Annotated in this window: 98 protein-coding genes (1 of these 98 cut by a window edge); 36 read left to right on the forward strand and 62 right to left on the reverse strand. The window is 74.0% G+C overall.

Annotated elements, in window-relative coordinates:
• A partial coding sequence (locus tag Asi03nite_RS14620; RefSeq protein WP_203680144.1) for a Clp protease N-terminal domain-containing protein occupies positions 1-218 on the reverse strand: 218 nt, incomplete at its 3' end.
• A gap of 245 nt (positions 219-463) precedes the next feature.
• On the opposite strand from Asi03nite_RS14620, the gene Asi03nite_RS14625 reads away from it, so the two are divergent.
• Positions 464-1,402, forward strand: coding sequence for a hypothetical protein (locus tag Asi03nite_RS14625; RefSeq protein ID WP_203680146.1), 939 nt, complete (start codon positions 464-466; stop codon positions 1,400-1,402).
• Between the two features lie 41 nt (positions 1,403-1,443).
• Positions 1,444-1,917: a hypothetical protein gene (locus Asi03nite_RS14630; RefSeq protein WP_203680148.1), complete on the forward strand. Its 474-nt coding sequence runs from the start codon at positions 1,444-1,446 to the stop codon at positions 1,915-1,917.
• Positions 1,918-2,032: 115 nt separating this feature from the next.
• Here the strand turns inward: Asi03nite_RS14630 and Asi03nite_RS14635 are convergent, their stop codons facing one another.
• Genes Asi03nite_RS14635 through pdhA form a run of 4 tightly spaced genes read right to left on the reverse strand, consistent with a single transcriptional unit; the run spans position 2,033 to position 6,166 of the window.
• Positions 2,033-2,809, reverse strand: a complete 777-nt coding sequence (locus Asi03nite_RS14635; RefSeq protein WP_203680150.1) for a lipoyl protein ligase domain-containing protein — start codon at positions 2,807-2,809, stop codon at positions 2,033-2,035.
• On the reverse strand, positions 2,806-4,095 hold the full coding sequence (locus Asi03nite_RS14640) for a dihydrolipoamide acetyltransferase family protein (protein WP_203680151.1): 1,290 nt from the start codon (positions 4,093-4,095) through the stop codon (positions 2,806-2,808). Before Asi03nite_RS14640 ends, Asi03nite_RS14635 begins: the two co-directional genes overlap by 4 nt.
• Positions 4,092-5,087, reverse strand: a complete 996-nt coding sequence (locus Asi03nite_RS14645) for an alpha-ketoacid dehydrogenase subunit beta (protein ID WP_203680152.1) — start codon at positions 5,085-5,087, stop codon at positions 4,092-4,094. Before Asi03nite_RS14645 ends, Asi03nite_RS14640 begins: the two co-directional genes overlap by 4 nt.
• Positions 5,084-6,166: a pyruvate dehydrogenase (acetyl-transferring) E1 component subunit alpha gene (gene pdhA / locus Asi03nite_RS14650; RefSeq protein ID WP_203680153.1), complete on the reverse strand. Its 1,083-nt coding sequence runs from the start codon at positions 6,164-6,166 to the stop codon at positions 5,084-5,086. Before pdhA ends, Asi03nite_RS14645 begins: the two co-directional genes overlap by 4 nt.
• 131 nt (positions 6,167-6,297) lie before the next feature.
• On the opposite strand from pdhA, the gene Asi03nite_RS14655 reads away from it, so the two are divergent.
• Entirely contained in the window at positions 6,298-6,738 is a 441-nt protein-coding gene (locus tag Asi03nite_RS14655; RefSeq protein WP_203680154.1) for an Lrp/AsnC family transcriptional regulator, read from the forward strand.
• Here Asi03nite_RS14655 and Asi03nite_RS14660 read toward each other — a convergent pair.
• From Asi03nite_RS14660 to Asi03nite_RS14680, 5 genes are all read right to left on the reverse strand, one after another.
• On the reverse strand, positions 6,730-7,311 hold the full coding sequence (locus Asi03nite_RS14660) for a DUF305 domain-containing protein (protein ID WP_203680156.1): 582 nt from the start codon (positions 7,309-7,311) through the stop codon (positions 6,730-6,732). The two genes, Asi03nite_RS14655 and Asi03nite_RS14660, sit on opposite strands and share 9 nt — an antisense overlap.
• The gene (locus Asi03nite_RS14665; RefSeq protein WP_203680158.1) at positions 7,308-8,945 is read right to left on the reverse strand and encodes a copper amine oxidase; all 1,638 of its coding nucleotides are present in this window, start codon (positions 8,943-8,945) and stop codon (positions 7,308-7,310) included. The genes Asi03nite_RS14660 and Asi03nite_RS14665 overlap by 4 nt, the downstream gene beginning before the upstream one ends.
• Before the next feature lie 20 nt (positions 8,946-8,965).
• Complete coding sequence (locus Asi03nite_RS14670; RefSeq protein WP_203680159.1) at positions 8,966-9,736, reverse strand: hypothetical protein; 771 nt, start codon at positions 9,734-9,736, stop codon at positions 8,966-8,968.
• Between the two features lie 212 nt (positions 9,737-9,948).
• On the reverse strand, positions 9,949-11,616 hold the full coding sequence (locus Asi03nite_RS14675; RefSeq protein WP_203680160.1) for a glycoside hydrolase family 99 protein: 1,668 nt from the start codon (positions 11,614-11,616) through the stop codon (positions 9,949-9,951).
• A 229-nt stretch (positions 11,617-11,845) separates the two neighbouring features.
• The gene (locus Asi03nite_RS14680; RefSeq protein WP_203680161.1) at positions 11,846-12,589 is read right to left on the reverse strand and encodes an SAM-dependent methyltransferase; all 744 of its coding nucleotides are present in this window, start codon (positions 12,587-12,589) and stop codon (positions 11,846-11,848) included.
• A gap of 249 nt (positions 12,590-12,838) precedes the next feature.
• Between Asi03nite_RS14680 and Asi03nite_RS14685 the strand changes: the two genes are divergently transcribed.
• Positions 12,839-13,834, forward strand: coding sequence for a DUF427 domain-containing protein (locus Asi03nite_RS14685; RefSeq protein ID WP_239102689.1), 996 nt, complete (start codon positions 12,839-12,841; stop codon positions 13,832-13,834).
• A 156-nt stretch (positions 13,835-13,990) separates the two neighbouring features.
• Complete coding sequence (locus tag Asi03nite_RS14690; RefSeq protein WP_203680162.1) at positions 13,991-14,218, forward strand: Clp protease N-terminal domain-containing protein; 228 nt, start codon at positions 13,991-13,993, stop codon at positions 14,216-14,218.
• 92 nt (positions 14,219-14,310) lie between these two features.
• Here the strand turns inward: Asi03nite_RS14690 and Asi03nite_RS14695 are convergent, their stop codons facing one another.
• From Asi03nite_RS14695 to Asi03nite_RS14780, 18 genes are all read right to left on the reverse strand, one after another.
• Positions 14,311-15,531, reverse strand: coding sequence for an MFS transporter (locus Asi03nite_RS14695; protein ID WP_203680163.1), 1,221 nt, complete (start codon positions 15,529-15,531; stop codon positions 14,311-14,313).
• Positions 15,528-16,622, reverse strand: a complete 1,095-nt coding sequence (locus Asi03nite_RS14700) for an NAD(P)/FAD-dependent oxidoreductase (protein ID WP_203680164.1) — start codon at positions 16,620-16,622, stop codon at positions 15,528-15,530. The genes Asi03nite_RS14695 and Asi03nite_RS14700 overlap by 4 nt, the downstream gene beginning before the upstream one ends.
• Positions 16,619-17,920: a metallopeptidase TldD-related protein gene (locus tag Asi03nite_RS14705; protein ID WP_203680166.1), complete on the reverse strand. Its 1,302-nt coding sequence runs from the start codon at positions 17,918-17,920 to the stop codon at positions 16,619-16,621. Before Asi03nite_RS14705 ends, Asi03nite_RS14700 begins: the two co-directional genes overlap by 4 nt.
• Positions 17,917-19,203: a TldD/PmbA family protein gene (locus tag Asi03nite_RS14710; RefSeq protein ID WP_203680168.1), complete on the reverse strand. Its 1,287-nt coding sequence runs from the start codon at positions 19,201-19,203 to the stop codon at positions 17,917-17,919. The genes Asi03nite_RS14705 and Asi03nite_RS14710 overlap by 4 nt, the downstream gene beginning before the upstream one ends.
• Entirely contained in the window at positions 19,200-19,775 is a 576-nt protein-coding gene (locus Asi03nite_RS14715; protein ID WP_203680170.1) for an NADPH-dependent FMN reductase, read from the reverse strand. The genes Asi03nite_RS14710 and Asi03nite_RS14715 overlap by 4 nt, the downstream gene beginning before the upstream one ends.
• 10 nt (positions 19,776-19,785) lie before the next feature.
• On the reverse strand, positions 19,786-22,083 hold the full coding sequence (locus tag Asi03nite_RS14720) for a lantibiotic dehydratase (RefSeq protein WP_203680177.1): 2,298 nt from the start codon (positions 22,081-22,083) through the stop codon (positions 19,786-19,788).
• Positions 22,080-24,506: a hypothetical protein gene (locus Asi03nite_RS14725; RefSeq protein WP_203680179.1), complete on the reverse strand. Its 2,427-nt coding sequence runs from the start codon at positions 24,504-24,506 to the stop codon at positions 22,080-22,082. Before Asi03nite_RS14725 ends, Asi03nite_RS14720 begins: the two co-directional genes overlap by 4 nt.
• Positions 24,503-26,554: a lantibiotic dehydratase family protein gene (locus Asi03nite_RS14730; RefSeq protein WP_203680181.1), complete on the reverse strand. Its 2,052-nt coding sequence runs from the start codon at positions 26,552-26,554 to the stop codon at positions 24,503-24,505. Before Asi03nite_RS14730 ends, Asi03nite_RS14725 begins: the two co-directional genes overlap by 4 nt.
• Positions 26,554-28,887, reverse strand: a complete 2,334-nt coding sequence (locus tag Asi03nite_RS14735) for a hypothetical protein (protein WP_203680183.1) — start codon at positions 28,885-28,887, stop codon at positions 26,554-26,556. Before Asi03nite_RS14735 ends, Asi03nite_RS14730 begins: the two co-directional genes overlap by 1 nt.
• Positions 28,884-31,016, reverse strand: coding sequence for a lantibiotic dehydratase (locus tag Asi03nite_RS14740; RefSeq protein ID WP_203680185.1), 2,133 nt, complete (start codon positions 31,014-31,016; stop codon positions 28,884-28,886). The genes Asi03nite_RS14735 and Asi03nite_RS14740 overlap by 4 nt, the downstream gene beginning before the upstream one ends.
• Positions 31,013-32,425, reverse strand: a complete 1,413-nt coding sequence (locus tag Asi03nite_RS14745; protein ID WP_203680187.1) for a hypothetical protein — start codon at positions 32,423-32,425, stop codon at positions 31,013-31,015. The genes Asi03nite_RS14740 and Asi03nite_RS14745 overlap by 4 nt, the downstream gene beginning before the upstream one ends.
• Positions 32,418-34,691, reverse strand: a complete 2,274-nt coding sequence (locus tag Asi03nite_RS14750; protein WP_203680189.1) for a lantibiotic dehydratase — start codon at positions 34,689-34,691, stop codon at positions 32,418-32,420. Before Asi03nite_RS14750 ends, Asi03nite_RS14745 begins: the two co-directional genes overlap by 8 nt.
• Before the next feature lie 24 nt (positions 34,692-34,715).
• Positions 34,716-37,160: a lantibiotic dehydratase gene (locus Asi03nite_RS14755; protein WP_203680191.1), complete on the reverse strand. Its 2,445-nt coding sequence runs from the start codon at positions 37,158-37,160 to the stop codon at positions 34,716-34,718.
• The gene (locus Asi03nite_RS14760) at positions 37,157-38,965 is read right to left on the reverse strand and encodes a hypothetical protein (RefSeq protein WP_203680193.1); all 1,809 of its coding nucleotides are present in this window, start codon (positions 38,963-38,965) and stop codon (positions 37,157-37,159) included. The genes Asi03nite_RS14755 and Asi03nite_RS14760 overlap by 4 nt, the downstream gene beginning before the upstream one ends.
• Before the next feature lie 71 nt (positions 38,966-39,036).
• Positions 39,037-39,243 (reverse strand): ammosamide/lymphostin RiPP family protein, encoded by a 207-nt coding sequence (locus Asi03nite_RS38905; protein WP_373872115.1) that lies wholly within the window; start codon positions 39,241-39,243, stop codon positions 39,037-39,039.
• Positions 39,244-39,412: 169 nt separating this feature from the next.
• Positions 39,413-39,655 carry a hypothetical protein gene (locus Asi03nite_RS14770; RefSeq protein WP_203680195.1) on the reverse strand — a complete coding sequence of 81 codons (243 nt, stop codon included), beginning with the start codon at positions 39,653-39,655 and terminating at the stop codon, positions 39,413-39,415.
• 46 nt (positions 39,656-39,701) lie between these two features.
• On the reverse strand, positions 39,702-39,959 hold the full coding sequence (locus Asi03nite_RS14775) for an NUDIX domain-containing protein (RefSeq protein WP_307834011.1): 258 nt from the start codon (positions 39,957-39,959) through the stop codon (positions 39,702-39,704).
• Positions 39,960-40,092: 133 nt separating this feature from the next.
• On the reverse strand, positions 40,093-41,493 hold the full coding sequence (locus Asi03nite_RS14780) for an RICIN domain-containing protein (RefSeq protein ID WP_203680197.1): 1,401 nt from the start codon (positions 41,491-41,493) through the stop codon (positions 40,093-40,095).
• A 322-nt stretch (positions 41,494-41,815) separates the two neighbouring features.
• Here Asi03nite_RS14780 and Asi03nite_RS14785 point away from each other — a divergent pair, with 322 nt between their 5' ends.
• Entirely contained in the window at positions 41,816-43,027 is a 1,212-nt protein-coding gene (locus tag Asi03nite_RS14785; RefSeq protein WP_203680199.1) for an MFS transporter, read from the forward strand.
• 143 nt (positions 43,028-43,170) lie between these two features.
• Here the strand turns inward: Asi03nite_RS14785 and Asi03nite_RS14790 are convergent, their stop codons facing one another.
• The 5 genes from Asi03nite_RS14790 to Asi03nite_RS14810 all read right to left on the reverse strand — a co-directional run bounded on the left by Asi03nite_RS14790 (position 43,171) and on the right by Asi03nite_RS14810 (position 49,551).
• Positions 43,171-43,935: a cellulose binding domain-containing protein gene (locus tag Asi03nite_RS14790; RefSeq protein ID WP_203680201.1), complete on the reverse strand. Its 765-nt coding sequence runs from the start codon at positions 43,933-43,935 to the stop codon at positions 43,171-43,173.
• A 153-nt stretch (positions 43,936-44,088) separates the two neighbouring features.
• Complete coding sequence (locus Asi03nite_RS14795) at positions 44,089-44,445, reverse strand: DUF742 domain-containing protein (protein ID WP_203680203.1); 357 nt, start codon at positions 44,443-44,445, stop codon at positions 44,089-44,091.
• Complete coding sequence (locus tag Asi03nite_RS14800) at positions 44,445-46,070, reverse strand: sensor histidine kinase (RefSeq protein WP_203680204.1); 1,626 nt, start codon at positions 46,068-46,070, stop codon at positions 44,445-44,447. The genes Asi03nite_RS14795 and Asi03nite_RS14800 overlap by 1 nt, the downstream gene beginning before the upstream one ends.
• Entirely contained in the window at positions 46,067-48,499 is a 2,433-nt protein-coding gene (locus Asi03nite_RS14805; protein ID WP_203680205.1) for a helix-turn-helix transcriptional regulator, read from the reverse strand. The genes Asi03nite_RS14800 and Asi03nite_RS14805 overlap by 4 nt, the downstream gene beginning before the upstream one ends.
• On the reverse strand, positions 48,496-49,551 hold the full coding sequence (locus Asi03nite_RS14810; protein ID WP_203680206.1) for an acetate and sugar kinases/Hsc70/actin family protein: 1,056 nt from the start codon (positions 49,549-49,551) through the stop codon (positions 48,496-48,498). The genes Asi03nite_RS14805 and Asi03nite_RS14810 overlap by 4 nt, the downstream gene beginning before the upstream one ends.
• A gap of 215 nt (positions 49,552-49,766) precedes the next feature.
• On the opposite strand from Asi03nite_RS14810, the gene Asi03nite_RS14815 reads away from it, so the two are divergent.
• Genes Asi03nite_RS14815 through Asi03nite_RS14825 form a run of 3 tightly spaced genes read left to right on the forward strand, consistent with a single transcriptional unit; the run spans position 49,767 to position 54,038 of the window.
• A complete protein-coding gene (locus Asi03nite_RS14815; RefSeq protein ID WP_203680207.1) occupies positions 49,767-50,657 on the forward strand; it encodes an IniB N-terminal domain-containing protein in 891 nt (296 codons plus the stop codon).
• Between the two features lie 28 nt (positions 50,658-50,685).
• Positions 50,686-52,611 (forward strand): dynamin family protein, encoded by a 1,926-nt coding sequence (locus Asi03nite_RS14820; RefSeq protein ID WP_203680208.1) that lies wholly within the window; start codon positions 50,686-50,688, stop codon positions 52,609-52,611.
• Complete coding sequence (locus Asi03nite_RS14825) at positions 52,608-54,038, forward strand: P-loop NTPase family protein (RefSeq protein ID WP_203680209.1); 1,431 nt, start codon at positions 52,608-52,610, stop codon at positions 54,036-54,038. The genes Asi03nite_RS14820 and Asi03nite_RS14825 overlap by 4 nt, the downstream gene beginning before the upstream one ends.
• Before the next feature lie 99 nt (positions 54,039-54,137).
• Here the strand turns inward: Asi03nite_RS14825 and Asi03nite_RS14830 are convergent, their stop codons facing one another.
• Positions 54,138-55,568, reverse strand: coding sequence for a DUF7125 family protein (locus Asi03nite_RS14830; RefSeq protein WP_203680211.1), 1,431 nt, complete (start codon positions 55,566-55,568; stop codon positions 54,138-54,140).
• The gene (locus Asi03nite_RS14835) at positions 55,565-55,924 is read right to left on the reverse strand and encodes a response regulator (protein WP_203680212.1); all 360 of its coding nucleotides are present in this window, start codon (positions 55,922-55,924) and stop codon (positions 55,565-55,567) included. The genes Asi03nite_RS14830 and Asi03nite_RS14835 overlap by 4 nt, the downstream gene beginning before the upstream one ends.
• 171 nt (positions 55,925-56,095) lie before the next feature.
• Between Asi03nite_RS14835 and Asi03nite_RS14840 the strand changes: the two genes are divergently transcribed.
• On the forward strand, positions 56,096-56,590 hold the full coding sequence (locus Asi03nite_RS14840) for a DinB family protein (protein WP_203680213.1): 495 nt from the start codon (positions 56,096-56,098) through the stop codon (positions 56,588-56,590).
• Here Asi03nite_RS14840 and Asi03nite_RS14845 read toward each other — a convergent pair whose 3' ends face one another.
• Positions 56,591-57,766 (reverse strand): PP2C family protein-serine/threonine phosphatase, encoded by a 1,176-nt coding sequence (locus tag Asi03nite_RS14845; protein ID WP_203680214.1) that lies wholly within the window; start codon positions 57,764-57,766, stop codon positions 56,591-56,593.
• Positions 57,767-57,972: 206 nt separating this feature from the next.
• Between Asi03nite_RS14845 and Asi03nite_RS14850 the strand changes: the two genes are divergently transcribed.
• From Asi03nite_RS14850 to Asi03nite_RS14860, 3 genes are read left to right on the forward strand one after another with little or no spacing between them, the layout of a single operon-like run.
• Positions 57,973-58,803 (forward strand): hypothetical protein, encoded by an 831-nt coding sequence (locus Asi03nite_RS14850; protein WP_203680215.1) that lies wholly within the window; start codon positions 57,973-57,975, stop codon positions 58,801-58,803.
• An 11-nt stretch (positions 58,804-58,814) separates the two neighbouring features.
• Positions 58,815-59,906 carry a hypothetical protein gene (locus tag Asi03nite_RS14855; RefSeq protein ID WP_203680216.1) on the forward strand — a complete coding sequence of 364 codons (1,092 nt, stop codon included), beginning with the start codon at positions 58,815-58,817 and terminating at the stop codon, positions 59,904-59,906.
• Positions 59,896-62,172: an ATP-binding protein gene (locus Asi03nite_RS14860; protein WP_203680218.1), complete on the forward strand. Its 2,277-nt coding sequence runs from the start codon at positions 59,896-59,898 to the stop codon at positions 62,170-62,172. The genes Asi03nite_RS14855 and Asi03nite_RS14860 overlap by 11 nt, the downstream gene beginning before the upstream one ends.
• Here the strand turns inward: Asi03nite_RS14860 and Asi03nite_RS14865 are convergent.
• The 4 genes from Asi03nite_RS14865 to Asi03nite_RS14880 all read right to left on the reverse strand — a co-directional run bounded on the left by Asi03nite_RS14865 (position 62,162) and on the right by Asi03nite_RS14880 (position 68,253).
• Positions 62,162-63,304: a hypothetical protein gene (locus tag Asi03nite_RS14865; protein ID WP_203680219.1), complete on the reverse strand. Its 1,143-nt coding sequence runs from the start codon at positions 63,302-63,304 to the stop codon at positions 62,162-62,164. The genes Asi03nite_RS14860 and Asi03nite_RS14865 overlap by 11 nt on opposite strands.
• 62 nt (positions 63,305-63,366) lie before the next feature.
• Positions 63,367-64,290 carry a hypothetical protein gene (locus tag Asi03nite_RS14870; protein ID WP_203680220.1) on the reverse strand — a complete coding sequence of 308 codons (924 nt, stop codon included), beginning with the start codon at positions 64,288-64,290 and terminating at the stop codon, positions 63,367-63,369.
• 89 nt (positions 64,291-64,379) lie between these two features.
• Complete coding sequence (gene fxsT, locus Asi03nite_RS14875; RefSeq protein WP_203680221.1) at positions 64,380-68,060, reverse strand: FxSxx-COOH system tetratricopeptide repeat protein; 3,681 nt, start codon at positions 68,058-68,060, stop codon at positions 64,380-64,382.
• A 13-nt stretch (positions 68,061-68,073) separates the two neighbouring features.
• A complete protein-coding gene (locus Asi03nite_RS14880; protein WP_203680222.1) occupies positions 68,074-68,253 on the reverse strand; it encodes an FxSxx-COOH-like cyclophane-containing RiPP peptide in 180 nt (59 codons plus the stop codon).
• Positions 68,254-68,392: 139 nt separating this feature from the next.
• Between Asi03nite_RS14880 and Asi03nite_RS14885 the strand changes: the two genes are divergently transcribed.
• From Asi03nite_RS14885 to Asi03nite_RS14895, 3 genes are all read left to right on the forward strand, one after another.
• Complete coding sequence (locus tag Asi03nite_RS14885) at positions 68,393-69,547, forward strand: FxsB family cyclophane-forming radical SAM/SPASM peptide maturase (protein WP_203680223.1); 1,155 nt, start codon at positions 68,393-68,395, stop codon at positions 69,545-69,547.
• Positions 69,544-70,836, forward strand: a complete 1,293-nt coding sequence (locus Asi03nite_RS14890) for an aKG-HExxH-type peptide beta-hydroxylase (RefSeq protein ID WP_203680224.1) — start codon at positions 69,544-69,546, stop codon at positions 70,834-70,836. Before Asi03nite_RS14885 ends, Asi03nite_RS14890 begins: the two co-directional genes overlap by 4 nt.
• A 121-nt stretch (positions 70,837-70,957) precedes the next feature.
• The gene (locus tag Asi03nite_RS14895) at positions 70,958-71,407 is read left to right on the forward strand and encodes a phosphotransferase enzyme family protein (RefSeq protein ID WP_239102704.1); all 450 of its coding nucleotides are present in this window, start codon (positions 70,958-70,960) and stop codon (positions 71,405-71,407) included.
• A gap of 3 nt (positions 71,408-71,410) precedes the next feature.
• On the opposite strand, the gene Asi03nite_RS14900 is transcribed toward Asi03nite_RS14895, so the two are convergent.
• Both Asi03nite_RS14900 and Asi03nite_RS14905 read right to left on the reverse strand, forming a co-directional pair.
• Complete coding sequence (locus Asi03nite_RS14900) at positions 71,411-72,493, reverse strand: NAD(P)-binding domain-containing protein (RefSeq protein ID WP_203680228.1); 1,083 nt, start codon at positions 72,491-72,493, stop codon at positions 71,411-71,413.
• Positions 72,490-72,951, reverse strand: a complete 462-nt coding sequence (locus Asi03nite_RS14905) for a MarR family winged helix-turn-helix transcriptional regulator (RefSeq protein ID WP_203680230.1) — start codon at positions 72,949-72,951, stop codon at positions 72,490-72,492. Before Asi03nite_RS14905 ends, Asi03nite_RS14900 begins: the two co-directional genes overlap by 4 nt.
• Positions 72,952-73,227: 276 nt before the next feature.
• Between Asi03nite_RS14905 and Asi03nite_RS14910 the strand changes: the two genes are divergently transcribed.
• Genes Asi03nite_RS14910 through Asi03nite_RS14920 form a run of 3 tightly spaced genes read left to right on the forward strand, consistent with a single transcriptional unit; the run spans position 73,228 to position 76,842 of the window.
• Positions 73,228-75,207 (forward strand): hypothetical protein, encoded by a 1,980-nt coding sequence (locus tag Asi03nite_RS14910; RefSeq protein WP_203680232.1) that lies wholly within the window; start codon positions 73,228-73,230, stop codon positions 75,205-75,207.
• Positions 75,177-75,347: a hypothetical protein gene (locus Asi03nite_RS14915; protein ID WP_203680235.1), complete on the forward strand. Its 171-nt coding sequence runs from the start codon at positions 75,177-75,179 to the stop codon at positions 75,345-75,347. Before Asi03nite_RS14910 ends, Asi03nite_RS14915 begins: the two co-directional genes overlap by 31 nt.
• A gap of 37 nt (positions 75,348-75,384) precedes the next feature.
• A complete protein-coding gene (locus Asi03nite_RS14920; protein WP_203680237.1) occupies positions 75,385-76,842 on the forward strand; it encodes a cryptochrome/photolyase family protein in 1,458 nt (485 codons plus the stop codon).
• Positions 76,843-76,950: 108 nt separating this feature from the next.
• On the opposite strand, the gene Asi03nite_RS14925 is transcribed toward Asi03nite_RS14920, so the two are convergent.
• On the reverse strand, positions 76,951-79,056 hold the full coding sequence (locus tag Asi03nite_RS14925; protein ID WP_203680239.1) for a sensor histidine kinase: 2,106 nt from the start codon (positions 79,054-79,056) through the stop codon (positions 76,951-76,953).
• Between the two features lie 86 nt (positions 79,057-79,142).
• On the opposite strand from Asi03nite_RS14925, the gene Asi03nite_RS14930 reads away from it, so the two are divergent.
• Entirely contained in the window at positions 79,143-79,991 is an 849-nt protein-coding gene (locus tag Asi03nite_RS14930; RefSeq protein ID WP_203680241.1) for a Vgb family protein, read from the forward strand.
• 3 nt (positions 79,992-79,994) lie between these two features.
• On the opposite strand, the gene Asi03nite_RS14935 is transcribed toward Asi03nite_RS14930, so the two are convergent.
• Positions 79,995-80,228: a hypothetical protein gene (locus Asi03nite_RS14935; protein WP_203680242.1), complete on the reverse strand. Its 234-nt coding sequence runs from the start codon at positions 80,226-80,228 to the stop codon at positions 79,995-79,997.
• Positions 80,229-80,337: 109 nt separating this feature from the next.
• Here Asi03nite_RS14935 and Asi03nite_RS14940 point away from each other — a divergent pair, with 109 nt between their 5' ends.
• The gene (locus Asi03nite_RS14940) at positions 80,338-80,700 is read left to right on the forward strand and encodes an ankyrin repeat domain-containing protein (RefSeq protein WP_307834012.1); all 363 of its coding nucleotides are present in this window, start codon (positions 80,338-80,340) and stop codon (positions 80,698-80,700) included.
• Here Asi03nite_RS14940 and Asi03nite_RS14945 read toward each other — a convergent pair.
• Positions 80,678-81,718 carry a glycoside hydrolase family 43 protein gene (locus tag Asi03nite_RS14945; protein ID WP_239102690.1) on the reverse strand — a complete coding sequence of 347 codons (1,041 nt, stop codon included), beginning with the start codon at positions 81,716-81,718 and terminating at the stop codon, positions 80,678-80,680. The two genes, Asi03nite_RS14940 and Asi03nite_RS14945, sit on opposite strands and share 23 nt — an antisense overlap.
• A 130-nt stretch (positions 81,719-81,848) precedes the next feature.
• Between Asi03nite_RS14945 and Asi03nite_RS14950 the strand changes: the two genes are divergently transcribed.
• Complete coding sequence (locus tag Asi03nite_RS14950; protein WP_203680245.1) at positions 81,849-83,411, forward strand: ricin-type beta-trefoil lectin domain protein; 1,563 nt, start codon at positions 81,849-81,851, stop codon at positions 83,409-83,411.
• A gap of 51 nt (positions 83,412-83,462) precedes the next feature.
• Here the strand turns inward: Asi03nite_RS14950 and Asi03nite_RS14955 are convergent, their stop codons facing one another.
• Positions 83,463-83,642 carry a hypothetical protein gene (locus tag Asi03nite_RS14955; protein WP_203680246.1) on the reverse strand — a complete coding sequence of 60 codons (180 nt, stop codon included), beginning with the start codon at positions 83,640-83,642 and terminating at the stop codon, positions 83,463-83,465.
• 112 nt (positions 83,643-83,754) lie between these two features.
• Here Asi03nite_RS14955 and Asi03nite_RS14960 point away from each other — a divergent pair, with 112 nt between their 5' ends.
• Positions 83,755-85,203 carry a sensor domain-containing diguanylate cyclase gene (locus Asi03nite_RS14960; RefSeq protein WP_203680247.1) on the forward strand — a complete coding sequence of 483 codons (1,449 nt, stop codon included), beginning with the start codon at positions 83,755-83,757 and terminating at the stop codon, positions 85,201-85,203.
• Between the two features lie 75 nt (positions 85,204-85,278).
• On the opposite strand, the gene Asi03nite_RS14965 is transcribed toward Asi03nite_RS14960, so the two are convergent.
• Positions 85,279-86,244, reverse strand: a complete 966-nt coding sequence (locus tag Asi03nite_RS14965) for an SEC-C metal-binding domain-containing protein (RefSeq protein ID WP_203680249.1) — start codon at positions 86,242-86,244, stop codon at positions 85,279-85,281.
• 510 nt (positions 86,245-86,754) lie between these two features.
• Here Asi03nite_RS14965 and sigK point away from each other — a divergent pair.
• From sigK to Asi03nite_RS14985, 4 genes are all read left to right on the forward strand, one after another.
• Entirely contained in the window at positions 86,755-87,375 is a 621-nt protein-coding gene (gene sigK, locus Asi03nite_RS14970) for an ECF RNA polymerase sigma factor SigK (RefSeq protein WP_203680251.1), read from the forward strand.
• The gene (locus tag Asi03nite_RS14975) at positions 87,372-88,103 is read left to right on the forward strand and encodes an anti-sigma factor (RefSeq protein ID WP_203680253.1); all 732 of its coding nucleotides are present in this window, start codon (positions 87,372-87,374) and stop codon (positions 88,101-88,103) included. The genes sigK and Asi03nite_RS14975 overlap by 4 nt, the downstream gene beginning before the upstream one ends.
• Positions 88,104-88,301: 198 nt before the next feature.
• On the forward strand, positions 88,302-89,366 hold the full coding sequence (locus Asi03nite_RS14980; protein WP_203680255.1) for a hypothetical protein: 1,065 nt from the start codon (positions 88,302-88,304) through the stop codon (positions 89,364-89,366).
• A gap of 252 nt (positions 89,367-89,618) precedes the next feature.
• Complete coding sequence (locus Asi03nite_RS14985; RefSeq protein WP_203680257.1) at positions 89,619-91,139, forward strand: serine/threonine protein kinase; 1,521 nt, start codon at positions 89,619-89,621, stop codon at positions 91,137-91,139.
• A gap of 12 nt (positions 91,140-91,151) precedes the next feature.
• On the opposite strand, the gene Asi03nite_RS14990 is transcribed toward Asi03nite_RS14985, so the two are convergent.
• Both Asi03nite_RS14990 and Asi03nite_RS14995 read right to left on the reverse strand, forming a co-directional pair.
• Positions 91,152-91,865: a GTP pyrophosphokinase gene (locus Asi03nite_RS14990; RefSeq protein ID WP_239102691.1), complete on the reverse strand. Its 714-nt coding sequence runs from the start codon at positions 91,863-91,865 to the stop codon at positions 91,152-91,154.
• Between the two features lie 194 nt (positions 91,866-92,059).
• Positions 92,060-93,010, reverse strand: coding sequence for an EamA family transporter (locus Asi03nite_RS14995; protein ID WP_203680259.1), 951 nt, complete (start codon positions 93,008-93,010; stop codon positions 92,060-92,062).
• A gap of 70 nt (positions 93,011-93,080) precedes the next feature.
• Between Asi03nite_RS14995 and Asi03nite_RS15000 the strand changes: the two genes are divergently transcribed.
• Complete coding sequence (locus Asi03nite_RS15000; RefSeq protein WP_203680261.1) at positions 93,081-93,632, forward strand: CGNR zinc finger domain-containing protein; 552 nt, start codon at positions 93,081-93,083, stop codon at positions 93,630-93,632.
• Between the two features lie 115 nt (positions 93,633-93,747).
• Here the strand turns inward: Asi03nite_RS15000 and Asi03nite_RS15005 are convergent, their stop codons facing one another.
• Positions 93,748-94,398 carry an alpha/beta fold hydrolase gene (locus Asi03nite_RS15005; RefSeq protein ID WP_203680263.1) on the reverse strand — a complete coding sequence of 217 codons (651 nt, stop codon included), beginning with the start codon at positions 94,396-94,398 and terminating at the stop codon, positions 93,748-93,750.
• 164 nt (positions 94,399-94,562) lie between these two features.
• The gene (locus tag Asi03nite_RS15010; protein WP_203680265.1) at positions 94,563-95,036 is read right to left on the reverse strand and encodes a carboxymuconolactone decarboxylase family protein; all 474 of its coding nucleotides are present in this window, start codon (positions 95,034-95,036) and stop codon (positions 94,563-94,565) included.
• Positions 95,037-95,156: 120 nt separating this feature from the next.
• Between Asi03nite_RS15010 and Asi03nite_RS15015 the strand changes: the two genes are divergently transcribed.
• Positions 95,157-95,357: a hypothetical protein gene (locus Asi03nite_RS15015; RefSeq protein ID WP_239102692.1), complete on the forward strand. Its 201-nt coding sequence runs from the start codon at positions 95,157-95,159 to the stop codon at positions 95,355-95,357.
• 15 nt (positions 95,358-95,372) lie between these two features.
• Here the strand turns inward: Asi03nite_RS15015 and Asi03nite_RS15020 are convergent, their stop codons facing one another.
• On the reverse strand, positions 95,373-96,236 hold the full coding sequence (locus Asi03nite_RS15020) for an alpha/beta fold hydrolase (protein ID WP_203680267.1): 864 nt from the start codon (positions 96,234-96,236) through the stop codon (positions 95,373-95,375).
• Between the two features lie 60 nt (positions 96,237-96,296).
• On the opposite strand from Asi03nite_RS15020, the gene Asi03nite_RS15025 reads away from it, so the two are divergent.
• A complete protein-coding gene (locus tag Asi03nite_RS15025; protein WP_203680269.1) occupies positions 96,297-98,201 on the forward strand; it encodes an AfsR/SARP family transcriptional regulator in 1,905 nt (634 codons plus the stop codon).
• On the opposite strand, the gene Asi03nite_RS15030 is transcribed toward Asi03nite_RS15025, so the two are convergent.
• The 4 genes from Asi03nite_RS15030 to Asi03nite_RS15045 all read right to left on the reverse strand — a co-directional run bounded on the left by Asi03nite_RS15030 (position 98,198) and on the right by Asi03nite_RS15045 (position 102,624).
• The gene (locus Asi03nite_RS15030) at positions 98,198-99,241 is read right to left on the reverse strand and encodes a BMP family lipoprotein (protein WP_203680272.1); all 1,044 of its coding nucleotides are present in this window, start codon (positions 99,239-99,241) and stop codon (positions 98,198-98,200) included. The two genes, Asi03nite_RS15025 and Asi03nite_RS15030, sit on opposite strands and share 4 nt — an antisense overlap.
• 9 nt (positions 99,242-99,250) lie before the next feature.
• Positions 99,251-100,858: a methyl-accepting chemotaxis protein gene (locus tag Asi03nite_RS15035; protein WP_203680274.1), complete on the reverse strand. Its 1,608-nt coding sequence runs from the start codon at positions 100,856-100,858 to the stop codon at positions 99,251-99,253.
• A 204-nt stretch (positions 100,859-101,062) separates the two neighbouring features.
• A complete protein-coding gene (locus Asi03nite_RS15040; protein ID WP_239102693.1) occupies positions 101,063-101,398 on the reverse strand; it encodes an immunity 53 family protein in 336 nt (111 codons plus the stop codon).
• Positions 101,395-102,624 (reverse strand): MFS transporter, encoded by a 1,230-nt coding sequence (locus tag Asi03nite_RS15045; protein ID WP_203680276.1) that lies wholly within the window; start codon positions 102,622-102,624, stop codon positions 101,395-101,397. Before Asi03nite_RS15045 ends, Asi03nite_RS15040 begins: the two co-directional genes overlap by 4 nt.
• A gap of 72 nt (positions 102,625-102,696) precedes the next feature.
• Between Asi03nite_RS15045 and Asi03nite_RS15050 the strand changes: the two genes are divergently transcribed.
• Both Asi03nite_RS15050 and Asi03nite_RS15055 read left to right on the forward strand, forming a co-directional pair.
• Complete coding sequence (locus Asi03nite_RS15050) at positions 102,697-103,551, forward strand: LysR family transcriptional regulator (RefSeq protein WP_203680278.1); 855 nt, start codon at positions 102,697-102,699, stop codon at positions 103,549-103,551.
• A 204-nt stretch (positions 103,552-103,755) separates the two neighbouring features.
• Positions 103,756-103,971, forward strand: a complete 216-nt coding sequence (locus Asi03nite_RS15055; protein WP_203680280.1) for a hypothetical protein — start codon at positions 103,756-103,758, stop codon at positions 103,969-103,971.
• Between the two features lie 13 nt (positions 103,972-103,984).
• Here the strand turns inward: Asi03nite_RS15055 and Asi03nite_RS15060 are convergent, their stop codons facing one another.
• Positions 103,985-104,653 carry an MFS transporter gene (locus Asi03nite_RS15060; RefSeq protein WP_203680282.1) on the reverse strand — a complete coding sequence of 223 codons (669 nt, stop codon included), beginning with the start codon at positions 104,651-104,653 and terminating at the stop codon, positions 103,985-103,987.
• 59 nt (positions 104,654-104,712) lie between these two features.
• On the opposite strand from Asi03nite_RS15060, the gene Asi03nite_RS15065 reads away from it, so the two are divergent.
• Both Asi03nite_RS15065 and Asi03nite_RS15070 read left to right on the forward strand, forming a co-directional pair.
• Positions 104,713-105,318 (forward strand): flavodoxin family protein, encoded by a 606-nt coding sequence (locus Asi03nite_RS15065; protein ID WP_203680284.1) that lies wholly within the window; start codon positions 104,713-104,715, stop codon positions 105,316-105,318.
• A gap of 66 nt (positions 105,319-105,384) precedes the next feature.
• Entirely contained in the window at positions 105,385-105,963 is a 579-nt protein-coding gene (locus tag Asi03nite_RS15070) for a Dps family protein (RefSeq protein WP_203680286.1), read from the forward strand.
• A 54-nt stretch (positions 105,964-106,017) separates the two neighbouring features.
• Here the strand turns inward: Asi03nite_RS15070 and Asi03nite_RS15075 are convergent, their stop codons facing one another.
• Both Asi03nite_RS15075 and Asi03nite_RS15080 read right to left on the reverse strand, forming a co-directional pair.
• Positions 106,018-108,555, reverse strand: coding sequence for a type 1 periplasmic-binding domain-containing protein (locus Asi03nite_RS15075; RefSeq protein WP_203680289.1), 2,538 nt, complete (start codon positions 108,553-108,555; stop codon positions 106,018-106,020).
• 84 nt (positions 108,556-108,639) lie between these two features.
• Positions 108,640-109,503 (reverse strand): SDR family oxidoreductase, encoded by an 864-nt coding sequence (locus Asi03nite_RS15080; protein WP_203680291.1) that lies wholly within the window; start codon positions 109,501-109,503, stop codon positions 108,640-108,642.
• A gap of 63 nt (positions 109,504-109,566) precedes the next feature.
• Between Asi03nite_RS15080 and Asi03nite_RS15085 the strand changes: the two genes are divergently transcribed.
• Positions 109,567-110,136, forward strand: a complete 570-nt coding sequence (locus tag Asi03nite_RS15085) for a hypothetical protein (RefSeq protein WP_203680293.1) — start codon at positions 109,567-109,569, stop codon at positions 110,134-110,136.
• A gap of 59 nt (positions 110,137-110,195) precedes the next feature.
• On the opposite strand, the gene Asi03nite_RS15090 is transcribed toward Asi03nite_RS15085, so the two are convergent.
• Together Asi03nite_RS15090 and Asi03nite_RS15095 are read right to left on the reverse strand one after the other, a co-directional pair.
• Positions 110,196-110,576, reverse strand: a complete 381-nt coding sequence (locus tag Asi03nite_RS15090) for a cupin domain-containing protein (protein ID WP_203680295.1) — start codon at positions 110,574-110,576, stop codon at positions 110,196-110,198.
• A 45-nt stretch (positions 110,577-110,621) separates the two neighbouring features.
• Entirely contained in the window at positions 110,622-112,088 is a 1,467-nt protein-coding gene (locus Asi03nite_RS15095; protein ID WP_203680298.1) for an FAD-dependent monooxygenase, read from the reverse strand.
• A 305-nt stretch (positions 112,089-112,393) separates the two neighbouring features.
• On the opposite strand from Asi03nite_RS15095, the gene Asi03nite_RS15100 reads away from it, so the two are divergent.
• Positions 112,394-113,926 (forward strand): pectate lyase family protein, encoded by a 1,533-nt coding sequence (locus Asi03nite_RS15100; protein WP_203680300.1) that lies wholly within the window; start codon positions 112,394-112,396, stop codon positions 113,924-113,926.
• 187 nt (positions 113,927-114,113) lie between these two features.
• Here the strand turns inward: Asi03nite_RS15100 and Asi03nite_RS15105 are convergent, their stop codons facing one another.
• Positions 114,114-114,376: the 3' end of a site-2 protease family protein gene (locus Asi03nite_RS15105; RefSeq protein ID WP_203680302.1), read on the reverse strand. It continues 835 nt past the right edge of the window; 263 of the gene's 1,098 nt are visible here — the last part of the coding sequence; its start codon lies off the right edge, out of view; it ends in the stop codon at positions 114,114-114,116.

The following is a 114,376-nucleotide window of genomic DNA, read 5'->3' on the forward strand; positions in this document are numbered from 1 at the left end:
ACCTGCTGACCCTGGCCGATGATCTCCTCGACCTGCTGCCGGACCGCCGGCAGCGACACGCCCAGGCTCTCCAGGGCCTTGGCGGCGACGCCCTCACCCTCGTGGATCAGGCCGAGCAGGACATGTTCCGTCCCGATGTAGTTGTGGTTGAGCATCCGGGCCTCTTCCTGGGCCAGGACGACGACCCGGCGGGCCCGGTCGGTGAAACGCTCGAACACGACACTCACGTCCTCGCGGCGAAGTCCCACGCACCCCGCCCAAGGAGACGCACGCTGACGTGCGGAGATGGACAGGTGTCGCGTGCGCTGAGTCGGAGCCTCTTGGCGTTGGCGCGCGACCCGCGTGGGGAGCCGCGCAACGCTCGTGCAGGCGCGCTGCTCCCCCACCATACAACGGCGACGGCCGCCGCTCTGTCCCGCAGGTGTGGCGGCAAGGGGCCTAAACTGGGCCGGGGAGGACGCCGATGACCACAACTCGCGACCGACGTGCTGTGCCCGACCGTGCCCGCAAACGGGCGATCCGGGCCCTCGCCGCCGAGCTCGGGGTGGCGTATTCGGTGGCCGCGCGCCTGCTGGCCGCGCAGGCCCCGGCGCCGGCCCGGCACCGCAGCGCCGGTTCCCCGACCAGCGGCGACGACCACCGGGCCTGGATGCTCGAGGCCCGGGCGAACCGTTCCTTCCACGCCCGGGTGCACGACACCCGGCTGGCCGCCGACCTGCCGCTGGGCCGGGCCGAGCATCTGGTCCGGCGATTCCCGCCGCTGCGGGCCGTGCCTGCCGGCCCGCTCTACGCGGGCGAGGGCCGCGAGACCACGATCGCCATGTTGTACGCGGTGCTCGCGCACGAGTCACCCGCGCTGCCGCCGCCGCGCGACGAGCTGGCTTGGGCGGCCGAGCTGGGTGAGGAGGCCGCCGTCGACATCGCCTGCGCCGGCCTCGACCGGGCGGCGCGACGGCTGCTCGACCACGACCGGTGGCGGCTCTGGGCCCGGATCGAGGCCGCGCTCACCGCGGGCGAGACCGATGCCGATCGCCGGGTCCGCGACGCGGCGATCACCCTGGGCCGGGAGTTGCGCTCGACCAGCCTGAGCGGATCGCTGGACGGCGTCCGGCACATTCTGGACGCCCTGCTCGCCGAGCCGTTCGGCGCTCTCCCGCCGGGCGCCCAGGTCCGGCTGAGCGGAGCGGAACCGGGCGGCGCCGGCCCGTCGGGCACCCAGGTCCGGCTGAGCGGAGCGGAACCGGGCGGCGTGGACGGCACCGTGGTCGGCGCCGAGTGGGGACAGACCGGCCCGCCCACCGGCTACCGGGTGCACCTGGACACCGAGGCCGGCCCCCGCACCGTGCCGGCCACCGGCCTGCACGCCACGCCCGCCGCCGAGCCGGACCTGATCCCGGGCTGAGCCCGGCGGAACCAGAACTCCAGCGGGTACGTCCAAGCGGCATGAGACGAACCCTCGTGCCGGCCCTCGTCCTCTCCTCCGGCCTCGCCGGCTGCGCCGGCCAGGGCGCCGCCGGCACGACCGGCGCCACACCGCGGACCGGGAGCCCGGCACCGGCGGCGGTCCTCCCACTGGACTTCTCCCGCACCGGCGGCTTCGCCGGCTTCGACGACCACCTGCACATCGAGCCCGACGGCACGGCGACCGTGACCCACCGGGGCGTCACCGGACGCCCGCTGGCCCTGGACGCGGACCGGATCGCCGCGCTGCGACAGGTGCTCGCCGAGCCCGGCCTGGCCCGCGCGACGACGCCGGCGGCGACCACCGCGATCTGCGCCGACGGCTTCCGGTACGCGTTGAGCACGCCGTCCTGGACGCTCACCTCGGACGACTGCTCCGGCGCCCGGCCGCAGCTGGACCGGGTGCTGGAGCTGCTGGTGCCGCTGGTCCGCAGCGACCCCGCGTCACCGGCATGAGCGCGGGTCCGCGACACTGCGCCAGCTGTCGCCGGCGCCGGTGGAGCTGATCCGCACCGGCCGCGCCGGTGGACCGACGGGACGGGCGCGTCGCCGTCGGCCGCCGGCGCCGGAGTCAGGAGCGGAGCAGTTCCAGGACCGCCCGCGGCAGGCGGACCGCGGGCCCGGTGACGCCGTAGGCCGCCAGCACCGCGGCCCGGACGGCGGCCGTGGTCACCGCGGGAACGGAGTCCTCGATCGCGCCGGCGGTCGCCGGGTCGAAGGGGTAGCCGAGTTCGGCGTACGCCGAGGTCAGCACCGGACGCAGCCGGGCCGCACCGCTGACCTGGAGGACCGTGCTGAACAGCCAGCCGTCCCGGGTCACCCGCTGGGCGGATCCGGCCAGCTTGGCGCCGGCCGCGTTGATGCTGTACTCGCCGGGGCAGTACTCGCCGGGGACCGGGCCGATCCGCGCGTCGACGCCCAGGCGGGCGAGCATCGCGGCGTGCATGGTGGCGAACCCGGCGAACCGGGCAGCCGGATCGGGCGCCGCCGGGCCCGAGCGGTGCACGTGGTCGATCACCACGCTGCCCTGGTCGTACACCGCGAGGCTGCCGCCCTGCGGCCGGACCACCGGGACGAAACCGGCCTGCCGGACCACCTCGGCGGCCCGCGTGTAGCCGGGGCGCAACGTGTCCCGGCGGCTGAACGCGGCGGTCGGCCCGGGTGAGTGGACCCGCAGGATGTCCACGGCGTCGCCGAGACCGTGCCGCAGCAGCAGCGGCCCGAGCGCCACGTCCAACGCCGGGCCGCCGGCGGCGGATCCGCCCGCGCCGGCGAGCGGGTCGTGTCCGCCGTCCGGGGCGTCCCCGGAGGACGGGCCGGACTCCGGGGGCTCCGCGAGCAGGATCACAGGTGGGCGATCGCCGAGGCCGGGTCCTCGATCGCGTCGGCGACGTCGCGCATGAAGCCGGCCGCCGTGCCCCCGTCGCAGACGCGGTGATCGAACACGAAGCTCATCTGCGTGATCTTACGAACGCAGAGCTGCCCGTCGACCACCCAGGGCCGGTCGATGATCCGGCCGAAACCCAGGATCGCCACCTGCGGATGGTTGATGATCGCGGCGCTGCCGTCGACGCCGAAGGCGCCGTAGTTGTTCAGCGTGAACGTGCCCGCGGACAGCTCCTCCGGGCTGACCCGGCCCTCCCGGGCGGCCGCGGTGAGTCGGCGGATCTCGTCGCCCAGTTGCGTGGTGGTCATCGTCTCCGCGTTCCGCACGGCCGGGACGAGCAGACCCCGATTTCCCTGTACGGCGATGCCCAGGTTGATCCGCTCGTACTCGACGATCTCCTGCCGTTCGGCGTCGAAGCGCGCGTTGAGCACCGGGAACGCCCGCAGCGCCGCCACCGTGAACCGCGCGATGTAGGCGAGCAGCCCGGGGCCGCCGGGGTTGCTCTCCCGGACCTGCCACAGCCTCGTCGCGTCCACGTCGACCCAGACCGTCGCCTCGGGGATCTCGCTGCGGCTGCGGCTGAGCGCGGCGGTCGCGGCCTTGCGGAAACCGTTGAGGGGTACGCGCCGTTCTCCCGCGGGCGAGCCGGCCGGCGTTGCCGGAGCAGCCGGCGTGGCGGCGGTGGCGGCGGTGGCGGCCGTTGCCGGACCGGTGGCCGCGGTGGCGGGCGTGCTCGCGGCGACCGCGCGCTCCACGTCCCCCCGGGTGATCACGCCGCCCCGGCCGGTGGCCTCGACCGTACTCAAGTCGACGTTTTTGATCTTGGCAAGCTGGCGCACCAGGGGCGAGACCACCTGCGGCGGGCGGGTGCGCGAGGCCGGGATCGTGATCGGACGGCGCGGCCGCCGCTTGCGGCCCGAGGCGGACGCCGCGGCGGTGCCGTAGCCGATCAGCACGTTGCCCGAGCCGGCCTGCTCCTCCTCCCGGTACGTGTCCGCCTCCACCGCCACCGCCACCACGCTGATCAGCGGTTCCCCGACGGCGAGCGTGCTGCCGGCCGGCGCGTGCAGGGTGGCGACCCGGCCGGCGTACGGCGACGGCACCTCCACCACCGACTTGGCCGTCTCCACCTCGGCGACGGCCTGGTCCACCTCGACCACGTCGCCCTCGGCCACCAGCCACTGGACGATCTCCGCCTCGGTCAGGCCCTCGCCGAGGTCGGGCAGCGCGAAGGTCCGCGTCGTCATGATTCCTCCCACTGCAGGTCGTCGACGGCGTCGAGCACCCGGTCCACCCCGGGCAGCTGGAAGTGCTCCAGCTTCGGCGGCGGGTACGGGATGTCGAAACCGGTCACCCGGCGGATCGGCGCGGCCAGGGCGGCGAAGCAGCGCTCGGTGACCCGCGCGACGATCTCCGCGGACACCCCGGCGAACCCGGACGACTCGGCGACCACCACGGCGCGGCCGGTCGAGCGGACCGCGGCGCACACCGTCTCGTCGTCGAACGGCACGATCGAGCGCAGGTCGACGACCTGCAGGCTGCGCCCCTCCTGGGCGGCCACCTCGGCGGCCTCGAGCGCCACCGGCACGGTCGGCCCGTACGCGATCAGGGTCGCGTCGGTGCCGGCGCGGCGGACCACGGCCGTGCCGATGCCCGGCGCCCGCACCGGGAACTCGATCTCCTCCTTGCTCCAGTAGAGCTTCTTGGGCTCCAGGAAGATCACCGGGTCCGGGTCCGCGATCGCGGCGCGCAGCAGCGCGTAGCCGTCGGCCGGGGTGGCCGGCGCGACCACCTGCAGGCCTGGCGTGTGCGCGTAGTAGGCCTCCGAGGAGTCGCAGTGATGCTCGACCCCGCCGATGCCGCCGGCGTACGGCACCCGGATCACCATCGGCAGCGCGACGCGCCCGCGGGTGCGGTTGCGCATCTTCGCGACGTGGCTGACGATCTGCTCGAACGCCGGGTACGCGAACGCGTCGAACTGCATCTCCACGACCGGCCGCATGCCGTTCATCGCCATGCCGACAGCCATGCCGACGATGCCGGACTCGGCCAGCGGGGTGTCGAAACAGCGGTCCTCGCCGAACTCGGCGGTGAGCCCGTCGGTGATCCGGAAGACGCCGCCGAGCGCGCCGACGTCCTCACCGAACATCACCACCGTGGGGTCCTCGGCCATGGCGTCGCGCAGCGCCCGGTTGAGCGCCTGTGCCAGGGACAGCTTGTGATGCGCCACCGTGGTCATGCCTGTGCCACCTCCCGGCTCAGCTCGTCCGCCACCAGCGCCGCCTGCTCCCGCAGCTGGGTGGTGGGGGTCGAGTAGACGTACGCGAAAAGGTCCTCGGGGTTGGGCTCGACGTCCTGGTTGAGGCCGTCGCGCAGGTGCGCGGCGGCCCGCTCGGCGGCGGCCGCGAACTCCGCGTCGGCCTCGGCGGTCAGCGCCCCGCGGCCGGTCAGGTAGGCGCGCAGCCGGGTGATCGGGTCGCGGCCCACCCAGGCCGCCACCTCCGCGTCGTCGCGGTACCGGGTCGCGTCGTCGGCGTTGGTGTGCGCCTGCATCCGGTAGGTGTGCGCCTCTACCAGCTGCGGCCCCTGTCCCGCGCGGGCCCGTTCGACGGCCGCGCCCAGCACGGTGAGCAGCGCGGCCATGTCGTTGCCGTCGACCCGCTCGCCGGGGACGCCGTAGCCGACGCCCTTGTGCGCCAGCGACGGCGCGGCGGTCTGGCGGGACAGCGGGACGCTGATCGCGTACTCGTTGTTCTGCACGAAGAAGACCACCGGCGCGTGGAAGACCGCTGCGAAGTTGAGCGCCTCGTGGAAGTCGCCCTCGCTGGTGCCGCCGTCGCCGCACATCGCCATCACCACGGCCGGCTCGCCGCGCAGCCGGGCCGCGTGCGCCACGCCGACCGCGTGCGGCAGCTGGGTGGCCAGCGGCGTGGTGTGCGGGGCGACGTGGTGCTCGTAGGGGTCGTAGCCGCAGTGCCAGTCGCCCTTGAGCAGGCTGAGCGCCTCGACCGGATCGACGCCCTTGACGGTGGCGGCGACCGTGTCGCGGTAGGTCGGAAACAGCCAGTCCTGCGGCCGCAGCACCTGGGCGGCCGCGACCTGGCAGGCCTCCTGGCCGTGGGAGGACGGGTAGACGGCCAGCCGGCCCTGCCGGACCAGCGCGTATGCCTGATCGTTGAGCCGGCGGGCGGTGATCAGCGCGCCGAGCGACCGGAGCAGGGTCGCGTCGTCCGGGACGTCGCCGGTCGCATGTCCATCCGGATCGATGAGGGTGACGGGGCTATCGGACGGCAACAGCCGACGGAGGTCAGGCGTCATGCGGTAATGCTGTGCCCTGGCACACACTTGTTCCATAATCTGAGACAGATCGAGAAAAATGCGTCTGGCGTACGTCGCCACGGGGCCAGACGTCCAACCTAGCGAACGTCAAAAGCCGCGGAGGCAGACAGGTGGCCAGTGAGCTGGACGACATCGACCGCCGGATCCTCGGCGAGCTCACCCGCGACGGGCGCATGTCGATCCGAGCGCTCTCCGAGACGTTGCACATCTCCCGCGCCAACGCGTACGCCCGGGTGCAACGGCTGCGCGAGACCAACGTGATCAAGGGGTTCCGGGCGGACGTCGACCACGTCGCCGCCGGCATGGGCACGTCCGCCTACGTCACGGTGAACCTGCACCAGGAGGAGTGGCGGGTGGTCGGCGAGCGGCTGCGGGCGCTGCCGGGTGTCGTGCACATCGCCCTGGTCGGCGGGGAGTTCGACGTGATCCTGCTGGTCCGCGCCAAGGACAACACCGACCTGCGGCGGCTGGTGCTGGACGAGATCCAGGGCATGCCGGGTGTGGTGAACACCCGGACGCTGCTCGTCTTCGAGGAGTTCGACTCACCTTAGGGCTAGGATCCGCCGCATCGCGCCGGTCTCCACCCGCTGCTCGGCGACGACGTGCCGGGCGAGGCTGATCACCCAGGGGTTGCGGGCCGCCGGGAGCACCCCTTCGGACATCTCCACCGCGCCCTCGTGATGGGCGATCATGAGCTGCAGGAACAGCCGGCCGGCGGCCGCGCCGGAGACCCCGCCCAGGGCCCGGACCCGCTCCTCGGGCAGCACGCCGGACAGCTGCGCGTGGTGGTGCGCGTGCTCCCCGGCCATCGGCTCCGCCGCCCACGCGTCCAGGAATCCGCTCATGTCGGCGGCCTCGGCCGCCTGCACCGCGGCGAGGTGCTCGGCCAGGTTCCCGATCCGCTCCGGCACCCCCGGCCGGCCGCGCAGGATCGCCACCAGACGCAGTGCCTGCCGGTGGTGCTCGGCCATCCCGGCGACGTAGGCCGTCTCCTGCGCCGACGGCGCGACCGGCGCGGGGGCCGCGGCGCCGGGCGCCGGCGCCGGGCGGGCCGCCGGTACGTCGCAGGCCGTCAGGACGACCATCGCGACGACGCCGGCGACCGCCCGGAACGCCGCCCTCACGGGTTGCCGCCGGGCACGACGGTCAGCACCGCCGCCGCCGAGGTGCTGGTGCCCACGCGCGCCGAGCCGCCGTAGGCGACGGTCAGCACGTGTTTGCCGGGCGGCAGGGCGGGCAGCCGGATCACCTTGGTGCCGCGGTCGGACTTGCTGATGTCGGTGACCGCCAGGGTGCGGTCGCCGTCCCGTACGGTCAGCAGGCCCGCCGCGATCTGGTCGGGATCCGCCGGCCGCACCGTCACCGTGACCGACGCCCGGGTCTTCGCCGCGACCGAGGACTCGGCGAGCCGCAGGGTGGTGGCCGACCCCCGGCTGAACGTGACGCCGCGCCCCTGCCGGTCCTCGTTCGGCACGAAGCCGTTGCGGCCCGCGCGGCTGGGCGGGGTCAGCGGCGACTGGGCGGAGAAGTCGTGCGGGTAGAGGGTGAAGCCCTGCGAGTGCACCGGCATCGGGCTCTGGTCCTCGTCGCGGACGATGTGGTGGAAACCGACGTTGACCCAGGCGATCGGATGGGTGAGCTTCTCGCCGTCGGCGTAGTCCATCACCGTCTCGTTGGCGCAGGCGACGTCGTTGTTGTACATCGGCAGTTGCTCGCACGGCTTGGCGGTGGTGAACGCCAGCGCGTTGCGCAGGCTCGGATGCGCCGGGTAGGTCTCGTTGCGGCCGAAGACGATGTCGTAACCCCGCGGATGCCCGTCGGCGTTGCGGCTGGACGGGCTGTAGACCCGCCACTCCCGGCGGTCGGCGATGGTGCGCAGCGACTCCCTCGCGATCGGCAGGCGCACCGTCCGCAGCACCGCGGACTGCCCGCCCCGCGCGCCGGTCCAGGCGGTGTCGCTCTGCTCGACCCTCTGGTCCGGCCGCCCGCCGATGCCGAAGTCCACCCGCCAGACGGCGCTGTGGTAGTGGGATCCGGAGTAGTCGCGATTGCCCTTGCCGATCGGCCAGCCGTAGTTGCGCGCCTGCGGGCCCACCATCCGGTCGGTCCAGATGCTCGGCGTGACCTCGCCGGTGGCGCCGAGGGCGACGTCGATCCGGCCGTCGTCGGCGAACTTGTAGCTCGTCTCGTACTCGTAGTTGCCGACCGCCGAGAGGAAACTCAGCGACAGGACCGTGCCCTGCGCGGTGACCAGCGGCCGGTCGGCGCCGGTGCGCCAGGTGGAGCGGTACGCCAGCCCGCTGCTCACCTCCCGGAGGCAGAGCACCGGCTGGTTCTTCTCCACCCAGTCGCCCGCCGCGTCGGTGTACGCGCGGTGCGCCGTGACGATCCGGCCGCCGGGGCATTCGGCGGCGGTCATGTCGCTGGCGTTGCGGCCGAAGCCGTAACCGATCAGGTCCTCGAACTCGGCGGTGCCGACGTCGTAGGGCACCTGCATCTGGACCGGGGCGATCGAGTTGAGCACCTGGATCGGCGCGCCGTCCTTGCGCCCCTGGAAGGCGACCTTGTCCAGGACCAGGCCCCGGTAGTCGTCGACGTGCCAGCAGAACTGCCACCGGGTGCCGGCGGTGAGCTTCTGCCTGACGAACGAGTTGCCGGAGCAGTAGGCCGAGGCCGCCTCGGCGGATGCGGCGCGGCCAACCGGGCCCAGCACGGCGAGCGGCAGCACGACCGCGACCGCGGCGGCGAACAGTCTCATCGAGCGCACCCTGCCCCTGCTCACGCGAGAGTCCGGACCGTCTTGGCGGTCAGATCCACGGCGAGGTCGCCGAAGTACAGCCAGGCGCCGTCGCGCACGCGGCCCTGGAACGTGACGCACCGGTCCACCGCGCACGCGGCGCCGTCGCCGGTCGCCGGCGGGTTGAGCAGCGCTCCCGCGTTGACGTCGAGCTGGGCCGGGCTGGTCAGCTCCCGGCCGGTCGACCTGCGGTGGATCTCGCGCAGCGGCGCCCCGGCGTCCGAGTCGATCAGCAGCCGGAGGGCGTGGATCTTCTCGGTCTCGGACGGCGGGGCCTGCACGCCGTGGCCGCTGTGCTCGGTGACGGCGCCCGTGGTGATGTCGACGACCTGCCGTACCTGCACGTTGGCGGCGTAGTCGTAGGAGGTCACGGCGACCTTGCGGCCACCCGGCTCGTCGGCCGGCGCGGCGGAGAGGAACTCGTAGCCGGGCGACCCGTCCACACGCCTGCCCGGGTTCTTGCGGTGCCGGTCGGCGAGCCAGCGGGCATGGCCGATCTCGCCGGGCGTCAGGGCGTCGAAGGGCTTGCCGATCCGGGGCTTGCCGGTGGGCATGCCGGCGGGCAGCGGCGGGCGCGTCGACGACAGGGCCCGCTCGATCCGCTCCGCCTGGCCGGCGGCCGTCTCCGGGCCGGGCTCGGCCAGCACCCGCGAGGGGCCGGTCAGGACGTAGCCGCCGAGGGCGGCGCCCGCCGCGCACACCGCCAGGGTCACCGGGACGCGCCATCCGGAGTTCTTTCGTCGCTGTCGCACGCGCACTCCCCCTCACACTCGCTTTGATCAAGTGTCGGAGCCGGGAGGCAGCCGGTCGCGCAACGCGCTGGCTTTTCGACCGATTTCACCACTTCGGGTGCGGTCGACGGCGGTCCGGTGTCACGAAGGTGTGAGGTCACGGCCCAGGCCTGCCGCCCGGCCGGATGTTCACGTCCCGACCAGCCACGCGGCCGGCATGCACCCGTCGTGCGTCAGCCGGTGTAGACCTCCAGGGCGGCGAGCTGGCCCGCGGGCCAGCCGGTGTTCGCGGTGACGGTGACCCGGACGTACCGCACGGACCGCGCCGGGAACGTGATGGTCACCGTGTTGCCCGAGGCCGGGTCGAACAGCCGCCCGGCGGACGGCGCGAGCGTGGTGAACGTGGCGCCGTCCGTGCCGCCGGCCACCGTCAGCGTCTGGGTGCGGGCCTCCCAGGACGGCGGCAGCCTGAGCACCACCCGGGCGGCCGGCGCCGCGGCGCCCAGATCCACCTGCAGCCACTGCGGGAACACGTGATTGGCGCTCTCCCAGTAGGTGCCGGTGTTCCCGTCGACCGCGCCGGCCGCCACATACGGGCCGTTGGCGCTGCTCGCGGCGGTCGCCTTCCGGGCCGCGAGATCGCTTCCCGGTTGCGGTGGCGGCGTGGTCGCGGTGGCCGGCGGAGTCGGCCGTACGGCGGAGATCGGAATCTGCCCTTTGAGCATCCTCCCCGCGTCCGTGGTGATCCGCAGGTAGTAGTCGGCGGAGCAGAACGTGCCGTCCTCGTCGAGCGCACGGATCCCGGCGCCCGCCGGCACGGACGCGGCCGTCTCGGCGGTCTTGGCGATCTGGTTGCCCTCGTTGTACTCGTCGAACATCGACACGTAGAGGCCCTGCGCGCCGAGCCGGACCATGTTGTAGACGCTGCGCCAGTAGAAGTCGCCGTGCCGGCGGTGCCCGGCCGACAGGTCGCCGGGCAGCACGCACGGCTGGTAATCGATGCCGTGGGCGTCGCAGTCGGCCTGGTCGGCGGTGTTCACGTTGGTGTAGAACCAGTCGAGCCCGGCCAGGTCCCCGGCGCGGCCCACCATCCACGGCGAGATCATGTGGAAGGCGTGATAGACGTCGAGGAACCCGGCGCGGCTGTCGTTGCGGCCCTCGCGCCAGTAGGTGGGCACGCCGCCGATCACGTAGCAGCCCTGCGCCCGGAACCAGTTGATCACGTCGAGGCAGGCGGCCGGCGGGAAGTCGTGGTTGTCGTCGTTGAAGCCGAAACCCCAGATGCAGACGACCGGCTTGCCGTTCTGCCGGGCGTAGGCGCCGGACGACGCGTACGCCGACATCGTGGCCGTCCAGTCGGTCTTGAGCTCGGACTGCATGGCCGCCCAGCCGCTGACGTCGTACATGATGTAGAACTTGCGGCCGGTCCGCTCGGCAGCGGCGCGCACCTTCCGCGCCATCGCGTCGCGGGTCGGCCCCTCGTCGCCGAAGGGGTTGAAGCGCTGCAGCGCCGCGGTGTCGATGCCGTAGGTCCGCATCCAGTCGAAGTGGACGTCCACGGTCTGCTGGTCGTAGGAGGAGAAGAGCGCGGCCGGCCGCCCGTCGCCCAGGTTCGGGTACGCCGTCGGGTAGGTGCGCGCGTAGTCGCGGGTGTCCGGCCAGGAGACGATGGTGGTGTTGGCCGGCGACGGCGGCTGGAAGCGGTCCCGGCTCCAGTGCCACCAGCCGCCGATCGGCGCCCCGTCGCCGGGGCAGGCGAACCAGCCCTGATACCCGACGCTGATCTTGCCGACGACGTCGCCGGGCGGGGAGGCGGCCGTCGCCGGGTCGGCGCCGGCCAGAGCGGCGGCAACGGGCGCCAGGGCGGTGGAGGACAGCAGGGTACGCCGGGAGACGGCCATGGGGGACTCCTGTCTCGATTGATGGCCATCGTTACAGTGGCGGACACATCCCCGCAATAGTTGGACTAATCTTTGCAATTTCCGGAACCGAATCCCGTCAGGACGGGCACGTGGAGCGGTTTTTCACGCCGGACGGGAAGAACTCGGCAGCGCCGCGCGAGGTCGCACCCCTGGTGATGCTTCTCCTCGGTGTCAGCGGAACCCGAGCTGACGCCGGGCCGCCGGGCGCCTACCCGCGGCGCAGGACCAGGGTGACGAAGCCGAGCACCCCGCGGTAGCCGCGCAGCCATTGGTCCCGGTGCGCCCGCGCGGCGTCGAGCACCTGCGCGGCGTCCGGGTGCCCCGGGTTGTCCAGCGCCCACCCGGTGAGCGACCCGGTCCACGACCACTCGTAGTCGTCCCACTCGGCGGGCTCGCTGACGTGCGCGTACACCGGCGCCCAGCCAGCCTTCGCGGCGGCGTCGGCCAGCCCGGCCAGGTCGGTGAACTCGTCCGGGGTGGTGCTCAGCGCGGACAGCGCCGCCTCGGTCGGGGGCGTCTCCCAGAACCCCTCGCCGACCAGCAGCACCCCGTCCCGGTTGACGTGCCGGCCGGCCAGTTCCAGCGCGTCGGCGAAGCCGCCGAACGCGTGTGTCGACCCGACGCAGAGCACCAGGTCGTGGTCGCCGTCCGCGACGTACCTACGGGCGTCCCGCTGGTGCAGGGTGATCCGGTCGGCCAGGCCGCGCTCCTCGGCGGCGTGCGCGGCGCGCTCCAGCGCGTACGGATTGAGGTCGACGCCGTCGGCGTGCCCGTCCGGGCTGTGCGCGAGGGCCTGCAAGCTCCACGCCGCCTGGCCGCAACCCAGGTCGAGGATCCGGGCCGCCGGGCCGCGATCGGCCCGACGCAGGAGCCGGTTGACGGTCACCCCGGAGACCGGCGCCGCGATCGGGTGGTGCGTGTGCGCGATGCTGCTCAGCCGTTGACGATCCACGCGGCCATTGAACACTGTCCACGCCGACCGGCCCGGCGGGGCCGCTCCGGGACCGGTGGATCAGCGTCCGCTCGGACGTGGACGCGGTCGCGTCGCTCCCGGAGCCGGGCCGGCGGGCGCGGGCTCAGGAGCACTGCGGTCGCCGCAGGCGGCGTAGAGGTAGAGCACGACGCGCCGGACCGTTGATGGGATGGGAGTACCGGCGCTCACCGCCTGATAACCTGGGAAGAACCTTGCCACCGCCGCCGAGTGCGGCGCCGCACCGGCGATGACGGCGCCCGGCGATACGCCGATGTGCGGTTGCGGCAAGCCGCGAAATTCGACGAACGGCGTCCGAGCCCGGATGTAGCGGCAAGACTTACCGGCATGAGCCTGAACGTCGGTGACGAGATGATGAGGCTGTCCGGCGTGCTGCGGCACGCGTCGACCGGCAAATGGGTCCGCGCCAAGCTCGGAGGCCCGCTCGTCGTCGACAGCCGTGCCGCACTGCTGCTGTGGGAACCGCGCCGCATCGTGCCCACGTACGCCGTGCCGGACAAGGATGTCCGAGCCGAACTCGTACCGGTCGGGCCGGCCGCGGACAGCGACGTACCGGTGCTGCACCCCGGCATCCCGTTCGCCGTGCACTCCACGCCCGGGCAGCCGTACGACGTGCATGTGGGGCACGACGTCCGCGAGCGCGCCGCCTTTCGCCCGGGCGACGCGGACCTCGCCGGTCACGTCGCGTTCGACTTCGACGCGTTCGACTGGACGGAGGAGGACGAGCCCCTGTTCGCGCACCCGCGCGACCCGTTTTCCCGCGTCGACGCGCGGCGCAGCAGCCGGCACGTGCGCATCGAACGGGATGGCGTGCTGCTCGCCGAATCACACACCCCGACACTGGTGTTCGAGACGAAGCTGTGCCCACGCTTCTACCTGCCGCGCGAGGACCTCAAGGCGGAGGTTCTGCCCAGTGACATGGTGACGGCCTGCCCGTACAAGGGCCGCGCCACATACCTGTCGTTCGCGGTGGGGGTGAACCTGGCCTGGACCTACCCGGACCCGCTGCCTGAGGCGTCGCCGCTCGCCGGCCTGGTCGCGTTCTTCGACGAGGTCGTCGACGTCACCGTCGACGGCGTCGCCCGGGATCGGCCCGATTCGCCGGTCGCAAGGATCATGAAAGAGGAGTTCGGCGTCTCAGCACAGACGCGGCCGGACGGCTCTCACGCTCCACACCGTGATCGTGGACATCCGGTGCGGGGCTAACACCAGCGTCGGCGCCACCACCACGGCGAGCGTCAACCACTACGGTGACGACACCGACAACCCGATGTGGATCGGCGAGAACAACGGGTACACCCGCACGATCACCGGCCTGTCCGGCCTCGCGGCCCTGTACTCGAGCGCGTCCGGGACGCTGCAGTGGCAGATCTTCAGTCTGCACGGCGACGTCGTCGCCACCTCCCGCGGCGACCTGGCCGGCCGGCCCTCGCCCGCCGCCACGAACACCGCGACACCGGAACCACCCACCTGCTTGCCGCCGCCATCGAGGAGACCGGCTCGACCGCGTCGCTGCTGCTCGAGCCGATCGGCGTCGACACCGGCCGGCTGCGCGCCGACCTCGATCGTGAACTCGCCGCGCCGCGATGACCTGACCCGGTACATCCGCGCCGTCGAACACGAAACCGCGCTGGGCCGCCCGCCGCGCCGAACGCCCGAGGCCAGAGGTTGCACGGATGAGATCACATGTCCGGATGCTTCCGGGCCGACCGGGCCGACAGGTAGACGGCCAGCGTGACGGCGAGCAGCCCGCCGCCGGCGACCAGGAACACCGTACGGCTCGACGTCGCTTGCAGCAGCGCGCCGCAGAGCAGCGACGCGAAGGTCTCGGCGAGGAAGATCGGCCCGTACACCGCGCCGAACACTCGCCCGAGTTTGTCCTCCTCGACGTTCTCGCCGATCACGGTGTCGCAGCCGACGTTCTCGAAGCCGTTGCCGGCCCCGGCGATCGCGTAGCACGCGACGATCAGCACCAGCGGCGCGGCGAACGAGACGGCGGTCAGCCCGATGCCGCTCAGCGTGAGGCCGGTCACCAGCAGCGTGACGCCGTCGAACCGGCGCCGGCTGAGCGCGATGGCCATCGGCGCGACCACCATCGCGACGCCGTACACGCCGGTCGCCACACCCAGCGACACGGCGCTGCCGCCCTCGTCGCCGCGTACCAGGTACACCAACGCCACGTTGTCCATGGCCGCGAACAGGACCGAGAAGAACAGCGCCAGCGCGACCGCACGAACGACCCGGTGCCGCGCGACGTAGCGCAGCCCCGCGCCCAGATCCGCGAGCAACCCCGGCCCCGCCGCCGGGGCACCGCGCCGCAGCCGGCCGGGCAGTGCCAGCAGCAGCAGCGCCGACACCAGGTAGGTGCCGGCGTCGAACCCGAAAGCGGCGCGCGGCCCGACCCAGTTCATCAGGGCCGCGCCGATCACCGGGCCGGTCGCCAGCGCGATGTTGTGCGAGAACCCGAGCAGGGCGTTGGCCCGGCCCAGCCGGTCCCGGCCGACCAGCAGCGGTACGCAGCTCTTGCCGGCCGGCAGGAACATCGTGCTCAGCAGGCTGGTCACCGCGATCAGCGCGATGAGCGCCTCGACCGGCGGCAGCAGCACCGCGATCAGCCCGACGCTGACCACCCGCGCGAGATCGCAGGCGATCATGATGCGGCGCGGCTCCCACCGGTCGGCCACGGTGCCGGCGAGCGGTCCGAACGCCTGCGGCAGTGCGCGCGCGGCCAGCGCCACGCCCATCTCGGTGCCGGACGCGCCACGGTCGTACAGGTACAGCACCAGCGCGGTCAGCGTGACGAAGTCGCCGAAGTACGACGACGTCCGGGCCAGCCACAGCGCGGCGAACGCGCGGTTGCCGCGCAACAGGCGGGCCTTCGGCTGCTCCCCGACTCCGGTCATCGCGCCCCGTCCGGCCGGGCCGTACGGCCCGGGTCGAACTCCGCCGGCAGGTCGACCGCGCGCCGCTCGACCAGCTCGGCCAGCGCCCAACCGGTGTACGGGCCGGTCAGGATGCCCTGCCCGCCGTGCCCGGTGCCGACGAGCACCCGCGACGTGCCCGGGTACCGGCCGATCGACGGCCTGCCGTCGGGCGTGGCCGCGCGCAGCCCGGCCCGCGCACCGGCGAAGGTCGCGTCGCGCAGCCGGGGAAACCGGCTGACCACCTTCGCCAGCAGGAACGCCACGCCGGCGGCGGTGACCCGGTCGTCGAAGCCGGCGGCCTCCTCGGTGGAGCCGACGCCGATCCGGGCGTCGGCCGCCGGGCACACGTACGTCCGGCCGGACACCACCGAGCGCAGCGGCATCCCGGCGCAGGCCAGCTCGACTATCTGCCCGCGCACCGGGCGCACCGGCAGCGGCGGCAGCCCGCCGATCCGCCCCGACCACGGCCCGGCCGCGACGACGACCTGCTCGGCCGTCCAGGAGCGGCGCTCAGCCCGTACGGTCGCTGGCGCGCCGTCGCGGATCTCCAGCACCGGGCAGCCGAGCACGATCTCGGCGCCGGCCACGGCGCAGCGCCGGGCCAGCGAGTCCAGGTACGCGTCGGTGTCCACCACGTACCCCCGGTCGACGGCGAAGCCGCCGAGCACGTCGGCGCCGTCGAGGACCGGCTCGCACGCGCGCAGCTCGTCCGGCTCCAGCCACCGGCCCAACGCGGCCGGCGCACGTTGGGCGGCCCGCTCCAACTCGGCCCGCTCGCCCGCTGTCCACGCCGGGCGCAGGACCCGTTCGCCGAGCCGCAGCGGAGGCCCGGCGGTGGCCACGTCGGCGTGCAGCCGCGCCGCCGCCTCGTCCACGAACCGGGCCAGCACCGGATCGGTCAGCAGGCGCAGCGACGGTACGGCCACACCGGCCGCCGCGCGGGAGCCGTCCCCGCCGCGCGGCGACGCGTCCACCACGACGACGCCAGCGCCGCGAGCAGCGAGTTCGCATGCCGCGCTGAGCCCGACCACGCCGGCGCCCACGACCACCACGTCGGCCCGCTCGTTCACGGCAGCCTCCGCAGCACCAGCGACGGCAGCGTCACCTCGGCGGCGGTGACCAGCCGTACCGCGTCGTCGCCGGTGCCGATGAGCAGGCGTAACGCGGAGAGGAGGTCGACGTTGAGCTCGAACGGCGCGACCCGCCGTATCCGCCGGCCGCCGCGCACGATCCAGCCGGCGACGATCAGCTCCAGCCGTCCGGCCACCGGCATGGTGTTCAGGTTGTCGATCCGGCAGCACAGTTCCAGGTGATCGGCCGGCATGACGCCACGCCCACCGGCGATCCGCATCCGGATCGCTTGACCTATCGGCTGCTCGGGCAGACCGAACCGGATACCCCGGCCGTTGGGTTCGTGGCCCATGGCCCGCGCGCTGTCCACCGAGTGCAGCAGCGCAACCGGGCGCCCGTCGGCGACCAGCTCGACCGGGCGTACCCGGTATCCCTCGTCGTCGACCGTACGCAGCGGCTCACCCTGTTCGGTGCCCGGGTCGTCGACCCGCAGGCAGCGCGGGAACAGCTGCCGGCCGAGCGCCTTGGCGATCCCGCCGTACGCGATCGCGGTCGTTCCGGACAGTAGCCAGGCGAGCGCACCGGCGAGCGGTGCGGCGACCGCCGGGCGCAGCACGACCGGTAGGTCGCCCGGCGGCGCGACACCCGGCCCGGCCAGCGCGCCGAGCGCGTCGGCCACCCGGGCAACCAGCGGCTCGTCGTCGATCCGCCCGTGCAGCGCCATGCGCGACTGGGCGTCGGAGACCGCGCCGTACGGCGTTTCGCAGCGCGCCATCAGACGCTCGTCGCTGTAGTACTCGGCCGCGTCGGCGCCGCTGCGGGTCACCAACCCGGCGATCGTCTGGTACCGGTTGACGATGACGGCCTGTACGGCGGCGCCGATCGCGGTGAGCTTGTCGGCCAGGCCGGTGGCGCTGGACTGCACCACGTCCGCGAACAGTCGGCTGGTGATCGGCTGCCGGCGGGCGGTGTCCACCGTGATCACCGGGGGCGGCTGCTTCGGTACGCCGTAATCGCGGGCGGTCCAGTGCGCCTGGTCGATCAGTCGGCACAGGTCGTCCAGGTCGTCCACCGCGCGGGCCGCCCAGCCGCACCGCCCGTCCGCCCACACGCGGCTGGCGTAACCCCACCCGCCGCCGTGCACGGTGGTCAGCGCGCCGGTCGCCGGTAGCAGCGAACAGCTCAGCTCCGCGGTGTCGTGCACCCACAGCTCCACCTCGTCGGCGGCGGGCGCCGCGGCGGCGACCGCCTCCCGTGCCAGGCGTACCGCGTCCCACGACGGAAACGGCACCGTCATCCCGCAACCTCCCCGGCCGACACGGTACGCAGCCCACCGATGCGTACGGCCGGCTGCTCGAAGCCCACGATCAGCGGGCCCTGGTTGAGCTTCCCGCAGCCACCGCCGCCGATCCACGCCGCCGGATCGGCGGCGACCGCCTCCACCTCGCGCAGCGCGTCGAGTCCCCGACCGAACAGGTGGACCTCGCCCAGCCGGGCCACCGGCACGCCGTCGCGCAGCAGCAGCGCCTGCGGGGCGTGCAGGCCGAACTCGCCGGTGGTGAGGTGCACGTACCGGACCCGCAGTCGTCCGACGCGCACCGCCTCGCCAGGCGCCCCGGCCACCTCGCCGGACGTGTTCGGGCCGGGCAGCACGCGCGTGTGCGCCTGCCGGGGAATCGCCGGGTACAGGTAGCTCATCCGGCGCCCGTGCCCGTTGGCGACGGTACCGGCGACGGCGGCGGTGCTCCGGCTGTGCATGATCTCGCCGACGGCGCCATCGCGGATCAGCGGGACCGGGCTCGCCTCAACGCCCTCGTCGTCCACCCGGTACCCGAAGCTCGCGTTGGCCGACAACGGATCGTCCAGGACGGTCAGCCATCCGGGCGCGACCGGCTTGCCGAGCAGCGGGGCGAGGTACGACTGTCGGCTCGCGACCACGTCGGCCTCCAGCGGGTGTCCGCACAACTCGTGGAACACGATCGCGCACGCGCCGGGATCGAACACGACCGGGCGTACCCCGTCCGGCAGCGTCCGCTCGGGCAGCGCGGCGGCCTCGGCCAGGTCGCCGGGGAGCCGGTCGAACAGCCCGCCGGCGAGTGCGGGAAGCCCCGCCGGGTCGGCGATCGCCGAGTCCCGCCGCACGCGCAGCGGCCGGCCGTCGGCCGCCACGGTCGCCTCCAGGTTCGCGGTGCAGAACCGGCGGCGGTCGGGCCGCAGGCCACCGGGCACGCCGGCGACAATGCGCTGGTCGTACACGCGAAGGCTGACGGTCAGCAGCGACCAGCCCATCGGCCGGGCGCGGTCGGCGAGGTCCGCGGCCAGGGCCGACAGCACGTCGCGAGCGGCGACCTCCGCCGGCCACGGGCCCCGCAGCGCCGCCAGGTGCTCCCGGTCCGACGCGGACAGCTCGGCGGCGTCGGCGCGGACGCCCCGGTCGTATTCGTAGCGGGCGTCGCCGCCGTGGTGCGTGCTGCGGCCCATCCCCAGGTACCGGCCCACCTCGGCGGTGGTCCGATCGCCGCGACGCAGGACGTGCACCGCCTCGCGCCGTTCGGCGAAGTACACAGCCGGCTCGGTCATGTGGTTCTCGCCAACGTCCCGGCGCAGGCGTACCGGCGCAGTTCGCCGCACATCCGTTCCAGCCGCGCGGCGATCGTCGCCTGGCCGCCGTCGCCCCACGCCGCGCCCTCGCTGGAGTCCACCGCCACGACCGTCGGCATCGCCACGGCGCGCAGCGCCCGGGTGATGTGCTCCATCGCGGTGATCGCCTGCAGCGCCGCGCCGGCCATGCTGCCGACCGCGAGCAGGCCGACGGCCTTGCCGGACAGCCATGGCGGGTCGTCGTCGGCCAGCGCCTGCAGGTAGTCGATGGTGTTCTTGAAAGCGCCGCCGACGGTCCCGTGGTAAACCGGGCTGGCGAACACGATCGCCTGCGCCGCGCGCACCTCCTTCAGCAGCAGCCGCGCGGCCGGCGGCGGATCGGCCAGCATGCCCGGATCGAACAGCGGCAGCGGGTGGCCGCGTAGCGGGAACAGCTTCACCCGCATGCCCTGGTTCCGCGCCTCGCGCAGCGCCATCCGCAGCAGCAGTTCGGTTGACGAATCCGCGCGCATGCTCCCGCCGACACCGAGTACCGTCACTTCCTCGCCCATGCCTGCCCCCTCACCCTCGTCGGCCCGGTTCTGGTCCGGTCGACCGCCGCACCGCGAGCCTCACCTCACACACCCGCCGATCGGCGCCGGCGTCCTGCCACAGCCGTCCCGGACCGGGCAGCATCTCGGTCAGCCGCACCGGCCCGCCCTTCGCCTCCGCAAGGAGCAGATCCACCAGGTGTGGACTGGCCAGGTCGAGGTAGAACGGCTTGCGCTCCCCCGCAGTCCCCGCGAAGCAGCGGCGCGGTACCCCCCGGCCGAGCATCGCGCGCACCGCGGCGGAGTATCGCGGCAGGCCCGGCGAGGCGTCGGCGGCCAGCGCCCCGGCCGGCAACCGCCAGGTCGCACGCTGCACGATCACGTCGCCGACCACGACGCGCGGGGTGAACGGGCCCAGATCCACCGTAGGCCAGGCCGCGCTCGGTACGCCCAGCGGAGACTGCAGCCGGCCCTGAGGATCACCGAGCAGCAGGGCGATCCGTGCTCCGCTGTCACGCACCACGACCGACCCGTCGTCGAGAACGTCCAGCTGGTCGGTGCGCAGCGCCCGGTCGGCCGAGGTCGCCGGCCCGCTCAGCTCCAGCGTGTGCGGCAACAGCTCCAGGTAGCAGAGCTTGCCGAACCTCTGTGACGTGGCCACGTGCACCAGCTCCGGCACGGTGGCGCCGAGCCACCGGCGCGTGGCGCCGGACAGCGTGTCCCGGTTCGGCAGCAGGCTGCACAGGTTCGTCAGCCCCTGCAGGCCCCAGTGCAGTTCGCCCACGATGATCGGCGCGTCCGCGCGCCGTACCCGTTCCGGGTCGGTGGTGTCGAAGTGCAGGTCCGGTGACAGCAACACCGGGGGTGCCGGACCCACCGGAGACGCGAGGCGCGAGACGTCCGCCGGGGGCAGCAGGACTGTCCGGCTCACACCGTCCCACCGGTCCGCGACCAGCGCGGCGAGCTCCCCCGCGACCGGGGTGCCGGTGACCGGTTGCTCCCGCTGGATCTCCAGCGCCGACAACACGTCGGTCAGCGAACGCCGGGCGGCGGCGCCGAACGCCGCCCGCCACGCCTCGGTGAACCGGTCGCGGGCCGCGCACCACGCCTGTACCCCGGCCGCGGCGGCGACGTCGAGCACCGGCGCCAGCCGGGCGGCCAGCCGGTCGCGCGCCGGCGCGTCCAGGCACAACGCCAGCCGCGGGTCGTACGTCTCCTGGTACAGCGGGACGCGGTCGGCGTAGAGCGCCCCGGCGCCCCGGCGCGACGCGTCGACGCCCCGCTCGCCGAGCAACCGGCCGACCCGCGCGGACACGTCCAGCTTGGTCGTCGCGTCACCGGCCGCGAACGCCGCGGCGGCGTCGGCGAGCCGGCGCACCAGCGCACCGGCGGCCGCGTCGGGCAGCCCGGCCGCCACCGCGCCGAGCGCGGCCAGCGCGTCCGGCTCCCCCGCCGGCACGGCGAAGCCGCCGACCCAGAGCAGGTCGCGCCGGTGCAGCTCACGCAGCCGCTCCGGGCGGGGGTCGAGCCGCCCGGCCGCCACGGCACGCACGTACCGCGCGGCCGGGGACCGCGCGGGCAGCGTCGGGGCACGCGAGCCAGGCCGGCGGGACCGGCCGCCGAGGTCGGCGCCGTCCAGCCAGATGCCGGCCAGTTCGCGGGCCGCCCAGTACGCCAGGAACCCGCGATGGGCCGCCCGCTCCGGCAGCGGTACCGTGCCGGCGCCGAGGCGCGCATACCCGATCGGGCCGGCCACGCCGTTGGTCTCGCACTTGGCGGCCAGCCGCTGCAGGAACGCGGCCATCTTGCGCTCCCGCTGGTTGGGCGCCGCACCGGTCGGCGGCCGCCGCAGCAGGATCCGGACGGCGGTGTCGAGGATTTCCGGGGTGAGCAGAACGAGGGCCGCCCGCACGACGTCGTCGCGCAGGCTCCGGTCCAGGTGGTCGCGCGCCGACGCGAGCGCCTCGGCGTACGCGTCGCCGAGCGGGCCGGCCGAGTCCCGCAGGCGCGCGCACAGGACGTTCCACCGCTCGGCGAACGCGGCATCGGCGAGATCCGGCGGCATCGGCGCGTCGGGCCCGATCGGCTGGCGCTGGCGCAATCGGCGCAGGCACCGGCCGGTATGGTGAACGTCCTCCGGGCCGGCCGGCCGCGGCACCCGGGTGGCGGCGAGGTACGCGCGCTCGGCGGCGTCGAGTTCCGCGGTGATCCGGGCGTGCTCGACCGTCGCGTCGTACAGCGCCGGCGCGGCCAGACCCTCGACGAGGCCGAACCCGAACCCGGCAGCGCGTACCACGCCGAGTTCGAAGACGCTCCACCGCGGGCTCATGGCAGGTCCCGATCGGGTGAGATGAGGCAGGCCAGCCGCAACTCGGCCGCCTGCGCGGCGCCGTGCGGACGCCACCACAGCTGGTCGACGTCGGGCAGGCACTCGGAGACCCGGATCCGGCCGGCGCCGAACCGGGCCAGGTCCCGTACGGCCACCGGATCGTCCAGGTCGACGAAGACGGGCTTCGGCTCCCTCTCGTGGCGCACGAACACCCGGTCCGGCAGCCGGTGCTCGCGCCGTAGCCGCTGGACGCGGCGCCACCACGCGAGGGGGGTGCCGGGATCGGCGTCGACGCGTCCGGACCAGGCGGCGCGGTGCACCACGACGCCGTCCACGAGGACCCGCGGCGTCGCGACGAACCCATCGCCGGGCGGTGTCGGGAGGTCGAGCCCGGTGAGGCAGGGCAACGACACCGCGCGGTGCAGCGGGCTGCGCAGGTCGCCCGGGTACAGGTGGTACCGGGTGCCGTCGACGGTGACCGCGGCGCCGTCCGGCGCGACGGCCACCGCGGAGATCGGCACGACCTGCGCGGGCGGCTTCGCCGACACGCCGGTCAGCTCGATGCTCAGACCCGGTGGTTCAGGCGTGATGTGCATGCTCCGGCGCCGGGACACCACCGAGGCCAGTGACGCCACCGGCAGGTTCGCGCTGAGCGTCCGGCAGAACGCGTCGTAGAGCGTCGCGGCGTCGCTGTGCACGCGACTTGACGAGCCGCCGAGGATCGACGTCGAGTCGTCGTGAACCTCCCCGACCACCCAGGTGGCGCCCTCCCCCGGCGTACCGGTGGCGAGCAGGTCGACGCCGGGCAGCGCGTGCGCCGGGTACCTCTCGTCGGCGGTGAGCGTTGCCCAGTACGGCGCGCACAGCTGGTCCACCTCGGACGAGGAGAGACTCACCCGCCCGGCGCGGGCCCGCTCGGTCGCCAGCACCGCCAGCGCGGCGCGCAGCGCGTCGGCGCGGGGCGTGGCGGCCGGCACCGGGCGCCCGGCGGCCACCGCCAGGTTCACGGCCTGCCCACCGAGCGCCCGGCGTACTGCCAGCCGCGCGTCCGCGCGTTCCAGGACCGCGATCAGGTACAGCAACGGCACGGTCGCGGCCAGGACGCGGCCGATGCCGTCCACCGTCGGCCGGCCGGCCACGGTCCGCTCGCTGTACGGGCTGGCGCACTCCTCGTGCCAGAACGCGCGGTCGGCGTACTGGGCGCCCTCGCCGCGACTGGTCGCGAGGCCCTCACCGCGTAACTCGCGCCCGGCCCGGTCGAGCACTTCGGCGCGCTCCGGCCAGTCGGTGCGCGCCACCCGGTCCAGGTGCTCACGCAGCCGGGCCGGTGCGGTCACCGCCGCCCCGGCCGGTGCCAGCCTCGCCAGCGCGTCGACCAGCCAGGCGAGGCCGTGGCGCTCGGTGGCCGGGACGGTCACGCCCATCCGCAGGGCCGACCGGATGCCGGCCAGCTCGCGGCGGACCTCGGCGACAGGCGACCCGCTCGCCTGGGCGAGTTCGCCGGTCGTACGCCAGCCGTCCAGCAGCCGCCACAGCCCCACCTGCGCCGGGTTGAGCGGCACGGTACGGCCGTCGAGGTCGCGGACCAGCCGGTCGCCGTCCGTGCGCCACAGCGGATCCCGGCTGACCGGCAGCCGGTCGGCGGGCAACCCGCGGCGGGCGCGCTCGGCCAGGTCGCGGACCAGCCAGGCGGCGGCGTCCACGTCGACCCGCTCAGCGGCCGGTGCGCCGGCCCGCAGCGGCTCGGCCTCGGCGTCGTCGAACCGCACGAACAGCGACGGTCCGAAGAACGACACGGTCTCGCACCGCGTACCGATCCGGCGCAGGAAGCGGTGTGCCGTGGCGAGGTCGGCGAAGTCCTTGCCGCGCAGGCGGTCCGGCTGGTGAAGCACACCGCCGTCGCGGTGCAGGCGGGCCGCGAAGCCGGGTGTGGACTGGCTGAGCGCGCGCGCCACGCGCGGCTCGCGGACCCGCTCGCGAACCTGGTCGAGGACGTGAGCGGACTCCTCGGCCAAGGCGTGCGCCAGGCCGTCCGCCGCGGCGTCGCGATCGACGACGGCCGCCGACCAGACGGACACCCAGCCGGCGTGGCCGAGGTCGCCGAGCAGCGCGGCGTGGCCGTCGGCGATCAGCAGCGCCCTGCGGACCCGGCGGCCGCACCGGACCGCGGCGTTGCGCGCGGCCCGGTCCAGCTCGGGAAACCGGTCGCGTACCGCCGGGAAGACCCGCGCCACGAACGCCGCCTGCGCGTCGGCGACCGCCGCCTCGGCACGCACCAGACGCCGTTCGGCCTCGGCGCTGGCACCCGTCGGGCGGGGCACAGTCGCCGTCCAGCCGAAGCCGGGCGTCCGCAACTGCGCCACCGGGTACACCGACCAGCGCAGCGCCGCCGCGGTGTTGCCGCCGTGCGCGAGGCCGGTCACGAGTCCGCGCTCCACAGTGCGGAGATGCGCAGCTCGGCGGTGTACCGCTCGGGGCCGCGCCGCAGCCACAGCTGCCCGCGGTCGGGCAGCGCCTCGGTCAGTTCGACGTCGGCTCCCGCCGGTGCCCAGTGCAGGAACAGGTCGACCAGCAGGGGGTTGCGGAAGTCGACGAAGAACGGCTTGGGCGCACCGGCCGGCCGGGCGAAGACCCGTTCGGGCAGGCCGATGGCGCGCCGCCACCGCCGCACGCGCGCGAACTGCGCCGCGGGGTCCCGCCGCTCGATCGCCGGTACGCTCACCCGCCAGCGCTCGCGCTGCACCACGACGTCGCCTGCGGACAGCCTCGGCGTGTGATCGCCGGCACCGAGCCGGGGCAACAGCGCCAGTCCGGGTGAGAGGGCGCGGCACAGCGGGTTGTCCTGGTCGCCGGGGACGAGCAGGCGCCGCTCGCCGCCCGGCAGCAGCAGCCAGGGCACCGGGCCGTCCCAGCGGATCCGCACAGCGCCGAGGCCGACGGCGCCGGGACGCACCGCCCGTGCCCGGAACTCGATCGACCGTACGGGTAGCTCGGCGATGAACGCCTTGCCCTGCGAGCGTGGCGCGACCAGTTGCGCCCACCGGTCCGGCAGCCGTGTGTGGCCCGCCGCCCACGCCGCCGACCCGTTGTCCGGCCAGAAGCACTCGAACAGGCCGAACGTGTGCAGTCCGCTGTGGACCTCGCCGATCACGAGGCCGGGCTCGGGCCCGTCGGCGAGCATCACGTCGGGCGAGAAGATCGCCGGCTCGGTGACGCCGTCGAGCGCCGCGCCGCCCGGCAGGGCGTCCAGTTCCCCGCGGTCGAGCCGGCCGGTGCGGCACCAGCGCTCGCCGAGCTGGGCGGTGAGCACACCGGCACGGCGCGCCGGCACGCCGTGCTGCCACCCCGGCGCCGCGGCCAGCCGGGCCATCAGCTCGACCATCCCGATCTCGCGGTCGCCGACGACCGCGCGCAACGCGTCGCCGTGGTCGAGGTGCTGCGCCCTGCCGTAGTACGCGGCGAGCCGCGCGACCGGTTCCAGCCCGGCGACGAGCCGCTCGTACAGCCGGCCGCCGACACCGTACGCCGCCGCCGCACCGCGCCCCTCCTGGTACAGGACGTCGCGGTCGGTGTAGAACCGGCCGCGTGCCCGCTCCGGCAGCGACCCGGTCAGCGCGGTCACCCGCCTGGTCAGCTCGGCCACGAACGCCTGCTGGGCGCGCCACGGCGCGTCGGCGACCCGCTGGGCGAGCGCCCGCAGCGCGTCCAGCTCGCCGGCCCACCGTTGGCCGCCGGGCACCGCGCGCAGGTCGTCGGCCAGGCGCCCGAGCGGGTCCACCGTCGCCGGCCGGATGTCCAGCCGCCGCACGACCAGCCCGGCCCGGCGAAGCCGATCCAGCGCGGCCGGCTCGCACCCGACGTCCCCGCGTGCCAGCTGACCGACCGCGCCGCGCTCGGCGTCGGTGAGCCGGATCCGCCGGTCGCCGGCCGCCAGCCCGTACTCGGTGACCTCAACGGCCGCCACCAGCCGGTCCGGCAGCCGGCCGGCCAGCTCGGGGTCGGCGGCGACCGCGTCGGCGATCCGCTCGGCGACCCAGGCGCTGACGAAGCCGGCCTGCTCGGCGCCGCGGTCGGCCCGCGCCACCGGCTGCGCCAGGTCGGGCTCGCCGCCCAGCGCGACCCGGTCCATCGGGCCGTACCCGTTCGCGGTGTCGTTCTTCGTGGTCAGCCGCTGCGCCAGCGCGGTCGCCGTCCGCGCCCGCTTGCGGTGCCGCCGGCCGGCGCCCTCGGCGATCGAGAGGACGGCGTGGCGCAGTACGTCCGGGTGGGACAGGGCGACCGCGCGCTGGAACGCCTCGGTCGCGCACAGCGCCGAGAGCGCGGCATCGGCGTGCGCGACCGCGCGCTCGGCGGCCCGCGCGCCGTCGCGGTCGACCTCGGCCACCGTCGCGTCGTCGACCATGTCGTCGAGCAGGCGCATCGGCAGGCCGGCGCTGCGCAGCACCGCCTCGGGGAACAGCCGCAGACCCATCAGCCACCACCGACCAGCACCGTGGTACGCAGCTCGCTGGTGTACCGTCGCTCCGCGCAGGACAGTGCCAGCTCGACCGGCTCGGGCAGCGTCTCGGTCACGTCGGCCAGCGGCGCACCGACCCCCGGCGCGTGCTTGGCCACCAGCCGGGACAGCATGTCGCAGTACGCCGCCGAGGTCAGGTCGGCGAACACCGGCTTGGGCTCGCCGCTGACCCGCACGTAGGCGTAGCGGGGCAGGCCGAGGTCCGCGCGCAGGCGGGCGACCACGTACAGCGCCTCGGCGGGGGTACGGGCGGTAACGAGCGCGTCGAGATCCTCCGCGGACAGCCGCCAGCTCTCCCGCCACCACACCAGGTCGTCGACCAGGACGCGCGGCTGGTGCGCCGCGGCCCCGGGGCTGCGCGGGCCCCAGAGCACCAGCCCGCCGAACGCGCTGACGATCGGGTCGACCGGGCTGGACGGCGCCAGCACCAGCGGGCCCTGGGCGTCGCTCAGCCGCATGGTGGTGCGGTCGGCGGTCACCTCGTGGAGCGCTCGGACCAAGTGCGCGGGCAGCGCCGAGCGGCCCATCCGCTCGATCGCCAGGCCCGGCAGTTCGATGGTGAACGTCTTGCCGGTGAACCGCGGTTCGACGAGGGTCGCCAGCCGCGCGTCGCCGCGCAGCAGGTCGGCCCAGCCGGTCAGCCGCTGCCGGATCGCGTCGCGCTCGTGCTGGTCCAGCGTGGCGGCGAGCCAGCACCAGACCTGCGAGCCGTGGTGGACCTCGCCGAGCACCAGACCGTCGGCCATGCCCGGCCGCCGCCGCACCAAGAAGTCCGGCGAGCAGAGGAACGGCTCGTCCGGCAGCACGCCGGCGAAGGCCCGGTACACCGCGTCCGCGGTCAGGCGCACCTCGGTCGTGCCCGCGGGCGCCAGCGCGGCCAGCCGATCCCACAGAGCCCGCCCGGCCGGGCCCGGCTCCAGCACCGGGACCGGCTGCTCGCCCAGCGCCGCCAGCAGGTCCGCCAGGTTCACCCGGTCCGGCAGGCCGAGCCGGGTCCACTCAGCAGCCAGCCACAGCCGGGTCCGCGCGCGTACCGCCGCGGCGTGCGCGGCGTGGACCCGCAGCACCACCTCGACCGCCGGTATGTGCGCCGCGAACGCGTCCGCGTTCAGCGCGAGTCCCCGCAGCCCGCCGCGGCACTCGTCGTACACGACGCTGCGGTCGGCGTACAGGCCCGTGGGCCGGTCGTCGACGCGTACGCCCCACGACTTCACGGTCTCGCCCAGCTTCGCGATCGTGTCGCGCCGCGCCGGCCAGGGCTCGGTCTGCAGCGCGGCGATGCCGTCGCGCACCTGCCCGACCCGGTCGCGCCACCGCTCGCCCGCCGCCCCGGGCCGGCCCGTCAGCCGCCCGGCCAGCTCGGCCAGCGGCCGCAGCGACGTGGTGGGCGGGCGCAGGTCGGCGCGCAGGATGCCGGCGTTCACCAGGCGCCCGGCGGCCGGGCGGACCGCCTCCGGCAGCGCGGCCAGGCGGACCGGTCCGTCCGCGAGCGCGCCGGCCAGCGCGGCGGGTAACGCGATCCGCCGGTCACCGATGCGCAGCACGCCGTCGTGCAGCCGGGCCAGCGGATGCGGCCGCATCGGTACGGTCGGGTCGCCGCCCAGCTCGGCGGCGGCGAGATCGGCGAGCTCGTCCACGACGAACCGGGCCGGGGCCGTGACCCGCTCGCTCAGGCGCGGTGACTCCGGGTCGAACACCAGCAGCGCTCGGGCACCGGCGACGGCGGTCACGTCGCCGAACTGGAAGGGGCCGAAGAACGACGCGGTCTCGTTCTTGGTCGCGAACCGCTGCAGGTAGCGGAGCGCCAGCCGCCGGGGCTGGCCGCCGGAGACAGCGTGCTGCGCGTAGCGGCGCAGCAGGTCCGCCGGTCCGGGATGCGACGACCACAGCGCCTCGGCCACCCCCGGACGGGCGCACCAGGACCGCAGGTGCGCGTCGGCGGCGGCGATCTCCGCGTCGACCGCGTCGGCGTACCGGGCCCGGAGCGCCGACCGCTGCTCGGCCAGCGCGTTCCACGCCGTCGTCAGGTCGCTCCACAGCGGGCCGTACGGGGTGGACGTCGGCAGCGGTTCGCGCCGCCTCACCGCCCGCTTCACCGGACGCCGCGCGGCGCGGTCCGGCTCGAGTCCGGCCAGCTCGGCGACCAGGAGCGCGGCGAAGCAGTCCGCCTCGACGTCCAGCGCGGCCAGTCGCGCGGCGAGGCTCCCCGCGCCGGTGCCCGGCAGCCGCGCGTCGTCGAACTCGAACCCCGCGCCCCGCAGGACGAACCTGTCCAGCAACCGCATCACGGACCGGCACCCCCCTCGGTGAACGCCGGCATGCGCAGCTCGCAGGTGTACCGGCGACCGGCCGCGTCGGTCAGCCAGAGCTGGTCCGCTCCCGGCGACATCTGTTCCAGTTGGACGTGCTCGCCGGGGCGTGACCGGTGCGCGAACAGCTCGACGGCCAGCGGCGAGCAGGTGTCGAGCAAGTACGGCTTTCGGTCCCGATCGCTGCGGACGTACACGAAGCGCGGCAGACCGTACTGGCGCACCAGGCGCCGGACGGCGAGGAACCGGGCGGCGGGGGTCAGCCCGCGGGCGCCGGGGGCCTCGACATGCCAGCGGCGTCGCTGGTACACCGCGCCGTCCAGGCGTACCTCCGCGACGGCCCCGACCCCGGCCCCGGCGCCTGCGGCCGGGCCGAACCGGGCGTGCAGGACCGGCGGCGCGGACAGCGCGGCCAGCGGCGGGTAGCCGGTGAGGTCGGCGAGCGGCAGGTACAGCCGGCGTTCTCGGCCGGCTGCGTCGCGCAGCCGCGGCCCGTCCGGCTCCCGGGTCACCGTGAACGTCGACGCGGGGCGCAGCGGCCCGGCGCCGGCGGTCTCGACCGCGCGCTGGTGGCGCAGCGCGACCTGCTCGCCGGGGTAGACGTAGAACCCCTTGTTGCGCCGGCTCACCGCGGCGCCGAGCAGCCCGGCCGGCTCGGCGTGCCGGCGCACCCACGTCGCCGCGGGCCGGGCGAACTCGGCCGGGTCCGGGTGTGCCACGGCAAGCCAGCTGTCCAGCAGCAGGTGGTGGTGGACCCGCGCGACGACGACGTCGAAGCGGCCCGCGGCGAGGTCGTCGACGGTACGCGCGGCGAGGCAGATGTCCGGCAGCGCGTACCGGGGGCCGGGCAGCGGCGCCGGCGGCGGCCGGGGAACCTCGACGCCCGCGTCGAAGCGCGTACTCCAGTCCCCGTCGCCGCAGAGGCGTTCGGCGTACTCGGGCAGCGGCATCGTCGCGCGATCCGCCGGCCACCGCTCGAGCACCCAGGCCCGGTGCCGCCGCTGGACCAGGTCGCCGTACGCGGCCGAGAACGTCAGCGCGGCCTGGACGGCGTCGGTCAGCCGGGCAGCCGCCGCGCCGCCGATCGTGAGCCGGAACGGCGACCGGCACTCCTCGTAGACGACGTACCGGTCGGCGTAGATTCCGCCGCCGCGCCGGGCCGGCTGGCCGGTCACCTCGGTGAACCGGGCCTCCAGCCGGTCGAGCACCGACACCCGATCGGGAAAGCCGGTCGTCCGGTACTCCTCGCGCAACCGGTCCAGATCGGCCAGCCGGCGCACCCAGCGGTCGGCGGCCTCACCGGAATCCAGCTCGGCCAGCGCCGCGCGCAGCCGGTCGAACTCGTCGGCGCGCCCGCCGGCGTACAGCGGGCCGAGTTCGGCGACCCCGCTGTGCAGCAGCGGCGCCAGCGCGCGCAGCGTCGTTCCGAGACCGCCGTGGCGCGCGGCGAGCGCACCCACGGTCGGCGTCCCGCCGTCGCACAGGTCGGCGGCGAGCTTCCCGGTGGCCCCGCCGCCGGCGACGCCGGACAGGCGCTCGGGCTCGGCCACGGCGACCGGCAGCGCGGGGAGCAGCGCACGGTCCCGGCGCATCACGCGGGCCAGCTCGACCACAGCCCAGTGCGCGAAGTACACCAGCCGCCGGGTCGGCTCGTCGCGGCACAGCCGTGCGCCCGGCCCGTCGGCGGCGGCGTCCACCTCGCCGTACCCGAGCGGGCCGAAGAAGCTCGTGGTCTCGTTCTTCGCGCAGAACCGCTGCAGGTACGTGTACACCTTCCGGTGGGTACGGCGCGCGTCGGAGGTCGTCGCCGGCTCGGTGTCCGAGACGTACCGCCGCCAGACGTTGCGCCACATGTCCGGCGCGGAGACGAAGACCGCCTCCTCCACGAGCGGTTCAGCGGCGAGCCGGTGCAGTTCGCGTTCCAGCTCGCGGTACGCCTCGGCGTAGGCGCGCTCGTACCGGGCCGTCGCATCGGTCGCCGTGCCGGCGTCGAGCACCTCGTCCGCGGCGCGCAGCAGGTGCTCGTCGGCACCCAGCCGCTCGATCCAGTCGAACGGCAGGCCGGCGTGGCGCAGGACGAACCAGCCACCGAGCGTCCACCCGGTCATCGGTGCCCGCCCGGGTCAGCGTGCGGCACGCCGGCGAGGACGCCCGTGCCGGCGAGCATCGCCGTGACGCCTGCGGCGACCCGCGTGTTGCCGGTGAACGCGCTCGTGATCGGCGCGCCGGGCGGCAACGCCGCCAACCGCGCGCCGATCCGCGGGTCCAGCCGCAGCGTCCGTACGGCGGCCAGGTCCACCAGCCAGCATTCGCCGTCGATCGTCACCACCACGACACCCGGCGCGAGCGCCGGGCCGTCAGCGGCCGGTGTGTCGCGGGCCAGTCGCAGGTACGCGCCGGCCACCCGGGCCGGGGCCAGCCGTCCGCGCCGGCGCAGCCGCGCCGTGACGTCCGGCTGGACCGCCCGGAGGTCGGCCTGGGCGAAGCGCGGGCCGCGCGCCAGTGCGGCGTCGCCGGGCAGTACCGTCACCGGGCGCCCGGCCCACCCGGGCGCGGCGCCGTCCCGCTGCGCCGGCAGGTGGAACGGGCGGGATCCGGCGATCCGCCACGGTAGGTCGGCGTCGGCGAGCCGATCGGCGGTTCCCAGCGTGGACTGTGCCGTCTCGCCAGGCGCGCCGAGCATCTGCTCGACGAGCAGGCGTCCACCGCGCCGGTCGAGTGCGATGGCGAACGCGGTGAGCGCCGGCCAGTCCAGCCGCTCGCCCTCGGCGGTGATCACGCCCGTGGCGTCCGCGGCCGTGACGCCCAGGATGGCGGCGACACAGCCCGATGCCGGCCCGGCCGCGCGCACCTCGTCGGCCGACACGTAGTCCAGCCACGCCTGCCCGGCCGCCCGGGTCAGCCACCGCGCCTCACCGCCGCCGCAGGTCCGCAGCCGCCAGTACACGGGGACGTCGACCAGGTCGCTGCCGGCCGGCAGCCAGCCCCGCAGCACGGCCCAGTGGGCACCGGCGAAGCCACCGGCCAGCGACACCGGTGTGCGCAGCCGGTGCGCCAGCGCGGCGAGCGCCGGAAGCTGCTGATCACGATCGATCCAGAGGACTGGCCGCTCGCGGGTTGCCGCCGCGAGCACCGTCGCCACCTCGTCGGTGAACGGCACGCCGGCGGCCGCGCGCAGGATGTCCGAGGGCCGCTCAGTCGTGCCGTCGACCAGTTCCAGGTCGTCCAGCCACAGCCGGACCGGCCAGGTGCCGCCCGGGTCGCCGAGCGCGATGGCCGCGCCGAGCGCGGCCACCCGCGCCGACGGGTCGAACCCGGCGAGCACCTTTGCGGCCGCGGCGAGCACCGCCCGTGTGGCCGGTTCCCCCGCGTCGTGGTCTCGCCATCGGCGTAGTACGGCGTCGCCGAGCCGCTCGACGGCCGACACGTGCAGGTCGTGCACCCGGCGGCCGTCGGCGACCAGGCACACGGTCGGGTCCGCGTGCGGCAGGACGTACACATCGGCGCGGTCAGTCATCGCCGGCCTCGGCAGCCCGTACGAACACGCAGCGCAGTTCGGCGGTGTACCGGCGTCCCGGCGGATCGGCCAGCCAGAGCTGGTCCAGCGCCGGCAGCACCTCGGTGACCGTCGCGCCACCGGTGCGGCGCGCCGCGATCCGGGCCAGCGCACCGAGCAGGTACGGGGCGTCGACGGCGGCGAACATCGGCTTGCGCTCGGCCGGCAGCTTGACGAACACCGCGGGAGGCAGCCCGTACTCGTACCAAAGCCGGCAGCCCCGCAGCAGTGTGCGGTCCGCTCCGCCGTCCGCGGTCAGACTCGCCAACGCCGACGCCGGCACCGTCCACATGCGGCGCTGGAGGACCGCGCGCCCGTACCGCAGTCGCGGGGTGTGCTCGCCGAGCCGGATCCGCGGCGCACCGAGCCGGACAGCCCCGAACGCGGTCTGTGTCAGCGTGTCCAGCTCGCCGTTGTACAGCTGGACCTCGCCGCCCAGCGAGCCACACACCAGCCGCGCCCGCTCGCCGTCGGACTCGACCACCAGGTCGTCGACATCGACGCGCCACGGGTTCGGCTGCCCGGGCAGACCGCCCAGCTCGGCGATCGGGGCCGGCGGCTCCAGCGGCGGGATGCCGGTGCGACGTCCGGCCAGCACGCAGACCACCGGCACGCCGTTCCAGGCCGCGGCGACGTGGGTGTACAGGTCGGCACGCACCCGTTCGCGGTCGTCGTGAAACTGCAGCGCCCAGTCGGTGAGCAGCGCGGTGTCGTGGACGTCGGCGAGGACCGGAACGTAGTCACCGGCGCGCCACGCGTCGAGGCTGGCGGCGCAGATCATCACGTCGACCGAGCCGGCCACGCCGGTGGATCCGGCCACCGGCAGCAGGTCACGCAGCTCCACGGTGGACAAGTCCACCTCCCTGGCGGCCGGGTCGATCGCCGAGGCCAGTCGCCGGTCGAGTTCGGTGTCGGGCAACCGGGCCTCGCCCAGCGCGGCGGCCAGGCGCCACAGCGGCGTACGGCGCACGCCCAGCCGGCGCGCCAGCGCGGCCCGCGCCAGCGCCCGCCGCCGTATGCCCAGCCGTGCCAGGAACTCCAGCGCCGGCGCGAGGTCGGCGAGCAGCCGCGCCGCCGCCGCGCCGCCGATCGCCAGGCGCAGCGCACCCGCGCACTCCTCGCGCAGCGCGAGGCGGTCCCCGTAGAACTGTGCGCGCGCCGCCGGCGTGTCCGGGGCCTCGCCGGTCAGGCGTGCGACAACCTCGGTCACGGCCCGCTGCCGGCTGGCCTTGCCGTCGGCATCCGCGGCGCTGAAACCGTCGCGCAGCCCACGGAGTTCACCGAGCGCCGCGATGAGCGCCCGCGTTCCGGGCGCCGGCGCGAACGCCAGCCGACCGACGACGAAGGCGAGCGGATCGAGCACGGTTCCCGGCGGCTGGAACTGGTGGGTCACCAGTCCTCGGCCGACCAGTTCCCGCGCGGCGGCCGCGACCTCGTCGAGGCCGGTGCGGAGCGCTGCCGCGTGCACCCGCAGGGCCGTACGCCCGTCGGCGCGGGCGAGCAGCCGGTACGCGAGCGTGTCCGGGTGCGCCGGGGACGGCAGCCCCGAGCGGCGGCGCAGCACCAGCCAGGCCCGTACCGGCTCGCTGAACGCGGTCGCGCCGACCGTGGCGTCGACCACCGACGTGGACAGGTGTGCGCGGCGCGCACGCAGCGACGCCGGTCCCGGCCAGCACACCTCGATGCCGCACGGGCCGGTGCGGTTCGTGCCGGTGCGGTTCGTGCCGGTTTCCAGCTCGCCGTAGTTGATCGGACCGAAGAAGCTCGTGGTCTCGTTCTTCGCGCACAGCCGCTGCATGTACAAGGCGACTTGGTGGTGCAGGCGCGCACCTCGCAGCCCGCGGCGCAGGTCCCGCAGCAGACCGGGATTGGTCAGCGCGAACACTTCGCGGACGCGCGGGTCGGCCGCGAAGCCGGCGAGATGGTCCCGCGCGCGTGCCTGCGCCGCCTCGGCCACGGCGGCCAGCCGGGCCCGCGCCGAGCGGTACGCCTCGGCCAGTTCCAGCCCGGCGCGCTCGGTGTCGTCGCCGGCCCGGCCGCGCACCGGCAACCCGCGGTCCAGGCGTTCCCGCAGGCGGCCGATCCGCGCCGCGTCCCAGCCCCGCGTGGCCAGCACGTCGGTCAGCTCCCGCTCGGCGGACAGGACCCGCTCCGCAGCGGCGTGCGCTTCCGGGCAGCGCAGGTGGCACAGCTCCTCGACCGGGAACCCGGCGGTACGGACGATCACATGCGGTACGACTGTCCACATCGCTCAGCGCCCCCGTCGCACCATCGCCACGCGCAGCTCCGAGGTGTACCACCCGGGTCGGCCACCGTCGTCACGCCGCAGCCACAGCGCTTCCGGCGCCGGGCACATCTCCTCGACGAGCAGCTCCGCGGCGTCCGGCGCGCGACACACCGGCGCGGCGAGCCCGGCGAGCACGTCCACCGCGACCGATCCGTCGAGGTCGACGCAGACCGGCTTGGGCTCGCCGGGCGCCTTCACGAACACCCATCGGGGCAGCCCGGTCCGGGCCCGCAGCAGCGCCGCGGCGACGGTGCGCGCACCCGCGGACCGGGCGTCGACCAGCTCCCGCAGGGCTGCGGCGCCGAGCCACCAGCGGGCGCGCTGCACCACCACGTCACCGACCAGCACGCGTGGCGCGGCCGTCCCGCCGCGGTAGCGCGGAGCGACGACCGGCACCGCCGAGAACGCCTGCAGATGCGGGTGGTCGTCTTCGCTGACGTACAGGGTGAGGGGCCGTACCGGATCGAACAGGGACGGGCCGTCGGACTGCAGACGAACCTCCAGGTCGGCCGCGGCGACGCAGCGTGCCCGATCGCGGGTCGCGACGCCGGTCACCTCGACGAACCGGCCGGGGAACGCGTCGCTGACGATCCCCTTGTGCTGCCGCCGCCGGATCACCGTGGCGATCCGACGCGGACCGTCCCACGGGCCGAGGTCGGCGGCGAACTCCCGGTACATCCCGTCCGGCTCCGGCGCGAACAGCGCCTGCGAACCCCAGGCGTACGCGTACGGGTGCAGCTCGCCGACGACCGCGAACTCACCATCGGCGCGCATGCCGAGCAACAGGTCCGGCGAGACGAACCGGGCGCCCCGAGCGCTCCCGGCGAGCGTCGCCACGGCGTGCGGGTCCAGCCGCGCCATGCCGTCGCGGGTCGCCTCGGTGACCAGCCGCTGCCAGTCCGCCTCGAATCCGGCGACCGGCGCCCGGTGCGCCGCGAGCCCGCCCGCGCCGGCCGCCTCGGCGAGCCGGTCGGCGAACACCAGGAACGGCAGCCGGCCCGACGCGTCGGCGAGCACCCGCGCGGCCAGGTCGCGCACCGCGTTCCGGCGGCGGCGCCCGTACTCGGCACACGCGTCCAGATACGGCGCGAGCTGCCGGCACCACCGCTCGGCCACGTCGGCGGCGACGGTGAGCGCGCCGTCGCCCCGGCACTCCTCGTAGACGACCATCCGGTCGGCGTACATGCGGCCGGCGCCGCGCCGGGCCGGTGCCCCGGTCAGCGCGGTGAACCGCCGTTCCAGCGTGTCCAGCGCGGCCGTCTTGGCCGGCTCGTCGCCGGCTCGGGCGTACCCGGACACGTCCTCCGCCAGCTCGTCCAGCGCGGCGGGCCACGGCGACTCCGGCGCCGAGCGCCGCAGCCAGTCGCGCAACTCGTCGAGCGGCTGGAGCCGGGTCGACGCGGGTTCGACGTCGGCGAGAAGCACGCCGGCCGTGCGGAGCCGGTGCAGCCGCCCGCGCAGCACGTCGGGGTCCGCCGCGGCGGCACCGGTCGCCACGTGGGCCACCAGCGCGTCGGCGCCCCGGATGCCGTCGGCCGCCTCGATCAGCGAACGGTCCGCCGCGGGCAGCCGGACGGCACGCCCGCCGGGTAGCACGACGCCGCTGCCGGTCAGCCGTACCACCGGGTTGCGCCGCACCGGCACCAGCGGCGCGAGCGCGGCGTCCCGGGACACCGCGCGGGCCAGCTCGGCGGTCGCCCAGAAGGCCAGGAACCCGGTCCGTTCCAGCGCTTCCGGCGTCCGGCAGCAACCCAGGCTCAGCCCGCTCGCGCCGGCCAGCACCCGCCCGTGGGTCAGCGGGCCGAAGAAGCTCGTCGTCTCGTTCTTCGCCGCCAGCCGTTGGACGAACAGGTACGCCCGCCGCGCCAGCGCCGCGTCCAGCGCGCCGTCGCCCGACCGCGCCGCCCGATCGGTGCGTTCGGCGAACGACGGTGACAGTTGGACCAGCGCGAGCCGCACCAGGGGGTCGTCCAGCAGGCGCCGCAGTCGGCGTGCCTCGTCGGCGCGGTCGTCGGGCCGCCGCTCGGCGAGGCGTGCGGCCAGGGCCGTGACCCGCCTGTCGGCACGTGCGAGCCGGTCGGCCAGCTCTCGCAGGCGGGCCGACGAGCCTGTTGGCGCTGGCTGGATGCGGCGGCGGCCGAGCGCGCTACGCCAGCGCGACAGCTCCCTCAGCCGGTGCCGCGGGGCGTCGCCGGTACGCGCGGCGGCCACCTCCGCGGGCAGCGCGCGGGCCAACGCCTCGGCGCGCGCGGCCTCCAGCTCGCCGGCTGCGACGACCAGCTCCCGCACCGCGGCCGCCGGCTCGTCCCCGGCCAACGACGTCAGCAGGTCGATCGGGAAGCCCGCGCGGCGCAGCAGCAGGTGACGCAGCATCGTCCACCCCCCGCCCTGGGTCTGCGGCGCGGTCATAAGTGCAGGTTGATGTGGTCGAACGGACGGTTGAGCTTGGTACGCGGGCGCGGGATGAGCGCCGACAGCGCGGACCGGTCCCCCGCTTCGACCGCGTCGCGCAGCCGCGCCGCCTGGCGCGGATAGGTCAGCGCGTCGCACAGGCCGGTCAGCGCCTCGCGGCCCGGCGTGCGGTCTGCGGCCAGCGCCAACCCTACCTGGGCGAGCGCGTACTGGTACGGGTCACCGAGACGCTGGGCCGCCTCGGCGGCGCCCGCGAAGTGCTCGACCGCGACGGCGTCGACCGGTCCCCCGACCGGCCGATCCAGCGCGAGCCCACCGAGCTCCATGCCGATCGCCGCGCGGTGGAACACGTCGTCCAGCTCCTGGCAGGCCGACAGCGAATCGGCGAACCGGTCCGCTGCCCGGTCCCGGTCGCCGGTGGCCAGGGCCAGACCGGCCAGCCGGTACGAGTGGTGCTTGCGGAAGATGGTGTCCCACGCGTTACCGACGTTGGCGAAGCGCTCCCACGTGCGCAGCGCCGCCTCCGGCCGCCCGGCTCGCTCCTGCAGCACGCTGATGTTCGACACCAGGTTGATCTTCAAGTGCAGCGAGCTGGCGTCGCTCCTCCCGGCCACACGGTTCAGCGCGGCCTTCTCGTCGCGGGTCGCGCCGCCGTACCGGCCCTCGGAGAACGCGCACAGCGCGCGGACGTTGTGCAGCCAGCCGCGCTCGCGCTCGACCGTGTCGCCGTCGCCGGCGCCGTCCAGCAGGGCGAGCCCGCGCTCGGCCTCGTCACGCCCGGCCACCGGGTTGCGCATCATCTTCACCGTGGTGAGCGCGCGGTAAAGCATGGCCTGTGCGCGCAGCTCGGGGGAGACCGCCTCGTCGTCGGCGACCGCCGCGAACGCGTCCAGCGCCTGCTCGTTCTGGCGGCGGAAGCTGCGCACGATGCCGAGAACCTTGTGGAAGAACGCCCGCACGTCGACCGCCGTACGGAGCACCCCGACCTCGAACTCCACCGCGTCGAGCCAGGACGACGCGATGCCCAGGCCGCGCAGCGCGCCGGTGATCGCCGCCCCGTCCACCGCCTGCCCCGGCCGGCACAGCCGCAACCCGGTCAGCGCCGCGTAGGCCATCACCTCCAGGTCGGACTGGAAGAACCCGTGCCGGGCGACCTCGACGGCGAGCGCGACGCGGTCGAGACTCGCCGTCTGCTCGTCGGTCATCATCGCGAAATGCCGCTGCTCTACGGTGTCGACCGGTGACCCGGCCGCGTCGGGCGCCGCCGCGCGCGGCTCGTCGCGCGCCCCGCCGAGGCGGGCGAGCAGTTGATCCGGCTCGGGCGAGGGGTACCCGCGCTCGGCGAGGTACGCCGACAGCGCGCTGCGCCGGGCGAAGCCGGTCAGCTGCACCCGGTCGCCGAGACCGCGCCAGCGCACCAACTCCACCAGCCGCAGCAGCCCGCGCACCGACGGCACGTCCAGCGCGCCGGCGCCGACCAGGCGCAGGCCCACGCCGCCGTCGGCGAGCGCGCCGGCCACGCAGTCGGCCGCGGCGTGCAACGTCCGGAACGTCTGCTCGGACTCCGGATGCAGTCGCCGCTCCGACGGGGTCAACGCGAGCGCGGTGATCGTCGCGGCATGATCCGGCCCGCACCACGCCGGCATGAGCACGGCGGCCTCGGCCGGGTACTCGCCGAGGAGGCTTTTGAGGAGGCTTTTCCGGACCGGGAATCCGTACTCGTCAAGCGCTGCCAGCGCGGTGCGAAAACCGGCGAACGCGGTAGGAAAAGGCTGGCCGACTGGGACGTCGAAAATCCGCACAGCGTTCCTCCCCGTGGCGCGGCCGACGGGCGCGGGACACCAGTCAACCGCACATCTGAACGCAAGAGCCTTTACGCAAGGGCAAGCGGCGCGATCTTGTTTTCGATCTCTTCGAGTGCGAACTCGATGCCGTCCAGATCATCCAGCTCATCCAGCTCGTCCAGGTCTTCCAGCTCTTCCCCCGGCTGGGGCTGGATGAGCTCGGCCTGCTCCACCTGCTGTGTCATGAAATGCCTCCCCGTCGCGCAGTCGAACAGCCGATTCGGTGCAATCTTCATTTCCTGATCGATTCGGTGATAAATCACGCGAAGACCATCGCGCAAACGGTCACCCTTTCGCCATCCTTCCAGCACGTCAACACATTGTCAACCTGAATATAGAATTGACGTCTACTAATTTATGTCGAGTATTTTCAGATCATTTCCCGCGCTGTCGCCCTCGACGGTCTCACGGGTGGCGCCGCCGCAGAGCCAGCGCGCCGAGCCCGGCCTGGCGCACGACCAGGCCCACGGCGGTCCGGTATAGATCATCACTCGCCGGCGTGGCGACTACCGCCGCCGGGACGCTCGACCCGGCGTCCCGCTGATCCCGATCGGCACCGGGATCGAGGTCCGGAGAGCCGCGCCGACCGCCGGCGATCCAGGCCGCCGGGCCGCGATCGGCCCGGCGCAGGAGCCGGTTGACGGTCACCCGGAGACGGGCGCCGCGATCGGGTGGTGCGTGTGCGCGATGCTGCTCAGCCGTTGACGATCCAAGCCACCCAGTCGGTCACCAGCAGCCGGCCCGGCAGCACCGGCAGGCCCAACTCCTCCTGCACCTCGCGCACCACCGCCGCGCACGGCGACTCGTCCGCCTCGACCGCACCGCCCGGGATCTCCCAGTCGTCCTTGTAGGCCGGCTCGACCAGCAGCACCCGGCCACCATCGTCGGACAGCAGCACCCCGGCACCTACCCGCTTGCGCGGCAACGTGGCAGTGAAGTCGTCGTTGGTCACCGCGTCAGGCTATCCACCGGCCACATCGCCACGGCCCGGTGAAACCGTCTCTCCGGGGTGACGTGGCGGCGCCCGGGTCCACCCGCGGTGACCCCGGACGCCGACGTGATGGGCCGGGACCGGCCACCGCGGATCAGCCCTGGTAAGCGCCGATGATCTTGGTGAACTGGTACGCGGACTGGCTGACGCCACTGCACGTGTCGTCGTTCGGGTAGGCGCCCGGGCACTGCCGGTCCCGGTTGAGCGACCAGAACGTGAGCCGGGCGATGGTGTGCTGCTGCGCGTACGCCGTGATGGCCTGCATGTCGGCGAGCGTCACGGTCGCCTTCTCGTCGGTGATGCCGTTCATCGACGAGATGCCCACGTGCTTGTACGCCTCGGCGTCCGACCAGCCGTACGCGCTCTTCAGCTTGTTCTTCAGCCCGTCGGCCGCCTGGATGGTCAGCTGGCCCTGGTTGCCGCCGGTGTTGCCCCAGTCGAAGGTCATGATGCCCCAGCCGTCGACGACCAGGCCGGCGCCGGCGGCGCGCTTGATCAGCGAGTCGTCCGGGCCGCCGGTGCCGCTGCCGAGCGTGATGTAGGTGGTGATGCCCGGGTTGTTGGCCTTGATCGTCTTCAGTGCGTCGACGGTCTTCTGCTGGTCGGCCGGGGTGTTGTAGGGCGTGCCCTCGATGTCGATGTCGATGGCCTTGAGCGAGTACGCGTTGATCACCTTCTGGTACGCCGCGGCCAGCGCGGACGCGCTCGTGCAGGTGTGCTCCAGCCACGGGCCGGCGGCGCCGCCGAAGGACACCACCACGTCACCGCCGTTGGCCCGGACGGTGTTGATCGCCGCCTGGTCCGCGCCACCGGTCAGCGCACGCGAGCCGTCCCACTTGGGGTCGCAGGTGCCGCTGTTGAGGATGAACGCCATGGTGAACCACTTGACACCTGTCGTGTTGGTGACCGTGGTCAGGTTCGGCGGGTTGCCCCAGCCGGTGTAGTAGTAGGGCGCGACGGCCTTGATCCCGGGGCCGCCGGTGGACGGTGGAGGTGTGGTCGTGCCGCCACCGGTCGAGCCGAAGGTCCACTTCTGGTTGGACGTGCCGGTGCACGACCAGATCTGCAGCTTGGCGCCGTTGGCCGTGTTCTTGTCCTTGACGTCCAGGCACTTGCCGGACGCCTTGTTCACCAGGTCGCCGGCCGCGCTGAGGGTCCACTTCTGACTGGCCACCGAGTCGAAGCAGTCCCAGAGGTGCACGGCGGCGCCGTCGGTGGTGGCGTTGTTCACCACGTCCAGGCACTTGCCCTTGCCCTGCACCGAGCCGTTGTCGGCAAGCGTCCAGAGCTGGTTGCTGCTGCCGGCCGTGCAGTCCCACAGCTGCGGCAGGTTACCGTTGGCGGTGGAGCCGTCGGTGACGTCCAGGCACTTGTTGTTCAGCGCGCTCCTGAGCGTGCCGGAGCTGGCCGCGGAGGCGTTGGTGACACCGAGGACGCCGAGCGTCCCGACGGTGATCGCGCCGGTGAGGATGGCGAGGATCCGGGAGCGTTTCATGGGATGGGGGATCTCCCTTGCCGAGAGAGGGGGGTGCCCGCCCGAATTGGAAAGGCGGCTAACAATAAACGCCGTCCTGGATGTCCGCGTCAAGCCCGCGCGACGCTGTCGTTTCCGGCGTTTCCCCAGCTCAAGGCCACCTCTGCGGCTAACCGTGAATTAACCTCAAAGGCCTGGTTTCTATGAAACAACGCAGCCGTACGCCATCGGCTCACGCTTCCCGCGTGCGCGCACTGACCCAGGGTGAGACCGACGGCACCTATGTACGCGCGTACACATGTTATGTACGCTCGTACGCAGTCAACTCCTGGGGAATGGTGCCATGAACGTCCGTGCCGCGACCACCGCCACCTACGCCGCCTTCATCGGCTCCGGCTTCGCGTTCGCCAGCTGGGCCTCGCGGATCCCACAGATCCGCGACCGGCTCGCGCTCGACTCGTCGGAGCTCGGCCTGGTGCTGCTCGCCATCGCGGCCGGCTCACTGCTGGCGCTGCCGCTGTCCGGCCCGGTGGTGACGCGGATCGGCTCGTCGCGCACCGTCATCGCGATGTCCGCCCTGCTCGCCGTCGGCCTGACCACCGCCGCGCTCGGCTCGCTGGCCGGAGTGGCGCCGGTGGTGCTCGGGCTGTTCCTGCTCGGCTTCGCCAACGGCGCCTGGGACGTGGCGATGAACGTGCAGGGCACAGTGGTGGAACGCCACCTCGGCAAGTCGGTCATGTCCCGCTTCCACGCCGGCTTCAGCCTCGGCACGGTCGCCGGCGCGCTGATCGGCGCGGCCATGGTCGCCGCGCGCGTGCCGGTCGCGGCGCACCTGACAGTGGTCGCGGCGCTCGTCGTCGCGGCGGTGGCCTGGCAGGCCCGCCGGTTCGTGCCCGACCACGACCAGACCGGCCCGGCCACCGGGTCCGACACCCCGCGGGTCAGTGCGCTGGCCGCCTGGCGGGAGCCGCGCACGCTGCTGATCGGGCTGTTCGTGCTGGCGTTCGCGTTCACCGAGGGAGTCGGCAACGACTGGATCAGCGTCGCCGCGATCGACGGGCATCACGTGTCCCCCGCGCTCGGCACGCTCGCGTTCGCCGGGTTCCTGACCGCCATGACGGTCGGGAGGTGGTTCGGTCCCGGCCTGCTGGACCGCTACGGGCGTACGCCCGTGGTCCGGATCCTGGCTCTGATCGGGATCGCCGGGGTGGCGCTGTTCGTCTTCGGCCCGTCGCCGGCCTACGCCTACGCCGGGGCCCTGCTCTGGGGTCTGGGCGCGTCGCTGGGCTTCCCGGTCGGCATGAGCGCCGGCGGCGACGACCCCCGCCGGGCGGCCGCGCGGGTGAGCGTGATCGCGTCGGTCGGCTACTGCGCGTTCCTCGGCGGGCCGCCGGCGATTGGCTTCCTCGGCGACCACTACACCGTGCTGCGCGCCCTGGTCGTGGTGGCGGCGCTGCTGGCGATGGCCGTGCTGATCGCGTCCAGCGTCCGGCCGCTGCCCGGGACCGGCCTGGCCCCGGAGTCCGAGCCCCGGCTGGCGCCGGAAGCCCGCTGAGCCACCCGGTGGGCGCCCGGCCGGCGCCCACTTCGGCGCCTGCCCCCACGAGCAGCAGCTCCGCCCCCTCGGCTGGGAGCCGTCGTGGCTACCGGCGCCTCATCACCACCACCAGAGCCGGCCGCGCCTGCCCGGCTGCGGCTCTACGCGGTGCAGGTGTTGCCGTCGATCTGGCAGTCCTGCGGAGCGGCGTCGATCAGGGTCGCGCCGTTCACGCCGAACGAGATCGCCACCGATCCACCCGCCGGCACCCGCGACGTGCTGGTGTCCGGCACGAACGTCCAGGTCGACCCGCTCTGCGTGGCGGTCGCGCCGGACACGTTCGCGACCCGCAGCGTCGAGCGGGGCAGCGTCACGGTCACCGTCCATCCGTCCTTCGCCACCGGGCCGGGGTTGGCCACGGTCACTGTCATCTTGTAGCCGAGCAGGCCCGCGGTCAGCGACGAGATGCCGTACGACGCGGTCAGCGGCACCGGGCTGGTCTGGGCCGCCGGCGCCGAGGCGGACCCCGCGGGCGCGCCGGGCGCCGGCGAGCCCACCGCGCGTGCCGAGGCGGACGCCGGCCCGGGACGCGACGCCGGTGGCCCGGAGACGGCGGCCGACCTGAGCACGGACGGGGCGCCGGCCGCCGGACGTGACGGCGGGGCCGGCAGGGCGCCCGCCGGATCGGGCGGCGACGCCGGGCCACCGGGCCCGCGGACCAGGACGACCACCAGCAGGGCCGTCCCGGCGAGGGCCACGAGCACACCGGCCACCAGCACGTACCGCCCGAATCTCCGCTGTTGGCCGGGCTGCCGGACCTTGGGCGTCGGGGTGGGCCCGGACTGCAGGGCGGAGTAGAGCCGCAGCATCCCGTCGAGGACCACCACGGACAGCGATCGCCGCCGCCGGGTCGGCGTGTCGTTCATTCGGTTCCTCGCAGAAATCAGGACGGAAGCGGTCAGCCAGGACGGAAGCGGTCGACAGGACGGGGACAGTCGATCAGGACGAGAGCGGCCGATCACGAGAAGAGCAGCCGTTGCGAACGTGAACAGTAGGGCAGGACACGCCCGGCAGGAAAGTCACAACGAGTTCAGCCCACTGAGCAGCCGGTCCAGCATGTCCGGCGACGCGTCCCGCCGCCGCACCTCGATCAGGCCGGCATCGCGCAGCTCTCCGAGCAGCAGCCGGGCCGGCCCGAGCGGCAGCGCCAGATGCGCCGCGATCTCGGAGAGCGCGATCGGCTGCCCGGCCAGCCGCAGCGCCCGCATCTGGTCGGGGGAGAGCCCGTCCGGCTCCACGGCCTCGGGGACACGCTGGACGATGGCGCTCAGCTCCAGGCCGTCGCGCAGCACGGGCGCGCCGCCACCGGCCCGCGCGTAGAGACGGACCAGCGGCCCCGCGTCGTCGTCGTACCAGGCCTCGTCGGACAGGCTCATCAGCCGATCACCGGTTCCAGGTCGTGCAGCGTGGTGTCGTCGTCGGCGGAGAGCGTGCCGATCAGCGCGGCCGGTACGAGCACCTCGGCGACCAGGCCGACGTCCGGCCCGTTGCGCAGGGACACCGCGATGCCGCCGCGCGTCGCGAACCGGCCGGCCGCGTAGAGGCCCCACCAGGTGCCCCCGGCGGGCGGCGTGGAGTCGGTCATCACCCGGGCCGCGGTGGCCAGGTCGTCCTCGGTCATGCCGGGCCCGACGTCGGTGACCGTGATCCGGTAGCCGTCCGCGACGCGCTCGCCGGCCACCCGCACCCGGGTCTCGGCCGGCGCGAACGTGGCGGCGTTCTCGATCAGCTCGGCGAGCAGGTGCATCAGGTCGGTCACCGCGGCGCCGGCCAGCGCGGCCGGCTCGATCCGGGCGGTGGAGACCCGGCCGTACTCGCTGATCTCGGACGCCGCCGCCCGGACCACCTCGGCCAGCGGCACCGGCTTGTGCCAGCGGCGGCCCGGGGTGCCGCCGGTCAGCGTGATCGCCTTCTCCAGGTTGCGCCGCAGCCGGTTGGCCAGGTGGTCGGCGCGGAAGATCTCGCCGAGCGTGTCGTCGTCCGACTCGCGCCGCGCCAGCGTGTCCAACAGCCGCAGCTGCCGGTGCACCAGGCTCTGGTTGCGCCGCTCCAGATCGCGCAGCAGCGGGTCGAGGCCGGTGTCGCGGACCTCCACCGCGCGCACCGTGGCCGCCTTCCGGCTGGTCGCGCCGGCCGAGCCGGCCCGCCACGCCATCAGCAGCACGCCGAGGACCGCGATCAGGCCCACCCCGCCGACCACGCCGGCCCGCACGACGGTGAGCACGGCGTGCCCGGTCCCCGCCTCGGCCGCCGCCTCGGTCCGGCTGTGCTGCAGCGCCCAGAGATCGGTGTTGACCCGGTTGTAGGCCGCGGACCAGGCGGCCGCGCCGTTCCTGCCGGTGAGCACCGCGTTCTCGGCCGCGTCCAGCTCCTTGTCGGTGGTGGGGAACAGTTCGCGCCGCGCCCCGGCCAGGGTGGTCAGTCGCACCCGGTCGTTCTCGGACAGCTTCGGCTGCGCGGACATCGCCGCGAGCAGCGCGTCCTCCTCGGCCAGCAGTTCCCGGGAGCGGCTGAGCGCCGACAGCGCGGCCGCCTGGTCGCCCACCTGGTCGGCGTACACGGTCGGGGTCCGCAGCCCGTCCGGGTCGATCAGCGCGGTGTACGCGTCGGCGGCCCGCACCCCGGCGAGTTGCCCCGACTCGACCTGCGAGCGGATCGCGGGCAGCTGCTCGGTCCGGGCGAGCAGCGCGTCGGCCTGCCGGGTAGCGTCGGAGCCGGACAGCCGCCGGGTCCAGCCGTCCCGGGCCGCCCGCAGGTCCCGCCGGGCCTGGTCGGTGTGCACCCGCTGGGCGGCCATCTTGCTTGCCGACTCGGGCGCGACGGAGAGCCGGCGCTCGCTCTCCAGGGACAGCACGAGCGTGCCGGCCGGTCCCCCGATGTCGCTCGCCGTGCTCCGTGCCGAGGTCACCCGCAGCGCCTCGGCGAAGGCGGGCACGGCTGCGGCCGCCCAGAGGGCGGCCAGCAGCACCAGGCCGACGATGACTTTCGTACGGGTGCTCAACGCACGCCCTCCGCATCGGTCAAGGCACGCAGCCGGGTCAGCAGTTCCTGCCTGCCGGTGACGCCGAGGCGCTGCCGGATCCGGGCCATGTGGTGCTCCACTGTCTTGGCCGAGAGGTAGAGCCGCTCGGCGATCTGCTTGTAGGTGAGTCCTTCCACGACCAGCGCCGCGACCTCGAGCTCGCGGTCGCTGAGCGACTGCGGGTCCCGGGTGTCCGGAGCCGGCCCGCCCACCCGTTCGCGCAGCACCCGGGCGCAGTCCAGGAGGAGCGTCATCGCCTTGCGGTCGGTGGTGCGGATGGCCGCCTGCCCGGCCAGGCGCGCGCCGTCGCCGATCAGGCCGAGCCCGCTGAGCCCGTGCGCCGCGGCCACCACCGCGCCGGGTTCGGCCCGCCCGGCCAGCACGTCCAGCCACTGGACGGCGGCGGCCGCCAGCGCCGCGGTGTACGGGCTGAATCCTCGCACCTCCTCCAGCGCCTCCAGGTGCCGGGTGGCCAGTTCCCGGTCCTCGGCGAGCACCGCGGCGTCCAGCCGGCTCCAGTGCAGCGGCGCGCTCCACAGCGGCGGGTTCCCGAGCGCGTCCAGCAGCCGGTCGGCGTCGGCCAGGTGTCCGGCGACCCGGTGCTGCTCGCCGAGCCGGGCCGCGGCCACCGTCAGCTCGCCCAACGGCAGCAGCGTGAACAGGTCGACCGGCTGCCCGATCAGCGCGTGGCAGGCGTCCGGCCAGCAGCTGCGCAGCCCGACCAGGTCACCGGCGCGGCGGCTGAGCCCGGCCTGCAGCGCGCGGGCGAAGAGCCGGTCCCGGCCGGGGCGCCCGTCCGGGACCGGGGCGGCGTGTCCCCGCTGCATCAGCACCCAGGCCTGCAGCAGCCGGTGCCGCCCGGCCAGCAGCGCGCCGCCGGTGCCGGCCTGCACGGCCCGGGCCAGCAGCGCGTCGGCGGTGTCCAGCTCGGCGCAGTGCAGGGCGATCGTCGCGCCCAGCGCCGCGGGGGTGTCCGGCAGCAGCACGGTGGGCCCGGCCGGTTCGATCGTCGTGGCCGCCTGCACCAGCGCGGAGAGCGCGGCGGTGGGGGTGCCGCCGACCGATTCGGCCATGCCCCGGGCCATCAGCGCCGCGGCTGAGCTGAGCAGCGTCGGCGGCCCGGCCGGGGCGGGGTCCGGCAGGGCGGCCCCGGCCGGCTGTCCGGTGCCGATCAGCGCCACCGTGCCGAAGCCGGCCGCGATCACCGACGGCGCCCACTGGTAGAGCGCGGCCGCCTGGGCGGTCTGGCCGCGCTGGGTGAGCACGGCGGCCGCCACGTACGCGGCTTCGGCCCGCTGCTGCCCGGTGCCCGCGGCCAGCGCCTGGTCGGCCAGCCGGGACGCCTCGTCGAGGTCCCCGGCGAGCGCGGTGGCCAGCGCGCGCCGCGAGGCGGTGCCCCGGCCGGCCCCGGCGGCCGCGGCGAACAGCTCGGCGGCCAGCCGCGGGTCGTCGCCGAGCGCCTCCTCGCCGGCCGCCTCGTAGACCTCGCCGAGTCCGCCGCCGGCGGCGCCGGCCACCAGGCCGCCGCCGTCCCGCAGCAGCGGTCGGACCAGCGGCAGCACCGGGCCGCCCCGGGCCAGTTGCAGCGCGGCCAGCCGCTGCCGCACGTCGATGCGGTGCCCGATCGGGCCGAGCGCGGCGATGGCGCGCCGGGCCAGCGGGAGCAGCGTGCCGTCGGCGGCCAGCAGGCCTGTCGCGCGGCCGGCGTCGACCAGTTCGGCGACCGTCTCGGCGTCCCGGTCGAGCAGGGCCGCCACCAGGTCGAAGGAGAGCCCGGCGCCGGCCTCGGCGGCCAGCAGCAGGGTTCGTACGTCCGGTTCGAGCTCGTCCAGATCGGACGCGAAACCGGCGAGCGCGGCGAGCGGGATCCGGGCCGCGGCCGCGTCGGCCGGGGTGAGCGCGGCGGCCACCCGGGCGACGTGGCGGGGCACTCCCCCGGTCTCCTCGGTGACCACGGAGACCAGGTCCGGCGAGGCGCCGGCGAGCCGCTCGCGGACCTGCTCGGCGCTCATCGCGGGCAGCCGCACCGGGCGCCGGGCCCGGGTCAGCAGACCGATCAGCCCGGACAGGCCGTCCGGGCGGGGCCACGGACGGTAGGCGACGACGATCCGGGCGCCGGGGCGTTCCGCGTACCGCCGCAAGCCCTTGATCCGATCCGGATCCAGCCGATGCGCGTCGTCGGCCAGCAGCACCTGCCCGGCCGCGTCGCCGGTGGCCTGCCACGGCGTCACCACGGTGATCCCGGCCGCCTGCCACACCCGCGCCAGCTGGCGCAGCAGCTCGGTCTTGCCGTAGCCGCCGGGCGCGCCGACCGCGGCCTGCAGCGGGGCGGACGGGTCCGCGGCGACCTCGGCGAGCAGCTGCCCGGGTGATCCGGCGGAGAAGGCGGTCAGCACGGGCGCGCTCATCGATTGTCCGCCCGGACGGCGGCGACCGCGACCGGCGGGCGCGGCGGGCGGTTGGCCCCGGACCGGCCGGCGCCGAGCTGCGGCCACGCGTCGGTGGGCGGCGCGGCCACCGACGCCACCTCGGGCGGCTCGGCGACCACCAGGTCGTCCTCCGGCGCGGCGAGCCGGCGCGGCTGCGGCCGCACGGCGAGCGCGGCGCCGGCGGCCACCGTCATCGCCGGATCCTGGTCGCGCAGCACCGGCACCGGGAAGGCCGCCGAGAGCAGATCAGACACATGCGGATGTACGGCTGCGGAACCCCCGGCGATCAACACCGCGGAAAGATCACTTGGCGCGACCCCGCAGGCGCGCACGGTGTGCACCGCGAGGTCGACCGTGGGCAGCAGGATCTCCCGGGCCTCGGCCGGCGCCGCGCCCTCCACGTCGAAGCCCGCGACCTCCTCGAACTCGAAGCCGCCGAGCAGTTCCAGCCGGCCCGGCCCGTGCGGCGCGGCCACCGTCACCTCGCACGTCGAACCCCCGATCCGGTACGCCAGCAGGATCCCACCGACGGCCGGCACGCGCCCCGCGGCCTGGTGGCTCTCCACCACCGCGCGGGCCCGGGTGACCAGCGCGGTCTGCGGCAGGTCGGCCTCGCCGAGCGCCGAGTGCACCAGATGCAGCCGCCCGGTGCCCCAGCCGGACGGGTAGGCCAGCGCGATCCGCTCGGGCGGCTCGCCGAACTGCTGCCAGACCCGGTCCACCACCCAGCGGGCCATCGCGGCGACCAGCCCGTGCGCCGGGAACCGGTCGCCGCCGAACAACATCGGCGTGCTGTCGCCGACCCGGTGCAGGTAGCCGCCGACCGCGTGCCCGGCGGACGGCCGGCCGAGGTCGCCGGGCACCACGTCACCCTCCGGGGTCATCGCCAGCGCCGACGACACGGTCCGCGCGCGCATGCCCAGCGTGACCGGCTCCGGCGGGCCCCAGCCACGGCCGGGCCCGTCGGCGCGCCGGCAGACGGCCGCCTTGGTGCTGCCGGCTCCGATGTCGATCCCCAGGACGTAGGGCACGTCGTCACTCCATCCATCACCAGTGGTCCAGGTGAGTCGTGACGTTCGTACCAGATGCCGAGCCCGGATCGTCCCCCAAATATCGGGGCCGTCGATCCCCTAATCCCCTAATCAGGTATTGCCGGAAAGCACCGATGCCCGGCGCCGCGACCGGCCGTACGGTGTGCTGCATTGCCGGATCCGGCAACCGCGAACCGGAACCTTGAAGGGGCCTCATGGACTCGTTCCCGACGTTGCAGGAGTTCGTCCTCAACCTGATCTACGACCCGTCCGCCCGCTCGGCGTTCGAGCTCGACCCGGAGTCGGCGCTGCACGCGGCCGGCCTGGGCGACATCACCGCCGCCGACGTGCAGCAGGTGATCCCGCTGGTGGTCGACTCGGCGCCGGTGACCGGCCTGCCCGGCCTCACCGGGCTGACCGGCCTGACCGGGGTCGCCGACGACCTGACGACCGGGGTGGCGAACCTCGACGTGGCCGGCGCGGTGTCGCACCTGCAGGCGATCACCTCGCAGGTCGCGCTCACCCCGGCGGCGCACCTGAACGCCGAGGTCGGCGGCGGCCTCAGCGTGAACGTCGCGGCGCTGGGCCTGGCCGGCGACAGCACTGTGGACACCTCGTTCACGCTGACCGGGATCGGCCAGGATCCCGCGCAGCACCTGGACAGCCACGTGGTAACCGACACCCACGCGGTCACCGGCACGCACGTCGACACCTCGGTGGTCAGCCCGGTCGAGCACGTCGTCACCGGTGTGGCGCCCGCGGTCGGCCTGGACACGTCGGTCCCCGGCACGACCGGCCTGCTCGACAGCGGACTGGACACGATCGGCGACCTTCCGTCGCAGGCTCCCCTCGATCATGTCCCCGGCCTTGACGTGCCCGGCCTCGGCGGTGCAACCTCTTCGATCGGATCGGTGATCACGCCGGATCTGGGACACGACCTGACGCACGACCCGGTCGGTACCGTGCACGACACCGTCGGTGGCGTGACCGGCACCGTCAGTGGCGTGACCGGCGCCGCCGGCGACGTGCTGCGCGGGGTGACCCACCCGGCGGGCGAGACCGTCCAGGAGCCCTCGCACGGGCTGCTGGGGGATCTCCACCTGTAGGGACGGCCAAGAGACGGAGCTGGCGCGAATGACGAACTGGGAGGCCGGACCCACGGCCTATGCGGGTCCGGCCTCCCTCGCCCCGCCGCCTCGGGTTCCGTCCCCCCGGACGGAACCCGATCCGCTGCGGACGACCGGGGGCCTGCTCTGGCTCGACGTGCTCGACGCCACGATCCGGGCGTGCCACCAACACGGCCGGTCCGAGATGGCCGAGTGGCTGTCCCGGCGCCGGGCCCAGTTGCTGCACCCGGAGCTGCGGGTGCTGGTCGTCGGCGCCGCCCAGCAGGGCAAGAGCCAGCTTATCAACGCGCTGATCAACGCCGAGGTGTGCGGTGCCGGCGTGCCGACAGTGGTGCGCAACGCCGCGTCCCCCGGCGCGCACCTGATCCGGCGCGGCTCGCCGGACGCCGACTGGACCGCCGAGGTGGGCCTGCAGGACCGCATCCCGCTCGCCCTGGACGCGCTCGGCCCGGCGATCGGTGAGGCGGCGGCCCGGCTCCCGGCCGGCGCGCCGGTGCACGCCGAGGTGCACGTGCCCCGCTCGCTGCTGGCCGGGGGCCTGGTGCTGATCGACACCCCGCCGCTGCCCGGTCTTCCCGGCCCGGCCGACCGGGCGGTCCGCACGGTCAGCGACCTGGCCACCTCGGCCGGCGCCGACCTGGTCGTCTACGCCTGCGAGGCGGGCCGCGGACTCACCGACCAGGAGCTCGGGGTGCTGCGCGGCCTGGCCCGCTTCTTCCCCGGGCTGCTGGTGGTCTTCACCAAGACCGACTACGCCGTCGACTGGCGGCGCCATCTGGCCGACAACCGGACCCGGCTGACCCGGGCCGGCGTGCCGGCCGCCACCACCGCGGTCTCCGCCACGCTGCGCCTGCACGCCCTGCGGGCCGGGGACGCCACGCTCAACGCCGAGTCCGGGTTCCCGGAGCTGGTCACCCACCTGCAGCGGATGGTCGCCGCCAAACCGGACGAGCTGGCCCGCCAGACGGTCAGCCGGCTCGGCCGGGTCGCGCTGGAGGATCTGGCCGGCCCGCTGCGCGAGCAGCTGACCGCCCAGCGCGACGCCGGGGTGCCGGACGCCGTCGCCCGGCTGCACGCCACCCAGCGCCGCCTCGACGACCTGCGCAAATGCGCGGTCCGCTGGCAGAACACGCTGTCCGACGAGATCGGCGACCTGATGTCCGACGTGGAGCACGATCTGCGCGAGCGCACCAAGGCGGTGCTCGCGCAGGCCGAGGAGTTCTTCGCCGACGCCGACCCGGCGAAGATCTGGGACGAGTTCGAGCCGTGGCTGCGCCGGTCTCTGCAGGAGCTCGCCGAAACCAGCACCAGCTGGCTGGCCGAGCGCACCGAGTGGATGGCGCACCAGGTGGCCGGCCAGTTCCCGGCCGAGGCCGGCGAGGTGCTACCGCCGCCCGCGCTGGTCGCGGCCGGGGACGGTTTCGACGACGCGGTGCCCGGGCTGGACGCGCCGCCGGTCGCCAAGTTCGGGCCAGGGCAGAAGCTGTTCATCGGCCTGCGCGGGTCGTACGGCGGTGTGGTGATGTTCGGCCTGGTCACCAGCCTCGCCGGGATGTCGCTGATCAACCCGATCTCGATCAGCGGCGGCGCGATCTTCGGCGGCAAGACCATCCGGGACGAGAGCAAGCAGCTGCTCAAGAAGCGGCAGGCGGAGGCGAAGGCCCTGGTGGCACGGCACGTCGACGACGTCTTCGCGCGCCTCAACAAGGAGGCCCGGGACTCGGTGCGCCGGGTGCAGCGGGCCCTGCGCGACCACTTCACCGCGGTGACCGAGGACCTGCAGGAGACGATCATGGACTCGCTGCGCAACGCCAAGGCCGCCGCCGACCAGGACGCCGCCGCCCGCGAACAGCACGGCCGCCGGATCCAGCAGGAGATCACGGCCCTCGCCCAGCTGCACTCCCAGGCGCTGGCCCTGGGCGGGCGCGCGTGATCGACGACGAGGAGCTGGAGCAGCGCACGTACCAGCTGCTCAACGAGGCGGCGCACGTCTACCGGTCGGTGCCGCCGGCCGCGGCGCTGCTGCGCGCCACCCTCGACCGGCTGGCCGACCCGTTACGGCTGGCCGTCGCCGGTCCGCCCCGCTCGGGCAAGTCGACACTGGTGAACGCCCTGATCGGGGAGGAACTGGCGCCGGTCGAGGTGCCCGGCGAGCAGCCCGGCACGGTGGCCTACCGGGACGCCACCGAGCCGCGCGCGTGGTGGCACGACGCCGAGATCCCGGTGGTCCGTACCGCGAACGGCCTGCGCCTGACGCCGGACGCCCGGCATGCCGGGCGTCCGGGCGGCGCCCACCGCGCGGTGATCGAGTGGCCCAGCCGCGTGCTGCGCCGCACCGAGCTGATCGACACGCGCCTGCCGCTGCCGCAGGCCGTGCGGGAGGCGGACGCGATCCTCTACGTCACCCCCCAGCTCGGCGAGGCCGAGCTGCAGACCTTGCAGACCACGATCGACGTACGGGGTCAGCTCGCGTCCCCGGTGAACGTGATGGTCGTGCTCTCCCGCGCGGACGCCACCGGTGGGGGCCGGGCCGACGCGCTGCTGGCCGCCAAGCAGGCCGCCCGGCGCCGCCGCCGCGAGCCGCGGACCGGGGCGCTCTGTCAGGACCTGGTGGCGGTGTCACCGCTGATCGCGGCGACCGCCCGGACGCTGGGTGCTGACGAGTTCCAGGTGATCGCCGCCCTCGCCGCGCTGCCCAGGGCGGAGTCCGAGCCGCACCTGCTCTCCACCGACCGGTTCACCGCGGCCGGCGCCCTGCACCCGGTCGACGCCCAGCGTCGCGTCCGCCTCCTGCAGCGTCTGGGCCTCGGCGGGATCCGGCTCGCGCTCACCCTGACCCGCACCGGCTGCGACACCGCTGCCGTGCTGGCCGAGCGGTTGCAGGAGCACAGCGGCCTCAAGGACCTGCAGTCGTCGATCGCCGGGCTCTTCACCGCCCGCCGGGCCGTGCTGCGCGCCCGGTCGGCGCTGGCGACGCTCGACCACCTGCTGCGCACCCGCCGGGTGCCGCCGGCCGCGCGCCTGCTGGCCGACCTGGAGCTGCTGGTCGCCGAGGCGCACGACCTACGGGAGCTGCGCCTGCTCGCCGCGCTGCGCTCCGGCCGGGTCAATCTGCCGCGCGAGCACGCGGCCGACGCCCGGCAGCTGCTCGGCGGCTCCGGCACCAGCGTCGGCGAGCGGCTCGGCATGTCCCCGGACGCGACCGCCGACGAGACCTGGTCCGCGGCGCGTGCCGCGGCCGGCCGGTGGCAGGAGCTGGCTCACGGACGTACGTTGCCGCCGGCCCAGCGCCGCGCGGCGGAGGTCGTGCTGCGCAGCTGCGACCTGATCGCCGGTCGCCTGGACCGGCTGCCCGCCTGACCGGGGCGTGCGGGGACCTGCCGTGCCCCCGGCAGGTTCCCACACCGCTCCATCCTCCACCGACGCCCCGCCCGCATGTCCATTGTGTTCATTGTGGTCCTACGGGTCGCAGGCGCGCAGCGCGCTCCAGCCGAGCATCCCGGTGACGTTCTCGAACTTGTCGCCCACCGCCACCCCGGAATCGGTGACCCGATAGTCGTAGAGGGCGAAGTCGTGGTCGCTGTTGCGCATCTTGAGGACGTTGACCGCCCGGCCGATCTCCGACCGCAGCTCGATGTAGCGTATCTGGATCACGTTGTGGAACAGGAACATCAGGCCGGCCAGCGGTTCGTCCATGGGCCCGATGGTCCGGGTCTCGCTGGTGACCCAGAGCGAGGCCCCGGCGGTGCGGATCAGGCCGAGCAGGCTGCGCAGGTAGGCGGGGAACCGTTCCGCCTCGCGGGCGGTGAAGGCCATCTCGGCCAGGCTGTCGATCACGATCCGGGTGGTGGCGCCGCCGCTCACGCCGCGCCGGGCGGTCGCGGCCAGCCCGTCCAGGTCGAGGTTGCCCACCGGCACGTGCGAGAGCACCAGCCGGCCGGCGGCGCGGGCGGAGCCGAAGTCCCAGCCGAGCCGGTCGGCCATGCCGAGCAACTCGGCCTCGGTGTCCTGGAAGCTGATGTAGAGGCACCGCTCGCCGCGGGCCAGCCCCTCGGCGACGAACTGCAGGCAGCCGAGGGTCTTGCCGACGCCGGACGGGCCGAGGAGCAGGGTGGCGTCGCTGCGCGGCACCCCGCCGCCCATCAGCTCGTCGAGACCGCTGATCCCGGTCGGGATCCGGCCCCGCTCCGGGACGACCTCCTCGGGCAGCATCGACTCGATCCTCGCCAGCACCCGCACGCCGTCGCGGGTGATGTGCACGGTGTGCGTGCCCTGCAGGTGCGACGTGCCACGCATCTTCACCACCCGCAGTCCACGCCTGTCGACCGGCTCGCGGGCCTGGTAGCTCAGCTGGACTATCCCGTCGGCCAGGGTGAACTCGGCGAAGGTCCGGGCCTCCTCCTCGGTGTACTCGCCGAGCAGCAGCAGCACCGCCCCGCTGTGCGCGACCTTGCTGGTCAGGTCGTACAGCGCGATCCGCAGGTCGCGCTCGCCGACGAAGTCGCGCAGCGTCTTCGTGCTGTCGATGACCACCAGCGCCGGCTCGTCCTCGAACGCCTTGCGGACCACCTCGTCGATCATCGGCAGCAGGTCCGGCCCGCCGCCGCGCAGGATGTCCCCCAGATGCACGTACTCCACCCGGGGCCCCAGGTGCCCGGGGGTGAAGAAGGTGAACTCGCGCAGGTGCTCGACCAGCTTGGAGTGCGACTCCGACCAGGTCGTGTAATAGACGGCCCGCCGGTCGGCGCCGGCGACGGCGAAACAGAGCTGCTGCCCCAGGATGGTCTTGCCGGATCCCGGCGGCCCGGCGACGACGACCACGGAGCCCGGCTCCAGGCCGCCGCCGAGCACCAGGTCGAGGTCCGCTTGCCCGGTCGACAGTCGGCTCACCGCCCACCACGCCCCTCCGGTAGCAGGTTCTCGGCCGCCGCGAGCAGGTCCCGGCTGCGCGAGGGCTTGGCGATCACGGCGTCGGCCCCGGCGGCCTGCTCCCAGTCCCCGCTGACCACCAGGATCGGGATGGCCGCCGTGGCCGGGTCGGCGCGCAGCCGCTTGATCAGCTCGATCCCGTCCATCACCGGCATCATCAGGTCGGTGACCACGAGGTCCGGCGGTGACTCGCGGACGGCCTCCAGCGCGGCCGCCCCGTCCCCCGCCTCGGTCACGTGGTGCCCGGCGCGGCTCAGGACGCGCCGGTGCAGGAACCGCAGGTCCGGCTCGTCGTCGACCACCAAGACCCTCGCCATCGCCCCGTCCGCTCGGCGAGAGGACCGCGGGTGAAGCGGCCCGTTACCTCTTGAACCCTATCCGCCCGGTACGCCCGTGACGCGCCTTTGACCGAGCCCGGGCCGTCCCGCCGTCCGGATCCGCGCTCTCGGCGCCGGGCCGCGCATCGACCGGCCAGTAAGGTCTGGCGCATGCTGGAGACACAACGTGAACCCGTGCCCCGCGCCGACGGCGGAGAGCTGGACACCGCGCTGGCGTTCCTCGCCTTCGCGCGGTCCTGCGTCCTGAAGAAGGTCGACGGCCTGGACGAGGAGCAGCTGCGCCGGCGCCTCGTGGTGTCCGACACCACCCTGCTGGGGCTGGTGCGGCACCTGACCGACACCGAGCGGTACTGGTTCGGCTACACGCTCGCCGGCGACGACCGCTGGGCCGGCGTCGACTTCGGCATGGTGGTCCCGGCGGACCGGTCCCCCGCGGAGGTCGTCGCCGACTACCGGACGGCGATCGCGGAGAGCGACGCGCACATCCACGCCGCCGGGGACCCCGAGGCCCGCACCGCCCGCCCGGTGCACGACGAGCCGCGGACGCTGCGCTGGGTGCTCGCGCACGCGACGAGTGAGACCGTCCGGCACGCCGGGCACGCCGACATCCTGCGGGAGTTGATCGACGGGGTGACCGGGCGGTGATCAGTGCCGGCGCCACTGGAGCATCGCGGCGGTGGCGTCGTCGCGGAGCTCGCCCTGTTCGTACGAGACGATGGTCTGGATCAATTGCCGCATCATCTCCGGCGCCGGGGTGTCCCGGCGCATCGCGTCCCGGAAGAATGCGCTCAGTCTCGCGGCGCCGAAAAGCATTCCCGACGCGTCCCGCGCCTCGGTGATGCCGTCGGTGTAGAGGACCAGCGTGTCGCCCGGCTCCAGCTGGCGCCGCACGACGCGCGGCGGGCGGTTCAGCATGTGCCCGAGGCCGAGCGGCAGCGTGCCGGGGGTGGGCAGCGGCGGCAACGCCTGATCGCCGCGCAGGAACAGCTCGGCCGGATGGCCGGCGCTGATCCGCTGGTACGAACCGGTCGCCAGGTCCAGCTCGGCCAGCAGCGCGGTGACGAACGAGCCCGGGTACTGCGCGCGGACCCACTTGTCGATGGAGCGGCAGGTGTCGAGCAGGGACAGGCCGGAGCGGCGGGCGTTGCGGTAGGTGTTGAGCGCCAGCGTCGTCAACGCGCTGGCGCCGATCCCGTGGCCTACCGTGTCGAAGAGCGCGACGTGCAGGGTCTCCCCGTTGGCGGCGTAGTCGAACGCGTCGCCGCCGACCTCGTAGCAGGGCTCCAGCACGGCGGTGACCACGGTGCCGTCGACCGCGAAGGTGAGCGGCGGCAGCTGGTTCCAGATGATCTCGGCGGCGAGCTGCATGGGCATCCGGCGGCGGGTGTGCTCGACCGCGTCGCCGTAGAACCGCCGGCTGGCGATCAGTTCGGCGATCAGGGCGGCGATCACCGCGAGGTCGTCGCGTGCCGACTCCCCCGGGTACGCGGTGCAGCGCAGCTCCAGCACGCCGAGCCGTTCGGCCCCGTGCAGCAGGGGCAGCCACAGCGTCCCCCCGCCGGCCTCGCCGAGCCACTGCGGCGCGGCGCTGGTGAACGCGCGCCCGGCGGGCGTGTCCTCCACGGCGAACGAGACGGTGGTGTCCACCCTGGAGCGGCGCAGCGGGTGCAGCGCGAGCTGGCCGTAGTCGACCAGCAGCACGGTGGCGGTCTCCGCGTCGAGCAGGGGCGCGGCCGCGGCCAGCACGTCCGGCAGGTCCTCGGCGCGGCCGCGGTGCCGCAGGTCCATCAGCCGCCGCACGGCCTCCATCGACGCGAGCATCGCCCCATCTTCCAACCCCGGGGGCGGGCACGCCGCCACCGGGGTACGCCGGATCGGCCGGCCCGGCGCCGGACAACGTGAAATTATTGTCGATCATGAATGGAAAAGATTAATTCAGGACACCGTCGGGATGCTCCCGGACGATACAGTTCTGGGTTATGCGAGCGAACGCCGATCCGCGCGGACGATCCACACTGCCGGTGCGATTGTCCCTCGCTTTGCTCGTCGCGTTCGCGCTCTCCGCCTGTTCCAGCGGAAATGACGATCAGAAATCCGCCGAGGCGCTGGCCTGCCTCTCCTACGGCGACGAGGGCCGGGTGGCCGACGCCGCGGTGCTCGCCGGCCTGGCCTCGCCCGGCACGTCGCCGGGCACCGTGCGGGTCGGCGGTCGCGACGAGTCCCCGCGGGTCTGGCGCAGCAGCAATCCCACGCCGTTCGCGTCGGCGTGCGCCATCGTGGTGTCGGCGAACAAACTGGACGCCGGCTCCTCGGAGGGAGCATCGTCCGGCGGTTCGATCTGGACGGTGCTCTGGCCGCTCGTGGCCGGCGCGGCGCTCACCCTGGTGACGACGTTCGCCACCACCGGCTGGAGCCAGCGCATGGCCGAGGCCCGGCGGCACTCGGCCGCGCTGCGCGCCGCGGCCGCCGACTACGCCGCCGAGGTGGACCTGTTCATGGCGGCGGCCACCAACCCGGACCAGCCGGAGCCGGCCGAGGGCGAGCTCGGCGCGCGCCGCCGCAAGCTGCGGCAGGTGCTGGACGAGACGCCCCGCCCGCTGCGCATCGACGCGCCGGCCACCGCCGGCCGGCTGCTGGGGGACGGCCCGATCGGGCGCGATCTCGCGTCCGGCTGGTCGGGCCGGGAGGTGCGGTCCCGGACGAGCCCGCGCGCGACGGCCGTCGACGCCGCGGTGACCCAGCTGCGATCGGCGGTCGTCGCGATCACCACGGCGCAGGAGCGGCCGCTGCGCGCCGCCGCGCGCCGGCTTCTGACCACGACCCGGGCGACGCCACGCCCGCGGAAGGCCACCATCTGAGGGGAGAGCCGGTGACGCCGGAAGAACCACCCAGGAATCCGTTCCGGAACACCGGGGCCCTGCGGCCTTGGGAGGACGAGAGCGCCGACGAGCAGCTGTACGTCGCGGTCGACCACACGCTCGAACAGTTCCGCCGATTCGTCGCCTATCTGTCCGATCCACCCCGTGACATCCGGTCCCGCGGCCGGCTCATCGTGGTGACCGGCGGCCGGGGCTCCGGCAAGACCTCCCTGATCCACCGATGCGTGAATCACGTGAAGAACAAGGTGCCCGGCGGAAAGCTGAAGATTGTCGACGTCACGCGTCATCAGCGGCTCCGGAATCGCGGACCGGAGGGTTCGGGTCCGGACAATTTTCAGGACAACTATTTCGATCGTCTCACTCATCATGTGCTGACCGAGATGAACGGTCTCTCCGAGCGTTACACCGATCCCGGATCGAACATCGGCCCGGCCGCCTCGGCGTACTCCCGGCTGGCCTCGAGCCTGCGCCGGGAGGGCGATCTGGCGGCGATCCTGCTGCCCGCCTTCCTCGACCAGGTGAGCAGCCCGTCGGACACCACGGACGCGGAGGCCGAGGCCGGCGCCGAGGCGGGCGAGCTGATCGAGCACCCGGTCGAGTCGTACATGCAATTCCGGAACAAGGGAATCATCTTCTTCGCGGAGAGCCGGAATCCGGTGGCGATGGCCGCCTGGTACAAGGATCTGGACGCCGACGCGCAGGCCGAAACCATCGTTCTGACGCTGGGCCCGCTCAAACCCGGCGACGGCTGGCGGTTCGCGCGGGAACGGCTCAAGGATGTCACCGACCAGCGTGTTCCCATCGTCCGCGAGGAGACGATGACGAACCTGCTGGCAAATGGCCGATCGATGACTTTGAGCCATCTCGGCCAACTTTGCTCCGAACTCTGGAATGCGGCGATTGCACGAGGCAGTCTGGAAATAACTGATGAGGATATCGCCCGGTTCTACGAACGACAGGCCGATACCCTGCAACGCCGCCCACGGCCGGACGACGTGGTCCGGAGCCGCCCGGTGGAGCGGCGGGACGACGAGACGACGGACGAGGCCGATGCGTTAGAGGACGAGACCGATGACGAATGACAAGGCGCCGCCCCGCACCGTGCCCGGCGGAGTGAATCCGTACCTGCCGACTCCTGTCGCCCGGGTGAGCGACTCCGGCCGCAGGGTGGTCACCGTCTCGACGAAGGCGGTGCGCAGCGCGTACGCCTTCCTCGACCCCTACCTGGCCGGCACGGCGCAGCCCGGCCGGGTGATGACGATCGTGGGAGACTTCGGCACCGGCAAGAGCCACCTGGCGATCGCCCTGCTGAGACGGGCTCAGCAGTCGGCCTCGCCACCACCGGACACGGTCTATCTGGACGCGCCGAACGGCTCGTTCGCCGACCTCTACCGGCGGTTCGTCGGCCACCTGAACCGGATGAGTCTGACCGAGCTGCTGCGCGACTACTACGCGGAGATAGTCGCCGACGAGGTGGCCGGCCTGGCGCACACCGGCCGGATCGTCGAGCTGCTGCGCTCGGGTGACATCGATCCGGTGGCGGTGGTGCACGAGCTGCACCTGCCGGACAACGATCTGCTCCGGCGCCAGCAGGACGAGCTGATCCGGATCACCGGCGACAACGACCTCGGCACGGCGCTGACGCTGCTGCTGGAGCCGTCGACGGACGCGGTGGTGTGGGACTGGCTGACCGGCAATCCGCCGCACGAGTTCCTGCAGGAGCGGGGCATCCTGCGGGCCATCGCCAGCGACGGCCCGGCGGTGCACGCGCTGCTGGCGATCGCCCGGCTGTACCGGGAGCGCAACCGCCGGTTCGTCGTGGTGATCGACGAGTTCGACCGGGTGCTGTCCACCGTCGACCGCCTGGAGTCGGCCGACCGGCTGGAGCCCTTCAAGCACATGCTGGAGCAGATCGGCGAGTCCGGCGCGTTCATCGTCCTGGTCGGCATGGCCGACATGCTGCAGTCCGTGGACCGGGCGGTCACCGAGCGGATGCGGCCGGTCGTCCGGATGGAACCGATGAGCGCCGCCGAGGTTGGGCTGTTCATCCGCGAGTCGCACCGGCGCACCCGGGGCGACGCCGAGCTGGATCCCTTCCGGCCGGAGGCGGTCGACGAGGTCGCCGCGCTCAGCGACGGGGTGCCCCGCCGGTTCATCCGGCTCCTGCACCACCTCTACCGCCACGCGCAACAGGCCCGGGTCTGGATCACCCGTGACGAGGTGCGCCGCAACGGCGGCGCGAGCTACGACGTGGCAAGCGTGGCCGACGTCCGGCGGGAGGTCTACCAGATCCTCAGCCGGGAGGGCCTGCGGCTGACCCGGGGCCTGCAACGCGATCCCGCCGGTGAGCCGGTGGTGGACTACTGGGTGGCCGACCCGGCCGGCGACTTCCGGTGCGCCATCATGATCACCGGAGCGCTGCTGTCCGATCCCGACCTGCAGCGGGTCCGGCAGCGGCTGCGGCGGGCGCGGCAGGAGGTCCACGAGCCGGTCGAGACGGTGCTGGCAGTCGTCGGCTACCTGACCGACGAGGTGACCGCCAAGGTCACCGCGCTCGGCGTGCAGGACCCCATCCAGTACGGGTCGGAGTCGTTCGCCGCCAGCCTGGCCTCGGTGGTGACCGGGATCCTGCGCCGCTCCGACGAGGCGGGCCGGGCCGAGCCGCTGGACGCCATCCGGTACCAGGTGGACCGGATCGCCCGGCAGCAGACGAACCTGCAGGACCTGGTGGAGCAGCTGACGCACCGGTTCGCCGAGCTCGGCGACCTCCGGCGGGAACGGGAGCGGGAGCCGGCCGAGGTGGCCCGCGGCGCCCCGGTGGACGCCGGCGGATCCGATCCGCTGCTGGTCGCGGTGGAGGGCCTGTTCGGCCGGGCTCTGGAGATGCTGGCCACCATCGAGCGGATGGACGGCAGCCTCGCCGCGGCGTTCGACCTGTCCCCCGGCTCCGGCAGCGGGCTGTCCAGCGGTGTCCGGGCGGTGCAGGCGCGGCTCCAGCAACAGGACGGGTTCAGCCCGCTCGGCACGGCGGTCTTCCTGGAACGGCTGGTCAAGGCATTCCGAAGAGCCTTCTTGAGCTGGTACGACGCGGCCGGGGACAGCGCCCGGATCGGCCCGGCCGACCGGGAGAAGCTCAACCGGTTGTGTACGAACTACGAGACGCTCTACCACGACGTCCCGCTGGACGAGCTGAAGCGTCTGGTCGAGTCGACGGCCCGGCAGCCGGACGCGGGCGGCTCGGTCCGCCCGCTGGACTGGCCCACGATCCGGCTGGACGACGTCCGCCGGGCCTTCGCCGAGCTGGCCGTTCAGGTCGCCAGGGAGGTGGACACCGCGTTCAGCGCTTAGCCGGCGGACGCCGGGACCGCCGCGCGGATCTGGCCGCCGGACGGCGCCTGCGCGGCGGCCGGACGATCGCCGGCGCGGGCCGGGGACGCGGGCGCAGGCCCGAGTCGAGGAGCGCGTTCGAGGCGGTGTAGAGCACCGCAACGACCAGGATGGCCGGGGCCACCACGCCGACCGTGCCGGGGAAGGCCACCTCGAGCAGCAGGGCCAGGATGATCGCGGTGATGCCGTTCTGCTGGCCGGCGGCGAGATAGGCGCGGTCGCGCAGGCCGATCCGGGCCGGGATGACGAGCCCGGCGACGACCTGGGCGCCGAACGCGCAGAGTCCCAGCAGCAGACCGGCGCCGGGCTCGATGCCCGCCGCGAGCGGGATCCCCACCAGGAAGCACGCGCTCAGGAACGCGGCTTGGGTGATGCGGGGCACCCAGCGGTCCAGCGCGGGCCGGTAGAAGAGCCCGAGCAGGGCCACCCCGAGGGCCAGCGACAGCACGGCGGCGGCCGCCAGCAGCACGACCAGTCCGAGGATCTCGCCGGCGTCGACGGCCCGCCCGTCGTACCGGCGCCGGAGCAAGCGCAGCAGTGTCCACAGGGCCAGCCCGGCCGCGGCCAGCGCGAGGTTCTGCAGGATGCCGAGGAGGGCGGAGGTGGCTCCGCCGCCGACGATCGGACCGCCGATCAGCCAGGCCGCGCCGTACACGGTCAGCAGCACGGTGATCGGGTCGTCGAATGCCGCCCACGCGGCCAGCAGCGACCTGGCGCGGGCGGACATCCGCGACCCGGCGCTCATGGCGGCCACCGCGAGCGGGTCGATCTGCGCCACGGCCACCCCGAGCACGGCGTACCTGGGCTCGCGGTAGACGGCGTACATGACGCCGGCGATCAGCGCCGCCTTGGCCAGGACGCCGACGGTGACGGCCAGCACGACGGTGCGGACGCCGGCCCGCAGCTCGCCTGTGGAGATCCCGTACGTGCTGCTGTAGAGGCCGATGACCAGCAGCGTGCCGGCGATGCCGAGGTAGGCGGCGGAGCCGGTCACCCCCTGCAGGCCAGCCGTGACGGACACCAGCCAGCCGGCCGCCGCGGTGCCGGTCATCAGGAGGAGCCGGCCGGGCGCCCCGATTTTCAATCCGGACATTCCAGACATGATAGGTAGCGAGCGCTTCTCGATGTCCCCCCGGTGACCGCGCCCGCCGCCGGTCACGCCGGCCAGGCGTCCATCATCGCGTCGACCCGCCGCTCGGCGGGGAAGACCTGCTCCTGGAAGACGGTCAGGCCCACCACGTACCGCGACGCGTCCAGGCGGCGGTAGTAGACCGCGCCGTCCTCGACGTCCAGCACGGCCCGGATCAGCGGGCCGCCGATCGCCCCGCGAGCGGTCTTGGCCAGCTCCAGCAGGTAGTCCGGCAGCTCGGCGCCGAGCTCCTGGTACCACCCGCGGCGCTGGGCCGCCGACGGCCGCTGGTCGTGCCGGATCCTCTCGGCCACCCGCGGATCGTGCAGCACGTCCACGCAGAACGCCGGGCCGGATTCGTCGAAGAGGGCGACCAGCTGCAGGTCCTGGGCGCGGACCGCGTCGCGGGCCACCGGGACCGCGGGATGGCCGGTCCGGCCGGTCACCGTCGCGGGGAGACCGGACGGGACGGAGTCGCCGAAGTCCTCCTCGGACGTGCGCGGGCGGATCGGCGTGGCCCGCAGCTCCTCGCGCATGTGCTCGGAGTGCCAGCTGCCCAGGTCGTACCGCCGGCCGTGGATCTGATCCCGGAAGTGCTCGACCCGGTCGGCGATCGCCTCGTCGGCACGGTAGGCCAGCTCCCGCCCGGCCGGCTGATCGCCGGGCAGCCCGATCGTCACGCCGACCAGATAGCTGCCGGGCACCACCTGCTCGCAGTAGACGGCGCCCCGCGCGGTGGCCAGCACCGTGCGGATCAGCCGCCCGGTGCCCAGCCGCAGGAGGCGGCCGTCCAGCTTGTCGTCGGTGTCGAAGCTGAGCTTCTCGGCGATGCGGCGGCAGGAGTCGGCCATCCTGGGCACGCCGGAGACCTCCGGCCGGCTCTCGTGCGCGCGGCACTGGCCGTGCAGACACCAGGCGACGTAGTCCACGCCGGCCTGGGCACGTGTCAAGTCGGCGATCATGGACCCGATGTCCGCCGTCTGTTGCGTCGTCTCCTCGGGATTCAACGGGTGGCCCCCTCCGGGTCGCGCCGACAGTCTCACATGGACGGCACATCGATGTCGATGTCGACGATCCGACCCTCGACGTTGCTCCGGGCCACGATCGTGTACGGATGCCGGGGCAGATCCTCCCGGCACAACTTCAGCGCCCTGGCCGCCAGCTCGGACGCCTCCTCGCGCCGGCCCGCGGCGGCCAGGTGCCCGCTCTGGTCGATCATCGCGGCCAGCACCCACGGGTGGGTCTCGCCGGACAGCGTCGCCTCCAGCCCCTGCCAGGCCTTCTCCCCCAGGTCCCGGGCCTCCTCCAGGTCACCGGCGCCGCGCAGGTAGACCGCCAGGTTCAGCCGGCACACCGCGGTGATCGGGTGATCGGCGCCGAACGCGTGCGAGTCCTCGTAGCCCGCCAGCACCGCCTGCGCCGTCGCCGCGGCCTCCCGGGACCGGCCGGCGCCGTGCAGGACCGAGGCCACCGCGAGCCGGCAGCCCCAGGTGTCCGGATGCCGCTCGCCGGACACCCGCCCGTACGCCGCGACGAGCTGCTCCAGCTCGCTGATCGCCGTCCGGGCGGTCATCTTCCCGGCCCGCCACACGGTGGTCAGGAAGGCGCGCTCGACCCGCAGGTCCACCGGGTTCTCCCGGCGCCCCGGCCCGAGGCTGCGCCCCGCCCACAGCTTCGCCTGGCGCAGGGTCTGCAGGGCGCCCTCCAGGTCGCCGCTCTCGCGCTGGTACACCCCCAGCGAGCCGGCCGTCCACCAGGTCCGGGGATTGGTCTCGGTGAGCAGTCGGATCCGCCGCTCCAGGACGTCGCGCTCGCGTTGCACGGCGGTGTGCACGTCGCCGTTGAGGTAGGAGGAGAGCGCGAAGTTGTGCGCCGCCATCAGCGTGTGCGCGTGGTCCCCGCCGAACAGGTTCCGGAAGCCGTCGAAGGCGATCCGGTCGAAGTGCGCCGCGTCCTCGAACCGGCCGAGCGCCCGCAGGTCGCCGGCGAGCCCGCGGGCCACGATCAAGCTGCGCGGGTGCTCGTCGCCCGGGCCGCCCAGCAGCAGCCGCCGGACGTCCTCGTCGATCTCCCGGGCCGGGCCGTACTCGCCGCGCCGGCGCAGGATGTTGGCCAGCTCCACGCGCAGCCACAACAGCGCCGGGTCGTCCGGCGGGACCGCGCCGTGCTGCCACGACGCGAGCGCCCGCTGGGCCACCTCCAGCGCCGCGTCGTTGACCCCGGCCACCTGCTGCAGCTGCATGTGCCGCACCTGGCGGACCACCCAGCGGCGGACCGCGACGTCGACCGCCTCGGTGGCGCCAGACGGGCCCAGATGCGCCTGCAGCTCGATCAGCCGGGACTGCTGCTCCCGGTCGTCGTCCTCGACGATGCCCGGCGCGAACCGGGCCAGCACCCGTTGCGCCCGCGCCCGGCGCTCGGCTCGCGCCTCCGGCGACAGGCTGTCGCGGACCGCCCGCTGCAGCGCCGAGTTCATCCGCAGCCGGCCCTGCGATCCCCAGACCAGCTCGAACACGCCGAACCGGGCCCCGGTCCAGAGGATCCGGTCGAACTCCACCGGATCGGACTCCAGCCGGGCCGCGTCCTCGCCGCCGGCCTCGAGCAGCGCCTCCACCATCGGGCTGCTGCGGATCAGCCGCAGCCCGATCCGGTCCCCGGACAGGTAGGCGCACAGCTCGGCCAGCCGGACGGCGAGCCGGCCGGTCGGCGTCCGGTGCAGGTTCTCCCGGACCATCTGCCAGATCCGCAGCAGGCCGGATCCCGGCGCGTCCGGCCCGACCCGCTCGCGCAGCACCGCGGCGGCCGCCCGGACGGTGGTCAGCGCCGCCGCCGGCGCCTTCCGGAACAGCTCGTTGACCTGGTCCTCCAGCCAGGCCCCGGCCAGTCGCAGGGCGAGCGGCAGATGACCGGTCGCCGCCGCGATGGCCGCGGCGTCCTCGACCGCCATGTCCGGCACCGACCGTTGCAGCAGCGCGATGCTGTCCCGCTCGCGCAGCGGCCCCAGCGGCAGTTCCGGGAACGATCCGGCGGGCAGCACACCCGGCTGCGCGACGATCAGCACGTGCCCGTGCCCGGCACGCGGCAGCGTGCCGAGGTGGCCGACGTCCCGGACGTTGTCGAAGACCAGCAGGTACGGCCGGGGCGACGTGCGGTCGGCCAGCCGGGTCAGCGCCTGCCGGGCGTCCGGGCCCAGGTCGTGCTCGTCCGGCGCCGGCTCGGCGGCCGGGCCGGGCGCCGGGCCGCGCAGCTCGTCCAGCCCGGCGCCGAGCCGGGTCAGCGACCGGTCGATCGTCTCCCGGTCCTCGGCCGGCACCCACCAGACGACGTCGTAGTCGCCGAGGAACTGCCGCACGTACTCCAGGGCCAGCTGGGTCTTGCCGGCGCCCGGCTCCCCGACGATCGCGATCGGCTCGCCCGGCGTGCCGAGCAACCGGTCGCGCAGCGCCTCGATCTCGTCGACCCGCCCGACGAACCCGTCGTCCCGGGCCGGCACCTGGATCAGCTCGGGCGCCGTGGGGTCCCCGCCGGGATAGCGCGGCCGGAAGACCTCCGGGCCCGGCGGCTCGGTGCGCGGCCGCATGCCGAGATGGGTCAGCAGCAGACCGCGCGCGTCGTCCTCGGACCGGCCGGACAGCCCGATCACATACCCGCCCCCGTCGGCCGGGCCGGACTCCGGGTCGTCGACCTGGATCTGCAGGACGGGCGACGCGGCCCCGGCGGGCGGCGGCCCGATCACGACGGTCTGGTCCGGATCGGCGTCCTGCGGCTTGGCGCCGCAGCGGTCCAGCTCGGTCCAGACCCAGTCCGCCCAGCGCCGCTCGGACGGCTGATAGGCCAGATGGACGGTGCCGACCGGGTCGATACCGGACAGGTCGGCGAAGTCGTGGCGGTACCAGGACCGCACGGCCGGGTCGACAGCCGGCGGCTCCTGCACCGCTCCCCCGGTGATCAGCCGGACCACCCGCAGCAGCCCGTCGCGGACCGCTCCGTCGTCGAGCGTGACCGCCAGGCGCTCGTGGTACGCGTGCTGCGGGATCTCCACCACGTCCACCCCGGCCTCGCCGCCGTCGCGCAGCCGCGCCAGCCGGTCCTCCAGGTGCCGCAGCGAATCGGTCTCGGCCGGTGCCGGGCTGAACTGGGTGAGCACAGTGACCAGCCGGGGCCGGCGCTCGCCGCCGAGCAGGCCGTCCACCATGGTCAGCAGCCGGTGGACGGACGCCGTGCCGGGCCGGAAGCAGACCACCACCGTGTCGCTCAGCTCGGCCAGCACGTCGTACGCCGCGCCGAGCCCCTGCGGCGAGTCGACCAGCAGGTAGTCGTAGCCGCACGCGCGCAACTGCTCGCGCGCCGCCGCCCAGTCCGGGACCGGGTCCAGGTTCGGCGGCGTCGCCTCGGGCACGACGTCGATCAGTCCCGGGCCGGCGTGCCGCGGCGTCTGGTACCGCCGCAGCCGGCGCCAGGAGAGCCCGAGCAGCCGCCCGGCCGCCGTCAGGTCCGGGCCGGGCTCCGGCTCGGCGACCGGCATGCCGAGGTAGGCGCCGACCGGCGGCGGGCTGGTCGCCCAGTCGAGCACGAGCACCCGGCGGCCGGCCGCGGCCAGCGCCCAGGCGGCGTTGCCGACGACGCTGGTCTGGCCGGAACCCCGCTGTCCGGGCGATGCGAAGGCGACGATCTCGGTACGGCCGGCGGACCCGAGCCCGTCCTGCGTCGCTGCGGTCATAACCGCTCCATGTCTACTCGGTCCCGAGGGCGCTCATGAAGCCCAGATACGTCTCCGGCTGATCGGCCGGCTCGTCCAGTATGTGTCGCAGCGTGGTCAGGAAAGCGTTCGCCGGAATATCCGGTATGGATTCCAGATCAACGCCGGTCAGGTCGATGACCATGCTGTCCCACAGGCTGCGGTCCTGGTCCATCTGCCGTGCACCGTCCGTCCCACTGCTGAACCCCGCCGGTCTCGACCCGATTCTATTCAGCGACCCGACCATGAGTGCCATTCACGAGCGGCAATGATCAAAACAGCAAGGATCACCGAATCGATGGAATGCTGTCGGTGTGTCCCCAGCCACCAGCAGCCCGATCCGCCAGTTCGTCCTGAAGGTGGCGAGTCGCTGCGACCTCGCCTGTGACTACTGCTACATCTATCAGCTCCCGGACCAGCGCTGGCGGACTCGTCCGCGGACGATGTCGCACGAGACCGTCGACCGGGCCGCCGAGCGGATCGCCGAGCACGCCCGCGACAACGCTCTGCCCGCCGTCGACGTGGTGCTGCACGGCGGCGAGCCGCTGATCGCCGGCCCCGAATTGCTGGGCTACTGCGTGCGGCGGGTGCGTACGGCGGCCGGCCCCGGCGTGCGGGTGCGGGCCGCGGTGCAGACCAACGGCGTACGCCTGAATCGCCCCTTCTTGGAGTTGTTTCGCCAACTGGACGTTCGCGTCGGGGTGAGCCTCGACGGCGGCCCGACCGCCCATGACCGGCACCGCCGCGACCGGCGCGGCAACGGCACCCACCAGACGGTCGTGCGCGCCGTGCGGACCCTCGCCGAGCCCCGGTACCGGCGGCTCTACGCCGGTCTGCTGTGCACGGTGGACCTGGCCAACGACCCGGTCCGGGTGCACGACGCGCTGACCGCCCTGCGGCCGCCGGTGATCGACCTGCTGCTGCCGCACGGCACCTGGGCCGTCCCGCCGCCGGGCCGCGACCCCGGGTCGGCCGACGCCCCGTACGGCCGCTGGCTGGCCGCCGTCTTCGACCGCTGGCACGACGCCCCGGCCGGGACCAGCCGGATCCGCCTGTTCGAGGAGATCATCCGGGTCCTGCTGGGCCGGCCGTCCCGGCTGGAGGGCATCGGCACCGCTCCGGCCGGGTCGATAGTGGTCGAGACCGACGGCGGCATCGAGGAATCCGACCACCTGGCCACCACCTCCGGCGCCGGCGTGACCGGGCTGAACGTCGCCACCAGCGGTTTCGCCGAGGCGCTGGCGCTGCCCACGGCGCGCGCCCGGCGGGCCGGCGCCGCGGCGCTGTCCCGCGCCTGCCTCGCCTGCCCGGTGGTCGGCGTCTGCGGCGGCGGCCTTTACACGCACCGGTACCGCCCGGACAACGGCTTCGACAACCCCTCGGTGTACTGCCCCGACCTGCGGCACCTGATCGAGCACATCCGGGCCCGGCTGCTCGCCGACGTGCGGGCGCTGGGACACGCCGCGTGACGCCGCACCGCATCCCGGACCACCTGCTGAGGTCCCTCGCCGCCGGCCACGGCGGCCCGGAGGCGATCGCCGCCCTGGCCGCCGTCCAGCTCAGCCGCAACCGGCTGCTGGCCCGCGTCGTCGTCGAGCTGGCGCACCGCGCCGGGCACCCGGAGACGCCGGCCGCCCGCTGGGCGTACCGCCTCCTCGCCGAGATCGAGCAGGCCGCCCCCGAGGTGGTCGCCGACCTGCTGCGCTATCCCACCGTCTCGGTCTGGCTGCGCACCACCACCGCCGCCCTGTGGCGCCCCGGGCCCGTCCCGGCCGTCCGGCCCGGCCGGCTGGCCGCGATCGCGGCCGCCGCGGCCGTCCTGGCCCGGGTCGCCGTCCGCTTCCCGCCCGGCACCGTCGGCGGCGGCCGCACGCTGGTGCTGCCCTCCCTCGGCCAGGCCGTCCTGCCCGGAGATCAGGAGCCGATGGAGGTACGGCCGGAGAACCGCTCGGTCACCCTGATCCGCGGCCCGCGCCGCCTGCCCGTCGATCCGGACCGGGAGTCACCGGGCTGGACCCCGCTGCCGCGGTTGTCCCCCGGCGGCGCCACGATCAGGCTCGACGGCGCCGGGTGGCGGCTCGTCCCCGGCGGCGGGCCGGACCGGCGGATCGTCCCGGCCGTCGAACCCGCGGCCTGGCTGCGCCGCCTCGCCGACGGCTACCGGCTGCTCGGCGAGCACCACCGGCCGGTGGCCGCCGAGACGGCCGCCGCGGTCCGCGCCGTGGTGCCCCTGCGCACCCCGGACAGCAGCCTGGTCAGCGGCACCTTCCGGGACGGGTTCGGCGCGGTCGCGCTGTCCCTGCCGGACGACGCCCGGCTGACCGCGCTCACCTTCGCCCACGAGGTGCAGCACAACAAACTGGTAGGTGTGATGGACGCGCTGCCGCTGACCGTCCCCGGCGAGACCGCGCTGTTCTACGCCCCGTGGCGGGACGACCCGCGCCCGCTCGGCGCGCTGCTGCACGGGACGTACGCCCATCTCGGAGTCGCCGCGTTCTGGCAGCGGCAGCGCTTGGTGGAGAAGACCGAGGAGGAGGCCGGGGCGGCGCAGGTCGCGTTCGCCCGCTGGCGCACCGCGGCGTGGGAGGCGACCGAGGTGGTGCTGGGCACCGGGCGGCTCACCGCGGTCGGCCATCTGATGCTCGCCGGCATGCGCGAGACGCTGCGCGAGCTGCTCGCCGAGCCGGTCCCGCCGGCCGCCCAGCGCCGGGCGGATCAGCTGGCGGCCCGGCACCGCCGGCGCCGGGCCGGCCGCTGACGCCGGCACCGGGCCGGACGTCCGGCCCGGAACCCGACGGCCGCGGCGCCGGGCGAGCGCGGTCCGTCCGTCCCGTGGTGGGATTCGCCCCATGAACGAATCGCATGAGCCGGTGTTGGAGATGCTGTGGGAGCGGCGTGACCCCGGCCAGGCGCTCCGGGCCGGGTTCGGCTTCAGCGACGCGCGGGCGGCTGGCCGCTGGGTGGCGGACACGCTGGACCGGCTGCCGGCACAGCTCGTCCACTTCGACTTCCGCTCGGCGAACGTGCTGTCCGCCGGCGCCGAGGTCACCGCGATTCTCGACTTCGAGGAGGCCCAGCACGACCACCGGCTCGTCGAGCTGGCCCGCGCGGCGATCCTGCTCGGCACCCGCTACCACGACTGGGGTCCGGTGCCGGCCGAGGTCCGCGCCGGGTTCCTCGCCGGCTATCAGGCCGTGTGCCCGCTCACCCCGGACGAGGCGAGCTGGCTGGAGATCCTGCTGCTCTGGCAGGCGATGGCGATGGTGCCGCCGGGCGACGACCCGACCGGGTGGGGACCGTCCGCGTTGAGCCAGCTGCCCCGGCCGTAGAAGTCACCTGGCGCCGGCCCCGTCGAAGTACCTCACGAGGGCGTTGACGGCCTCCCGCCCGGCCCGGTTCGCGCCCACTGTCGACTGCGAAGGACCGAAACCGATCAGATGCACCCGCGGTTCCCCGGCGACCTGGGTGCCCTCCATCCGGATGCCGCCGAACTCGTTGCGCAGGCCCAGCGGATCGAGATGCGACAGAGCGGCCTTGAATCCGGTGGCCCACAGGATCACGTCCACCTCGGTGAACGACCCGTCCGCCGCCCGCACCCCGTGCGGCTCGATCGCCACGAACATCGGGCGCCGGTCCAGGGCGCCGCGCTCCCTGGCCGCGACGGCATAGGGCGTCCACGCCAGCCCGGTGTAGGAGACCACGCTCCCGGTCGGCCGGCCCGCCTCGACGTCCGCCAGCACCTTGGCGATCGTCTCCCGCCCGGCCACCTCCGGCTCGAATCCGTCCGGCCGGAACCAGGGCTCGCGCCGGGTGTACCAGAACGTGGTGGCGACCCGGGAGATCTCCTCCAGCAACTGCACCGCCGAGATCCCGCCGCCGACGACGGCCACCCGCAGCCCGGCGAACTCCGCTGCCGACACGTAGTCGTGGGTGTGCAGCTGCCGGCCCTGGAACGTCTCCTGCCCCGGGTAGTACGGCAGAACGGGATTGGTCCACGTCCCGGTGGCGTTGATGACCGCTTTCGTCACCCAGGTCCCGTGGCTGGTCCCGACTTCGAGATCAGACCCGGTCGACCGTACGGCGGAGACCGTCACCGGCCGCATGACGGGCAGCTCGGAGACGCGCTCGAAGTCGGCGAAGTACCGTGGCACGGCCGTGCGGCTCGGCTCGGCCGGGTCGAGCGGCGGCTTGGGGAACCGCGGCAGGTCGAAGATCCCGTTCACGGTGGCCATCCGCAGCGACTCCCAGCGGTGGCTCCACGCTCCGCCGGGGCCGTCCGCCGCGTCCAGCACGACGAAGGTGCGCTGCCCGCCGGTGGGCGCGCCGGTGAATCCGCGCCGCTTCAGGTGGTAGGCGGCGGAGAGCCCGGACTGCCCGCCGCCGATCACCACCACGGTGGCCCGGCGCGCCGTCACGACCGCTCCAGGTGTGCCCGCAGCGCCGCCGCGATCTCCCCGGCGGCGACCAGTTGCTCGTCGGTGAGCGCGTCCACGAACAGCTCCCGCACGGCCCGCAGGTGCGGCGCGGTCGCGGCCCGGAAGGCGGCGCCGCCGGCGGGCGCGAGGACCACCTCGGCGCCCCGGCTGTCGGTGGCGCACTCCTCCCGCCGGATCAGCCCCCGCCTCTCCATGCGCCCGAGGTGATGCGAGAGCCGGCTGCGCTCCCACCCGATCCCGGCCGCCAGGTCGGACGACCGCAGCCGCTGCCCGGCCGCCTCGCTGAGCGCGAGCAGCACCGTGTAGTCCCCGGTGGAGAGCCCGGTGTCGCTCTGCAGCCGCCCGGTGATCTGGTTGCGGAGCACCTCGCCGGTCTCGATGAAGTCCCGCCACACGCGAAGCTCGGCACGGTTCGGCAGCCTGCGCCCTCCGGCCATGCCCCACCACCTCCTATGGTTGACGCGTCAACCATACCGCGCCGTGGTTGACGCGTCAGCTACCCGGCCGCCGGGGTGGTCGCGACGCCTTCCCGCGCACGTAGGGCGCTCCGGAGGCCGCCATGCGCCGGGACGGCGTCCGCATCGGCCGGACGCGCCGCCGAGCCGATCGGCCGCGCCCGCCGGACGTCCCGGGCCGCCGGCCGGGGCGGCGCGCCGGTCACCCGAAAAGGCCACCGGGTAGCGGGCCGGGCCCCGGACCAGCATGATCTCCCCATGACGCAGACCGATTCCCCTCTCACCGGGCTGCACGACGTCGACTGGGCGTCGCTGGACCGTGGTCCCGCCGTACGGCAGATGCTGACGGACCTGGCCGGCGGGGACGCGGCGGCCCGGGCCGCCGCGTGGGGTGGTCTCTACCGGTCCGCGCCGGACGGCGAGGACGTCCGGCCGTGGGTGGCGGCGGCCCTGCCCACAATGCTGGCGCTGGTGACCGATCCCGGGCAGCCCGAGCGGGGCCGGCTGCTGCGTCTGATCGGGGATCTCGCGGGGGCGGACCGGACCTGGCAGAGGGCCGGCGAGACGCTGCGCGCCAAGACCGTGCTGGCCGGTTCCGATCGTCTCGCGGAGCTGCTCGTCGACGAGGACCCGCTGGTCCGGGACGCCGCTGCGTACACCGTGCGGGCGGTCTGCCGGATGACGCCGGGCTGGATCGAGCTGCTCTGGGGGCGTTACGTCGAGGAGCCCGACCCCACGGTCCGGGTGACGATCCTGCGCAGCGCGGTGATCGCCGGAGCGACCGGCGGCGGCTACGAACCGACCAAGATCTGGCTGGCCTGGGTGGCCGACGGCGACGCCGACCTCAAGGTGCGGATCACCGCGCTGACCGAGCTGACGGCGCTGCTCAACCCGCCGCCGTTCGACGTGGAGACGGCCCGGGACACGGTGCTGGCGGCGTACCGGGCGGGGCTCAACCGCGAGCCCGAGCCGCTGGACGACCTGGCCGCGCCGCTGCTGGCCGGGCGGCGGATGGCGGCGCGGCAGTGGACGCCCGGCTACCCGCAGGTGGTCAGCGCGATCCGCACGAGTTACCGCAATGACGTGGCCGCGCAGCTGGAGTTGTTCGGGCGGATGCTGGAGATGGACGGCTGGGACGCCCGGCAGGACGCGCTCTGCGAGGCGCGGGTGATGGTGCAGCGGCTGCGGGGGCCGTACCCGCCGCTCGTGCGGCGCGCCGCCGAGCTGCTGGCCGACCCGGATCCGCAGGTACGCGCGGCGGCGCTGCGACTGCTGCACGGCATCGGCGAGCTGGCCCGCCCGGCCGCCGACGCGGTGTGGAGCGGGCTGTCCCGGGCCGGGCAGCGGGTCTGGGTCACCCGCGGCCCGCGCGGTCCGGTGCTGGGCGCGGGCGTGCAGATGCTGGCCGGGCTGCGCGACGAACGGCTCCTGCCGATGCTGCACCGGTTGCTCGACGAGGCGCCGGACACCGGTGACCTGCATCGGAGCATCGCCGGATACGGATTCCGGGCGCGCGGCCTGAGCCGGACGCTGCGCCGCCGGCTGCGCGGCCTGCCGCCGGGGGTGGACCCCGCGCACCGTGCGGGGCTGCTGCGCGCGCTGACCGCGGTGGCGCCGAACGAGGCCGCCGATCACCTCGCCGAGGAGCCGATCGACCTGACCACTCTCGGTCTGCTGGCTCAGGCGGGGCGCGCGGCCGGTGATCGTACCGCGGACATCGAAGCGGCCCTGACCACCGGCGACCCGGCCGTCGAGCTGGCCGCGGCGCACGCCGTCTGGCGGGTCGCCGGCGACGCCGAGGCGGCCGCGGCGGTCTACGACCGCTGGTTCGACGACGGGCGGGCCGCCGCGGAACACCAGGTCGCCGCGATCGACGGCCTCAAGGAGCTCGGCATCCGGGTGAGGAGCCGGGCCCACCGGCTCTCCCGCCTGCTGCGCGGCAAGGCCGACGGCACCGTGGTGGCCGCGGCCGCCGACGCGCTGTGGTGGGTCGCCGGTCAGCGCGACGCCGCGCGCACGCTGGGCCGGGTGTGGGAGTCGGCGCCGCGGGCGCGGCCCCGGATCGCCCGGTTGTGGACGGCGACCGGCGACACCCGGTACGGCGCCCGGTACGCCCGGGCCGAGATCGGCAATCCGGTCCGGCACAACGCGAGCATCCACGGAATGCTGCCGGCCCAGGTCACCGAGGACGAGCGGCTGCTGGCCCTGTGCCGGGAGATCGTCGCGCAGGGCTCGTAGCGCGACCCGCCCGCCAGACCGCGCGGTTCCAGCACGCCGCCACGACCGCCGGCCTGGTCCTCACCATCCTGGCCGCGGCCCTCGCCGGCTGGGCGATGCTGCGCACCCGCGACGCCGCCGAACCCGCCCCGGCCCGTTGAGGCAGTGCCGGCCACCCCGGTCCGGGAGGATGGGGGCATGCGCCGCCGCTGGCTGTTCGCCGATCAACTGGGCCCACACTTCCTCGACGAGCCCGGCCAGCCGGTGCTGCTGGTCGAGTCCAAGGCGGTGTTCCGGCGGCGCGTCTTCCACCGGCAGAAGGCCCACCTCGTGCTTTCCGCGCTGCGCCACCGGGCCCGGGAGGGGAACGTGCGGCTGGTGCGCGCCGAGACGTACGCCCAGGCGATCAGCGAACCGCTCAGCGTCTGCCATCCCACCTCCCGCGCCGCCCGCGGTCTGGTCCGGCGCCTGCCGGACGTCCGGATGCTGCCGCCGCGCGGGTTCGTCACCTCGCCGGAGGACTTCGCCGGCTGGGCGCACGGCCGCGACCACCTGCGGCTGGAGGATTTCTACAGGTACGCCCGGGTGCGGCACGACGTGCTGATGGACGGCGCCGAGCCGGCCGGCGGCCGGTGGAACCTGGACGCCGACAACCGCGAGCCGCCACCGCGCGGCGCGGGCGCCCTGGACGTGCCGGCGCCGCCGGAGATCGCCGAGGACGAGATCGACGAGCGGGTCCGGGCGGATCTGGACCGGTGGGAGCGGGAGGACGGGATCACGTTCGCCGGCCGGGACGGGCCCCGGCTGTTCCCGGCCACGCGGGAGGAGGCGCTCGCCCGGCTGCGGCACTTCGTGGCACACCGGCTGCCGGCGTTCGGCCCGTACGAGGACGCGATGCTGGCCGGGGACCCGCGGATGGCCCACAGCATGCTCAGCCCGGCGATCAATCTGGGGCTCCTGGACCCGCTCGAAGTGATCGAGAGCGCCGAGCGGGCGTACCGGACCGGCCCGGTCCCGCTGGCCTGCGCCGAGGGCTTCGTCCGGCAGATCCTCGGCTGGCGCGACTTCATCTGGCACCTGTACTGGCACTTCGAACCGGAGTACCGGGCGGTCAACGAGCTGCACGCCCGGCGTGAGCTGCCGCGCTGGTTCGCCGAGCTGGACGCCGGAGCGGTGCGGGCGCGCTGCCTGTCGGACGTGCTGGCCGGTGTCCGCGACCGCGGCTGGGTGCACCACATCCCCCGGCTCATGGTCCTCGGCAACTACGCGATGCAGCGCGGCTGGCGTCCCGGCGCGGTGGCCGACTGGTTCCACCGCTCGTTCGTCGACGGCTACGAGTGGGTGATGACCGCCAACGTCGTGGGGATGAGCCAGTACGCCGACGCCGGCCGGATGTCGACCAAGCCGTACGCCGCCGGCGGCGCCTACATCAACCGGATGAGCGACTACTGCGGCGGTTGCCGGTACGACCCGAGGTCCCGGACCGGCGCGAACGCCTGCCCCTACACGGCCGGTTACTGGAGCTTCCTGGCCCGGCACGAGCAGTCGTTCGGTGACAACCACCGGATGCGCCGGCCGCTGCAGGGACTGCGCCGGCTCAACGACCTGGACGCCGTGATCGAGCAGGAGAAGGCGCGCGGCTCGAAGGCGCCCTGACCGCGGTGTCCGCGAGCGGCGGCAGGATCTCGAGGTCCGCGCGGCCCTGCTCGGTGACCTGACCGCCGAGGAAGTCCGGGCCTCCCGAGCATCCTGGATAACGGTAGATCAGTCCCGGTTCACCCCATCCGGTGGCAGTTGGAGGCAGGCGACCGTGCCGGACGGCCGATTCGGGATCAGGCGGATCGACCCGCCGTGCAGGCTGGCGATGGTGCGCGCCACGCTGAGCCCGAGGCCACTGCCGGTCGTGCCCTGATGCCGGACGTTGCTGCCGCGGAAGAAGCGGTCGAACACCCGGTTCCGCTCCTCGGCCGGCGTGCCGATGCCGGTGTCGGCGATGCAGAGCGAGACCAGTTTCTCGTACGCGTGCAACTCGACCCGCACCCGGCCGCCCACCCTGCTGTACCGGACGGCGTTCGACAACAGGTCGTCGACCACCTGGCGGAGCCGGACCGCGTCGCCCCACAGCGGCAGCCGCTCCGGCAGGTCGGAGAGGAGCTGCACGCCGGAGCCGGCGGCGAGACGCCGGGCCGCGCCGACCGCCTCCGCCGCGATCGCCGCGAGATCCACCTGTTCCAGCGTGAGGCCCAGGTAGCCGGACTCGAGGCCGGCCAGGTCGAGCAGCTTGTCGACGATCGACTGCAGCGCGCCGGTGTTGCGGGCGACCGAGCGCAGGATCTGCCGCTGCTCGGCGTCCATGGCGTCGACGTCCTCCGCGAGGATGGTGACGTTCGCCGCGATGGAGGTGAGCGGGGTGCGCATCTCGTGTCCGACAAGCGTGATGAAGTCGTCCTGGGCCCGGCTCAGCTGCCGGGTGACCTGTTCGGCGCGGTGCAGCGCGACGTAGACGCCGAGCTGCGCGGCGACGCCGTCCAGGAGCACGGTGAGCAGTTCCTCGTTGACCTCCAGGGCGCCGGCGCCGCAGGTCAGCACACCCAGCAGCGCCTCGCCGTTGCGGACCGGGACGGACAGGACGGTTCGGATCCCGCGCCGCTCGTAGGCCGCCGTCCGGTCCGGCCCGGCGGTGACGTCCGGCACCCACTCCGCCCGCCCGCTCGCCCAGACCCGGCCGGTGACCCCGGCGCCGCGTACCGGGGTGACGCCGAACAGGCCCTCGGTCTCCTGCCCGGAGGCGTCCCAGTACCCGGCCGAACTCAGCCGGCCGGTGCCCTCGTCGACGAAGAACAACTCCGCGTACTGCCAGTCGAGCGCCGCGCCGACCGCCCGGAGCACGGCCGGCGCGGCCTCGACCTCGGAGCGCGCCGCCCGCAGCGCCTCGTCGACGGCGACATGACAGGCGCGGAACCGTTCGGCGCGGCGGATCGCGGTCACCTCGTCCGACACGGCCACCGCGCCCAGCACCCGGCCGTCGGGAGCGGTCATGGGCTGGGCGGTGGTGGCGAACGTCCGGGTCCGTACGCCGGGCTCCACGGCCAGGATGTCGATGGAGCCGACGTGCTCACCGCGGAGGGCCCGCATCAGCGGAGTGTCCTGCCACGGCATCGGCCGCTGCTGGGCGTCGTGCAGCACGCCGGCAACCGTCTCGGCGTAGTCCACCGGCACCGGCGCGTCGGCCGGGATCCCGGAGACCTCCCGCAACGCCTGGTTCACGGCTGTCACCCGGCCGGTGTCGTCACAGGCCAGGACGCCGACGGAGAGGCTGTTCAGCAGCGCGTCCAGGAAGCTGCGGTCCCGCTCGGCCGCCTGCGCCGCACCCGTCGTGGCGACCGGCCGCAGCAACTCGGCGACGTCCAGCAGGTTCGCCAGGTCGTCGCCGGACCACTCGCGGGCCTCGGTGTCCAGCACGCTCAGCGACCCCAACGACCGGTCGTCCGCGTCGCGTACCGGCACGGCCAGGAAGGCGCGTACGCCGTACTCCCGGACAAGGGCGTGTTCGCGCAGCTCCCGGTCCTCGTCGTGTGGCATGTCCACGCACATCACCGGATGGTCGCGGGCGACGACGTACTTGCACACCGAGTACTCCAGCGGGGCCCTGCCGCGCGCGGTCAGGCTCTCCGGCAGGCCGTGGTTGCCGGCGAAGAACTCCTCGTCCGCTCCGACCAGCGTCGCCGCCGCCATCGGCCCGTGCAGCAATCGTGCGGCCAGCCGGGAGATGGCGTCCAGCGGGATCGGTTGAGCCGGCAGCGCGCGGCGCGCCCGGTTCACCGCCGCCAGACGGGCGGGGTCGCGCAGCACCACTTCGTCAAGCATCATGAACCAACCCGTTCGATCTTGGCTTGGTGCTCGCATACCCTTTCCGACCGAGGTAAACCGGTGTGCGACGGTACGGAAGGAGCGGCATGGAAGAAGTCGTACTGCCGGCGGGCTGGGCGCCCTACGCGGTCACCGGCGACGCGGCCGGCACGGTGTGGACGACGATCCTGAACCCGGCCGGGCTGGGCTCGGTGACGTCCGCCCGGGTGGTCGGGCACGAGGCCCTGGCCGGTCAGCCGATGCAGCTGGCCGCCGGCGCCGACGCGGCCCTCTGGTACACCTGCGGCGACGACCGGATCGGCCGGCGCGATGCCTCCGGCGCCCACACCACGATCGACCTGGCGCCGGGCTCGGCCCCCTACGGCATCGCCGCCGCGCCGGACGGCGACATCTGGTTCACCGCCTCCGGGACCAACCAGATCGGCCGGATCACCGCCCGGCGGACCATCACCATGATGGATCTGCCGCTGCCCGGGTCCCGGCCCGCGATGATCACTGTCGATTCCAGCGGTACGGCCTGGGCCGCGCTCAACGGCGCCGGCGCCCTCGCGCGCGTCCGGGGCGAGGCGGTGGAGATCGTCGAGCTGCCGGGCGGCGCGGCGCCGGTCGGGGTGACAGCCGCGCCGGACGGCGTCTGGTACGCCGACATCGCTGGCGGCTGTACCGGCCGGGTGGACCACTCGGGCGTGGTGGAGTGGGTGCCGTTCGAGGACTCGGGCTGCCGCCCGCATGCCGTCGCGGCCGACCCCGGCGGCGGTTGCTGGGTGACACTCTGGGGTTCCGGCGAGTTGGCCCGGGTCACCGCCGGCTGCGTGATCACCGTCCAGAAGCTGCCCGGCAACGAACCGCACGGGCTCTGGGTGTCGCCCACCCACGTCTGGGTGGCGATGGAGAGCGGTTCGCTGGTCGTCTGCCCCCGCTCGGCGGCAGGTTGACCCTCAGCCACCGTCCCGGCATTCTCGCAGGATCCGCAGCAGTGGCAGGATGACCTGCGCACAGCGTTCCGGATCGTGCGGATACACCAGTTCCCGGGCCGCCTCCAGACGTGACGTCAACCGGCTCAGGGTTCCCTCGTCCAGGTAGGTACCGGCCTGGTCGATCAGTCCCGCCGCCTCCCGCGCCACCTCGTAGTTGTCCTCGACGACCAGGTCGACCGACGTCCTCGACTCCACTCCGTCATTCTCGACGGCCGGGCCCGCCCGCAAAGCGGATTACCGGCGTCACCGATAGGCTTCCGGGGTGGCTGACCTCGATGACGACACGATCGCGTTCGCGCACCGCATGTTCGATCTGGCCCGCTCCGGCGGCACCGAGGAGCTGGTGGCCAACGTGACGGCCGGCCTGCCGGCCAACCTCACCAACGACAAGGGCGACACCCTGCTGATCCTCGCGGCCTACCACAACCACCCGGACACCGTGATCGCGCTGCTGGAGCAGGGCGCCGACCCGGACCGGGTGAACGATCGCGGTCAGTCCGCCCTCTCCGCCGCCGTCTTCCGGCAGAACCCGGAGACGGTGCGGGCGCTGCTCGCCGCCGGCGCCGACCCGGACGGCGGGTCGCCGTCCGCGGTCGCCACCGCCGAGTTCTTCAAGCTGCCCGAGATGGCCGAGCTGCTGCGGGCTACTCGAAGAATTTCAGGCTGAATCCGGTGTCGTCGGCCGGGCCCGGGACGTTGGCCCGGGAGTACGTGGTGTTGCCCCACCAGCAGAACGTTCCCGTGTACCAGTAGCGGTTCGCCCAGGTGTACGGCGTGCCCCTGGGCACCGCGTGGTACATCAGCGGGAATCGCGGGCCGGCCGGCGGGCTGGTGGCGATGTCGCCGTCGAGCAGGACGAAGCTGTGGTGGCCGGGCCCGGCCGCGGACAGCGTCGGGTCCCAGCCGGCCATCATCGTGGCCCGGTTCGAGCCGAAGAGACAACCGTTCGACTTGTACCAGTCCCAGACGTAGGTGGGGTCGCCGCCGGCGCGCAGGCGCAGCTCGCCCAGGCAGTACTGGTCACTCCAGCTCCCGTTGGCGGAGTAGACGATGTGCAGTTGGCCGTTCGGGTCGCGGATCGCCTCGGGCGCCTCGTTGACGAACGGGTTGCCGACCACCCGTTCCCAGCTCTCCCGGGGCTGCGAGATCACGTACCGCGCGCCGGTCGTCGTGGCCGGGCCGGTCATCCGCGCGATGTAGAGGTTCTGCTCGACGTTGCTGTCCCCGGCCCAGCCGGACCAGACGAACCAGCGCTGGCCGTTGAAGACGAACATCGTGCCGTCGATCGCCCACTTGTCGTCGGGCAGCGCGAGGCGGGTGGCGGCGGTGTACCCGGAGGCGGCGGCCGTGGAGCTGATCACGTACATCCGGTGGGCGGCGCCGCGCCCGGCGGTGAAGTAGATGTGGTACCGCCCGCCGTCGTAGTGGATCTCCGGGGCCCAGACCTCGCCGAGGTTGCCGGTGTCCGTCCACACCGTGCGGGACGGGGCGGCGGCCAGGCCGTCGGTGGAGGACGCCTGGCGCACCGCGATGGCGCTGTCGCCGATCGACTGCACCGCGACGTAGGTGCCGCCGACGCGCAGCACGCTGGGGTCGGCGGCGCGCAGCGCGGTCTGCGCCGCCTCGACAGGCGACGCCGCGAACAATGCCGCGAGCGCGAGGCACAGCGCGATCAGCTTCCCCATGGCGGCTCTCCCCGTCATTGACGCGCGTAATTGTTGAGGTTTGTTGACAGTAGAGCGCGCAACTGTGAACAATCAAGCGCTGAGAGCGCTCTCTTCCCCCATCCCCCAACAGACTCAGAAGGACGTCCGGATGCCCCGTCCACTGAAATCCGTGCTCGTCGCGGCCACCTTCGCCGCCGTCGTGGTGGCGCCACCGGCCGCCTGGTCGGCCGGGAAAGCCAGCCCCGGCCCCGCCGGCGCGCCACACTCCGCCCCGGCCGGCGCTCCGCTCGCGGAGCTGGCGCCCGGCATGCTCGAGGCGATGCGCCGGGACCTGCGGCTCGACGACTCACAGATCGCTCGGCGGCTGACCACCGAGGCCGCCGCACCGGTCGTCGAGAAGCGTCTCCGCGCCCGGCTCGGCGACCATTTCGCGGGCGCCTGGATCCCCACCGGGGCGACGCGGCTCACGGTCGCCGTGACCGATCCGAAAGACACTTCGGCGGTACGGGCGGAGGGCGCCGACCCGGTCGTCGTGGCCCGCGGGGCCAGCGAACTCGACGCCGCCCGCGCGAAACTGGACCGGCACGGCGCGGCCGCCCCGGACACGGTCCGCGGCTGGTCTGTCGACCCCACCACGAACAGCGTCGTGATCACCACCAAGCCGGGTACCGAGGCGTCCGCGAAGGCGTTCGCCGCGTCCGCCGGCGCCGGACCGGTCACCGTCAGGACCGCCGCCGAGCAGCCCACCCCGATGTACGACACCCGCGGCGGCGACCAGTACGTGATCAACGGCAACACGCTGTGCTCGGTCGGCTTCCCGGTGGCCGGCGGGTTCGTCACGGCTGGTCACTGTGGCGGCGCCGGCAGTCCGACTCTGGGCTACAACAACGTGGCTCAGGGCACGTTCGCCGGTTCCTCGTTCCCCGGCAACGACTACGCGTGGGTGCGTACCAACGGCAATTGGGTCTCGCAGCCCTGGGTGAACAACTACGCGGGTGGCAACGTCCTGGTCAGCGGGTCGCAGGAGGCGGCGATCGGCAGCTCGATCTGCCGTTCCGGGCGGACCACCGGCTGGCGCTGCGGCACCCTGCTCGGCAAGAACGAGACGATCAACTACGCCCAGGGCGCCGTCTCCGGCCTGACCCGCAGCAACGCCTGCGCCGAGCCGGGCGACTCGGGCGGGTCGTGGATCTCCGGCAACCAGGCGCAGGGGGTCACCTCGGGCGGCACCGGCAACTGCTCCTCCGGCGGCACCATGTGGTTCCAGCCGGTCAACGAGATCCTTTCGGTGTACGGCCTGTCGCTGACCACGACGGGTGGCGGCGGTGGCGGCTCCGCGATCGTCAGCAACTGGAACAACCTGTGCCTGGACGTGCCGAACAGCAACTTCGCCGACGGCGTGCAGGTGCAGACGTGGGGTTGCAACGGCAGCGGCGCCCAGAAGTGGGAGGCCACCGGCGGCGCCCTGCGCACCGGCAACAACATGTGCCTGGACGTCCCGTGGGGCTCCACCGCGAACGGCGCCATCATCCAGATCGCCACGTGCAGCGGCAACCCGGCCCAGCAGTGGGTCCTCAGCGCGGCCGGCGACCTGGTCAACCCGCAGGCCAACAAGTGCCTGGACATCAAGGACTCGGTCAACGGCAACGGCGCGAAGCTGCAGCTGTGGGACTGCGCCGGCACCCCGAACCAGAAGTGGCGCCGAGGCTGACCGTCAGCCTCGCTCGACCACCAGCCCGCTCGATCAGCCGGCCGCACTGATTCAGCCTGCGGTCAGCCCGGGGCTCGCGGTCGCCGACAGGCCGCCTGCCGTATCCCACGGCAGGCGGCCGTCGCGCGCCTCGGCAACCTCACGGGCCGTCCGGACGAACGCCGCCACCGCCGGCGACCGCGACTCGGACAGCCAGGCCACCGCCAGCGTCGCGGCCGGCAACTCCGGCACCGGCCGGTACGCGGTCCGCCGCGCCCTTGACCTACAGCTGACCCGTTTCCTCAGATCGGGCTCCTGCCGTCCGATGACTGGCGTCGACCGGTCCCGGAGGCGAAGGAGCGACGTGACGCAAGCTCGGCCGCGGGTACTCGGCGCGATTCCGACGACCGACATCGTCCCGCTCTGGGTGGGCGCGCCGGCCCTGTTCCTCACGGTCTGGGCGCTGACGGTGTGGGGCGCACAGCACGGTGCCGTCCTCGGATCGCCACTGCTACTGGCGGCGCTGGCCACCCTGTTCGGCGCGTCCGGCAGCGAACGGTTCCAGCGCCGGCTCGGCGGCGGACATCTGCACAACCGGGTCGAACTACGGCTGCTGTACGCCACCGGACTACTCGGCTTCGTGTTGGCCCTGGCCGGCTGGGGCTTCCTGCTGCCCGCCGCGGTAATCCTGATCGGCACCCTCCACCTCGGCTGGTCCGGATCCCACGCCTGGCGCCCGGCAACGGTGATCACCGTGCTGGCGACCGTTGCGATCCAGGTCGCCGTCCAACTCGGCGTCGTGCCGTCGGTGGTGGCCCCGGCTCACTCGCACGTCGCCGCCGCCATCCTTCTGCTCCTGGGCGGTTTCGGGATGGGTAACCTCGGGCTCAGCGCTGCCCTCGCCGAGCAGGCCGGGCGCACCCTGGAACGCGCCGAGGAACGCTACCGGGCACTGGTCCAGGACTCCTCGGACGTGGTGGCCGTCATCGACGCCGACGGCCGGCTCACCCACGTCAGCGCCGCCGTGCGGCAGGTCAGCGGCTGGGACGCCGACGACCTGCTGAGCACCGCCTATCTCGACCTGTTTCACCCGGACGACCAGGAGCAGGCCCGCGCCGCCCTGGCCGGCGTCGTCGGCGCCGGTGCCGACAGTCAGGCCCGCCTCGAGCTACGGGTCGCGCACCGCGACGGCACCTGGCACTGGCACGAGGTCACCCTGCGCAACGCCCTCGACCATGCGGCCGTACGTGGCATCGTCTCGAACCAGCGCGACATCAACGACCGGCGCGCCCAGCAGGCTCGGCTCGCCCACGCCGCGGCGCACGATCCGCTGACCGGCCTGCCGAACCGCGCGGAGGTGCTGCGGGTGCTGGAGGCGGCGCTCCGGGACGCCCCCGCCGGGGAATTTGTGGCCCTGTTCTTCATCGACCTGGACGGCTTCAAAGCCGTCAACGACGGGCACGGCCACGCCGCTGGCGACGCGCTCCTAGTGGCCGCCGCCCAACGGCTGCGGGCCGGCCTGCGGGACCAGGACCTGCTGGGCCGGCTCGGCGGAGACGAATTCGCCGCCATCCTGACCGGTGTCACCGATGTGGCGGACGTTCATACCCGGGCCGGGCAGCTCATGGCGGATATGAGTCTCCCCTTCGACCTGCCGGAACAGCTCGTGCGGATCGGCGCCAGCATCGGCGTCGCCGTCGGCGGCCCCGACACCGGCGCGGACGACCTGATGGCCGCCGCCGACACCAGGATGTACGAGCTCAAACGGCACAACCGGGATAGGCGCCAGCACGCTGCCCCGACTGCCTACTGACCCCGGTCGTCGAAGCCTACGACCGCGGCCCGCTCACCCGCTCCGGATCGGGGCCTGCCCGCGGGACAGTCCCCGCTAGGCGCGGCCCCGCGGGAGGCAGCACTTCTTGTACTTGCTGCCGGATCCGCACCAGCACGCCTCGTTGCGCTCCGGCGGCCAGGCGACCGCCGCCTGCCGGCGGGCGTAGGCGGACCGGGTCTTCGGGTCGGCCGGGTCGCCGTCGGCTCCGGCGGCGCTGGCCAGGCCGTCGACAGTGCCGGTGCGCAGCGTCACGGTCGGCCCGCTGGTGAGCGCCCGCTCCAGCCGGGCCCGGTGCTCGTCCCAGGTCGCGCCGTACGCCTCGGTGAGCGCGGGCCACCGCTCGATCAACCTGTCGAACTCGGCTCGCGGCCAGAACACCAGGTCCTCGGCGGCGGCGGCGGCCGAGGCGTTGGCCAGCCGGGTTTCCAGCTTGTCGGCCAGGTTGTCGTGGCTGTCGTGCGGCAGGCCGAGCGCGTGCCGGGTGCGGTGACGCTGCTGCAGCAGGAAGAAGAGCAGGCCGGCCTCGTCCGCGGTGGACGGCTCGGCGGCGGTGCCGCGCTCGGCCAGGGCGGCCTTGACCGCCTCGGTGAGCCATTCCTCCGCGGTCCGGTTGCGGCCGCCGACGGTCAGCGCGGCACCGATGTACGCCGCGGCGTCGGAATGGCGGGTGAGCAGCGGGCGCAGCGGCTCCAGCTCGGCCATCGCCTCGTCGGCGCGGCCGGAGCGGAACAGGATCCGGGCGCGCAGGGCGCGGGCGGCGCCGGCCTGGCTGTCGTCGCGGGCTCCGTACGCCTCGACGGCGCGGTCGGCGTAGCGCAGGGCGGCGTCCAGCCGGGAGCGGCTCTCGGCGATCTCGGCGGCCAGGGCCAGGGCGAGGCCGGCGTCTTCCTGGTCGGCCAGCCGCCCGGTTTCCACCGCGTCGGCCAGCGCGGCGGCGACACCGAGCGGGTCCGCCGCGCCGAGGGCGGACTGCCGGATCTCGGTGAGGTCCGCGCTGGTCAGGTCCGTAGTAATCAACACGACGTCACGGTACTTCGATTCGTACCACCTCGGCCCTTGATCTGGATCTCACTTCAGCCGCGGGGCGCGACTCCCGGGGAGGCCACTGCTGGATGCCACGGCAGCCGCCCGGCGAAGGCCGCCGTGGCGCCCGCCGCCGTCAGACCCGGCTGGCGCCGCCGTCGGGCGTAGAGCCACCGACCACGCTGCGCCGCGAGCGGCAGGACCGTGGTGGCGATGCCGAGCAGGGCTGTACCGATCGGTTAAGGTGAGCTGCGTCACGAGACGCAACGCGGTGCACGCGGCGACCGGCGTCGGCCGCGCGGCCCTGCACGCCACGGTCGGCCTCGCCCCGCGCGCCGTTCCGCGCGCCTGACGGTCCATGTCCCTCACCGATCCCCGCCCGGCGCCGGAAGGCCGGCGGGCACGCCGGAGACGCCCGCGGGAAATTCCGCGCGATCGCCACCCATCCGGGCGGGCGCCGGCTCCGAATAACGCCTCGGACGAGCAGGCGTGAAGGGCGGATGAGAGATGGCGGAGAGCGGCACGAGCCGCCGGGCGGACCACCTGGTCCCGGTGCCCGGTCCGGACGCGGAGCCACCGGCGGTCGCCGACGAGCTGTTGCGGGCCGTGGGGCGCGGGGACGAACAGGCCTTCGGCAGGCTGTACGACCTGCTCGCGCCCCGGGTCTACGGTCTGATCCGGCGGGTGCTGCGGGACCCCGCGCTTGCCGAGGAGGTGACCCAGGAGGTGCTGGTGGAGGTGTGGCGCCGCGCGGCCCGGTTCGACCCGGCGCAGGGATCGGCGAACGCCTGGGTGTTCACCATCGCCCACCGGCGGGCGGTCGACCGGGTCCGGGCCGAGCAGAAGGCGGCGGACCGCACGGTGCGAGCCGGTGCGGCGGCGCTGGACAGCCCGTACGACTCGGTGGCCGACGAGGTGTCCGGCCGGCTGGAACGCCGTCAGGTGCGGCACTGCCTGGACGCCCTCACCGGGCTGCAGCGCGAGGTGGTCACCCTGGCCTACTACCAGGGCCACTCGTATCCGCAGGTGGCGGAACTGCTCAAGACACCGCTGGGCACGGTGAAGACGCGGATGCGCGACGGCCTGATCCGGCTGCGCGACTGCCTGGGCGTGGAGGCGACGGCGTGATCGCGGACATTCATTCTCTGGTCGGCGCGTACGCGCTGGACGCCGTGGACGATCTGGAGCGGGCCGCGTTCGAAAGGCACCTGGCCGAGTGCGAGTCGTGCCGGGCCGAGGCCGCGGAACTGCGGGAGACCGCCGCCCGGCTGGCCGACGGCGCCTGGTCGGTGCCGCCGCCACGGCTGCGCGATGCCGTGCTGGCCGAGATGGCCGAGACCCGGCAGCTGCCGCCGGAGACCGTGAGGACGCCACGGTTGCGCCGGTCGCGCCGGTTCCTGCTGACCGCCGCGGCCGCCGTCGTGGTCGCGGCGGCGGGGGCCGGCACGGCCGTCCACGTGATCGACGATCAGCGGGTACGGGACCAGGAGGTGGCCGCCCGGGCGGCGAGTGACCGCGAGGCTCAGGTCCGGGCGATCCTCGCCGCCCCCGACGTGGTGCTGCGCGGCCAGGAGCTGCGGGACGGCGGCCGGGTCACGGTGGCGTACTCCCGGGCGCGCGACACCGGGGTGGTCCTGCTCGCGGCCGGCGCCCCGGCGCGCAGCGGGCAGGTCTACCAGTTGTGGACGGTCCGCTCCGAGGTGCCGGTGTCGGAGGGTGTGCTCGCCGCCGGTGAGTACTCGGCAGTGCGCATCGTCCGGGGCATGTCGTCCGCGTCAGTCGTCGGCGTCTCGGTGGAACCGCCCGGCGGCTCCGCTCGCCCGACCGACATGGTGGCCGGCGTGAAAATAGTCTGAGGTCCCCGGACGGCGCGACCGGGGGCTGGCACACCATCCCGGTCACCGTCGCCGGATAGGCGCGGCCGGCCGGCGCTGAGAGGTCCCTCACGCGGGCCGGCGCGCCGCCCGCTCCCGGCCGCGCCCGGGGACGACATGAATGATCTCTGCCTCTAGGCTCGCGGTCGTCCACCGACGCGACGACATCCATGGGGAGAGATGTTGCTTCACAACCTTCGCCGCACCACGGCGGTCCTGGCGCTGGCCGGGATCGCGCTGGCGCTGGTCCCGGGCTCGGCGCAGGCCGACCGCGGTCCGGTCGGCCAGGCGAAACCGACCACCAGCATCACCTTCCGGCCCGGGCAGGGCGACGTGCTGGTCGCCGCCGCGAAGCTGGAGAACCTGGCGGCCGGCGAGTCCCGGCGGCTGCACGGCCGCCTGGAGGCGGTGAGCTCCACCACGACGGTGGTGGCCATGAACGCCACCATCCGGTGCTTCGCGGACGAGGCCCGTACGCAGCAGATCGGCGTGGTCTCCACCTCCTCGCGCAACCACGAGGGGTCGGACGCTCCCTACGCGGTCACCGGCCACCTCCCGCTGCTGGTCGACAAGCTGTTCACGGCGCCGTCGGCCGGCACCTTCCACTGCGGCCTGTTCGGACGCACGGACAGCACCAGCAACTCCGACTACAACCTGGCGGTCGTCACCGGCGGCAAGTCGTACCTGGAGTACAGCCTCCAGGACCAGCCCGGCGCCGGCTGGTGGGACAGCCTGCCGTGCGACAGCCAGGGCACCGCGGCGACCTGCACCTACATCGGCACCAGCACCAAGACCGACACGTTCACGTTCTACGACGACGGCTCGACCGTGCAGAAGTGGGCCTACGCCCCCGGCACGACCGCCGTCCAGGCTCTCGCGAACGTGACGGTCACCACCTGTTACCAGGGCACCGCGTCCTGCAAGGGGGTGCCCGCGGCGGATCAGCTGCCCCGTACCGCGAACAGCTACACCGCCGCGACGTTCCGCATGGACGTCATCCAGCTCAAGACGGACAACTCGCACGCGTGCAAGACCACGTCGACCACCCCGGTCACCAACAAGATCCGGGACGACGCGCACCACTACACCGCGAACCTGTCCCTGGCGAGCGTCCCGGTGGACCCGGCCTGCGGGAACCTGTTCCTGCTGCGGGTCTACATCAAGCACGTCTCCGGCAGCCCTCTGAAGATCGACGGCCACCAGAACAGCACCTCGCTGGCCAACGGCATCATGATGAATCTCTGACGAGAGGCCACTCCGGTGGTCCCGCGGGCGGCATCTGCCGGCCGCCGGACCACGATCGGACGCCGGTCGCGGCACCTGGTTCAGGAGCGCCGATCGCCAACTCCCCCGCCGCCGCCGGCAACGCCGATCCAGGCGACCCGGACGCGCCCGCGACACCGCGACGCGGGCTCCGGGAGGGCCGGGCACCGGGCCCGGGATGGGTAAACTCCCGGATCGCGGCGCCCGGTGCCGGCGGAGGGGGAGACAGTCGACATGAGCATGCCGCTACGCCCAGGGGATCAGACCCGGCTCGGCCGGTACGAACTGATCGGGCGACTCGGCGAGGGCGGCATGGGGACCGTGTTCCAGGGTCGCGCCCCGGACGGCCGGCTCGTGGCGATCAAGATGGTGCGCCCCGAGTTCGCCCACGAGGGCGAGTTCCGGGCCCGCTTCCGCAGCGAGGTGAACCGGGCCCAGCAGGTCCCGCCGTTCTCCACCGCCGAGGTCCTCGACGCCGATCCGGACCACGAGCCGCCGTATCTGGTGGTCGAGTTCGTCGACGGCCCCAGCCTGGCCGCCGAGGTGCGGGACAACGGGCCGCTGTCCGGGGCCGCGCTGCACGGCGTCGCGGTCGGCACCGCCACCGCGCTCACCGCGATCCACGGCGCCGGGGTGATCCATCGCGACCTGAAGCCGGGCAACGTGCTGTTCGCCCGGGGCGGCATCAAGGTGATCGACTTCGGCATCGCCCGCGCGTTCGAGGCGACCAGCCAGCACACCCGGACCGATCAACTGGTCGGCACGGTCGCCTACATGGCGCCGGAACGGTTCGACCCGGCCGGCGGACGGGCGGTCACCACTGCCGCGGACATCTTCGCCTGGGGAGCGGTCATCGCGTTCGCCGCGACCGGCCGCACCCCGTTCGCCGCCGAGTCGGCGGCCGCCACCGCGATGCGCATCCTCACCCAGCCGCCGGAGCTGTCCGGACTGCCGCCGTCGCTGCGCCCGCTGGTCGAGCGCAGCCTGGCCAAGGACCCGGCGCGGCGCCCGAGCGCCCGGGAACTGCTCGACCGGCTGCTGGCCGGCGCCGCCGCTCCGCCGCTGGCGGCGGACACCGAGATCGTCCCGGTCCCGGACCCGCGCCGGCGCACCAGGACCGTGGCCCTGGCCGCGATCGGCGTGGTGCTGCTCGCCGGCGTGGGGATGGTCGCGGCCCGGTTCCTGCCGCACGGCAGCCGGACCGGCGCCACCGCGCCCAGCGCCGGTGTCACCTCGGCGCCCGCACCCGAGGCGCCGTCGGCGGCGGCGTCCCTGACGGCCGCCGAGCGGCTGGCGTCGATCATGCGGGGCCACCGCCGGACCCTGATCCACATCGCCGAGGCCGACCGCGACCTGGCGTTCGACTCCGACCACCTGGAGGTGACGGCGGGCGACGGCACGGGCGCCAAGTCGGAGTTCGCGCTCGTCCCGATCGGCGTCGACTTCCTGATCCGCTCGCTGCGCGACCCGTCCGGCTCGCCGGAGGAGTGCCTGGGCGTGAAGATCGTCCCGGACGAGTCGGCCCGGCTGGTGGGGGCCGAGTGCAGCGCCACCGACGCCACGGTCTTCTCGCTGTCGCGCACCACGGAGACCGACGACAAGAAGCGGCCCACCTACTATCTGCGCAGCGAGCGGTACGGCTTCGTGCAGTGGAGCCCCACCGACAAGGTGCTGTTCGTGGAGGAGATCGGCGACGCTCCCCCGCTGTCGGCCTTCAGCTTCGTCGACCGCGGTCCGCTGCCGTCGCCGAGCTGAGCCTGGGGCGGATCAGCGGCGCGGGCCGTGGATCTCCTGGTGCAGCCGTTCCATCCGCTCGTCCAGCCGTGCCGCGTCCTCGGCCGCGGCGGCCAGCTCGGCGCGCAGCGGCGCCGGCACGTCCGCGTCGTGCTTGTAGTAGATCTTGTGTTCCAGGCTGGCCCAGAAGTCCATCGCCACGGTCCGCAGCTGCACCTCCACCGGCACCGCCACCACCTGGTCGGACAGGAAAACCGGGATCTCCACGATCAGGTGCAGGCTGCGGTACCCGTTGGCCTTGGGCTGGGCGATGTAGTCCTTGGTGGTGACCAGGTGGACGTCCGGCTGGCGGGTCAGCATCCGCGCCACGGTGTAGACGTCCGACACGAACCCGCACACGATCCGGATCCCGGCGATGTCGCGGACGCGCGACCGCAGGTCGTCCACGGTCATCGGGCACCCGATCCGCCGGGCCTTGGCTGCGATGCTGGCCAGCGTCTTCAACCGGGGGCTGACGTGCTCGATGGGATTGCCCCGCCCCCGGTGCGCCAACTCCTCGGCCAAGATGTTGATCTTCGTGCCGATCTCCGCGAGACCGAATTTGTACACCATGAGGAAGGGGGTGAGCTCGGCTCGCAGATGGTGCGGAACCTCCGGCTCCGGGCTGGTGAAGAGCAACGGCTGCAGCCGAGCGACCTGTCGGCCCCCCTCTCCGAGGCGCCCCGTACCGGGATGCTCGGTGGTCACGATCTGTCTCCTCGGTGCGCCCGGTGCCACGGTACCGCCCATCGGCACTTCCCGGCGGCAATGTAGCGGACCGCCGCGAGGGCCGGTGGCGACCCGGGCGAACCGATCGCCTGATCGCCGGGCCGGGTCCCGCCGTCGACCGGCGCAGGCCCGGCCAGGACCCGGACCGGGCCGGCGGCGAGCCCGCCGGGCCGTCAGGCGTCCAGCGCGCTCAGGGCGCCTGGGGCGGGGGCCGGCTCGGGGGCCGCCGGCGGCTCGGCCGGGATCGCGGCGATGCCGGCCAGGATCAGCAGGCCGCCGGTGATCTGCAGCGCAGTGAGCCGCTCCCCCACCACCACCCAGGCGAGGACCGAGGCGAACACCACCTCGAGCAGGCCCAGGAAGGAGGCGAGCCGGGAGCCGAGCCGGCTGGAACCGTAGATGCCCGAGGCGTACGCCACGGCCGTGCCGAAGATCGCGACGACGCCCAGCGGCACCCACCACGGCGCCCGCGCCCCGAGCAGCGCCACATCGCCGAACGTGGCGCTCATCGGCACCACTCCGGCCACCCCGGCGAGGCCGAGCGCGACGGCACCGAGCAGCAGCCCCACGCCGGCCAGGGCGACCGGCGGCAGCCCGTCGGCGGGACGGGCGGCGACCACGAAGTAGACCGCGCAGCCGATCGCGGCGGCGAAGGCCAGGGCCAGGCCGGCCGGGTCGACGGCCTGCAGCGCGCCCGGCCCGATCACCAGGACCAGGCCACCGACGGCGAGCACCGACCCGAGCAGCACGGCCGGCCGCGGCAGGCGCCGGGTGATCAGCCAGGTCCAGAGCACCAGCAGCAACGGTGCGAGGTATTCCACCAGCAGCGCGGTGGAGACCGGCACCCGGCTGATCGCCGCGAAGTAGGCGAGCTGGGTGAACGCGACGGCGACCAGGCCCATGCCGGCGATCCGCCAGCGGGCCCGCCACAGCACGGCCCCGTCGCCGCGCACCGCCACCAGCACGAACGGCAGCAGCAGGAGGCCCGCGGTGAAGGCGCGGGCGGTGACCGCCGCGGCCGGTGACCAGCCGGCCTCGAGCAGCGGCTTGATGAACGCGCCGGATGTGCCGAACGAGGCGGCCGAGATCACCGCGGCGGCCAGACCGGAATGCTGCGGTTTCACGGCGAACCCTCCGTCATGGACTAAGTTGTTTATGCCCCTGACGCTAGGCTCGGCTGAGTGAGGAGTCAAATTGCTTTTTGCCCCTGACACGGAAGAGGCGCTCGAGTTCGCGGCGGCGCTCGCCAACACCGAGGCCGGCGCCTCCCGCTCCGGCGCCGACGAGCTGGCGACCGTGGACCAGCTCGCCGCGATCCTCACGGAGATCCGCTACTCCGGCCGCATCGACCACGACGAGGCCGAGCTGGCGCAGGTCCGGCAGGCGCGCGCGCAGATCCGCTCGGTGTGGACGCTGGACCGCGACGAGGCGGTGACGGTGGTCAACCGGATGCTGCGGGAGGCGCGCGCGCTGCCGTACCTGACCCGGCACGACGGCTCGGACTGGCACATCCACGCCACCGCCCCGGACGCCCCGCTGGCTGAACGGATCCGGGTCGAGGCAGCGCTCGCCCTGATCGACGTCATCCGGATGAACGAGACCGCCCGCCTGCGCGTCTGCGCCGCCGACGACTGCACGGGCCTGTTCGTCGACCTGTCCCGCAACGGCTCGAAGCGCTTCTGCACGGTGCGCTGCGGCAACCGGATGAACATGATCGCCTTCCGGGCCCGCCGCGCCGGGGGCTGATCGGTCCCGCGCCGGCTCCTGCGGTCAGCAGCAGCACCGGGGTCAGGACGGCGTCGGCACCGGTCCCGACGGCGTCGCGCAGTTCGAAGCGATCAGCGCCCGGCCCCGGGATCGGTCAGTGCAGAAGCGCCCCGGCCAGTGCGCCCGGCTCCGAGAACATCGGCCAATGTCCGGTCCTGATCTCACGGTAGACCCACTCGCCCTCGGTCATCAGGCCGAAGGCCGGGACCTGCGCCGCCATCTCCCGCAGCCGCGTCTCCGGGAAGGAGCAGAGGATCGCGGTACGGGGCACCGCCTTCCAGGCCCCGCCGTGCCGCACCGGGTCGGTGGCGGTCGCGGCCGGCTGCGGCCGTCCACGCTCGCGCACCACCGCCCAGTCGAAGCCGGTCGCGCCCGGCGGCGCCCGGTCCGGAACCGGGATCATGCCGCCCGGCGCCGAGGGCCGCGCCCCGTCGAAGTCGGCCTGCGACATCCCGTCGGGCAACGGCCCCGAGTCGACGTAGACCAACCGCGAGATCCGCTGCGGCACCCGGTCGGCCGCTGCCGTCACCACCAGGCCGCCGTAGCTGTGCCCGACCAGCACGACACCGTCGAGCCGCTCCAGGAGCCCGACGAGCCGGCCGACGTGATCTGCCACCCCGGTGCCCGGCGACAGATCCGGCGAGATCTGGTGCACGTCGTGGCCGGCCGCCCGCAGCGGCGCCGCCACCTCGTCCCACGCCCAGCCGCCCAGCCAGAATCCCGGCACCAACACATATGTCGTCATGTGCGGAACGGTAGGCGCCATTGCGGCCAGTTCCCGGCCGCTACGGCACCGTGCGGCCGGAACCGTCCGTCGCCGCCGGCCGGCGCGGCGAAAGCGACCCGCCGCCGGACGGCGGCGACCGGCGAGACCGGCGGCGAGCCGGGACACCCCTGGTCACCAGCCGGTCAGCTCCACTGGCCGGGCTGGTAGCCGCCGGCCGGCTGCTGCGTGATCACGTTGAGCCGGTTCCAGGCGTTGATCGTGGCGATCAGCGAGACCAGCGCGGCCAGCTGCTCCTCGTCGAAGTGCTTGGCGGCGTTCGCCCACACGTCGTCCGGGACGCCGCCGGCCGCGTCGGCGATCCGGGTGCCCTGCTCGGCCAGCTCCAGCGCGGCCCGCTCGGCGTCGGTGAACACCGTCGCCTCCCGCCACGCGGCGATCAGGTTCAGGCGCACCTGGGTCTCGCCGGCGTGTGCGGCGTCCTTGGTGTGCATGTCGATGCAGAAGCCGCAGCCGTTGATCTGGCTGGCCCGGATCTCCACCAGGTGCGCGGTCGAGGCCGGCAGCGTGGAGGAGGCGATCGCGCGGCTGACGCCGAACAGGTTCTTGTAGACCTTGCTGCCGACCTGGCTGGCCTGGAAGTCGATACGAGCGTTCATGGTGGTCCTCCTTGCCGTCGTTGCGGTGTCATGAGCAGGACGGGGCAGGCGGGCCGAATGTGACGACAAGACGGCCGATCGTGACGACGGTCTCCCTCCACGGAACTCCCCGGGCCCCGGGTGCCGGGCGCTCTCCGGGACGCCCCGGCCCATCCGGGTCCCGCGCTGGTCGCGGTGAACCCGGACGAACCGCCGCTGCCCGGCAAGGTCACCTACGAGCAGGCGAAGAAGTTCGCCGCGTCCTGGCTGAAGGGACAGCCGCACCGGGCGTCGACCGCCGGCACCCTGTTCCGCGACAGGATCCAGCGGTTGCGGGACTGACCCGGGCCGGCCCGGTCAGCGGGCGAGCAGGGCACGGAGCTCCCCGGCGACCAGCTCGGGGGCCTCCTCGGCCATGAAGTGACCGCAGCCGACCGGCACGTGCCGCAGGTCCGGCGCCCACGCGCGCCACCGGGCGGCCGCGTCGAAGCCCAGCGCCGAGCCCCAGTCCTGCTGGAGCACGGTGACCGGCATGGCCAGGGTGCGGCCGGCGGCGCGGTCGGCCCGGTCGTGCTCGACGTCGATGCCGGCCGACGCCCGGTAGTCGGCGACTATCGACGGGACCGCGGCGCGGCACGCGTCCAGGTAGGCGGCCCGCACGCCGGCCGGGATCGCCCGCGGGTCGTTGGCCCACAGGTCCAGGAAGTGCCCGAAGAAGTCGTCCGCGCTGGCCGCGATCATCCGTTCCGGCAGCCCCGGCGGCTGGGCCATCAGGTAGAGGTGGAAGCCGACGGCCGCGCTGGTCCCGTGCATCACCTCCCACATGTCCAGCGTGGGCAGCACGTCGAGGGACGCCAGGTGGGTGACCTTCTCCGGGTGGTCCAGGCCGGCCCGGACCGCCACCAGCGCGCCGCGGTCGTGCCCGGCGAGCGCGAACCGGCCGAAGCCCAGACGGGCGGCCAGCGCGACGACGTCGGCGGCCATGGTGCGCTTGCTGTAGGTGTCCGGGCCGTCCTCGGCCGGCTTGTCGCTGGCGCCGTACCCGCGCAGGTCCGGGCAGATGACTGTGTGGTCGGCGGCCAGGTCGGCGACGACGTGCCGCCACATCAGGTGGGTCTGCGGGAAGCCGTGCAGCAGCACGACCGGGCTGCCCGAGCCGGCGACTGCGGTGGTCAGGTGGACGCCGTCGGCGACCGGGACGCGTACGTGCTCGAAGGTCATGACGACGACTGTCCCGGGTTCGGATGAGCAGCGGATGAGCGGCGCGATAGCGTGTCCGGCGTGCCGATCCGGTTCTGTGTGCTCGGACCGGTCACCGCCGCGGACGCGCACGGCCGGGAAATCGCGCTGAAGGGCCCGATGCACCGTGCCGTGCTCGGCCGGCTGCTGGTGGCGCGCGGCCGGGTCGTGCCGGTCACCGACCTGGTCGGCGATCTGTGGGTGGCGCCGCCGGCCGGCGCGGTGGCGGCGGTGCGGACGTTCGTGGCGGCGCTGCGGCGGGCGATCGAGCCGGACCGCCCGGCCCGGGCGCCGGCGCGGCTGCTGGTCACCAGGGGGCCGGGGTACGCGCTGGCCGCCACTCCCGACCAGGTCGACGCCTGGCGGTTCGAGCGGATCGTGACGGCTGCCGGGGCCGGGCTGGGCGCGCTCGACGAGGCGCTCCGGTGGTGGCGCGGGCCGGCGTACGCGGACTTCCCGGACGCCGCCTGGGCGCGGGCCGACCGGGCGCGGCTCACCGAGCTGCGGCTGCGCGCGGTGGAGGCGCGGGCCGAGGTGCTGCTGGGGCTGGGCTGGCCGGGCGACGCGGTGACGGATCTCGACGAGCACGTGACCGCGCACCCGTGGCGGGAGGCGGGGTGGCGGCTGCTCGCGCTGGCGCTGTACCGCGGCGGGCGGCAGGGGGACGCGCTCGCGGTGCTGCGGCGGGCGCGGGAGCTGCTGGTCGGGCAGCTCGGGGTGGAGCCCGGGGCCGATCTGCGGGCCCTCGAAGTCGACATGCTGCGGCAGGAGCCGCATCTCGAGCATCGGGCCGGCGGCCCCGCCGGTATTCGCCTCACCGGTGCGGACGCCGTCTTCGCGGATGTCGCCTCCGCCTACGACCGGGTGGTGCCCGGCGGATCCCGGGCACGGCTGGAGTCCGCGGTCGGGTTGCTCCGCAATCTCGCGGTGACCGGCGCCGGCGGTCTCGAGGTGGCCCGGGAGCAGCGGGCGGCCGCGGTCCGGGCGGCCGAGCAGCTCGGCGACCCGGAGTTGACCGCCCGGGTGATCGGCGCCTACGACGTCCCGGCGATCTGGACCCGCGCGGACGACCCCGGGCAGGCCGCCGGGATCGTCGCCGCGGCCGAGCGGACGCTCGCGCTCCTGCCGCCGGCCGGGCACGACACCGCCCGCGCCCGGCTGCTGGCCACCATCGCCGTGGAGTCGCGCGGCACGCACGATCCGCGGCCGCTGGACTGTGCCCGGCGGGCCGAGGCCATCGCCCGCGAGCTGGACGACCCGGGCCTGCTGGCGTTCGCGCTCAACGGCGTCTTCATGCAGAGCTGCCACCGCACCGGCAATTCCGGCGCACGGGATGCGGTCGGCGCGGAGCTGGTCGCGTTCGCCGGGCGGCACGGCCTGGCCACCGCGGAGGTCCTGGGACGCCTGATCCGGCTGCAGGCGAGCGCGGCGACGGCCCGGTTCGACGACGCGGACCGGCACGCGGCGGCCGCCGACCGGCTGGCCGCACGGCACGAGTTGCCGCTGGTCACGGTCTTCACGCAGTGGTACCGGGCGATGCGGGCCGGGACCGAGGCGGCGTACCGGGCGGCCGCCGGGCTGCTGGACCGGGCCGGGATGCCCGGCCTGCGGGCCGGGTTGCTGCCGCTGGCGTTGCTGAGCCTGCGGTTACGGCACGGTTCGCCGGTGGCCGGCGAGGGCGATTTCGGGCCGTACGAACCGTGGGCGCGCCCGTTGCTGTCACCCGGCGCCACGGCGCTGGCCGACGTGCCGGATCCGCCGGCCGACCTGCTCGCCGAGGCGCTGTGGTGCCTGTTCGCGGAGGCGGCGATCGCGGCCGGGGACACCGCGGCGATGGCGCGGGCCCGGAAGGCGCTGGCCCCGGCCGCGGGCGAATGGGCGGGCGCGGCCAGTGGCCTGCTCACCGTCGGACCGGTCACGCACTACCTGAACCGGCTCCCGCGCTAGCCGACCGGCACCTTCACCTCGCCGCTGAGGATCCGGTACCGGGCGTTCTCCATCCCGGATTCGTACCGGGCCAGCGCCTTGTTCGAGGTGGCGTAGCCGACGCCGTCCACCTTGAGGTCGTAACGCTTCCGGCCGCCGGCCCGGTCGCCCTTGACGAACGCCTGGATCTCCTGGAAGACGCCGTTGTCGACGCGTTTGAGCATCGAGGTGAGGACGTGCGGCCGCACGGCCGGCTCCGCGGTGGCGTACTGATCGGAGTCGACCCCGATCGCCCAGACCTTGCTGCCGGCGGCCGCGACCGCCTGGAACACCCCGATGCCGGAACCACCGGCCGCCGCGTAGACGACGTCCGCGCCGTCGGCGATGAGCCCCGCCGCGGCGGACTTGCCCTTGGCCGGCGCGCTGAAGCCGCCGAAGTCGGGTGGCCTGGTCAGGTAGCGCACGTCCACCCGGATGCCCGGGTCGACGCTGTGCACGCCGGCGGCGTATCCGGCCGCGAACTTGTGGATCAGCGGGACGTCGACGCCACCGACGAAGCCCACCCGGTTCTTGCGGGTGGCCAGGGCGGCCGCCACCCCGACCAGGTAGGAGCCCTGCTCCTCGGAGAAGAGCAGCGACACCACGTTGTCGGCGGTCACCGAGTCGTCGTCGATGATCGCGAAGAGGGTGTCCGGGAACTCCTTGGCGACGGCGCCGACCGCCTTCGCGTACAGGAAACCGACGGCGATGACCGGATTGCTGCCACCGGCGGCGAGCCCACGCAGGGCGGCCGCCCGAGCGTCGTCGGTCTCCGCCTCCGTCTTGGTCTCCGACGCCTCGATCAGCAGTTCCTCCTTGGCCCGGTCGACGCCGGCGGCGGCCGCGTCGTTGAAGCTCTTGTCCCCGCGGCCCGCGCTGTCGTAGGCGATCCCGACGTGCACCGTCTCACGGCCCAGGCCGGACGTGTCCGCCGGCGCGACCGGGACGGTCGCGGCCGAGCACCCGGTCAGCAGCACGGTCAGGGCGGCGGCGAGCAGTCCGGCGCCGAAGCGTTTGTTCATCGTCACTCCTCAGTACCGGAATTGGGCGACCGCGTCGCGCAACTGGGTCGACATGCGGCTCAGCTCGGTGGCCGCCTCCCGGGAGCGGGTCACCTCGGCCGAGGTGGCGGCGGATGCCGCGGCGACCGCCCGGATGTTCTCGGCGATGCTGGCCGTGCCACCGGCCGCGGCGGTGGCGCCCCGGTTCATCTCGCCGGTGGTGGCGGTCTGCTCCTCCACCGCGCCGGCGATGCTGGTCTGGTAGTCGCTGATCCGGCCGACCACCTCGTCGATCATCTCGATCGCGGTGACCGCCGCCGACGTGTCCGTCTGGATCGCCTGCACCAGCGAGTCGATCTCGTCGGCCGCGCGGGCACTCTCCTGTGCCAGATCCTTGACCTCGCCGGCGACCACGGCGAAGCCCTTGCCCATGTCCCCGGCCCGCGCCGCCTCGATGGTGGCGTTGAGCGCGAGCAGGTTCGTCTGCGCGGCGATGCTGGTGATCAGCTTCACCGCGTCGCCGATGGCGGACGACGAGGTGCCCAGGTTGCCTACCGTCTGGTTGGCCGAGCGCGCCGCGGCCACCGCCTCCGCGGCCACCGCCGCGGCCTCGGCGGCGTTGCGGGAGATCTCCTCGATCGAGGCGCCCATCTCCTGCGACCCGGCAGCCATCGTGTCGACGTTGCGGTTGACGTCCTCGGCCGCGCCGGCGACCAGGTCGGCCTGCTGGCTGGTGTCGCCGACCGACTTCGCGAACGCGCCCGACACCGCGTCGAGCTCCGCGGAGGTACGGGTGAGGACCTCCGCCTGCTGCGCCACGTCGGAGACGACCGTGCGCACGGCGGCCATCGCCTGCCGGAGCGCTGCCGACATCTCGCTCACCTCGTCCCGGCCGTCGTCAGCGGGCGGCTCGGCGGTCAGATCGCGCTCGGCCATCCGGCGCAGCGCGTCGCGCGCCGCGCCGATCGGCCGCACGATGCTGCGGGTCACCGCGAACGCGGATGCCGCGCCGAGTGCGAGAGCGAGCCCGGTGGCCACCATGATGATCAGTCCGGCGCGGCTGGCGTCCTCCGCGGACGAACGCACGGCCGCCACGCTGCGGGCGTCGACCGACGCGGCGAGCTTCTGAGCGGCGACCATCATGCGGTAGTAGCTGTTCCAGCTGTCGTACAGGGCGATCTGGTCGGCCTGCCACAGCGCCCGCGCGGTGCCCGGACGGTACGCCGCCACCACCTTGTCGTTGATCTCGACGTACCTCGACAGCTCGTTGCCCAGGGTGGCGAAGACATCGCGTTCGCTGTCGGTCATGCTGCCGGTGTCGACCTGGCCGAGATAGCTCGTGAAGGCGTCCCGCTCCTGTTGCCACGCCTTGTAGGCGACCGAGTCCCCACCGAGCGCCCGTCCGGCCCCGAGCCGGTAGATGTCGTTGATGAAGCCGGCCTGCCAGCCGTTGAGTGTCGTCGCATGGGTCTTGATCTCGCCGGCCTGCTGCGTCAGGAGCTCCAGCCGGCGTACCTCGGTGGCCGCGTCCCGCTGCGCGACGATGGTCCCGTAGGCCACCAGGGCGGTGGCGAACAACAACACCAGCACACCGGCGAACGCCCCGAATAACCGGGCGCCGATACTGAAACGCCGCACTGATGACCCTCCGTCCGCAAAGTTTCACCGGCTTTTTCGGCATCCGACAGCCACGGCTTAGGGAAAGCACACCGTGGGAACCCGGCGCCTACCGCCACCACAACCGGGCCGAACGCGGCTGCGACCAGGGCGGACAGGGGTGCGGCCCGCATGGAGCGACGCCTCGCGGGTGTGCCGGATCTCAGCTCGGGAGCGTCCAGCCGGTCATCCTGCCGGCCGTCTGCCGGTGCCCGCCCGGCCGGCCGCCCATGACCGGAACTCGTGGATCGCCTCGCCCAGGTTGAGCGGACCGCAGGCGGCCTCGAAGCGGCCCTCGACGACCCGGGCGACAAGCCAGTCGTGCTCGCCGCGGCGCACCTCGTACTTCGGGAAGTCGTGGCCCTCCAGACTGGTCCCGCGCAGGTCCAGCAGCAGCGACCAGCCCGGGTTGTCCAGCGTGTCGATCGAGACGCCGTAGTCGTGTTCCCAGCTCCCGTCGCACTGCGTGGCGTACCAGGCCTGCAGCCACGTCAGCGGATCCGGCGCGTCCTGTTCGTTCACCCACTCATCATGGACGATGAGACTGCGGTGGCGGGACGCTCGCTCCGGCTTGCGCGCGGTGACCTGCCGTTCACGAGGACCAGCACGGCGACCGCGATCTGGAGCAGCCCCGCGGCCAGCAGCGTGGGCCGGGCGCCGGCCAGCCCGATCACTGCCCCGCCCAGCAGCATCCCCAGCGTGCCGGCCCCGTCGTGCACGACGCTCTCCGCGGCGAAGGCGGCCCGCCGTTCGGCGCCGGTCGTCCGGCTGCTGATCAGCGTGTTCACCGCGGCGATCCCGAACGGCATGACGGCGCCGCCGAGCGCCGCGCACACCCCGACGAACGGGACCGAGCCCGCGCCTGCGGCCATCGCGGCGAACGACGCGCCCAGGACCATCCAGCTGACGGCGGCCGTCGGCAGGGCCGGCAGGCGCGTGGTCACCGACGGGACGAGCAGAGCGCCGCAGACCGAGCCGATGCCGTAGCCGGTGAGACCCGCCGCGATCAGCGCCCCGGGGCGGCCGGTCTGCGCGCCGAGCACGGCCAGACCCAGCGCGAACGCGAACCAGACCGCTCCGCCGACGCCGCTCGTCACCAGGATCCGGCGCAGATCCGGGTGCCGGCGCCACACCTCCCGCAGGCGCACGGGCGGTTCGGTGTGACGCGGGTGGGCGGGCCGCGTTCGTACCGCCGGCAGGAGCAGAGCGGCCACCGCGATGCCGCAGCTCTCCGACCAGAGCAACGGGATCGTGCCGCCCGCCGCGACAGCGGCGGCGGCCAGCGGCGGGGCGATCACCATGCTGGCGCGATGCGCGAGATCCTGCCAGGCCAGCGCTCGGGCCGCGTGGCCCGCGCCGATCCGGTCGCCGACGTCCGCCGTCAGGGCCGACCGGGCCGGCCCGGCGACCGCCGCGCAGACGCCCGCGAGCAGACCTCCGACCGCCAGGTGTACGGCGGTGACCCCGCCCGTGACCTCCGCGACGGGCACCACCAGCAGCCCGAGCGCCTGCCCCAGCATGATCACCGCTAAGGACCGCCCACCGGTGATTCGCCCCCGTAAGGGACCGGCCCACCAGCCGGAGGTGACCAGTGGCAGACCGGCGGCGCCGGCGACCAGCCCGGTGGTCCACGTCGACCCGGTCCGTTCCAGCGCCACCAGTGGCAACGCCACAGCGGTCAGCCGCTGGCCGAGCCAGCTCACAAACGTGGTGAGCAGCAGGATCCGCAGATCTCCTCGTTCTCGCACCCCCCGATGCTTCCGCCATCCGGCTACGCCGGGTAGTCGCCGGGTGTTGTCCGGTTGCCATAGGGTGCGCCTATGGGTTCATTGCCGCAGGTCGAGGATCTGCGACTGGTGACCGCGATCGTGCGTCTCGGCTCGGTCGGCGCCGCGGCCCGCGAACTGCTGATCAGCCAGCCGTCCGCCAGCCAGCGCCTGGCCGCCCTGGAGCGCCGGGTCGGCGAGCGCCTGTTCGACCGGGATCCGACCGGCGCCCGGCCGACCGGCGCGGGCCGCGAGATGGCCGAGCGGGCCGCGCACATCCTGCAACACCTGTCCACGCTGGTCGATCAGACCCGCGCCGCGGCCCGCGACCGCCCGCTCACCGTCGGCACGTTCTCGAGCCTGGCGCCGCTGCTCTTCCCGGCGCTGGACGTGCCGGTCAACCAGATCACCGACCACGGCGACCGGATGATCGGCTGGGTCGCGGAGGGCTCTCTGGACGCCGCGGTGGTGGCGATCGCGGACCAGGTGGCGCTGCCCCCGGGCGTGATCGCGACCCCGGTGGGACGGGACAGCCACGCGATGCTGTTCCCGGCCGGCGTCCCGGGCCCGGCCGGCGGGCGGCGGCCGTTGCGGGACCGGGTGGTCGTCGCGTACACCATCGATCTCTCCTCCGATGTGCTGCGCGCCCGGCTGACCGCCCTCGGCGCGCAGACCCGGCATGCCGCCACCGCGGAAACCGCGGTTCGGATGGCTCGGGCACACGCCGTTCCCGCCCTGATGCCGCGCTGCCTGGCCGAGATGTACGCCACCGCGGAGGAGACGGTGACGGCGGCCCCGGTCCGCAACGTGCTGCGGCTGACCCTGATCACTCTCGGTCCCCCACCCCCCACACTGAACCCCACGACGCTGGCCGGCCGGCTCGGGCTCACCCGGCCGGTGCCGGCCTGACGCACCGGCAGGACGACCTCGGCCACCCGCGGGCCGATCCGGGCGGGGACAGGTCAGCCGGTGAAACGGATGAGCGCTTCCGGGCCGGCGCGGTCGTCATGATCGCCACCGCCCGCCCCGGCCCGCCCGAACCGGACGTTTCCGGATCTCGCCATTGGGCACATCAACAACAGCGGCACCACGAGATGACTGGAGGATGCTCAGATGGCCGGCAACGAGCACGACGTGAACCGCAGCGCGCGGAGTGGGCGCTTCGTCAAGGAGAGCACCACCAAGCGCGAGCCGCGCACCACGACCACCGAGCACGTCGGGAAGAGCCACGGCGACCGTGAGGTGCACCGCAGCACCAGCACCGGCCGCTTCGTCAAGAAGACCACCACCGAGTTGCACCCGTCGACGACCGAGACCCAGCGGGTCTGACCGCCGGCGCCGATCAGCGCCCTTCGCTCACCGCGGAGGGCGCCGGCGTCGTTTCCGGGGCCCGGTCCGGCGCGCGGCGCAGCAGCAGGCCGCCGGCCAGGCCGCCGGCGAGCTGGCAGGCCGCGATGGCGACCAGCAGGACCGCCGGGTGGTACGACGCCAGCAGCCCGCCGGCTGCGGAACCGGCCGCGCCGGCGGTCACCTTGAATCCGGCTCCGAGCGTGAAGACCTGGGTACGCAGCTCCGGCGGCGCCTCCCGGTCGCGGGTGGTGAACAGGGCCACCGCGACTATCCCGCTGAGCCCGCCCGCCACCGCGAAGAACACCGCCGGCGTCCCGGCCACGGCCAGCAGGAACGGGACCGTCATCGCGGCCGTGCAGAGCAACAGCACCCGCTCCGGCAGCCGGTGCACGACCGGCAGGCGGGTGCAGAGCACCGACCCGAGCAGGCCGCCCGCGGCGCACGCGGACACCAGCAGACCGGTCAGCGCCGGCCGGTGCGTGTGCGCCGCGCCCACCAGCGGGCCCGCGAGCACGTGCGGCACCATCAACGCCGCCACGAGCAGGCCGCCGAGAGCCGCGTCGTGGGCGCGCTCCAGCGCCAGCAGCACGATCGCGACCCGGGCGCCCTCGTCGGCCAGGCGGACGCTGACGGCGGCCACCAGATACCTCGCCAAGGTCATGTGGTCATTCTGTCCCGGACCGGCTGTTTCGGCAGGGATGCCCGGGGCATCTGCGGACCATGACTCTCAAGGCGCTGGTGCTCGGTTGTTCACTGAAGAAATCCCCGGCTCCGTCGAGTTCGGAACTGCTCGGTCGAGAGGTGCTGGCCGCGCTCGCCGACCACGACGTCGACGGGGAGCTCGTCCGGGTCGTCGACCACGACGTGCGTTTCGGCGTCTCCACCGACGAGGGCGACGGCGACGCCTGGCCGCGGATCCGGGCGAAGGTCCTGGACGCGCAGATCCTGGTGATCGCGACGCCGATCTGGATGGGCCAGCCGTCCAGCGTGGCGAAGATGGTGCTGGAGCGCCTGGACGCCGAGTTGTCCGAGACCGACGATCAGGGGCGGCCCTCGATGTACGGCAAGGTCGGCGCGGTAGCTGTGGTCGGCAACGAGGACGGCGCGCATCACGTGACCGCCGAGGTGCTGCAGGCCCTCAACGACGTGGGCTTCAGCATCCCGGCCGTGTCCTCGACGTACTGGGTCGGCGAGGCGATGGGCAAGGTGGACTACAGCGACGCCGGCCCGAAGCCGGACACCACCGGGGCGGCGACCGCGGGACTGGCTGCCAACGCCGCGCATCTGGCGCGGCTGCTGTCCGCTGACAACTATCCGGTGAGCTGAGCGTTTACCCGGACCGGACCTGGGCACATCGGGGTCGAGTTCCCGTCTGCTGAGGAGTGATGAGCGATGCCACCGCGCAAGCGAGCGACAGCCGGCACCACCAGCCCGAGCTACACCGTGCCCGGGGTCAAGCCCGAGGCCGCCGGTGAGGTCGTGGCGGTGCTGCAGGACCGGCTCAACGCGCTGAACGACCTGGCGCTGACCTTGAAGCACGTGCACTGGAACGTCGTCGGGCCGCACTTCATCGCCGTGCACCAGATGCTGGACCCGCAGGTCGACGCGGTCCGCGAGATGGTCGACGACCTGGCCGAGCGGATCGCCACGCTGGGCGGTTCGCCGGTGGGCACGCCGGGCGCGCTGGTCGCCCAGCGGTCCTGGGACGACTACTCGATCGGCCGCGCCGACACGGGCTCGCACCTGGCCGCCCTGGACATCGTCTACACCGGCGTCCTGGAGGCGCACCGGGCCGCGATCGAGAAGGTCGAGGAGTCCGACCCGGTCACCGAGGACCTGCTGGTGCAGCAGACCGGCCGGCTGGAGCGGTACCACTGGTTCGTCCGGGCCCACCTGGAGTCGCCCGAGGGCACCCTGCTGACCGCCGGTGTGTCGGACGAGAAGACCGCCGCCAAGCGGGGGAAGCGCTGAGCGCGTACCGCATCGATCGGGGCCGCCGGGAGGGAGTCTCCCGGCGGCCCCGTCTCAATCCGCGGGGCAGCCCGGATCGGGTTTGCGGGCGCCCGGGATGACGCCGCAGAGCAGACGCAGCGACGCGTCCGCCCCCATGATCAGGACCGTCTTGCCCGCCGGTAGCTGCGGGTCGTCGCCGCGGTACGAGAAGTCGATCGCGCCGGTCACGCCCGGTACCGCGTTCGCGCCGGTCAGCGCGTTGAGTCCCTGCAGCACCGACTGCGCCGTGACAGCCGCCTCCGCGTTCACCGCGCGGACCTGCACGATGGCCGCGTTTATCGTGTTGATCGCGTCCCAGCCGAACATCGCCCGCGACGCCTGCCCGTCGACGCACGCGTCGCCGTAGCCGCGCTCGCCGTAGACGGTGAAGAACCGCACCGACTTGTTGATCCGCGCGCAGTCGGTCCCCCAGGCGCGGCTGCCGGCCAGCGAGATGTAGTCCAGCGGCAGCCCGGGATAGTCGTCGCCCTGGCCGGAGAGGGCGAACTGGGTGATCGCGTCGCCGGCCAGCACCGCCGGGTACGCCTGCGAGCAGACCGACATGCCGCCCAGGAAGTCGTCGAACTCGTCCGGCCGTCCCGCGTAGAACACCAGGTAGCCGGGCTTGCCCGGGCAGGCGCGGCGCCCCAGGCTGGTGACGTCGGCGCCGCTGCCGCCGTCCGGCGGGCGGTACGCCGCGAAGTCGCGCACCGTGATCCCCCGCGCGGTGAACGCGGCCCGCACGTCCTCGGCCAGGTTGCCGCTGTAGAGGTCGGCCGGGTCGCCGGAGTAGTACACGGCGGCCTCGGTGACCCGCAGTTTCTCCCGCGCGTAGTAGGCGGCGACCGCGGCCTCCCGGCTGTTGCCCGGCGACACCTGGTGGTACGAGATCACCTCGCTGGTCAGCGTGTCCGCGGTGAGCAGCGTGCCGAGGGTCGGGATACCTGCGGCGTCGAGCTCGTGCAGCGCGTCCTTGGTGCCCTGCCGGCTGACGCCCAGGCCGGTGACCGCGACGATGCGCAGCCGCCCGGCCGCCCCGGCGATCAACCGGGCCGCCTGCCCGCCGTAATTCATCTGGTCGCCGCCGTTGGCCAGCAGCAGCCGGATCGGCGCCCGGGCGGTGCGGCTGTTCCACTGGGCGGCGGCCAGACCGCGCAGCTCCTCCAGCGCGGCCGGGTCGCCGCCGGCCGTGGTGTTGGTGAGTGTGCTCAGGTAGACCACGGTGACGTGGCCGGGGTTCTTCACCACCTCGGCGTTGACCGCGGCGATCTCCTCCTCCACCCGCCGCAGGTCGTCGTCCGGCGCGGCGGCGAAGAACCGGTACCGCCCGTCGGAGAGCCCGACGCACTGCGAGCCGTCCACGCCGAACGGCTCCCGGCGCAGCGTGCTGCCGAACGCCGGCCAGCGGAGGCCGGCGCAGCGGTCGTGGTTGTACCAGGGCACCGTGATCAGCGCGGCGAGCAGCACCAGCGGCAGCACCAGCGACATCCACGGGACGCGCCGGCGGGGCAGGCCGGCCTCGCCGAGCCGGGTCCAGTCGCCCGGCCGGCCGGTCTCCGCCGGCAGTTCCAGCGGCAGCACCACGCTGCGGTCCCGGGCGAACCGCAGCTGCCGGTCCACCCACGCGTCGTACGCCATCCGGGCGTCCGCCGGCGAGTGCGCGCCGCGGGCCCGGACCGGGTTGGTCACCACGAGCAGCGGCTCGCGCCGCAGATCGCCCGCCTTCTCGACGGACTCGATCAGGCGGCGCGCCGCCGGGCCGTCGTCGTCGATCAACAGCAGGGGGTACGCGGTACGCCGCCGGCCCGCGCCGAACACGCCGGTGCGGCGGTACGCGACCCGCAGGTCCTCCAGGAACGCGTCCACCAGCAGCGCGTCCACGTCGTCCTGGTGCGCGGCGACGAAGCCGGGCCGGGCGAACTCGCGCGCCAGCTGGTAGAAGTCGCGCCCGCCGGCCAGCCGGTGCCGGGCGAACCAGCGCGGCGGCCGCCACGTCGAGCGCATGAACCGCAGGCCGAGCCGGGGCACCAGCCGCGACGCCAGCCGCACCCACCAGGGGAAGTCGCCGACCGCGTCGGCCAGGCCCTCGGCCAGCGGCGTGCTGGGCAGCCGCTGCCGCAGGTGCACCTGCAGCTGCTCGGCGATCTTCTCGCGCTCGCGGTCCGGGGTGTCCGGCTGGAACGGCTCCAGGTGCACCAGCCACAACGCCAGGCCGTAGTGCGGGAAGCGGAGGCGGGGGCCGGTGCGCGACTGGCCCGCCAAATTCTTCACCGCGACGTCGAGCAGGTCCTCGACGGTCACGGCCGGTGTCCGCCCGGGGTCCACCTGCCGCTCCCCGGTGCGGGCCCAGGGCGCGAACCGGCCTTCCCGCAGCCATTCCTGCAGACCGTCGAACGGGTCGTGCCGGCCGGCCGGGGGGCGGTTCAACTCCAGGATCGGCAGGAAACGCTCGGCGCCGTACCGCCAAGGGCGGCGGACCAGCCGGCTGATCAGCCGTAACAGGTCCGGGCCGCCCTCGAACTGGATGCCGCGCGTGGCCGCTTCATCGGCTCGCCAGCGTCTGCGGAGCATGCTCCATTGTGGTTCGTCGATACCGGCGATCGGAAGGGGGAAATCAGCGGCGGAAGAACCGGCCGATCATGTCGTACGAGACGATCACAGAATGGGTTTGCCGCCGGTGACCGGAATGACCGCCCCGGAGATGTAGCTGGCCTCGTCGGAGGCGAGCAGCACATAGGCCGGCGCGACCTCCTTGGGCTCGCCGGCCCGGCCCAGAGGCGTGTTCTTGCCGAACTGCTCGACCTGCTCGGGCGGCATCGTCGACGGGATCAGCGGCGTCCAGATCGGCCCGGGCGCGACCGCGTTGACCCGGACCCCCCGGTCGCCGAGCAGCTGCGCGAGGCCCGCGGTGAAGTTGGCGATCGCGCCCTTCGTGGTCGCGTAGGGCAGCAGTGTCGGCTTCGGCTGGTCGTAGTTCACCGAGCTGGTGTTGATGATCGAAGCACCCTCGCCAAGGTGCGGCAGCGCGGCCTTGACCAGCCGGAACATCGCCGTGATGTTGGTGTCGAAGGTGTGCTGCCACTCCTCGTCGGTGATCTCCTCGACAGTCTCGCGGGTCATCTGGAACGCCGCGTTGTTCACCAGCACGTCGATGCCGCCGAGCTCCTTCACCGCCTGCTCGACGATCTTGGCGCTCTGCGCCGGGTCGGTGAGGTCACCGGGCGCCAGGGCCACCGTGCGGCCGGCCTCCTCGACCAGCGCCGCGGTCTCCCGCGCGTCGTCCTGCTCCTCCGGCAGGTAGGAGATCAGCACGTCGGCGCCCTCCCGGGCGAAGGCGAGCGCCACCGCGCGGCCGATGCCGCTGTCCCCGCCGGTGATCACCGCTTTCTTGCCGGTGAGCCGCCCGGAGCCGCGGTAGCTCTGCTCGCCGTGATCCGGCTTGCGGTCCATCAGGGTGGTGTGACCGGGCGGCTCCTGCTGCCGCTCCTGCGCCTGCTGTTCTTCTTTGGTCGTGGTCATGGTCGCGGCATTCCCCGCCGCGCGGGCATGAAACGCGGGGCGGTCCGTGGCACGCTGCCGGGTATGGGATTCTTCGACCGTGTTCCGCCGCCGCCCGCACCCGAGCCGCCGGAGCCGCCCCGGCCACGATGGGAGAGGCCGGAGGCCCAGCTCGGTGCCATGGTGACAGCCGGGCTGACGCTGGGCCGTTCCGGGCAGGCGGCGGTCGGGGTGGGCGGCGTCACGGCGTACCGGAACGGCTTCGAATTCTCTCTCCTCGCGGTGATGCGCGAGCAGGACCGCCGGGACCGGATCTTCCGGGCGCAGCACCGGCATTCCGTGGCGGAGCCGCTGGAGCCGGAGTTCCTGCGGATCGGGGTCCGCTTCGCCGACGGGCGGGTGGCCACCAACCTGGCCGAGGATCAGCGGTTCCCGGGCCCGGACGACGACTTCGACGGGCCGCTGCTGAGGCAGGGCGGTGGCAGCGGCGACGGGCGGCGTTACGAGACCTCCTACTGGGTGTGGCCGCTGCCGCCGCCGGGGCCGCTCACCCTGGTGTGCGAGTGGCCGGCCTTCGGCATCGGTGAGTCCCGGGCCGAGCTGGACGGCCGGGCCGTGCGGGACGCCGCCGAGCACGCCTTCGACCTGTTCTGAGGACTGACCCGGGGGCCCGCGTGCGCGGGGCGAGGTCCGGGTGGTCCGCCGGACCGGCCCTACGCCGCCGGGCCCCACCTGGTCTCCCCGGTGGCGGTGATGGCGAGGTGGACGAACGGGCTGTCGTCGGTGGCGCCGTGCCAGTGCGGGATGCCGGGTTCGACGTGGACCCAGTCGCCCTCGCGCAGCTCGCGTGGCTCGTCGAGGCCCCACCACTGGATCAGGCCGCGGCCGGAGACGACGACCAGGGCCTGCTCGCCGGTGTGCACGTGCCAGTTGGAGCGGCCACCGGGCTGGTAGGAGAACCGGTGGCCGCGCATGCCGTCCGGGCGCTGCCGGTCGAGGATCTCGGCCTGCTCGACGCCGCCCTGGAATTTCTCCCGGGAGGCGGCCGCGGGTGCCACGGCGCCCTCCGGAACAATCCTGAAATAGCTGCTCATCCCCACATGATGCCGCCGGGCGCGGGCCCGCGCCCGGCAGGCGGATCAGGACGGCCGGCCGAACCAGCGGGCCAGCTGCTCGTCGAGGTCCCGCTGGTCGTCGCCGATCCAGGCGACGTGGCCGTCCGGGCGCAGCAGAAGGGCCGCGACGTCCAGCGCCACGGTGGGATCCGCGAGGTGGCCGACCCGGTCCGACCAGCCGCCGACGGTCAGCCGTCCGGTCCGGTCCAGCAGCAGGCCGCGACCGTCACGCAGCAGGTCGTAGAGGCGGCCCCGCTTCACCTCGAGGTCGCGCAGGCGGCGGCCGAGCAGGGCGGGGCCTGCGCCGAAGTCGTAGCGCACGCCGATCGCGGTGATCTTCTCCAGCAGGCGGCGGTTCACCTCGTCGATCTCCATCAGCTCGGTGAGCAGCCGGCGCACGGCGCGTGGGCCCGGCCCGGCGGAGAGCAGCTCGGTCTGGGCGCGGGTGTTGTCCAGCACCTGTTCGGCGACCGGACGGCGTTCCGCCTGATAGGTGTCGAGCAGGGTGTCCGGGGCCCAGCCGCGGATCTGCGCGGCCAGTTTCCAGCCGAGGTTGACCGCGTCCTGCAGGCCCAGGTTGAGGCCCTGGCCGCCGATCGGCGGGTGGATGTGCGCCGCGTCGCCGGCCAGCAGCACCCGCCCGACCCGGTAGTGCTCGGCCAGCCGGGTGGCGTCGCCGAAGCGGGACAGCCAGCGCGGGGAGTGCACGCCGAAGTCGGTCCCGGCGATGGCGCGCAGCTGGCGGCGGAAGTCGTCGAGGGTGGGCGGCTGGGCGCGGTCGGTGACCGCGGCGGCGGGGACCACGACCCGGTGAAGCCCGGCGCCGGCCGGCCCGACGCTGAACCGCGGGTCGGTCCGGCGGGCCGCGGCCACCCTGGCGGCGACCTCCTCCGGTGGCACGCCCACCGCCATCTCTCCCATCAGCGTCTCGTTGCTCGCGGGCTCGCCGGGGAAGGCGACGCCGAGCAGCTTGCGCACCGTGCTGCGGGCGCCGTCGCAGCCGGCGAGGTAGCGGGCGCGGACCCGCTCCCCGCCGGTCAGCTCGACTGTCACGCCGTCGCCGTCCTGTTCCAGACCGGTCACCGCGCAGCCGTGCCGGACGTGCGCGCCCAGCTCGACGGCGTGTTGTTCGAGCAGGCGGACGACGACCGGCTGCGGGATGCCCAGCAGGTAGGCGTGCGCGGTGTCCAGGTCCGCGGGCGCGGGTCTGTCGATGGCGGCGAAGTAGGCGCCGGCCGGGCGCCGTCTGCCGTGTTCCAGGAGGCGGTCCAGCAGTCCGCGCATCGCCATCAGCTCGATGCTGCGGATGTGCAGCCCGACGATGCGGGCGAACGACGCCGGCTCGGTCTCCTTCTCCAGGACGAGGACCCGCACCTGGTGCAGTCGCAGCTCGGCGGCGAGCATCGCGCCGGCCGGGCCGCAGCCGGCGATGATCACGTCGACGTCGCCGGTAGCCGGGGACGGCTCGGCGGTCGGCTGCAGAGAATTCATGGGTGTTGCCTTTCGGGAGGCCTGTGAATGCGGCGCTCCCGGCGATGCCTCAGGACGATCGCGCGGCCGTGACGGGAAGGGGGAGCACCCACGTCGGAACAACGGTCATGGGTCTCACCTCCTCGGGCAGCATCACGGGCAACCGCAAGTTACCGGCCCGGACCGCGGCGCGTCCAGTGCTCGTCCACCCAGGGCCTGCAACAAACTGCAAACACCTATTTCTTGTACGTCGATCGACACCCTCCTATGCTCAGCGGGGGAAAGCGCTTTCCTGCACTACTCCCATCCCCAAGGAGCGCGTCACCATGAGAAGGATCCGGCTTATCGCCGCGGCAGGCACCGCCGTGACCGCGGGCGTCATCGCCGTCGCCCTCCCCGACCCCCGGGCGTCCGCCGCCGTGACCGGCACCGCCACCGGCTTCGCGACCGGCACCACCGGCGGCGCCGGCGGGACCACCGTGCGGGCCACCACCGGCACCCAGATCCACCAGGCCCTGTGCGCCCGCGCCAGCGGCAGCACCCCGATCACCATCGAGGTCGAGGGCACGATCGACCACGGCAACACCACAAAGGTGTCCGGCGACAGCTGCAACACCGCCGCCGACAAGATCGAGCTCAAGGAGATCAGCAACGTCACGATCGTCGGCGTCGGCAGCGGGGCGACCTTCGACCAGCTGGGTATCCACATCCGGGACTCCAGCAACATCATCATCCAGAACGTGACGGTCCGGAACGTCAAGAAGTCCGGCTCGCCCACCTCCAACGGCGGCGACGCGATAGGCATGGAGAGCACCGTCCGCAAGGTCTGGGTGGACCACGTGAACCTGCTCGCCTCGGGCGGCGAGGACGCCGGCTACGACGGGCTGTTCGACATGAAGGACGACACCGAGAACGTCACGCTGTCGTACAGCACGCTGCGCAACTCCGGCCGGGGCGGCCTGATCGGCTCCAGCGAGACCGACACCGGCAACACCAACATCACGTTCCACCACAACCTGTACGAGAACATCGACTCCCGTACGCCCCTGCTGCGTGGCGGCGTCGCGCACATCTACGACAACTACTACGTCGGCCTCAACGAGTCCGGCATCAACTCCCGGGCCGGCGCCAAGGCCCGCGTGGACAACAACTACTTCCAGAACTCGAAGGACGTGCTCGGCACGTTCTACACCGACGCGGCCGGATACTGGCAGGTCAGCGGCAACATCTTCGACAACGTGACCTGGTCGGCCAAGGGCTCGGAGAACAACCCGGCCGGGCCGGACCCGGTGTCCAACACCAGCGTCAGCATCCCGTACTCGTTCGCCCTGGACAGCGCGTCCTGCGTGCCCGCGATCGTGCGCGCCGCCGCCGGCGCGAACACCGGCCTGAAGACCTCCGACGGCAAGTGCTCGACGACGTCGCCGACCGGCGGCCCGACCTCGTCGCCCACCGGTTCGCCGACCAGCTCGCCCACCACCGGCCCGTCCCATCCCAGCGGCACCAACCTGAGCATCGGCGCCGGTTCGGACGGCTCCAGCAAGGCGAGCGGCACCAGCTACGGCGACGTGCGGGACGGGAACCTGACGACGTACTGGTCGCCGAGCGGCACCACCGGCGACATCTCGATCAAGTGGGGTTCGGCCACCACGGTCTCGCGCATCGACGTCCGCGAGTCGGCGGCCGGTGTCGTCGGCTCCTACCAGGTCCTCAACGGCGCCACCGGCGCGGTCCTGAGGTCCGGCACGGGAGCCGGCGTGATCACCTTCCCGGCCACGTCGACCACGAAGATCACCTTCAGGATCAATTCCGCTTCCGGTACGCCGCGGATCGCCGAGTTCGAGACCTACGCCTCCTGACCACCCCGCCGGGCGGCGCGCCTTTCCCGCGCCGCCCGGCGCACCCTCCCGCCCGGCCACCCGAGCCCGGCTGGCCCACAGAGGTCTCTCACCCCCTCCGAGACACCCCTCCTACCCAGCCACCCGAGCGCGGCCGCGGCGGGCAGGGGTGTCTCGCGGGGACGGCTCCACGGGCGTACCGAAGCGGTCAGAAGATGAAGTGGGCCGCGAGCCGGTAGTAATTCATCGAGATCATCATCAGCAGCAGGGCCACGAAGGCCGTGCTGACCAGGCCGTACACCAGATAGATCCGGCGGCGGGCGGCGGAGACCGCGCGGTGCGCCGCCGGCAACGGCATGCGGAGGAACACGTGCCCCAGATAGCGGAAGGCGCGGTCCCGCAGGTTGATCTCCCCGAGCGCGGCCTCCAGGGCGTGATGTCCGTCGGTCACCGGGAACAGCGGATTCAGGT

Origin of the sequence: Actinoplanes siamensis (assembly GCF_016862395.1) — a bacterium.
GTDB lineage: Bacteria > Actinomycetota > Actinomycetes > Mycobacteriales > Micromonosporaceae > Actinoplanes > Actinoplanes siamensis.

What these genes read in the sequence shown, in the direction of transcription:
- Asi03nite_RS15050 (WP_203680278.1), top strand. Translation starts at nt 102,697, where the DNA reads ATGGGTTCATTGCCGCAGGTCGAGGATCTGCGACTGGTGACCGCGATC.
- Asi03nite_RS14860 (WP_203680218.1), top strand. Translation starts at nt 59,896, where the DNA reads ATGACGAATGACAAGGCGCCGCCCCGCACCGTGCCCGGCGGAGTGAAT.
- Asi03nite_RS15070 (WP_203680286.1), top strand. Translation starts at nt 105,385, where the DNA reads ATGCCACCGCGCAAGCGAGCGACAGCCGGCACCACCAGCCCGAGCTAC.
- sigK (WP_203680251.1), top strand. Translation starts at nt 86,755, where the DNA reads ATGGCGGAGAGCGGCACGAGCCGCCGGGCGGACCACCTGGTCCCGGTG.
- Asi03nite_RS14710 (WP_203680168.1), bottom strand. Translation starts at nt 19,203, where the DNA reads ATGACCGAGCCGGCTGTGTACTTCGCCGAACGGCGCGAGGCGGTGCAC.
- Asi03nite_RS14715 (WP_203680170.1), bottom strand. Translation starts at nt 19,775, where the DNA reads ATGGGCGAGGAAGTGACGGTACTCGGTGTCGGCGGGAGCATGCGCGCG.
- Asi03nite_RS14865 (WP_203680219.1), bottom strand. Translation starts at nt 63,304, where the DNA reads ATGTCCGGATTGAAAATCGGGGCGCCCGGCCGGCTCCTCCTGATGACC.
- Asi03nite_RS14950 (WP_203680245.1), top strand. Translation starts at nt 81,849, where the DNA reads ATGCCCCGTCCACTGAAATCCGTGCTCGTCGCGGCCACCTTCGCCGCC.
- Asi03nite_RS15065 (WP_203680284.1), top strand. Translation starts at nt 104,713, where the DNA reads ATGACTCTCAAGGCGCTGGTGCTCGGTTGTTCACTGAAGAAATCCCCG.
- Asi03nite_RS14880 (WP_203680222.1), bottom strand. Translation starts at nt 68,253, where the DNA reads ATGGACCAGGACCGCAGCCTGTGGGACAGCATGGTCATCGACCTGACC.
- Asi03nite_RS14985 (WP_203680257.1), top strand. Translation starts at nt 89,619, where the DNA reads ATGAGCATGCCGCTACGCCCAGGGGATCAGACCCGGCTCGGCCGGTAC.
- Asi03nite_RS14720 (WP_203680177.1), bottom strand. Translation starts at nt 22,083, where the DNA reads ATGAGCCCGCGGTGGAGCGTCTTCGAACTCGGCGTGGTACGCGCTGCC.
- pdhA (WP_203680153.1), bottom strand. Translation starts at nt 6,166, where the DNA reads ATGACGCCTGACCTCCGTCGGCTGTTGCCGTCCGATAGCCCCGTCACC.
- Asi03nite_RS15005 (WP_203680263.1), bottom strand. Translation starts at nt 94,398, where the DNA reads ATGACGACATATGTGTTGGTGCCGGGATTCTGGCTGGGCGGCTGGGCG.
- Asi03nite_RS14730 (WP_203680181.1), bottom strand. Translation starts at nt 26,554, where the DNA reads ATGGGTCTGCGGCTGTTCCCCGAGGCGGTGCTGCGCAGCGCCGGCCTG.
- Asi03nite_RS14840 (WP_203680213.1), top strand. Translation starts at nt 56,096, where the DNA reads ATGCTGGAGACACAACGTGAACCCGTGCCCCGCGCCGACGGCGGAGAG.
- Asi03nite_RS14795 (WP_203680203.1), bottom strand. Translation starts at nt 44,445, where the DNA reads ATGAGCCTGTCCGACGAGGCCTGGTACGACGACGACGCGGGGCCGCTG.
- Asi03nite_RS14790 (WP_203680201.1), bottom strand. Translation starts at nt 43,935, where the DNA reads ATGAACGACACGCCGACCCGGCGGCGGCGATCGCTGTCCGTGGTGGTC.
- Asi03nite_RS14665 (WP_203680158.1), bottom strand. Translation starts at nt 8,945, where the DNA reads ATGAGACTGTTCGCCGCCGCGGTCGCGGTCGTGCTGCCGCTCGCCGTG.
- Asi03nite_RS14910 (WP_203680232.1), top strand. Translation starts at nt 73,228, where the DNA reads ATGACGCAGACCGATTCCCCTCTCACCGGGCTGCACGACGTCGACTGG.
- Asi03nite_RS14785 (WP_203680199.1), top strand. Translation starts at nt 41,816, where the DNA reads ATGAACGTCCGTGCCGCGACCACCGCCACCTACGCCGCCTTCATCGGC.
- Asi03nite_RS14815 (WP_203680207.1), top strand. Translation starts at nt 49,767, where the DNA reads ATGGACTCGTTCCCGACGTTGCAGGAGTTCGTCCTCAACCTGATCTAC.
- Asi03nite_RS15060 (WP_203680282.1), bottom strand. Translation starts at nt 104,653, where the DNA reads ATGACCTTGGCGAGGTATCTGGTGGCCGCCGTCAGCGTCCGCCTGGCC.
- Asi03nite_RS15055 (WP_203680280.1), top strand. Translation starts at nt 103,756, where the DNA reads ATGGCCGGCAACGAGCACGACGTGAACCGCAGCGCGCGGAGTGGGCGC.
- Asi03nite_RS14835 (WP_203680212.1), bottom strand. Translation starts at nt 55,924, where the DNA reads ATGGCGAGGGTCTTGGTGGTCGACGACGAGCCGGACCTGCGGTTCCTG.
- Asi03nite_RS14905 (WP_203680230.1), bottom strand. Translation starts at nt 72,951, where the DNA reads ATGGCCGGAGGGCGCAGGCTGCCGAACCGTGCCGAGCTTCGCGTGTGG.
- Asi03nite_RS15095 (WP_203680298.1), bottom strand. Translation starts at nt 112,088, where the DNA reads ATGAATTCTCTGCAGCCGACCGCCGAGCCGTCCCCGGCTACCGGCGAC.
- Asi03nite_RS15075 (WP_203680289.1), bottom strand. Translation starts at nt 108,555, where the DNA reads ATGCTCCGCAGACGCTGGCGAGCCGATGAAGCGGCCACGCGCGGCATC.
- Asi03nite_RS15090 (WP_203680295.1), bottom strand. Translation starts at nt 110,576, where the DNA reads ATGAGCAGCTATTTCAGGATTGTTCCGGAGGGCGCCGTGGCACCCGCG.
- Asi03nite_RS14780 (WP_203680197.1), bottom strand. Translation starts at nt 41,493, where the DNA reads ATGAAACGCTCCCGGATCCTCGCCATCCTCACCGGCGCGATCACCGTC.
- Asi03nite_RS14675 (WP_203680160.1), bottom strand. Translation starts at nt 11,616, where the DNA reads ATGGCCGTCTCCCGGCGTACCCTGCTGTCCTCCACCGCCCTGGCGCCC.
- fxsT (WP_203680221.1), bottom strand. Translation starts at nt 68,060, where the DNA reads ATGACCGCAGCGACGCAGGACGGGCTCGGGTCCGCCGGCCGTACCGAG.
- Asi03nite_RS14945 (WP_239102690.1), bottom strand. Translation starts at nt 81,718, where the DNA reads ATGGGGAAGCTGATCGCGCTGTGCCTCGCGCTCGCGGCATTGTTCGCG.
- Asi03nite_RS15020 (WP_203680267.1), bottom strand. Translation starts at nt 96,236, where the DNA reads ATGACCTTCGAGCACGTACGCGTCCCGGTCGCCGACGGCGTCCACCTG.
- Asi03nite_RS14940 (WP_307834012.1), top strand. Translation starts at nt 80,338, where the DNA reads ATGTTCGATCTGGCCCGCTCCGGCGGCACCGAGGAGCTGGTGGCCAAC.
- Asi03nite_RS14925 (WP_203680239.1), bottom strand. Translation starts at nt 79,056, where the DNA reads ATGATGCTTGACGAAGTGGTGCTGCGCGACCCCGCCCGTCTGGCGGCG.
- Asi03nite_RS14980 (WP_203680255.1), top strand. Translation starts at nt 88,302, where the DNA reads ATGTTGCTTCACAACCTTCGCCGCACCACGGCGGTCCTGGCGCTGGCC.
- Asi03nite_RS14820 (WP_203680208.1), top strand. Translation starts at nt 50,686, where the DNA reads ATGACGAACTGGGAGGCCGGACCCACGGCCTATGCGGGTCCGGCCTCC.
- Asi03nite_RS14805 (WP_203680205.1), bottom strand. Translation starts at nt 48,499, where the DNA reads ATGAGCGCGCCCGTGCTGACCGCCTTCTCCGCCGGATCACCCGGGCAG.
- Asi03nite_RS14630 (WP_203680148.1), top strand. Translation starts at nt 1,444, where the DNA reads ATGAGACGAACCCTCGTGCCGGCCCTCGTCCTCTCCTCCGGCCTCGCC.
- Asi03nite_RS14640 (WP_203680151.1), bottom strand. Translation starts at nt 4,095, where the DNA reads ATGACGACGCGGACCTTCGCGCTGCCCGACCTCGGCGAGGGCCTGACC.
- Asi03nite_RS15080 (WP_203680291.1), bottom strand. Translation starts at nt 109,503, where the DNA reads ATGACCACGACCAAAGAAGAACAGCAGGCGCAGGAGCGGCAGCAGGAG.
- Asi03nite_RS14645 (WP_203680152.1), bottom strand. Translation starts at nt 5,087, where the DNA reads ATGACCACGGTGGCGCATCACAAGCTGTCCCTGGCACAGGCGCTCAAC.
- Asi03nite_RS14695 (WP_203680163.1), bottom strand. Translation starts at nt 15,531, where the DNA reads ATGACCGGAGTCGGGGAGCAGCCGAAGGCCCGCCTGTTGCGCGGCAAC.
- Asi03nite_RS14895 (WP_239102704.1), top strand. Translation starts at nt 70,958, where the DNA reads ATGCTGTGGGAGCGGCGTGACCCCGGCCAGGCGCTCCGGGCCGGGTTC.
- Asi03nite_RS14755 (WP_203680191.1), bottom strand. Translation starts at nt 37,160, where the DNA reads ATGACCGCGCCGCAGACCCAGGGCGGGGGGTGGACGATGCTGCGTCAC.
- Asi03nite_RS14745 (WP_203680187.1), bottom strand. Translation starts at nt 32,425, where the DNA reads ATGACTGACCGCGCCGATGTGTACGTCCTGCCGCACGCGGACCCGACC.
- Asi03nite_RS15100 (WP_203680300.1), top strand. Translation starts at nt 112,394, where the DNA reads ATGAGAAGGATCCGGCTTATCGCCGCGGCAGGCACCGCCGTGACCGCG.
- Asi03nite_RS14705 (WP_203680166.1), bottom strand. Translation starts at nt 17,920, where the DNA reads ATGACGGTGCCGTTTCCGTCGTGGGACGCGGTACGCCTGGCACGGGAG.
- Asi03nite_RS14740 (WP_203680185.1), bottom strand. Translation starts at nt 31,016, where the DNA reads ATGACCGGGTGGACGCTCGGTGGCTGGTTCGTCCTGCGCCACGCCGGC.
- Asi03nite_RS14845 (WP_203680214.1), bottom strand. Translation starts at nt 57,766, where the DNA reads ATGCTCGCGTCGATGGAGGCCGTGCGGCGGCTGATGGACCTGCGGCAC.
- Asi03nite_RS14920 (WP_203680237.1), top strand. Translation starts at nt 75,385, where the DNA reads ATGCGCCGCCGCTGGCTGTTCGCCGATCAACTGGGCCCACACTTCCTC.
- Asi03nite_RS14930 (WP_203680241.1), top strand. Translation starts at nt 79,143, where the DNA reads ATGGAAGAAGTCGTACTGCCGGCGGGCTGGGCGCCCTACGCGGTCACC.
- Asi03nite_RS15010 (WP_203680265.1), bottom strand. Translation starts at nt 95,036, where the DNA reads ATGAACGCTCGTATCGACTTCCAGGCCAGCCAGGTCGGCAGCAAGGTC.
- Asi03nite_RS15085 (WP_203680293.1), top strand. Translation starts at nt 109,567, where the DNA reads ATGGGATTCTTCGACCGTGTTCCGCCGCCGCCCGCACCCGAGCCGCCG.
- Asi03nite_RS14625 (WP_203680146.1), top strand. Translation starts at nt 464, where the DNA reads ATGACCACAACTCGCGACCGACGTGCTGTGCCCGACCGTGCCCGCAAA.
- Asi03nite_RS15030 (WP_203680272.1), bottom strand. Translation starts at nt 99,241, where the DNA reads ATGAACAAACGCTTCGGCGCCGGACTGCTCGCCGCCGCCCTGACCGTG.
- Asi03nite_RS38905 (WP_373872115.1), bottom strand. Translation starts at nt 39,243, where the DNA reads ATGAAGATTGCACCGAATCGGCTGTTCGACTGCGCGACGGGGAGGCAT.